At 66.6% G+C, this 87,930-nt stretch carries 86 protein-coding genes, 2 tRNA genes and 2 rRNA genes (1 of these 90 cut by a window edge); 43 read left to right on the top strand and 47 right to left on the bottom strand.

Features of this window, described 5'->3' with window-relative positions:
* Nucleotides 1–9 precede the first annotated feature (9 nt).
* From JOE30_RS19420 to JOE30_RS19400, 5 genes are all read left to right on the top strand, one after another.
* A 23S ribosomal RNA gene (locus JOE30_RS19420) occupies nt 10–3,146 on the top strand.
* Between the two features lie 144 nt (nt 3,147–3,290).
* Nucleotides 3,291–3,407: ribosomal RNA gene (gene rrf / locus JOE30_RS19415) — 5S ribosomal RNA — on the top strand.
* A 128-nt stretch (nt 3,408–3,535) separates the two neighbouring features.
* A complete protein-coding gene (locus JOE30_RS19410) occupies nt 3,536–5,086 on the top strand; it encodes an adenylate/guanylate cyclase domain-containing protein (protein ID WP_204868626.1) in 1,551 nt (516 codons plus the stop codon).
* A 31-nt stretch (nt 5,087–5,117) separates the two neighbouring features.
* Entirely contained in the window at nt 5,118–5,822 is a 705-nt protein-coding gene (nucS, locus tag JOE30_RS19405) for an endonuclease NucS (RefSeq protein WP_027505475.1), read from the top strand.
* A 23-nt stretch (nt 5,823–5,845) separates the two neighbouring features.
* A complete protein-coding gene (locus tag JOE30_RS19400) occupies nt 5,846–6,166 on the top strand; it encodes an ATP/GTP-binding protein (RefSeq protein ID WP_082544702.1) in 321 nt (106 codons plus the stop codon).
* 4 nt (nt 6,167–6,170) lie between these two features.
* On the opposite strand, the gene JOE30_RS19395 is transcribed toward JOE30_RS19400, so the two are convergent.
* Entirely contained in the window at nt 6,171–7,139 is a 969-nt protein-coding gene (locus JOE30_RS19395) for a hypothetical protein (RefSeq protein WP_239532422.1), read from the bottom strand.
* A gap of 70 nt (nt 7,140–7,209) precedes the next feature.
* On the bottom strand, nt 7,210–7,686 hold the full coding sequence (gene mce / locus JOE30_RS19390) for a methylmalonyl-CoA epimerase (protein WP_204868625.1): 477 nt from the start codon (nt 7,684–7,686) through the stop codon (nt 7,210–7,212).
* 150 nt (nt 7,687–7,836) lie between these two features.
* Between mce and JOE30_RS19385 the strand changes: the two genes are divergently transcribed.
* Complete coding sequence (locus JOE30_RS19385; RefSeq protein ID WP_204868624.1) at nt 7,837–8,229, top strand: DUF3817 domain-containing protein; 393 nt, start codon at nt 7,837–7,839, stop codon at nt 8,227–8,229.
* Between the two features lie 69 nt (nt 8,230–8,298).
* Nucleotides 8,299–9,180: a tetratricopeptide repeat protein gene (locus tag JOE30_RS19380; protein WP_204870569.1), complete on the top strand. Its 882-nt coding sequence runs from the start codon at nt 8,299–8,301 to the stop codon at nt 9,178–9,180.
* Here the strand turns inward: JOE30_RS19380 and JOE30_RS19375 are convergent.
* Genes JOE30_RS19375 through JOE30_RS19365 form a run of 3 tightly spaced genes read right to left on the bottom strand, consistent with a single transcriptional unit; the run spans nt 9,177 to nt 14,856 of the window.
* Nucleotides 9,177–10,640: a metallopeptidase gene (locus JOE30_RS19375; RefSeq protein WP_275581305.1), complete on the bottom strand. Its 1,464-nt coding sequence runs from the start codon at nt 10,638–10,640 to the stop codon at nt 9,177–9,179. The two genes, JOE30_RS19380 and JOE30_RS19375, sit on opposite strands and share 4 nt — an antisense overlap.
* A complete protein-coding gene (gene glgB, locus JOE30_RS19370; protein WP_204868623.1) occupies nt 10,637–12,853 on the bottom strand; it encodes a 1,4-alpha-glucan branching protein GlgB in 2,217 nt (738 codons plus the stop codon). The genes JOE30_RS19375 and glgB overlap by 4 nt, the downstream gene beginning before the upstream one ends.
* Nucleotides 12,850–14,856, bottom strand: a complete 2,007-nt coding sequence (locus JOE30_RS19365) for a maltotransferase domain-containing protein (RefSeq protein WP_204868622.1) — start codon at nt 14,854–14,856, stop codon at nt 12,850–12,852. Before JOE30_RS19365 ends, glgB begins: the two co-directional genes overlap by 4 nt.
* A gap of 238 nt (nt 14,857–15,094) precedes the next feature.
* Here JOE30_RS19365 and glgP point away from each other — a divergent pair, with 238 nt between their 5' ends.
* Complete coding sequence (glgP, locus tag JOE30_RS19360) at nt 15,095–17,674, top strand: alpha-glucan family phosphorylase (RefSeq protein WP_204868621.1); 2,580 nt, start codon at nt 15,095–15,097, stop codon at nt 17,672–17,674.
* A gap of 28 nt (nt 17,675–17,702) precedes the next feature.
* Here glgP and JOE30_RS19355 read toward each other — a convergent pair whose 3' ends face one another.
* From JOE30_RS19355 to JOE30_RS19345, 3 genes are read right to left on the bottom strand one after another with little or no spacing between them, the layout of a single operon-like run.
* Nucleotides 17,703–19,754, bottom strand: coding sequence for an ATP-dependent DNA helicase (locus JOE30_RS19355; RefSeq protein WP_307806249.1), 2,052 nt, complete (start codon nt 19,752–19,754; stop codon nt 17,703–17,705).
* 42 nt (nt 19,755–19,796) lie between these two features.
* Nucleotides 19,797–20,351, bottom strand: a complete 555-nt coding sequence (locus tag JOE30_RS19350; RefSeq protein WP_204868620.1) for an isochorismatase family protein — start codon at nt 20,349–20,351, stop codon at nt 19,797–19,799.
* 2 nt (nt 20,352–20,353) lie between these two features.
* Nucleotides 20,354–21,643, bottom strand: a complete 1,290-nt coding sequence (locus tag JOE30_RS19345) for a nicotinate phosphoribosyltransferase (protein WP_307806248.1) — start codon at nt 21,641–21,643, stop codon at nt 20,354–20,356.
* Nucleotides 21,644–21,703: 60 nt separating this feature from the next.
* Between JOE30_RS19345 and clpS the strand changes: the two genes are divergently transcribed.
* The 7 genes from clpS (at nt 21,704) to rdgB (ending at nt 26,645) form a co-directional block, all read left to right on the top strand.
* Nucleotides 21,704–22,015 (top strand): ATP-dependent Clp protease adapter ClpS, encoded by a 312-nt coding sequence (clpS, locus tag JOE30_RS19340; protein WP_027505488.1) that lies wholly within the window; start codon nt 21,704–21,706, stop codon nt 22,013–22,015.
* A 42-nt stretch (nt 22,016–22,057) separates the two neighbouring features.
* A complete protein-coding gene (locus tag JOE30_RS19335) occupies nt 22,058–22,642 on the top strand; it encodes a DUF2017 domain-containing protein (protein WP_204868618.1) in 585 nt (194 codons plus the stop codon).
* Nucleotides 22,642–23,700, top strand: a complete 1,059-nt coding sequence (locus JOE30_RS19330; RefSeq protein WP_204868617.1) for a P1 family peptidase — start codon at nt 22,642–22,644, stop codon at nt 23,698–23,700. The genes JOE30_RS19335 and JOE30_RS19330 overlap by 1 nt, the downstream gene beginning before the upstream one ends.
* Before the next feature lie 67 nt (nt 23,701–23,767).
* Complete coding sequence (locus JOE30_RS19325; protein ID WP_204868616.1) at nt 23,768–24,412, top strand: rhomboid family intramembrane serine protease; 645 nt, start codon at nt 23,768–23,770, stop codon at nt 24,410–24,412.
* Nucleotides 24,413–24,503: 91 nt separating this feature from the next.
* On the top strand, nt 24,504–25,262 hold the full coding sequence (locus tag JOE30_RS19320; protein ID WP_204868615.1) for a cyclic nucleotide-degrading phosphodiesterase: 759 nt from the start codon (nt 24,504–24,506) through the stop codon (nt 25,260–25,262).
* A gap of 26 nt (nt 25,263–25,288) precedes the next feature.
* On the top strand, nt 25,289–26,041 hold the full coding sequence (gene rph, locus JOE30_RS19315; RefSeq protein WP_027505493.1) for a ribonuclease PH: 753 nt from the start codon (nt 25,289–25,291) through the stop codon (nt 26,039–26,041).
* Nucleotides 26,034–26,645: an RdgB/HAM1 family non-canonical purine NTP pyrophosphatase gene (gene rdgB, locus JOE30_RS19310; protein WP_204868614.1), complete on the top strand. Its 612-nt coding sequence runs from the start codon at nt 26,034–26,036 to the stop codon at nt 26,643–26,645. Before rph ends, rdgB begins: the two co-directional genes overlap by 8 nt.
* A 1-nt stretch (nt 26,646) precedes the next feature.
* Here the strand turns inward: rdgB and JOE30_RS19305 are convergent, their stop codons facing one another.
* The 4 genes from JOE30_RS19305 to JOE30_RS19290 all read right to left on the bottom strand — a co-directional run bounded on the left by JOE30_RS19305 (nt 26,647) and on the right by JOE30_RS19290 (nt 28,273).
* Nucleotides 26,647–26,949: a DUF3817 domain-containing protein gene (locus tag JOE30_RS19305; protein WP_371831728.1), complete on the bottom strand. Its 303-nt coding sequence runs from the start codon at nt 26,947–26,949 to the stop codon at nt 26,647–26,649.
* Nucleotides 26,950–27,008: 59 nt separating this feature from the next.
* A complete protein-coding gene (locus JOE30_RS19300) occupies nt 27,009–27,422 on the bottom strand; it encodes a transcriptional regulator (protein WP_204868612.1) in 414 nt (137 codons plus the stop codon).
* A gap of 70 nt (nt 27,423–27,492) precedes the next feature.
* Nucleotides 27,493–27,577 (bottom strand) — tRNA-Leu (locus JOE30_RS19295).
* Nucleotides 27,578–27,589: 12 nt separating this feature from the next.
* Nucleotides 27,590–28,273 carry a hypothetical protein gene (locus JOE30_RS19290; protein ID WP_204868611.1) on the bottom strand — a complete coding sequence of 228 codons (684 nt, stop codon included), beginning with the start codon at nt 28,271–28,273 and terminating at the stop codon, nt 27,590–27,592.
* A 450-nt stretch (nt 28,274–28,723) separates the two neighbouring features.
* Between JOE30_RS19290 and JOE30_RS19285 the strand changes: the two genes are divergently transcribed.
* Nucleotides 28,724–37,924 carry a type I polyketide synthase gene (locus tag JOE30_RS19285; protein WP_204868610.1) on the top strand — a complete coding sequence of 3,067 codons (9,201 nt, stop codon included), beginning with the start codon at nt 28,724–28,726 and terminating at the stop codon, nt 37,922–37,924.
* Nucleotides 37,921–38,313, top strand: coding sequence for a holo-ACP synthase (locus tag JOE30_RS19280; protein ID WP_027505498.1), 393 nt, complete (start codon nt 37,921–37,923; stop codon nt 38,311–38,313). The genes JOE30_RS19285 and JOE30_RS19280 overlap by 4 nt, the downstream gene beginning before the upstream one ends.
* A gap of 38 nt (nt 38,314–38,351) precedes the next feature.
* Here the strand turns inward: JOE30_RS19280 and JOE30_RS19275 are convergent, their stop codons facing one another.
* On the bottom strand, nt 38,352–39,104 hold the full coding sequence (locus tag JOE30_RS19275) for a TetR/AcrR family transcriptional regulator (RefSeq protein ID WP_307806247.1): 753 nt from the start codon (nt 39,102–39,104) through the stop codon (nt 38,352–38,354).
* A gap of 207 nt (nt 39,105–39,311) precedes the next feature.
* On the opposite strand from JOE30_RS19275, the gene JOE30_RS19270 reads away from it, so the two are divergent.
* Together JOE30_RS19270 and JOE30_RS19265 are read left to right on the top strand one after the other, a co-directional pair.
* The gene (locus JOE30_RS19270; RefSeq protein ID WP_204868609.1) at nt 39,312–40,664 is read left to right on the top strand and encodes a hypothetical protein; all 1,353 of its coding nucleotides are present in this window, start codon (nt 39,312–39,314) and stop codon (nt 40,662–40,664) included.
* A 31-nt stretch (nt 40,665–40,695) separates the two neighbouring features.
* Nucleotides 40,696–42,087, top strand: coding sequence for a dipeptidase (locus tag JOE30_RS19265; RefSeq protein ID WP_204868608.1), 1,392 nt, complete (start codon nt 40,696–40,698; stop codon nt 42,085–42,087).
* On the opposite strand, the gene bcp is transcribed toward JOE30_RS19265, so the two are convergent.
* A complete protein-coding gene (gene bcp, locus JOE30_RS19260; RefSeq protein ID WP_204868607.1) occupies nt 42,065–42,538 on the bottom strand; it encodes a thioredoxin-dependent thiol peroxidase in 474 nt (157 codons plus the stop codon). The two genes, JOE30_RS19265 and bcp, sit on opposite strands and share 23 nt — an antisense overlap.
* Before the next feature lie 112 nt (nt 42,539–42,650).
* Between bcp and JOE30_RS19255 the strand changes: the two genes are divergently transcribed.
* Together JOE30_RS19255 and JOE30_RS19250 are read left to right on the top strand one after the other, a co-directional pair.
* Nucleotides 42,651–42,872 carry a DUF3618 domain-containing protein gene (locus tag JOE30_RS19255; RefSeq protein ID WP_027505503.1) on the top strand — a complete coding sequence of 74 codons (222 nt, stop codon included), beginning with the start codon at nt 42,651–42,653 and terminating at the stop codon, nt 42,870–42,872.
* Between the two features lie 92 nt (nt 42,873–42,964).
* Nucleotides 42,965–43,040: transfer RNA gene (locus JOE30_RS19250), tRNA-Lys, on the top strand.
* Between the two features lie 704 nt (nt 43,041–43,744).
* Here the strand turns inward: JOE30_RS19250 and JOE30_RS19245 are convergent.
* Nucleotides 43,745–44,773, bottom strand: a complete 1,029-nt coding sequence (locus JOE30_RS19245) for an LLM class flavin-dependent oxidoreductase (protein WP_204868606.1) — start codon at nt 44,771–44,773, stop codon at nt 43,745–43,747.
* A gap of 631 nt (nt 44,774–45,404) precedes the next feature.
* A complete protein-coding gene (locus tag JOE30_RS19240; RefSeq protein WP_204870563.1) occupies nt 45,405–45,950 on the bottom strand; it encodes a TetR/AcrR family transcriptional regulator in 546 nt (181 codons plus the stop codon).
* A gap of 97 nt (nt 45,951–46,047) precedes the next feature.
* Between JOE30_RS19240 and JOE30_RS19235 the strand changes: the two genes are divergently transcribed.
* Nucleotides 46,048–47,187: an NAD(P)/FAD-dependent oxidoreductase gene (locus tag JOE30_RS19235; RefSeq protein WP_204868605.1), complete on the top strand. Its 1,140-nt coding sequence runs from the start codon at nt 46,048–46,050 to the stop codon at nt 47,185–47,187.
* A 51-nt stretch (nt 47,188–47,238) separates the two neighbouring features.
* Here the strand turns inward: JOE30_RS19235 and JOE30_RS19230 are convergent, their stop codons facing one another.
* From JOE30_RS19230 to JOE30_RS19220, 3 genes are all read right to left on the bottom strand, one after another.
* Entirely contained in the window at nt 47,239–47,850 is a 612-nt protein-coding gene (locus JOE30_RS19230; protein ID WP_204868604.1) for a hypothetical protein, read from the bottom strand.
* 367 nt (nt 47,851–48,217) lie between these two features.
* On the bottom strand, nt 48,218–49,249 hold the full coding sequence (locus JOE30_RS19225) for a zinc-binding dehydrogenase (RefSeq protein ID WP_204868603.1): 1,032 nt from the start codon (nt 49,247–49,249) through the stop codon (nt 48,218–48,220).
* 216 nt (nt 49,250–49,465) lie between these two features.
* Nucleotides 49,466–49,825, bottom strand: coding sequence for an Rv2640c family ArsR-like transcriptional regulator (locus tag JOE30_RS19220; protein ID WP_204868602.1), 360 nt, complete (start codon nt 49,823–49,825; stop codon nt 49,466–49,468).
* A 97-nt stretch (nt 49,826–49,922) separates the two neighbouring features.
* Between JOE30_RS19220 and JOE30_RS19215 the strand changes: the two genes are divergently transcribed.
* Nucleotides 49,923–50,369 carry an ArsI/CadI family heavy metal resistance metalloenzyme gene (locus JOE30_RS19215; protein WP_204868601.1) on the top strand — a complete coding sequence of 149 codons (447 nt, stop codon included), beginning with the start codon at nt 49,923–49,925 and terminating at the stop codon, nt 50,367–50,369.
* 58 nt (nt 50,370–50,427) lie between these two features.
* Here JOE30_RS19215 and JOE30_RS19210 read toward each other — a convergent pair whose 3' ends face one another.
* The 7 genes from JOE30_RS19210 to JOE30_RS19180 form a co-directional block, all read right to left on the bottom strand.
* Nucleotides 50,428–51,486, bottom strand: a complete 1,059-nt coding sequence (locus JOE30_RS19210) for an ArsO family NAD(P)H-dependent flavin-containing monooxygenase (RefSeq protein ID WP_204868600.1) — start codon at nt 51,484–51,486, stop codon at nt 50,428–50,430.
* A gap of 37 nt (nt 51,487–51,523) precedes the next feature.
* Nucleotides 51,524–51,931: a low molecular weight phosphatase family protein gene (locus JOE30_RS19205; protein WP_204868599.1), complete on the bottom strand. Its 408-nt coding sequence runs from the start codon at nt 51,929–51,931 to the stop codon at nt 51,524–51,526.
* Nucleotides 51,928–52,350, bottom strand: a complete 423-nt coding sequence (locus JOE30_RS19200; protein WP_204868598.1) for an arsenate reductase ArsC — start codon at nt 52,348–52,350, stop codon at nt 51,928–51,930. Before JOE30_RS19200 ends, JOE30_RS19205 begins: the two co-directional genes overlap by 4 nt.
* A gap of 40 nt (nt 52,351–52,390) precedes the next feature.
* Nucleotides 52,391–53,044, bottom strand: a complete 654-nt coding sequence (locus tag JOE30_RS19195) for an arsenate reductase ArsC (RefSeq protein ID WP_204868597.1) — start codon at nt 53,042–53,044, stop codon at nt 52,391–52,393.
* Nucleotides 53,044–54,153 carry an ACR3 family arsenite efflux transporter gene (gene arsB / locus JOE30_RS19190; RefSeq protein ID WP_204868596.1) on the bottom strand — a complete coding sequence of 370 codons (1,110 nt, stop codon included), beginning with the start codon at nt 54,151–54,153 and terminating at the stop codon, nt 53,044–53,046. Before arsB ends, JOE30_RS19195 begins: the two co-directional genes overlap by 1 nt.
* Nucleotides 54,150–54,551: a helix-turn-helix transcriptional regulator gene (locus JOE30_RS19185; protein ID WP_204866059.1), complete on the bottom strand. Its 402-nt coding sequence runs from the start codon at nt 54,549–54,551 to the stop codon at nt 54,150–54,152. The genes arsB and JOE30_RS19185 overlap by 4 nt, the downstream gene beginning before the upstream one ends.
* A gap of 92 nt (nt 54,552–54,643) precedes the next feature.
* Entirely contained in the window at nt 54,644–55,096 is a 453-nt protein-coding gene (locus JOE30_RS19180) for a VOC family protein (protein ID WP_204868595.1), read from the bottom strand.
* A 684-nt stretch (nt 55,097–55,780) separates the two neighbouring features.
* On the opposite strand from JOE30_RS19180, the gene JOE30_RS19175 reads away from it, so the two are divergent.
* Both JOE30_RS19175 and JOE30_RS19170 read left to right on the top strand, forming a co-directional pair.
* Nucleotides 55,781–56,227 (top strand): MarR family winged helix-turn-helix transcriptional regulator, encoded by a 447-nt coding sequence (locus JOE30_RS19175; protein WP_204868594.1) that lies wholly within the window; start codon nt 55,781–55,783, stop codon nt 56,225–56,227.
* Between the two features lie 195 nt (nt 56,228–56,422).
* Nucleotides 56,423–57,547 (top strand): NAD(P)/FAD-dependent oxidoreductase, encoded by a 1,125-nt coding sequence (locus JOE30_RS19170; RefSeq protein WP_204868593.1) that lies wholly within the window; start codon nt 56,423–56,425, stop codon nt 57,545–57,547.
* A 683-nt stretch (nt 57,548–58,230) separates the two neighbouring features.
* On the opposite strand, the gene JOE30_RS19160 is transcribed toward JOE30_RS19170, so the two are convergent.
* Nucleotides 58,231–59,115: an aldo/keto reductase gene (locus JOE30_RS19160; protein ID WP_204868592.1), complete on the bottom strand. Its 885-nt coding sequence runs from the start codon at nt 59,113–59,115 to the stop codon at nt 58,231–58,233.
* 560 nt (nt 59,116–59,675) lie between these two features.
* Here JOE30_RS19160 and JOE30_RS19155 point away from each other — a divergent pair.
* Nucleotides 59,676–61,076 carry a cytochrome P450 gene (locus JOE30_RS19155; RefSeq protein WP_204868591.1) on the top strand — a complete coding sequence of 467 codons (1,401 nt, stop codon included), beginning with the start codon at nt 59,676–59,678 and terminating at the stop codon, nt 61,074–61,076.
* Between the two features lie 111 nt (nt 61,077–61,187).
* A complete protein-coding gene (locus JOE30_RS19150; RefSeq protein ID WP_204868590.1) occupies nt 61,188–62,309 on the top strand; it encodes a hypothetical protein in 1,122 nt (373 codons plus the stop codon).
* A 588-nt stretch (nt 62,310–62,897) separates the two neighbouring features.
* Here the strand turns inward: JOE30_RS19150 and JOE30_RS19145 are convergent.
* Entirely contained in the window at nt 62,898–63,053 is a 156-nt protein-coding gene (locus JOE30_RS19145) for a hypothetical protein (protein ID WP_204868589.1), read from the bottom strand.
* 32 nt (nt 63,054–63,085) lie between these two features.
* Between JOE30_RS19145 and JOE30_RS19140 the strand changes: the two genes are divergently transcribed.
* The 4 genes from JOE30_RS19140 (at nt 63,086) to JOE30_RS19125 (ending at nt 65,989) form a co-directional block, all read left to right on the top strand.
* Nucleotides 63,086–63,463: a hypothetical protein gene (locus JOE30_RS19140; RefSeq protein WP_204868588.1), complete on the top strand. Its 378-nt coding sequence runs from the start codon at nt 63,086–63,088 to the stop codon at nt 63,461–63,463.
* Between the two features lie 1,002 nt (nt 63,464–64,465).
* Nucleotides 64,466–64,846 carry a hypothetical protein gene (locus JOE30_RS19135; RefSeq protein ID WP_239532419.1) on the top strand — a complete coding sequence of 127 codons (381 nt, stop codon included), beginning with the start codon at nt 64,466–64,468 and terminating at the stop codon, nt 64,844–64,846.
* Nucleotides 64,847–65,047: 201 nt separating this feature from the next.
* The gene (locus tag JOE30_RS19130) at nt 65,048–65,302 is read left to right on the top strand and encodes a hypothetical protein (protein ID WP_204868586.1); all 255 of its coding nucleotides are present in this window, start codon (nt 65,048–65,050) and stop codon (nt 65,300–65,302) included.
* A gap of 183 nt (nt 65,303–65,485) precedes the next feature.
* Nucleotides 65,486–65,989, top strand: a complete 504-nt coding sequence (locus JOE30_RS19125) for a hypothetical protein (protein ID WP_204868585.1) — start codon at nt 65,486–65,488, stop codon at nt 65,987–65,989.
* Nucleotides 65,990–66,059: 70 nt separating this feature from the next.
* Here the strand turns inward: JOE30_RS19125 and JOE30_RS19120 are convergent, their stop codons facing one another.
* A complete protein-coding gene (locus tag JOE30_RS19120) occupies nt 66,060–66,284 on the bottom strand; it encodes a hypothetical protein (RefSeq protein WP_204868584.1) in 225 nt (74 codons plus the stop codon).
* 273 nt (nt 66,285–66,557) lie between these two features.
* Here JOE30_RS19120 and JOE30_RS19115 point away from each other — a divergent pair, with 273 nt between their 5' ends.
* The 4 genes from JOE30_RS19115 to JOE30_RS19100 all read left to right on the top strand — a co-directional run bounded on the left by JOE30_RS19115 (nt 66,558) and on the right by JOE30_RS19100 (nt 69,959).
* Nucleotides 66,558–67,145 carry a hypothetical protein gene (locus JOE30_RS19115; RefSeq protein WP_204868583.1) on the top strand — a complete coding sequence of 196 codons (588 nt, stop codon included), beginning with the start codon at nt 66,558–66,560 and terminating at the stop codon, nt 67,143–67,145.
* Between the two features lie 97 nt (nt 67,146–67,242).
* Entirely contained in the window at nt 67,243–67,677 is a 435-nt protein-coding gene (locus JOE30_RS19110) for a hypothetical protein (protein ID WP_204868582.1), read from the top strand.
* A 6-nt stretch (nt 67,678–67,683) separates the two neighbouring features.
* Nucleotides 67,684–68,337 (top strand): hypothetical protein, encoded by a 654-nt coding sequence (locus JOE30_RS19105; RefSeq protein WP_204868581.1) that lies wholly within the window; start codon nt 67,684–67,686, stop codon nt 68,335–68,337.
* Nucleotides 68,338–68,805: 468 nt separating this feature from the next.
* A protein-coding gene (locus JOE30_RS19100; protein WP_204868580.1) for an IS3 family transposase occupies nt 68,806–69,959 on the top strand; the annotation gives its coding sequence in 2 pieces (ribosomal slippage) (nt 68,806–69,094 and nt 69,094–69,959; 1,155 coding nt in all).
* Nucleotides 69,960–70,358: 399 nt separating this feature from the next.
* On the opposite strand, the gene JOE30_RS19095 is transcribed toward JOE30_RS19100, so the two are convergent.
* The 4 genes from JOE30_RS19095 to JOE30_RS19080 all read right to left on the bottom strand — a co-directional run bounded on the left by JOE30_RS19095 (nt 70,359) and on the right by JOE30_RS19080 (nt 72,759).
* Nucleotides 70,359–70,919, bottom strand: a complete 561-nt coding sequence (locus JOE30_RS19095; RefSeq protein ID WP_204868579.1) for a hypothetical protein — start codon at nt 70,917–70,919, stop codon at nt 70,359–70,361.
* A 223-nt stretch (nt 70,920–71,142) separates the two neighbouring features.
* Nucleotides 71,143–71,463 (bottom strand): hypothetical protein, encoded by a 321-nt coding sequence (locus JOE30_RS19090; protein ID WP_204868578.1) that lies wholly within the window; start codon nt 71,461–71,463, stop codon nt 71,143–71,145.
* A gap of 487 nt (nt 71,464–71,950) precedes the next feature.
* On the bottom strand, nt 71,951–72,334 hold the full coding sequence (locus tag JOE30_RS19085) for a hypothetical protein (protein ID WP_204868577.1): 384 nt from the start codon (nt 72,332–72,334) through the stop codon (nt 71,951–71,953).
* Nucleotides 72,331–72,759 (bottom strand): hypothetical protein, encoded by a 429-nt coding sequence (locus JOE30_RS19080; RefSeq protein WP_204868576.1) that lies wholly within the window; start codon nt 72,757–72,759, stop codon nt 72,331–72,333. Before JOE30_RS19080 ends, JOE30_RS19085 begins: the two co-directional genes overlap by 4 nt.
* Nucleotides 72,760–72,902: 143 nt before the next feature.
* Here JOE30_RS19080 and JOE30_RS19075 point away from each other — a divergent pair, with 143 nt between their 5' ends.
* Nucleotides 72,903–73,487 (top strand): hypothetical protein, encoded by a 585-nt coding sequence (locus JOE30_RS19075; protein WP_209993110.1) that lies wholly within the window; start codon nt 72,903–72,905, stop codon nt 73,485–73,487.
* A gap of 67 nt (nt 73,488–73,554) precedes the next feature.
* The gene (locus JOE30_RS21565) at nt 73,555–73,689 is read left to right on the top strand and encodes a hypothetical protein (RefSeq protein WP_275581304.1); all 135 of its coding nucleotides are present in this window, start codon (nt 73,555–73,557) and stop codon (nt 73,687–73,689) included.
* Nucleotides 73,690–73,714: 25 nt separating this feature from the next.
* Here the strand turns inward: JOE30_RS21565 and JOE30_RS19070 are convergent, their stop codons facing one another.
* From JOE30_RS19070 to JOE30_RS19050, 5 genes are all read right to left on the bottom strand, one after another.
* The gene (locus JOE30_RS19070) at nt 73,715–74,623 is read right to left on the bottom strand and encodes a hypothetical protein (RefSeq protein ID WP_204868574.1); all 909 of its coding nucleotides are present in this window, start codon (nt 74,621–74,623) and stop codon (nt 73,715–73,717) included.
* Between the two features lie 275 nt (nt 74,624–74,898).
* Nucleotides 74,899–75,216 (bottom strand): metalloregulator ArsR/SmtB family transcription factor, encoded by a 318-nt coding sequence (locus JOE30_RS19065; protein WP_307806246.1) that lies wholly within the window; start codon nt 75,214–75,216, stop codon nt 74,899–74,901.
* 390 nt (nt 75,217–75,606) lie between these two features.
* Nucleotides 75,607–76,827, bottom strand: a complete 1,221-nt coding sequence (locus JOE30_RS19060; protein ID WP_204868572.1) for an MFS transporter — start codon at nt 76,825–76,827, stop codon at nt 75,607–75,609.
* 135 nt (nt 76,828–76,962) lie between these two features.
* A complete protein-coding gene (locus JOE30_RS21850; RefSeq protein WP_371831727.1) occupies nt 76,963–77,082 on the bottom strand; it encodes a hypothetical protein in 120 nt (39 codons plus the stop codon).
* Between the two features lie 238 nt (nt 77,083–77,320).
* Nucleotides 77,321–78,286, bottom strand: coding sequence for a LysR family transcriptional regulator (locus JOE30_RS19050; protein ID WP_204868570.1), 966 nt, complete (start codon nt 78,284–78,286; stop codon nt 77,321–77,323).
* An 84-nt stretch (nt 78,287–78,370) separates the two neighbouring features.
* Between JOE30_RS19050 and JOE30_RS19045 the strand changes: the two genes are divergently transcribed.
* From JOE30_RS19045 to def, 4 genes are all read left to right on the top strand, one after another.
* Nucleotides 78,371–79,561 carry a thiolase family protein gene (locus JOE30_RS19045; protein ID WP_204868569.1) on the top strand — a complete coding sequence of 397 codons (1,191 nt, stop codon included), beginning with the start codon at nt 78,371–78,373 and terminating at the stop codon, nt 79,559–79,561.
* Entirely contained in the window at nt 79,561–80,217 is a 657-nt protein-coding gene (locus JOE30_RS19040; protein ID WP_204868568.1) for a 3-oxoacid CoA-transferase subunit A, read from the top strand. Before JOE30_RS19045 ends, JOE30_RS19040 begins: the two co-directional genes overlap by 1 nt.
* Nucleotides 80,214–80,852, top strand: a complete 639-nt coding sequence (locus JOE30_RS19035) for a 3-oxoacid CoA-transferase subunit B (protein WP_204868567.1) — start codon at nt 80,214–80,216, stop codon at nt 80,850–80,852. Before JOE30_RS19040 ends, JOE30_RS19035 begins: the two co-directional genes overlap by 4 nt.
* A gap of 200 nt (nt 80,853–81,052) precedes the next feature.
* Nucleotides 81,053–81,619 carry a peptide deformylase gene (gene def / locus JOE30_RS19030; protein ID WP_204868566.1) on the top strand — a complete coding sequence of 189 codons (567 nt, stop codon included), beginning with the start codon at nt 81,053–81,055 and terminating at the stop codon, nt 81,617–81,619.
* A gap of 201 nt (nt 81,620–81,820) precedes the next feature.
* Here the strand turns inward: def and JOE30_RS19025 are convergent, their stop codons facing one another.
* Complete coding sequence (locus tag JOE30_RS19025) at nt 81,821–82,222, bottom strand: hypothetical protein (protein ID WP_204868565.1); 402 nt, start codon at nt 82,220–82,222, stop codon at nt 81,821–81,823.
* Between the two features lie 57 nt (nt 82,223–82,279).
* The gene (locus JOE30_RS19020) at nt 82,280–82,654 is read right to left on the bottom strand and encodes an Lsr2 family protein (RefSeq protein WP_204868564.1); all 375 of its coding nucleotides are present in this window, start codon (nt 82,652–82,654) and stop codon (nt 82,280–82,282) included.
* Nucleotides 82,655–82,840: 186 nt separating this feature from the next.
* On the opposite strand from JOE30_RS19020, the gene JOE30_RS19015 reads away from it, so the two are divergent.
* Nucleotides 82,841–83,449, top strand: a complete 609-nt coding sequence (locus JOE30_RS19015) for a hypothetical protein (protein ID WP_204868563.1) — start codon at nt 82,841–82,843, stop codon at nt 83,447–83,449.
* Here the strand turns inward: JOE30_RS19015 and JOE30_RS19010 are convergent.
* The 3 genes from JOE30_RS19010 to JOE30_RS19000 all read right to left on the bottom strand — a co-directional run bounded on the left by JOE30_RS19010 (nt 83,446) and on the right by JOE30_RS19000 (nt 84,856).
* Nucleotides 83,446–83,841: a hypothetical protein gene (locus tag JOE30_RS19010; RefSeq protein ID WP_204868562.1), complete on the bottom strand. Its 396-nt coding sequence runs from the start codon at nt 83,839–83,841 to the stop codon at nt 83,446–83,448. The two genes, JOE30_RS19015 and JOE30_RS19010, sit on opposite strands and share 4 nt — an antisense overlap.
* Nucleotides 83,842–84,039: 198 nt before the next feature.
* The gene (locus JOE30_RS19005; RefSeq protein ID WP_204868561.1) at nt 84,040–84,507 is read right to left on the bottom strand and encodes a hypothetical protein; all 468 of its coding nucleotides are present in this window, start codon (nt 84,505–84,507) and stop codon (nt 84,040–84,042) included.
* Nucleotides 84,491–84,856: a PLDc N-terminal domain-containing protein gene (locus JOE30_RS19000; RefSeq protein WP_204868560.1), complete on the bottom strand. Its 366-nt coding sequence runs from the start codon at nt 84,854–84,856 to the stop codon at nt 84,491–84,493. The genes JOE30_RS19005 and JOE30_RS19000 overlap by 17 nt, the downstream gene beginning before the upstream one ends.
* On the opposite strand from JOE30_RS19000, the gene JOE30_RS18995 reads away from it, so the two are divergent.
* Nucleotides 84,855–85,061: a hypothetical protein gene (locus JOE30_RS18995; protein WP_204868559.1), complete on the top strand. Its 207-nt coding sequence runs from the start codon at nt 84,855–84,857 to the stop codon at nt 85,059–85,061. The two genes, JOE30_RS19000 and JOE30_RS18995, sit on opposite strands and share 2 nt — an antisense overlap.
* Nucleotides 85,062–85,127: 66 nt before the next feature.
* On the opposite strand, the gene JOE30_RS18990 is transcribed toward JOE30_RS18995, so the two are convergent.
* From JOE30_RS18990 to JOE30_RS18975, 4 genes are all read right to left on the bottom strand, one after another.
* Nucleotides 85,128–85,838, bottom strand: coding sequence for a DNA gyrase subunit A (locus JOE30_RS18990; protein ID WP_204868558.1), 711 nt, complete (start codon nt 85,836–85,838; stop codon nt 85,128–85,130).
* A gap of 333 nt (nt 85,839–86,171) precedes the next feature.
* Nucleotides 86,172–86,366 (bottom strand): hypothetical protein, encoded by a 195-nt coding sequence (locus JOE30_RS18985; protein ID WP_204868557.1) that lies wholly within the window; start codon nt 86,364–86,366, stop codon nt 86,172–86,174.
* Nucleotides 86,367–86,455: 89 nt separating this feature from the next.
* Nucleotides 86,456–87,754, bottom strand: a complete 1,299-nt coding sequence (locus JOE30_RS18980) for a dicarboxylate/amino acid:cation symporter (RefSeq protein WP_204868556.1) — start codon at nt 87,752–87,754, stop codon at nt 86,456–86,458.
* Nucleotides 87,755–87,875: 121 nt separating this feature from the next.
* On the bottom strand, nt 87,876–87,930 hold the 3' portion of the coding sequence (locus JOE30_RS18975; RefSeq protein WP_204868555.1) for a hypothetical protein. 179 nt of this gene lie beyond the right edge of the window; the window shows 55 of its 234 coding nt (coding positions 180–234); its start codon lies off the right edge, out of view; its stop codon occupies nt 87,876–87,878.

The raw sequence follows: 87,930 nt of genomic DNA, 5'->3' as shown, positions 1-87,930 counted from the left end.
GCATCTTTGTTGTAAGTAATGAAGAGCGTACGGTGGATGCCTTGGCACCAGGAGCCGATGAAGGACGTAGGAGGCTGCGATAAGCCTCGGGGAGCTGTCAACCGAGCTGAGATCCGAGGGTGTCCGAATGGGGAAACCCAGCACGAGTGATGTCGTGTTACCTGCACCTGAATATATAGGGTGTGTGGAGGGAACGTGGGGAAGTGAAACATCTCAGTACCCACAGGAAGAGAAAACAACAGTGATTCCGTCAGTAGTGGCGAGCGAACGCGGAAGAGGCCAAACCATGTGCATGTGATACCCGGCAGGGGTTGTGCGTGTGGGGTTGTGGGGTTTGTCTTGTCGATTCTGCCGGATCGGCCGACAGTAAGAAATCATGCGGTTAGTCGAAGTGGTCTGGGATGGCCTGTCGTAGAGGGTGAGAGTCCCGTAGACGAAAACTGTGTGACTGTCGTGATGAATGCCCAAGTAGCAGCGGGCCCGTGAAATCTGCTGTGAATCTGTCGGGACCACCCGATAAGCCTGAATACTCCCTGGTGACCGATAGCGGACTAGTACCGTGAGGGAAAGGTGAAAAGTACCCCGGGAGGGGAGTGAAATAGTACCTGAAACCGTGCGCTTACAATCCGTCAGAGCCTGTGCACACTTCGGTGTGGTGGGTGATGGCGTGCCTTTTGAAGAATGAGCCTGCGAGTTAGTGGTATGTGGCGAGGTTAACCCGTGTGGGGTAGCCGTAGCGAAAGCGAGTCCGAATAGGGCGAACATCAGTCGCATGCTCTAGACCCGAAGCGGAGTGATCTACCCATGGCCAGGGTGAAGCGACGGTAAGACGTCGTGGAGGCCCGAACCCACTTAGGTTGAAAACTGAGGGGATGAGTTGTGGGTAGGGGTGAAAGGCCAATCAAACTCCGTGATAGCTGGTTCTCCCCGAAATGCATTTAGGTGCAGCGTCGCGTGTTTCATCCTGGAGGTAGAGCTACTGGATGGTCTAGAGGGCCCACAAGCTTATCGAAATCAGCCAAACTCCGAATGCCAGGATGTGAGAGCGCGGCAGTGAGACTGCGGGCGATAAGGTTCGTAGTCGAGAGGGAAACAGCCCAGATCGCCGGCTAAGGCCCCTAAGCGTGTACTAAGTGGAAAAGGATGTGAAGTCGCGAAGACAACCAGGAGGTTGGCTTAGAAGCAGCCACCCTTGAAAGAGTGCGTAATAGCTCACTGGTCAAGTGATTTTGCGCCGACAATGTAGCGGGGCTCAAGTACACCGCCGAAGCCGCGGCATTCGCACGATAGCCCGCGCACATCCCACGGGGTGTGTGCCAGGTGTGTGGATGGGTAGGGGAGCGTCGTGTGGCCAGGGAAGCGCCGGAGTGATCCAGGTGTGGAGGCCACGCGAGTGAGAATGCAGGCATGAGTAGCGAAAGACGAGTGAGAAACTCGTCCGCCGAATGATCAAGGGTTCCTGGGCCAGGTTAATCCGCCCAGGGTGAGTCGGGACCTAAGGCGAGGCCGACAGGCGTAGTCGATGGACAACGGGTTGATATTCCCGTACCCGTGTATCCGCGCCCATGATGAATCAGGAGTACTAACCGTCCAGAGCCACCAGGAGCACCTTCGGGTGCCGGGTGTGGTGATGCACGGGACCTTTCCTGGTAGTAGTCAAGCGATGGGGTGACGCAGGAAGGTAGCTGAGCCAGTCAGTGGTAACACTGGTGTAAGCCTGTAGGGCGAGACCTAGGCAAATCCGGGTCTCACACAGCCTGAGAGGTGATGCATAGCCGAATGAGGCGAATTCAGTGATCCTATGCTGCCGAGAAAAGCCTCTAGCGAGCTGGTACACGGCCCGTACCCCAAACCGACACAGGTGATCAGGTAGAGAATACCAAGGCGATCGAGATAACTATGGTTAAGGAACTCGGCAAAATGCCCCCGTAACTTCGGGAGAAGGGGGACCCCTGCTGGTGATCACTCTTGCAGTGTGAGCTGGTGTGGGTCGCAGAGACCAGTGAGAAGCGACTGTTTACTAAAAACACAGGTCCGTGCGAAGTCGTAAGACGATGTATACGGACTGACGCCTGCCCGGTGCTGGAAGGTTAAGAGGACCGGTTAGTTCCTTCGGGAGCGAAGCTGAGAATTTAAGCCCCAGTAAACGGCGGTGGTAACTATAACCATCCTAAGGTAGCGAAATTCCTTGTCGGGTAAGTTCCGACCTGCACGAATGGCGTAACGACTTCTCAGCTGTCTCAACCATAGACTCGGCGAAATTGCATTACGAGTAAAGATGCTCGTTACGCGCGGCAGGACGAAAAGACCCCGGGACCTTCACTACAGCTTGGTATTGGTGTTCGGTTCGGTTTGTGTAGGATAGGTGGGAGACTGTGAAGCATGCACGCCAGTGTGTGTGGAGTCGTTGTTGAAATACCACTCTGATCGTATTGGATACCTCAACCTCGGACCATGATCTGGTTCAGGGACAGTGCCTGGTGGGTAGTTTAACTGGGGCGGTTGCCTCCCAAAATGTAACGGAGGCGCCCAAAGGTTCCCTCAGCCTGGTTGGCAATCAGGTGTCGAGTGCAAGTGCACAAGGGAGCTTGACTGTGAGACTGACAAGTCGAGCAGGGACGAAAGTCGGGACTAGTGATCCGGCACCGGCAAGTGGAAGCGGTGTCGCTCAACGGATAAAAGGTACCCCGGGGATAACAGGCTGATCTTCCCCAAGAGTCCATATCGACGGGATGGTTTGGCACCTCGATGTCGGCTCGTCGCATCCTGGGGCTGGAGTAGGTCCCAAGGGTTGGGCTGTTCGCCCATTAAAGCGGCACGCGAGCTGGGTTTAGAACGTCGTGAGACAGTTCGGTCTCTATCCGCCGCGCGCGTCAGAAACTTGAGGAAGGCTGTCCCTAGTACGAGAGGACCGGGACGGACGAACCTCTGGTGTGCCAGTTGTTCCACCAGGAGCACCGCTGGTTAGCTACGTTCGGAAGGGATAACCGCTGAAAGCATCTAAGCGGGAAGCCTGTTCCAAGATGAGGTTTCTCACCCCCTCGAGGGGGTAAGGCCCCCGGCAGACCACCGGGTTGATAGGCCAGAACTGGAAGCCCAGCAATGGGTGCAGGTGACTGGTACTAATAGGCCGAGGACTTACCACAAAGAAGCTACGCGTCCACTGTGCAGTATCTGAGACAACACACGAGTTGTTCAGCAGATAACTGAAACCCGCACCACCGATCCATCACCAGCAGCACCGGTGACAGGGGAACGTGTGTGCCTCGTGCTCTGTTGTTTCACAGAGTTTCGGTGGCCATAGCGGAGGGGAAACGCCCGGACCCATTCCGAACCCGGAAGCTAAGCCCTCCAGCGCCGATGGTACTGCACCCGACAGGGTGTGGGAGAGTAGGACACCGCCGAACAACCCTTCCCAGAAAGCCCCCCGACCACCGGTCGGGGGGCTTTCTGCATTCACGGGTATCTGTGCCCGGACACAGTCCGATCAAGCAGAGTCCCGTCGTGCGCGCGCCGGGATAGTCTCGTATCCACCATGCCGCAGAAACCACGACGCTCGATATCGCCCCTGGGCTCCCCGCTGCTCGGGCACACCGAGGAATCCCCGCGTCGCCGGCGTATCCGGGTGCAGATTCTGCTCACCGTCTTTCTGCTGGGCGCCAACGCGATCGGCGCCGTCATCGTGGGTGCACTCATCAGCGTGGTCGTGCCGGGACCGGACGTCGTCACGCCCCGCGAGTACTGGTGGGTGAACTTCATCCTCATCCCGTGCTACCTCGTGGTCGCGTTCCTCATCGGAGTGGGGTGGGGAACCAAGCGCACCGTCAAGGGACTGCGCTGGGCCATCGAGGACCGTGTGCCCACCCGCAAGGAACAGAAGCGCACGCTGGCGATGCCGTGGCGGCTCACTCGGTTGCAGATCGGCCTCTGGATCGGTGGGCTCGTCATCGTCACGACAGCCGACGGCATCATCGACCCCAATTCCATCCCCAAGGTCGCGTTCACCATCGCGTTCGGTGGTGCGACCGTCTGTGCGTTCAGTTATCTGCTGACAGAGTTCGCTCTGCGCCCGGCCGCGGCACGCGCGCTCGAGGCCGGCGATCTCCGCCGTATCCGCATCGCCGGAGTGATGGGGCGCTCCATCCTCTCGTGGCTCCTGGGTACCGGCGTCCCGGTGGCGGGACTCATGGTCATCGCCATCGCGTCGTTCATCCGGAACGACACGACGGCCGACCAGTTCGCGGTCGCCATTCTTGCGCTCGGGGGCATCACCTTCTTGTTCGGCTTCGCGCTGACTCTGCTCGGTGGACTCGCTACGACGGCGCCCATCGACAATGTGCGCTCGGCGATGGTCGAGATCGAACGGGGCAACCTCGACGCACGGGTGTCCGTCTACGACGGGACCGAGCTCGGTGAACTGCAGAGCGGCTTCAATCGCATGGCGGAGGGTCTCGCCGAGCGCGACAAGATCCGTGACCTGTTCGGTCGGCACGTCGGCATGGAGGTCGCCGAGGCCGCGCTGAAGAGCAACCCGGAGCTGGGTGGGGAGGAGCGGGACATTGCCGTCTTCTTCATCGACCTCATCGGGTCGACCGAGCTGGCGTCGTCCCAGCCGCCGGCACAGGTGGTCGACCTGCTGAACCGGTTCTTCGACGTCGTCGTCGACGAGGTGGACAAGCACCACGGTTTCGTCAACAAGTTCGAGGGTGATGCGGCGCTGGCCATCTTCGGTGCTCCCGGTGATCTCGACGATCACTGCGGCGAGGCGCTCAGTGCGGCTCGCGCCATCATGAAGCGACTCGAGAACGAGGTCCCGGATTGTCAGGCAGCCATCGGCATCGCCTCCGGGAGAGCCGTCGCGGGCAACATCGGTGCGAAACAACGGTTCGAGTACACGGTCATCGGTGATCCGGTGAACGAGGCCGCCCGGTTGTCCGAGCTCGCCAAGTCGGCGGACGGCCGTCTGGTGGCGTCGGCACGCACGGTGGAGCACGCCCACAATCAGTCGAGCGATGCGTGGTCGTTCGGCAAGAGCGTGACGTTGCGGGGGCGGTCGGAGGAGACGCAGCTCGCGACCCCTGCCTGACGTCGGCCCACACGGTCGATAGGGTGGCCCGGTGCGTCTGGTCATTGCTCGGTGTCAGGTCGATTACGTCGGCCGGTTGACGGCCCATCTGCCGTGGGCGAAGCGTCTGCTGCTCGTCAAGTCCGACGGATCGGTGAGCGTCCACGCGGACGATCGGGCGTACAAGCCGCTCAACTGGATGACGCCGCCGTGCTGGCTGGTCGAGAACCCTGCAGAGGCTCTCCCTGCCGACGGCGACGTCGTGCCCGCGGACCGACAGCTGTGGGTCGTGACCAACAAAGCCGGCGAGGAACTGCGCATCACGATCGAGGACATCGAACTCGACAGCAGCCACGAGCTGGGTGTCGATCCGGGTCTGACCAAGGACGGCGTCGAGTCCCATCTGCAGGAACTGCTCGCCGAGCACGTGCACACGCTCGGTGACGGGTACACCCTGGTACGCCGGGAGTACCCGACGGCGATCGGACCCGTGGACCTTCTGTGCCGCGCCGAGGACGGTGCGACGGTCGCGGTGGAGATCAAGCGTCGAGGAGACATCGACGGTGTCGAGCAGCTGACTCGCTATCTCGAACTCCTGAACCGTGATCCACTGCTGGCTCCGGTGCGGGGCGTGTTCGCGGCCCAGCAGATCAAGCCACAGGCGAAGACGCTCGCGGAGGATCGCGGGATTCGTTGCCTCACACTGGACTACGATTCGCTCCGCGGTATCGAATCCTCCGCGTTCACGCTCTTCTGACGCGGTCGCCTACCATCGGTCGAGTGCCGAGACGCAACAACCAACGTGCAGGCCGGTCGGGCCGGCCCGGGCGACCCGCGCCGACGTTCGGTGACGCCACGGCGCGAGTGGAGCGCGGCCCGTCGTTCGACGGCGACGAGGAGTACGTCGTGCGCCCGATTCCCGGCGCTCGTGCGACCAAGACCTATCGATGCCCCGGCTGCGACCACGAGATCATGCCCGGTGTGGCGCACGTGGTCGTCTGGCCCGCCGAGAAACTCGGCGGACCCGACGACAGGCGGCACTGGCACACCGGTTGCTGGTCCGGTCGCGGTACCCGCGGGCTCACCCGCAGGTGGTCGTGACCTCTCAGGACTGAGTCGAGCTCGACTGGCCGTTCGAGGAGCGTTCGGTCGAAACCTCCGCCGGTGCCTCGTCGAGGAGTGACTCGTCGATCTCGAGATCGTCCGGCGCCAACGGTGCGTCGAGCAGTTCGCTCTCCCGGTTGACCGAGGCGAGCATGGCCGGCACGGAATCGAGTTGGCCGCGGATGCCGAGCAGCTGAGCGAGCACCCGGCCGCGCAGGACGCGCAGTTCCTCGGCGAGCTCCTTGGCGTGAGCGATGCGGCGCTCCGACTGCTCGGTGGCGGCCTGGAGGCGACGCTTGGCCTCGGCGGTGGCATCGGCGAGCCGACGATCCGCCTCGGACTTGGAGTCGGCTTCGAGCTCGTCGACGGCGTTCATCACCTTGGTACGGCGATCGGCCATCGTGATCTCGAAGTCCTCCTGCACCGCGGCGCGCTTCTTCTCGGCCTCGGCGGCGAGGCGGTCACGCTCGGCCTGCGCCTCCTCGACGATGCGGGCGGCGGCCGTGCGTGCCTCGGCCATGGTCTGCTCGTGCTCGGTCTCGAGTGCGGACCGTCGGTCCTTCAGCTCGGCGACCAGCCCCTCGTACTCGCCGCGCATGCGGGTGGCGTCCTGCTCGGCCACGGACACGAGTTCGGCCGCGTCGGCCTCGGCTTTGGCGCGCACCTCGGACGCCTCGTCCGAGGCGAGTCGCAGCATGCGAGAGATGCGATCGCTCATGCCCTCGGCGGTGGTCGGGGGGACCGACAGCCGATCGATGTCCTTGCGGAGATCGTCGATCTCGTCGCGGGCGTCCTCGAGCTGGACCGCGAGATCGCGGGCCTGCGCGGCCGCCGCGTCTCGATCGGTCGCGATGACGCGGAGCTCGGCATCGAACCGCTCGAAGTACCGCTGGACCTCGTCCTTGTCGTAACCCTTGCGGACCACGCTGAAGGGCAGGGAGCTGCTACCGCTGACGTTCTCTGGTGCCATGCGGACAACCTACCGTCACGCGCCCCGTTTCGGCCGCCGGGTGCTGATCACGACGGGTTCGCGAGAGGGGTCAGCTCGCGGCGGGCTCGACCAGCTCGACGAGGACGCCGCCGGCGTCCTTGGGGTGCACGAAATTGATCCGGGAATCGGCAGTACCGCGGCGGGGAGCGTCGTACAGCAACCGGGCACCACGCTCGCGGAGGAATGCCGCGGTCTCCTCGACGTCGCGGACGCGGAAGGCGAGTTGCTGCAGGCCGGGACCGTTCCGGTCGAGGAACTTGGCGATGGTCGACGTCTCGTCGAGGGGAGCGAGGAGCTGGATCTGCGCGGCGCCGTCGGCGGCACCGGGAACGGCGATCATCGCCTCGACGACTCCCTGGCTCTCGTTGACCTCGCGGTGGGTCACCGTCATTCCGAAGTGGTCCCGGTAGAACTCGAGGGCGACGTCGAGGTCGGCCACTGCGATCCCCACGTGGTCGATGGCCGTCACGAGGCCTGCCGTCACCGCGTCCGCGGTCGCCGTCGTGTGCTCGTCGGTGGTCGTCATACTTTGACGTTAGACCTTTTTCCCGGCAGTTCGGACGTGGTGTGGGTCACAATCAATCGTCGGCATCTCTGGACGACCGACAACTCTGTGTGGCCAAGGCGACGCCGCCGATGGTCGAGGACCGTTCACCGACTGCGGCAGAATGGCCACATGGCCGACAACCAGCTGTCCAGCACCGCACCCGCCGCGTCCACCACCGTCTCGCAGCCGCCGATCGTGCGGTGGTTTCGCGTCGTGGCGGTGGCGGAAGCCGTCACCTGGGTCGCGCTGCTCATCGGTATGGCCGTCAAGTACGTTCCCGACCCCAACATCGACAGTGGTGTCCGGATCCCGGGCATGCTGCACGGCGCGGTCTTCGTCTTGTACCTCGTGATCACCGTGCTGACTGCCCTCGCGCTGCGGTGGAACAAGGGCGTCACGGTGCTCGCGCTCCTCGCGAGCATCCCGCCCTTCGGCACCATCGTCTTCGAGGTGTGGGCGTCGAGGACGGGACGACTGGTTCCATCGGCCGGAGCCGCATCAGCGCGGGCCGCGGCGGAGTGACAAAATAGCGTCGTGACTCGACCCGGATCTCGCCCACCAGTACGTCCGTCGGCCGCGGCAGCCGCCGCCATGTCCGGCGCGGTCGACCTCTCGGCGCTCAAGGCCAAGGCGCAGGCTGCGTCCGCGCCGCCGTCTCCCACCGCCGCCAACGGTCTCGCGGTCTCCGTCACCGTGACGGAGGTGGACTTCGAGGCCGAGGTGTTGACGCGTTCGAACCAGGTCCCCGTGATCGTCAATCTGCTGTCGCCGCGCTCCCCGCAGTCATTGCAGCTGACGCAGACCCTCGAGGCCCTCGCGGTCGACGGCGACGGCGCCTGGGTGTTGGCCAACGTCGACGTCGACGTCAACCCGCGCATCGCGCAGGCCTTCGGCGTGCAGGCCGTTCCCACGCTGGTCGCCGTCGCGGCGGGCCAGCCCCTCGCGGATCTGCAGGGCCTGCAGCCCGAGGAGAGCCTGCGCGAGTGGTTGGCGGCGATCGCCCGCGCCGTCGAGGGCAAGCTGACCGGTGTCCCGAACGCCGACGAACCGGCCCCCGAGCCCGAGGACCCGCGCTTCGACGCAGCCGAGGCAGCGCTCGCCGAGGGCGACCTCGCGGGTGCCGAGGCGGCCTTCCAGGAGATCGTCGACGCCGAGCCGGCCAACAAGCAGGCACTGAACGGCGTGCGTCAGGTTCGATTCCTGGCACGCGTCCAGGGGTTGCCGGACGACATCGTCGAGCAGGCCGACGCGGAGCCGGACGACGTCGATCTCGGTCTCCAGGCGGCCGACGCGTTGCTGTATCAGCAGCGGACCGAGGACGCATTCGCTCGCGTCGTGGAGCTGGTCCGGCGCACGCGCGACGACGACCGCGCCCGCGCTCGCGCCCGGCTGCTGGAGTTGTTCGAGCTCTTCGACCCGGCAGATCCGCTGGTGGTGACCGCTCGACGCAAGCTGGCCTCCGCTCTCTACTAGGAGTAGCGGCCGTCGCACGCCTCACGGCCGCCCAACACGCCCCAGCGGAACGCGTCGACGCGCGCGAAGCCGCTGGGGACCGTGCGACCGTCCACGTCGCTGGCGGCGAGCCCGTCCGACAACAGCCCCGACACCGCCTCGTCGAGATCGCCCGGTGACAGTGTCACCGTCGACCTCTGCGCCGCCGCCGTGTCGGAGGGGCTCAGTGCTGCGGTGACCACTCCCGACAGGCACGCCGACCGGAGCGCGGCACGGGCGTCTGTCAGGCCTTGGCCGGCCTCGTTCTGCACGGCCAGCACGTACCGGGACACGAAGAGGACGTAGGCGCCGTAGTCACCGGTGACGTCGAGCGGCACGATGTCGTCCTCGCTCACCTCGGTGGGACGTCCGCGGTCGGCCAGCGCGTCCACCGAGATGCCGATCGTGTTGGTGGAGGGGCAGTAGGAGACCGGCTCGGTGGTGATCGCGTCCGCGCACCCGGTGTCGGCGCCGGAGTAGTCGATCGTCGGGGGATCCGCGGTGGGCATCACCTGTTCGAACGTCGCGGCGAACTGCTCGAGCGAGTCCTGCGTGACGGGGAGCTCGCCGGTGTCGAGGGGGCTGTCGAACTGTTGGGGAAGGGTCGAGCGCCGTGACTCGACCTCCTTCTCGTCGATGCGCGTGCAGGCGCCGGCGCCGTCGGTGAAGCCGATCTGGGCGGCGGTGACCCGTTCGAACGCGGAGCCGTGCACCGAGTCGGGGTCACCGGGGTCGACGTCGCGGACGGCCACGGTGGCCGCGAGAACGTCGTTCAATCCGTCCGAGGTGTTCAGCGTGAAGTGAGTGGAGTCACCCTCGGCGACATGGCGCATGAAGGCGCCCGCGAAGCAGTCGGCCTGTTGCTCGGCCACGATGGTCGGGTCGTCGTCTCCGACGAGGCCGGACTGCGTCTGCACCGCGTGGCCGTACTCGTGGGCGAGCACCATGACCACCGACATGGGTCCGAACGCGTCGATCATGGCCGGCATGAGCAGCCCGCGGTCCCAGCCGATGCTGTCGTCGAGCGAGCAGTATCCGGCGTTGGCGAGGCCGTCCGTCGGTTCACGGCAGAAGAGCGGACCCTCGCCGGCGTCGGCGGTGGCGTCCCAGGACACCAGGGATCGGACGGGCTGGAAGGACCCGCGGAACAGCGTCGAGTACGTGGTGCGCCAGAACTTCTGGATGTCGTCCACGGCGTCCGTCGCGAGCAGGTCGACATCGGTTCCGGCGGCGCCGTCGACGTCGAGCTGGGCATGGGAGACACCGGGTCTGGGGCCGGACGGGCCGTCCGTGACGGGGAGGCCGGCGACGGTGAAGGGATCGTCGTAGATGGAGACGGGGGAGCCCGTCACCACCGCGCCACACGAGGTGAGCGCAGTGGTGACGGCGAGTGCGAGGAGGCTCGCGGACCAGCCGAACCGGACGCGAGCCCCGCGCATCATCTCTCCAGTCTGAGCCAGATCGCTCCGTAGGGCGGAAGGGCGACCCGGGCGGATGCCGGACGACCGTGCCACGAGTGCTCGGTCGCGGTGACCTCACCGAGGTTGCCCACACCCGAACCGCCGTAGACCTCCGCGTCGGTGTTGAGGATCTCGACCCACCGGCCCGGCTCGGGTAATCCAACACGATAATCGCCGTGCGGGGAACCGGAGAAGTTGAACAGGCAGGCAGTGACGGAGCCGTCGTCGCCGAAGCGCAGGAAGCTCAGCACGTTGTTCGCGGTGTCGTTGGCGTCGATCCACGAGAAGCCGCTGGGCGAGCCGTCCTGCGTCCAGAACTCCGGACCCGCGACGTAGGTGCGGTTGAGGTCGCCGACCAGTTGCTGCACACCGCGGTGCAGCGAGCCGCTTCCCTCCTCGCCGATCTCCCACCAGTCGAGACCGCGCTCGTCGGACCACTCGGCCGTCTGGCCGAACTCCTGGCCCATGAACAGCAGCTGCTTGCCGGGATGCGCCCACATGTAGGCGAGCATGCCGCGCAGACCCGCGGCCTTCGCCCAGTCGTCACCCGGCATGCGGGACCAGAGCGTGCCCTTCCCGTGCACGACCTCGTCGTGGCTGATGGGCAGCACGAAGTTCTCACTCCAGGCGTAGACCAGGGAGAACGTGACCTCGTGGTGGTGGTACGCGCGGTGGATCGGGTCGCGCCCGATGTACCCGAGCGTGTCGTGCATCCAGCCCATGTTCCATTTCATGGAGAAGCCGAGGCCGCCCACGCTGGTGGGGCGGGTGACGCCGGGCCACGACGTCGACTCCTCGGCCACGGTGACGACGCCGCGGTGCAGCTTGTGCACGGTCGCGTTCATCTCCTGCAGGAACGCCACGGCCTCGAGATTCTCGCGACCGCCGTAGATGTTGGGGCTCCACCCGCCCTCGGGGCGCGAGTAGTCCAGGTAGAGCATCGACGCGACCGCGTCGACGCGGAGCCCGTCGATGTGGAACTCCTCGATCCAGTACAGCGCGTTGGCGACGAGGAAGTTGCGCACCTCGGTGCGGCCGAAGTCGAAGACGTAGGTGCCCCAGTCCAACTGCTCGCCGCGCTGCGGGTCGCCGTGCTCGTAGAGCGGGGAGCCGTCGAATCGCGCGAGGGCCCACTCGTCCTTGGGGAAGTGCGCCGGGACCCAGTCGACGATGACGCCGATGCCGTCGCGGTGCAGCAGGTCGACGAAGGCGCGGAAGTCGTCGGGGGAGCCGAAGCGCGACGTCGGTGCGTAGTACGAGGTGACCTGGTACCCCCACGATCCACCGAAGGGGTGTTCGGCGACGGGCAACAGCTCGACGTGGGTGAAGCCGGTCTCGCGGACGTGAGCCGAGAGCTGTTCCGCCAGTTCGCGATAGTTCAGGCCGGGACGCCAGGAGGCGAGATGCACCTCGTACACGCTCATCGGCGCCCGGTGCGGTTCCAGCTCGGCGCGGGCGGTGATCCAGTCACTGTCCGACCACTCGTACGACGACTGGTTCACGACCGACGCCGTCGACGGCGGGACCTCGGTGGCGAAGGCCATCGGGTCGGCCTTGTCCTTGACCGAGCCGTCCTTGCCGTGCACCCGAAACTTGTAGAGCGTGCCGGCGCCGATGTCGGGCACGAACAGCTCCCACACACCGGTGGTGCCGAGTACGCGCATCGGCCAGGTCTGCCCGCCCCAGCCGTCGAACTCACCGACGACGGTGACGCCGACGGCGCCCGGCGCCCACACCGCGAACGAGGTGCCGTTCACCGGCCCGTCGGGCGTGGTGTAGCTCTGCAGATGCGCTCCGAGAATGTCCCACAGTCGTTCGTGGCGCCCCTCTCCGAAGAGATGGAGATCGAGCTCGCCGAGGGTCGGTAGGAAGCGGTAGCCGTCGGCGACGGTCACCTGGTGACCGCCCGGGTACTCGACGCGGAGTCGGTAGTCCGCGAGGTCCTCCATCGGCACCAGGATCGAGAAGACACCGTGGGCGACGTGGGTGAGCTCGTGGTCCTTCCCGCCGATGACCGCGGTGACGCTGAGGGCGTTGGGACGCAGCGCTCGGATGGCGGTGCCGCCCGGCACGGGGTGCGCGCCGAGGACGGAGTGGGGGTCGTGATGCTGCCCGCGGGCGAGCAGCGAGAGGTCGTGGTCACCGGGAGCGGCGAGGGTGTCCGTGCTCGCGCCGGGGGTGGTGCGTTCCGTCATGAGGTCTCCTTCCGGAAGGCGAGTTCGGTGCGGGCGGGGAACGGGACGGGCGGCAGCGCCAGGATGTGGGCGACCGATCGCCACGGCTCGAGCTTGACGTAGTTGGCCTGGCCCCACTGGAACTGCTGACCGCTCACCTCGTCGGTGACCGTCAGGTGCTCCTGCCAGTCGCGGCCGATCTGCGGCATGTCGAGCCAGACGGTGCCTTCCTCGGCGCCGAACGGGTTCAGGTTGATCACGACCAGCACCGCGTCACCGGTCACCGCGTCGAACTTCGAGTAGGCGATGATCGCGTCGTTGTCGACGTGGTGGAAATGGATGTTGCGCAACTGCTGCAACGCCGGGTGCGCCTTGCGGACGGCGTTGAGCGTGGTCAACCACGGCTCGAGCGATTCGCCACGAGCCCGTGCGCCCTCGAAGTCGCGGGGGCGCAGCTCGAACTTCTCCGTGTCGAGGTACTCCTCGCTGCCCTCGCGCACCGGAACATGTTCGTACAGCTCGTATCCGGAGTACACGCCCCACGTGGGGGACAGTGTGGCGGCGAGAGCGGCACGTAGCGCGAACATGCCCGGGCCGCCCTTCTGCAGGCTCTCGTGGAGGATGTCCGGCGTGTTGACGAACAGGTTGGGGCGACCCAGGTCGGCCTTGGCGGCGATCTCCTGTCCGAACTCCGTGAGCTCCCACTTGGCCGTGCGCCACGTGAAGTACGTGTACGACTGCGTGAAACCGCGTCGCGCGAGACCGTAGAGCCGCGCGGGACGCGTGAACGCCTCGGCGAGGAAGAGAACGTCGGGGTTCGTCTTCTTGACCTCGGCGATGAGCCACTCCCAGAAGTCCGGTGGCTTGGTGTGCGGGTTGTCGACCCGGAAGATCTTGACTCCCTGGCTGATCCAGAACTTGACGACGCGCAGCACCTCCGCGTAGATGCCCTTGCGGTCGTTGTCGAAGTTGACCGGGTAGATGTCCTGGTACTTCTTGGGCGGGTTCTCCGCGTAGGCGATGGTGCCGTCGGGGAGCACGGTGAACCAGTCGGGATGTGCGGCGGCCCAGGGGTGGTCCGGTGCGCACTGCAGAGCGAGGTCCAGAGCGATCTCGAGGCCGAGCTTGCGTGCGGCCGTGACGAGTGCGCGGAACTCCTTGACCGTTCCCAGCTCGGGATGCACCGCGTCGTGGCCACCCTCGGACGAGCCGATGGCCCACGGCGAGCCCACGTCGGTGGGTCCCGGTGTCAAAGTGTTGTTGCGGCCCTTGCGATTCACCTTGCCGATCGGATGGATCGGCGGGAAGTAGACGACGTCGAAGCCCATGGCCGCCACGCGGGGGAGCGCACCGATCGTCGTCTCGAACGTGCCGTGGCGAGGAGTGCCGTCCTCGTTCCAGCCCCCCGTGGAGCGGGGGAAGAGCTCGTACCACGAGCCGACGAGTGCCTCGCGGCGGTCGACCCAGACGTTGATCGCCTCGCCGCGCGTGACCAGTTCGCGCAGCGGCGTCTCGTGCAGGATCTCGCGCACCTCGGGCGTGAACGCCGGTGCGACGCGCGACGGCAGCGGTGCGTCGCTCCGCAGCGCCGTCACGACGTTCTCGAGCAGTGGCTTCTCCGAGCGACCGACGTTCTTGGCGGCGCGTTCGAACAAGCGTGCGCCGGTCTCGAGATCGTTGGCCAGTTCGGCCGGCCCCTGGCCCACGCCGAGTTTCGCCTCGACCGCATGCATCCAGGTGGCGATCGGATCACCCCAGCCCTCGATGCGGGCGATCCAGAAGCCTTCGGCGTCGGGAGTGAACACACCGTGGAAGATGTCCGGCTGCTCGCCGGGAACCATCGGGATGTGGACCGACTTGCCCTGGCCGGGCCCGCGGACCGCCAACGTCGCGTTGACGGCGTCGTGCCCCTCGCGCCACACCGCGGCCGTGATCGGGAATGTCTCTCCCACAACGGCCTTGGCGGGATACCTACCGGACGATGTGTTGGGTAGTACGTCGTCGATGCCGATACGGCCTGTCACCGAAGCCCCTTTTCTGCTGGTTGTCGCAGTTCTGTCGATGTCGGGTTGTCGGGCTGAGCTCGAAGTCAACCGTAGACGAGATGCCCCGGTCTTTCTCGAAACCGACCGAGAGCACCTACGCGACCTGCGGACGAGGCACGCGGCAGTCTCGGACGCCACCGGGAGAAGTACCCGAACGGCTCTTCGGCAAACGCGGAACGACGGTGCGCGGGGGTCGCCCGCAGTAGTCTTCGGAATCGTGAAAGCACTCCGCAGATTCACCGTCCGCGCGCAGCTCCCGGCCCGACTCTCCGGACTCGCCGAACTGTCCGTCAACCTGCGATGGTCGTGGCATCCGCCCACCCTGGAGTTGTTCGAGAGCATCGATCCGGACCTGTGGGTCAGTGGTGACCGCGATCCGGTGCGCATCCTCGGCGAGGTGCGGTCGTCCCGCCTCGAGGACCTGGCGAACGACGACGCGTTCGTGCAGCGGGTGGACGACCTCGTCGCCGATCTGCACCTCTACCTGGCGCAACCCCGATGGTTCCAGCAGCAGGTCGACTCCGGCGCGGACCTGCCGGTGGGCATCGCGTACTTCTCGATGGAGTTCGGCGTCTCCGAGGTGCTGCCCAACTACTCCGGCGGTCTCGGCATCCTCGCCGGCGATCACCTCAAGGCGGCGTCCGATCTGGGGTTGCCCCTCATCGGCGTGGGCCTGCTGTACCGCTCCGGGTACTTCCGCCAGTCGCTGACGGCCGACGGCTGGCAGGCCGAGCGGTATCCGTCCCTCGACCCGCAGGGTCTGCCGCTGCGACTGCTCACCGACGAGTCCGATTCCCCGGTGCTCGTCCACGTCGCGATGCCGGGCGACCGCGTCCTGCGCGCGCGCATCTGGATCGCCCAGGTCGGACGCATCCCGCTGCTGCTGCTGGACTCCGACATCGCGGACAACGATCCCGAGCTGCGCGGCGTGACCGATCGCCTCTACGGCGGCGATCAGGACCACCGGGTGAAGCAGGAGATCCTGGCCGGGGTCGGCGGCGTCCGCGCCGTGCGCGCCTACACCGAGTACCACTCGCTTCCCGCGCCCAGCGTCTTCCACATGAACGAGGGCCACGCCGGCTTCCTCGGTCTCGAGCGCATCCGTGAACTGCACGCGGGCGGGCTGGACTTCGATTCCGCGCTCGCCGCGGTGCGCGCGTCCACCGTCTTCACGACGCACACTCCCGTGCCCGCCGGCATCGACCGCTTCCCCGCGGATCTGGTGCGCCTCTACTTCGGCGACGGCACGGCGGAGTCGTCGTTGCTTCCCGGCATCGAGATGGAGCGCATCCTCGAACTCGGCCGCGAGAGCGACCCCGCGGTGTTCAACATGGCCCACATGGGGCTGCGGTCGGCGCAGCGCGCGAACGGCGTCTCCAAGCTCCACGGCATCGTCAGCCGCGGCATGTTCGATGAACTGTGGCCGGGATTCGACGCCTCCGACGTCCCCATCGGCTCCGTCACCAACGGCGTGCACGCACCGACGTGGGCGTCGCAGCGGTGGCTCGACCTCGCGGCGCGCACGGTGGGAACCCGCACGATGGAGGAGGCGCAGGGCTGGGAGCAGCTGGCCGAGGTCTCCGCGTCGGACCTGTGGGAGACGCGTTCCGCGCTGCGGTCCGATCTGGTCGCGGAAGTGCGCCGCCGCGTGCGCAACTCGGCCCTCGAGCGCGGCTCCACCGACGCCGAACTCGCGTGGACGGACGAGGTGTTCGACCCGTCGGTGCTCACGGTCGGATTCGCGCGCCGTGTCCCCACCTACAAGCGACTGACGTTGATGCTGCGGCAACCGGAGCGCCTGCGCGCCATGCTGCTCGATCCGGTACGCCCGGTACAGCTGGTGGTGGCCGGCAAGTCACACCCCGCGGACGACGGTGGCAAGGCCCTGATCCAGCAGATCGTGCGATTCGCCGATCAGCACGACGTGCGGCACCGCATCGTCTTCCTGCCCGACTACGACATGTCGATGGCCCGCTACCTCTACTGGGGATGCGACGTCTGGCTCAACAACCCGTTGCGGCCGCTCGAGGCGTGCGGCACCTCGGGCATGAAGTCCGCTCTCAACGGCGGGCTGAACCTCTCCATCCGGGACGGATGGTGGGACGAGATGTACGACGGGGAGAACGGCTGGGCCATCCCCACCGCCGACGGCGTCGTCGACGAGAACCGCCGCGACGATCTCGAGGCCGCGGCGCTGTACGAGTTGCTCGAGAAGTCGGTGCTCCCCAAGTTCTACGACCGGGGCGACGACGGGTTGCCGGCGCGCTGGGTCGAGATGGTGCGGCACACCCTCACGGTCACGGGCCCGAAGGTGTTGGCGTCGAGGATGGTTCGCGACTACACGCAGCAGTACTACGGTCCCGCCACCCGGGCGGGTGCGGCCTCGATCTCCGACGACTACGCCGGTGCGAAGGCCATGGCCGACTATCGGCGCCGCGTCGATGCGGCGTGGCCCGCGGTCACGGTGACCGACGTCGAGGCGGACGGACTGCCGGACACCCCGGTGCTGGGTTCGACACTCACCCTGTCCGCGACGGTGGGACTCGGCGGACTCGGCCCGTCGGACGTGTCCGTACAGGCCGTGTTCGGCCACGTCGATCAGGACGAGCAGCTCGGCGACGTCGTGACGGTCCCGATGCTGCACCAGGGATCCGCCGCGGGCGGCGAGCGGTTCCTCGCCGACACGACGCTGCCGCTCTCCGGGTCGGTCGGGTACACGGTGCGGGTCCTGCCGCACCATCCGCTGCTCGCAGGAGACGCCGAGCTCGGTCGAGTCGCGGGCCCGTCCCCGATGTAGGTCCCTGCGGGTCCAGGTATCAGCAGGTCTAGGTGGCCGTGAGGCGCGTGAGCGCCTTGCGCACGATCTCCGGGTCGGTCGTCTCCCAGAACGGTGGGAGCGACGCCCGGAGGTATTCGCCGTACCGCGCCGTGGCCAGGCGGGAATCGAGCACGGCGACGACGCCCTTGTCGTCGACGCTGCGGAGCAGTCGACCGACACCCTGGGCCAGCAGCAGGGCCGCGTGGTTCGCAGCGACGGCGAGGAACCCGTTGCCTCCGCGCGACTCGACGGCGCGCTGCCGCGCCACCAGCAGCGGATCGTCGGGTCGCGGGAACGGGATGCGGTCGACGATCACGAGGGTCAGTGACCGACCGGGGACGTCGACGCCCTGCCACAGGGAGAGCGTGCCGAACAGGGACGTGGCCTCGTCCTGTGCGAAGCGCTCGACCAGAGCGCCGGTGGCGTCGTCGCCCTGGCACAACACGGGGGTGTCCAGCCGTTCGCGCATCTCGGCCGCCGCGGCCTTGGCCGCCCGCATCGACGAGAACAGGCCCAGAGTGCGGCCACCCGCGGCGCGCACGAGCCCCGCGATCTCGTCGAGTTGACTCGGCGACGTGCCGTCGCGCCCCGGTGCGGTGAGGTGCTTGGCGATGTAGAGGATGCCGGCCCTGCCGTGGTCGAACGGCGACCCCACGTCGAGCGAGTTCCACCGGAACGTGTCGGCGTCTGACGGTGCCTCGGTGCCGGTCGCGAGGGCCGCGTCGACGCGGGTGGGATTGGCGGCCGGCAGACCCCAGTTGACGGCGAGACCGTCGAACGAGCCACCCACGGTGAGCGTCGCGGAGGTGAGGACCACGGTCGACTCCGCGAACAGCCGGGTCCGGAGCAGTCCGCCGACGGACAGCGGTGCCACCCGGACCACCCGCTTCACGACGCCGCGGAACTCGTCGACGGCCAACCACACCACGTCCCGCCGCTTCGCGGGATCGCTCTCCTCGTACGTCTCGAGGATGCGCACCGCGGTGTCGTGCACGTCGTCGATGGCGGCGAGAGCCGCGGTCCGCGCGGCCGCCGCGTCGGGGTCGGCAGCGGCGCCGCCCTGCTTGGCCGGTCCGATGGCCGTGCGCACGGCCCACGCGGCGTCGCGGATGCTCGCGATCGTCTGGGACGCGCCGGGAGGCAACTCCTCCCAGCGTCCGCCCTCGAGTTCGTCGAGCAACGCGGCGAAACCCTCTGCAGCACCGGCCAATCGGTCGAGGATCTCGTCCTCCACGAGTTTCCCGCAGCGACGCATGGCAGCGCCGACGGCGGTCGCGGACATCTCTGCCGTCGCCGCGGACGTCACCCGGTCCACGAGCTCGTGCGCCTCGTCCACCACGACGACGTCGTGTTCGGGCAGCACCGAGATGCCGGTGATGGCGTCGATGGCGAGCATCGCGTGATTGGTGACCACGACGTCGGCGCGCGCCGCGTCAACCCGGGCGAGCTCGGCGAAGCAGTCCTCGCCGTAGGGGCAGCGCGACTTCCCGAGACACTCGCGGGAGGTCACGCTCATCTGCCGCCAGGCCTGATCGGACACGCCCGGGTTCAGCTCGTCACGGTCACCTGTCTCGGTGTCCGAGGACCATTCGGTGATGCGCTTGACCTCGCGGCCGAGCCGCGACACGGCGAAGGCGTCGAACAGCTCCTCCTCGGGAGCGTCGGACGGTGCGCCGTGCAACTTGTTCAGGCACAGGTAGTTGCCGCGGCCCTTGAGGATCGCGAATCTCGGTTCGTGCGCGAGGGCCGTGGTGAGAGCCTTCGACAGACGCGGCAGGTCGCGGTCGACCAGCTGACGCTGCAGCGCGATGGTCGCGGTGGAGACGACGACGGTCTTCCCCGACGTCACGGCGTGCCGCAGCGACGGAACCAGATAGGCGAGCGACTTGCCGGTGCCGGTGCCCGCCTGCACCGCGAGATGCTCACCGGTGTCGATGCTGTGCGCGACGGCCGAGGCCATGGTGAGCTGGGCCGTGCGCTCGGTGCCGCCGAGCGCCGTCACCGCGGTGCTGAGCAGACTCGGAACGGTGGGCAACTCGGACTTCGACTTCGGCGGCACCGTGCGAGGTTACGCCGGGGTGCCGACGCGTCGGGCTCTCGGTCAGCGGTCGGCGTGTACACCCTCGTCGGCGAGTTCGGCGAGTACTGCCGGCACCGTCGTGGGGCTCACCGCGGCGCAGTAGTCCAGCAGCACCGTCGTGTCGAAGCCGGCGCGCGCGGCGTCGCGGGCCGTGGCGCGGACGCAGTGATCGGTGGCCAGACCGACGACGTGGACGGCGTCGATGTTCCGAGCGCGGAGCCACTCCGCGAGGCCTGTGCCGGACTCGTCGGCACCCTCGAAGCCGGAGTAGGCCGCGTCGTACTCGCCCTTCGAGAAGACTGCCTCGATCGGGGTGAGGTCGAGATCGGGGTGGAAGTCGCAGCCGGGTGTGCCGACGACGCAGTGCCGCGGCCAGCTGTCGACGTAGTCCGGGGTCTCGGAGAAGTGGGCGCCGGGGTCGATGTGGTGATCACGTGTCGCGACGACGGCGTCGTAGCTCGCGCCGGCGACGAGCGTGGTGACGGCGGCGGCGACTCGCGCCCCGCCCTCGACGGCCAGCGAGCCGCCCTCACAGAAATCGTTCTGGACGTCGACGACGACGAGTGCGGTGGCCACGGTCAGGAGAATACCGTCGGCACGGCCGGATCTCCCTGGGACAGACCGAGTCCCTCCCAGGGTAGTGATCGAAGACCCTCCGCGACCAGCGTGCGTGCGTCCTCGACCGTGGCGGTGTGCACGATCTCGCCGCCGCGCACCATGGGTACGGACAGCTCCCGCACGGTGTACGGATCGGTCGCGGGCAACGGCGCGCCGGCCTTCGTCACCAGTTCCTCGACGACGGTGCCCGTGCTGCGAGCCAGGCGGACGGCGCGCTTGCGTCCGCCGCGTGACTCCTTGTGCGAACTGCGCTTGGCCACGGGGATGCCGTCGACCTCGACCAGCTTGTAGACCATGCCGGCGGTCGGTGCGCCCGATCCCGTGACGACGGACGTGCCGACGCCGTAGGTGTCCACGGGCTCGGCCCGCAGCGAGGCGATGGCGTACTCGTCCAGATCGCCCGAGACGACGATGCGGGTGCGCGTGGCACCGAGATCGTCGAGCTGCCGACGGACCTGCCGCGCCAGGACACCGAGGTCGCCCGAGTCGATGCGCACGCCGCCGAGCTCGGGCCCGGCCACCTCGATGGCCGTCGCGACGCCGGCGGTGATGTCGTAGGTGTCCACCAACAGCGTGGTGCCCACACCGAGGGCGGCGATCTGCGAGCGGAACGCCGCGGCCTCGTCCGGTCCGTCGACGCCCGTGTGCAGCAGCGTGAAGGCGTGCGCACTGGTTCCGGCGCCCGGAATGCCGTGGCGGCGGACCGCTTCGAGGTTGGACGTGGCCGCGAAACCGCAGATGTACGCGACGCGGGACGAGGCCACCGCCGCTTCCTCGTGGGCGCGCCGGGATCCCATCTCGATGAGCGGCCGGCCGTCGGACGCGGAGACCATGCGGGTGGCCGCGGCAGCGATGGCGCTGTCGTGGTTGTAGATCGACAGTGCGAGCGTCTCGAGGATCACGCACTCGGCGAAGGTGCCGCGCACGGACAGGATGGGGGAGCCGGGGAAGAACAGTTCGCCCTCGCGGTAACCGTCGATGTCACCGCCGAACCGGTAGTTCCGGAGCCAGTCGAGGGTGTCCGCCTCGAGGAACGACAACGACGCGAGTTCGTCCTCGCCGAAGCGGAAGTCGCGGAGAGCATCGAGGAAGCGGCCCGTGCCCGCGACGACGCCGTAGCGCCGCCCGTCGGGAAGCCGCCGGGCGAACACCTCGAAGGTGCAGGCGCGATGCGCCGAACCGTCGCGGAGGGCGGCCGACAGCATGGTCAGCTCGTACTGATCGGTGAACAGCGCAGTGGAGGTCACCACTGCACCCTAGAGCGGTCACCGTGTCACGGGGCGACCGATGTACGCCGTATCCTGGGCGCCATGGCTTCGGATCTCACCGCGACACTTCCGCAGGCCACGCCCGACGAGGCCGTGGAGGTGTCCGAGGACACCGCGACGGACACCCCCTGGGTCACCATCGTCTGGGACGACCCGGTCAACCTGATGCACTACGTCACCTACGTCTTCCAGAAGCTGTTCGGCTACAGCAAGGACAAGGCGACGGAGCTGATGATGCAGGTGCACTCGGAAGGCAAGGCGGTCGTCTCGAGCGGGCCCCGCGACAAGATGGAGATCGACGTGCAGAAGCTGCACGCGGCGGGCCTGTGGGCCACCATGCAGCACGACGTCTGACTCTCGAACACTCGTCTCACCCACTCTGGAAGGACCGTCGTCGTGCGCATGTGGACCCGGAAGAACGCGCTGGGCGGCGTCAAGTTCAAGTCGGAGATGGACGGCCGCGAGGTGGCCGTGTTGCGGTCGCTCGTCGAGTCGGTGGTGGGGCTGCTGGAGCGACGGGGCGCCGAGGCACCGACCGACGACCTGGCCGAGCTCACCGGCATGCGGTCCGGCAACACCTCCGCTCCCGACGACCCCACGCTCGCGCGGTTGCTTCCCGACTTCCACCGGCCCGAAGGCGCCGACACGGCCGAGTCCGACGCGCTCGCCGAGCAGGCCGACCTCAACGGCGCCCTCCGCAGCCTGTACGAGCCGGACATCATCGACATCAAGCGCGCCGCCGGTGCGACCATCCTGTCGACGCTGCCGAACGGCGGCGGCAAGATCGTTCTCACCCGTGAGCAGGCCGACTCCTGGCTGACCGGGCTGAACGACGTCCGGCTGGCCCTCGGCACCACCCTCGGCATCGACGCGGACACGCCCGACCAACTGGAGGAGGACGATCCGCGAGCACCGCACCTGGACGTCTACCACTGGCTCACCTGGATGCAGGACTCGCTGGTCCAGGTACTCATGCCGTGATGCGCGACCTGCTGTCGGACGTCGCGGGACTGACCGTCGGACACCACCACGTGCTGGACTCCGAGGTCACGCCGTCCGACGAGCACCACGACGGCATCGGGCGCGCGACCGGCTGCACCGTCGTCATGACGGACGCGCCGGTCACCGCGGCCGTCGACGTCCGTGGCGGCGGACCGGGCACCCGCGAGACCGACCTGCTGGATCCGTCCCACGCCGTGCAGCAGATCGACGCGGTGCTGCTGACAGGCGGTTCCGCCTACGGTCTCGCGGCGGCGGACGGGGTCATGCGCCATCTCGAGAAGCATCGGCGCGGCGTGCGGATGGGCCGAGACGACCGTGTCGTCCCGATCGTGCCGGGCGCCGTGATCTTCGATCTGCCGATGGGGGACTGGTCCGTGCGACCGGACGCGGAGTTCGGACGAGCAGCCGCGGCCGCCGCGTCGGCCGACTTCGCGCTCGGATGCGTCGGCGCGGGGACGGGTGCGCGCGCCGGACTCCTCAAAGGTGGCGTCGGCAGCGCGTCGATGCGGATCGAGACGGGCGCAGCGGCGGGGCTGGTGGTCAGCGCGTTGATGGTGGTCAATCCCGTCGGATCGGTCTTCGATCCCGAGACGGGTGTCCTGTGGAGTGCGGCGTCCGTCCCGGAGGTGGGCCTGCGAACCCCGAGTGCGGACGACGTGCGGGCGGCCGCCCAGCTCGCGCCGAAGGACACCTCGCTGAACACGACCATCGGCGTCGTCGCCACGGACGCGCGGCTCACCGAGTCGGAGTGCCGGCGGGTGGCCGTCGCCGCACACGACGGGCTCGCACGCGCTATCCGGCCGGCCCATTCGCCGCTGGACGGCGACACCATCTTCGCCATCGCGACGGGACGGGCGGCCGCCCGCCCCGCCGAGGTGGACATGCCGATGATGATGCCCGATCTGGCCGTGCTCGACGGAGTGTGCGCGGCGGTCGCCCCGGTGGTCGAGCGTGCCATCGCGCGGGCGATCCTCGCCGCGACGGCAGTGGCCGGGGTTCCTGCTTACCGGGACGTGTTCCCGAGTTCCGGCGCGTGAGCCCGACCCGCCCTCTCGAGTATCGTCGAAACCGGACATCACCTCTCGCCTCATGATCGGGGACGCCATGACCCTCGGAACCTCCGGCGCGCAGCCGGCCACGCAGCCGCGACGCTCGCGCTGGGCGAGCGCCGCCATGGTGATCGGTGGCTTCGTCGCCGTGCTCTACGTCATCGAGGCGGTGGACGTGGCGTCCGGTCTCGCCCTCGATCGGCACGGCATCGGCCCCCGATCGGTCGACGGCCTGCAGGGCGTCGCGTTCGCCCCCCTGCTCCACCACGGGTGGGACCACCTGTTCGCCAACACCGTTCCGCTGCTGGTGCTGGGGTTCGTGCTGATGCTCTCGGGCATCGCGCGCGGTCTGGCCGTCACCGCGGTGGTGTGGATCGTGGGTGGGCTGGGCACCTGGCTGACGGGCGAGACCGCGTCCCTGCACGTCGGTGCCTCGATCATCGTGTTCGGGTGGCTGTCGTACCTCATCGTGCGCGGCGTGTTCGCCCGCGATCTCGGGCAGTTGCTCGTCGGAGTCCTGGTGCTGCTCGTCTACGGCAGCGCGTTGTGGGGGGTGCTCCCGACGCAGGAGGACGTGTCGTGGCAGGGCCACCTCTTCGGCGCACTCGCGGGAGTGCTGGCGGCCTGGATGTTCGCCGGTGCCGCACGCCGGGAACGCGCCGCGCGTACGCTCCCGCCGTCGCCCACACTGCACCGGTGACAGGAGCCGTGCGGACCCTTCGGACATCTCACGACACGGTGTGTCGCCGAACTCTCTCGGACCTCTCGTCGCGCGTGGCAGCATGACACCCATGCGTCTCACGGTTCTGGGTTGTTCGGGCAGTGTCTCGGGTCCGGACTCGCCGGCATCGGGATATCTCGTCGAGGCGCCCGACACCGCTCCGCTCGTCATGGACTTCGGCCCCGGTGTTCTCGGAGCCCTGCAGAAGTACGTGAATCCCGCCGACGTCCACGTGCTGCTGTCGCACCTGCATGCCGATCACTGCCTCGACGTCCCCGGACTGCTGGTCTGGCGCCGGTACGGCCCCACTGCGGTGGAAGGCCGGGCCGTGGTCCTCGGGCCGTCGGACATGGCGTTCCGTCTGGGCGTGGCGTCCGCGGAGAGCGGTGGCCGGATCGACGACATGTCGGACACCCTCGATCTGCGCTACCTCCGAGACGGTTCCGTGGTGACGTTCGGTGCGCTGACCATCGAGCCGCGACGGGTGTACCACCCGCCGGAGTCCTACGGCATGCGCATCACCACCGAGAGTGGAACCGTCCTGGCCTACACCGGGGACACCGGAATGTGCGACGCGGTGGTCGAACTGTCGACCGGTGCCGACGTGCTCCTGGCCGAGGCGTCGTGGACCCACGCCGCGGATCGCCCTCAGGGCGTACACCTCTCGGGCACCGAGGCCGGCCGGTTGGCGGCCATGGCCGAGGTCTCGGAACTACTGCTCACCCACATCCCGCCGTGGACGTCACGCGAGGACGTCGTCGCGGAGGCGAAGGCCGAGTTCGGTGGTCCGGTGCACGCCGTCTCGCCCGGCTACGTCGTCGAGGTCTGACCGCTGACCCGACTAGGGTGGCAGGCGTGTCCACACGTGAAGACGGCAGAGCAGACGACGAACTCCGCACCATCACCATCACCCGCGGTTTCACCTCGCACCCGGCAGGATCGGTGCTGGTCGAATTCGGCAACACCCGGGTGATGTGCACCGCCAGCGTGGAGGAGGGGGTGCCGCGGTGGCGCAAGGGATCCGGGCTCGGCTGGCTCACCGCCGAGTACGCCATGCTTCCCGGCGCGACGCACACCCGCAACAGCCGCGAATCGGTGAAGGGCAAGGTCAGCGGACGCACGTCCGAGATCAGCCGACTCATCGGGCGCTCCTTGCGGGCCTGCATCGATCTCGCCGCTCTCGGTGAGAACACCATCGCCCTCGACTGCGACGTGCTGCAGGCCGACGGTGGGACGCGTACCGCGGCGATCACGGGTGCCTTCGTGGCACTGTCCGACGCCGTCACCTACCTCGCTGCCCACGGCAAACTCGCCGATCCGCAGCCCATCTCCTGCGCCATCGCGGCTGTGTCGGTCGGCGTGGTGGACGGCCGCGTCCGGTTGGACCTGCCGTACGAGGAGGACTCGCGCGCCGAGGTGGACATGAACGTCGTGGCCACCGACACCGGAACACTCGTCGAGATCCAGGGAACCGGCGAGGGCGCGACGTTCCCGCGGTCCACCCTCGACGCCATGCTCGACAACGCCCTCGCCGGCTGCGAGCGCATCTTCGCGATCCAGAAGGAGGCTCTCGCGGCCCCCTACCCCGGTGAGCTGCCCGGTGCCTGACGTACGGCTCCTCGTCGCGAGCCGCAACACGAAGAAGCTCGCCGAACTGCGGCGCGTACTCGATGCCGCGCAGGTCGGCGGCGTGGAACTGGTGGGGCTCGACGAGGTCGCCGAGTATCCGGAGACCCCCGAGACCGGGGCGACCTTCGAGGAGAACGCTCTGATCAAGGCTCGGGACGGTGCTGCCGCGACCGGAATGCCCTGTGTGGCAGACGATTCGGGGATCGCGATCGACGCACTGAACGGTATGCCCGGAGTGCTCTCGGCGCGATGGTCGGGACAGCACGGCCAGGACGAGGCGAACACCGCGCTGGTGCTGGCGCAACTGGCCGACGTGCCGGACGAGCGGCGCGGTGCTGCCTTCGTCTCTGCTTGCGCGCTGGTGCTGCCGGACGGACGTGAGCACGTGGTCCGCGGCGAGTGGCGGGGGAGTGTGTCGAGAACCCGTGCCGGAAGCGGTGGATTCGGTTACGACCCGATCTTCGTTCCGGACGGTGCCGGGCAGTCCGCCGCCGAGATGACGCCTGCGGAGAAGGACGCGTCGTCCCATCGCGGCGTCGCGCTGCGTCGGTTGCTCCCGGAGATCACCGCGCTCACGCAGTAGGTCAGACGGCGAAGTCCCGCTTCACCTGCTGGGTTCGGCGATGCTCGATGACGAACGACAGGAACGGCACGGTGCCGGCGAGGAGCGTGCCGATGGTGCGGCCGACGGGCCAGCGCACCTTCACGGCGAGGTCGAGCGTGACGATCAGGTACGCGAAGTAGACCCAGCCGTGCACGATCGCGATCCACCCGGGCAGGTTCTCGACGCCGAAGATGTACTTGGCCACCATTTCCGCGGTCAGCACCAGCAGCCAGACGCCCGTGGCGTAGGCGAGAACGCGATAGCGCAGAAGCGCGGGCTCGATCCGCCGATCGGTCGGCCGACCCCCGGTTGTTCGAGCGGCGGGACGAGGTTCTGCGGTGCTCACGAAGTGCTCCTGTCGTTCTCGCGGCCGGCGTCCAACTCCGCGAGATAGCTGTTGTACTCCCGCAGTTGACGAGTCTCCTCGTCGTCGGCAGTGTCGTCGGACACGCGGGTCGCCCGAGCGGTCGGGCGCTGCGGGAGGAGATCGGTGGGGATCTCGGTGATCACCGTGGACTCCACCGGTTCGTCCACGGTGTCCTCGAGTTGGACGAACCGTCGGTAGGCGAACACGACGAAGGCGGCGAAGAGGGGCCACTGGAAGGCGTAGCCGAGATTCTGACCCGTGCCGGACGACGATTCGAATCGTTCCCACTGCCAGTACCCGAGCGCCAGGCATCCGCAGGCAGCGACGATGACCAGCACGATGAGTGCTGGTCGGCGCGTCCTGGAGGTGGTGTCCCGGCTCTGATCCACACCACGACGGTACCGGACCGCGCACGATCAACGACACCGCGTCGTAGGGGTCGTGGTGGGACTCACCTGCTGGTGCGCGAGGGGGGACTTGAACCCCCACGTCCGTCGGACACCACATCCTAAGTGTGGCGCGTCTGCCATTCCGCCACTCGCGCGTGCAGGTGAGTCTAGACGACCTCGGCCGGCACCTCGCGGGTCCGCGGCCTGCGGACGAGTGCACGCTGGTAGCGCCACACCGCGTGCCGCAGCGTCGCGCGGTCGGTGTCGAGGTCACGTGCGACCGCGTCCAGGACGGCGTTCCGGTCCTCGACTCCGTCGACAGTCACGGCGAGTGTCACGCGTAGGAAGTCGTCGACCCCGGCGTCGCTCAGCGGTGACGCGACGCCGAGGGCGCCGAGAAAGCACTCCCATGACAGCTCGCCGACACCTGTGACGGAGACGAACGCGTCGTGTTGCGTCTCGGACCCGTCCACGTCCGTCGCCCTGGTCACCCCGACTGCGAGCAGTGCGGCGGCGACGGCCCGCGCGGCGTCGGCCTTGGTCGAGTGATTCCCCGGAACCCGCTGCCGGTTGTCCACGGCATCGGCATCGAGCGTGGTGAGCGCGCGGAGGTCGTCCACCGCGCCGCCGCGCGAGCGCCGCCACGCGGCGACCACCCGTCGTACACCCGTGGTGGGACCGCCGTACGTCGCTCTCGACGAGAACACGGCGTCGAGGAGAGCGGCCTCGATGTCCCCTTCCCACCCCGGAAACCAGAACGGCCAGGTCTCTCGTGGAATCACCGCGTCGACGGCGGTAGCGGCGGCAGTCCGCGTCGAACGGTCGACGAGCGCTGCGATGGTGTCGGTCATGTGAGTCCCCCCGGTCTCGGTGCACGACGTGTGCGATCAGGAAGGTAGGCGGACGGTCCGACAGGAACCGCCCGTCTGCTCGTATAACGAATTGGTAACGATGAACACGAGGGATACCTCAGGTTCCGCGCCCGCAGAAACCGCCCTGGTCTGCAGCGATCGACCCTACTTTCGGGTCAGATGAGCCGCCGTTTCTGGCCACGGTCACGACGTACCCGCGGGTAGCACTAGGACGTCAAACAGAACGTGAGGAATTCCTCATGATTCCGTGTCATTCTTGAACCCACGAGATGCGAGTGGTCCGTCGATGACGACTGCCCACCGTCTCGGGCTCCCGGAGTCTCGTCCGCCGGTGGCCCAGCAACGTCGAACAGCCCAGCCACGTCGAACGACTTCAGCGTCAGAAGTACCCAGCACCTCGCGATCCGAGGTAGGAGAGGACACGCACGCGTGACCATCAACGAGAGCACTCCCCCCAACCGCCAGCGCTCCACCGATCGGGCGGAGTCGCTCGCGGAGCGGTTCGTCGCGGGCGAGCCGTACGCGTTCGCCTTCGGCGGCCAGGGTGCGCCCTGGTTGCCGACCCTCGACGAGCTGACCCGGGACTGTGCACTCGAGCCGCAGATCACCGATCTCGTCAACACCGCGGCCGACATCCTCGCGCCCGTGGCGCAGGAGCTCCTGGTCGTGCGGCCCCTCGGCTTCGATCCCATCGCCTGGATGCTGGAGCAGGAGCTCGCCGACGATCCGTCGGCCGGTCCGTCCACCGCAGCACTCGCCTCCGCGGCCGTCTCCGTCCCCGGCGTCCTCCTCACCCAGATCGCCGCGTTGCGCGCGCTGTCGGTGCAGGGACTGGACTGGACCGCCACTCCGCCCTCCGCCGTCATCGGCCACTCGCAGGGTGTCCTCGCCGAGGCGGCCGTCGCCGATCTCGGGCGCAGTGATGCCGAACTGCTGGCCGTCGCGCAGCTCATCGGTGCCGCAGCCGGTCTCGTTGGCCGCCGCCGTGCCCTCATCGGTTCGGGCGAGCGGGCTCCCATGATCGCCGTCTCCGCCGTCGACCCCGTTCGTCTGCAGGCCATCGTCGACGAGGTCGCGGGCGACGACGCCACCACGTCCGCCGTCGTCGCGATCCGCAACGGTCGCCGCCGCGTCGTCCTCAGCGGTCCGTACACCAAGCTCGTTCGCGTGCAGCAGCGCTGCGAGGAGATCTCGGCCACCGAGACCCGCGAGCGCGACGCCAAGAAGCGTGGCGGTGCGATCTTCGCTCCCGTCTTCGAGCCCCTCGACATCGAGGTCGGCTTCCACCACCCGCAGATGGGCGAGGCCGTCGACGTCGTCGGCCAGTGGGCCGAGCGGTGTGGCGTCGACGTCTCCCGTGCCCGCGCACTCGGGCAGGCCATCCTGGTCGATCCGGTCGACTGGGTCGCCGCGAGCGAGTCCGTGGTCACCGCGGGCGCGTCGTGGATCCTCGACCTCGGTCCCGGTGACGCCCTCACCCGCCTGACCGCATCGAACATCAGCGGCCACGGCGTGGGCGTCGTCGCCGCGTCGACCCGCACCGGGCACCGCAACCTCCTCACTCCCGGCGCCGCACCCGAGGTGGACCGCCCGTGGAGCGACTTCGCCCCGTCCGTGGTCACCCTCCCGAACGGATACACCGGCGTCGAGACGTCCTTCACCAAGCTGACGGGTCGGTCGCCGATCCTGCTCGCAGGCATGACGCCGACCACCGTCGATCCGAAGATCGTCGCCGCCGCGACCAACGCCGGCCACTGGGCCGAGCTCGCCGGTGGCGGACAGGTCACCGAGGAGATCTTCGCCGGCCACGTCGCCGAGCTGCAGGAGCTCCTCGAGCCCGGCCGGTCCGTGCAGTTCAACTCGCTCTTCCTCGACCCCTACCTGTGGAAGCTGCAGCTCGGCGGCAAGCGCCTCGTGCAGAAGGCCCGCACGGCGGGTGCACCGTTCGACGGCGTCGTCGTCACCGCCGGCATCCCCGAGCTCGACGAGGCCGTCGCGCTCATCGAGGAGCTGACCGAGGTCGGCATCAGCCACGTGTGCTTCAAGCCGGGCACGGTGGCGCAGATCCGCGCGGTGATCCGCATCGCCAACGAGGTTCCGGACTACCCGGTCATCGTCCACATCGAAGGCGGCCGCGCCGGTGGCCACCATTCGTGGGAGGACCTCGACGACCTGTTGGTCGCCACCTACGCGGAGCTGCGGTCGCACGACAACATCGTCATCTGCGTCGGCGGCGGCATCGGAACTCCCGAGCGCGCAGCCGACTACCTCACCGGACGCTGGTCGGAGGCCGCCGGATTCCCGGCCATGCCGCTCGACGGCATCCTCGTCGGCACCGCCGCGATGGCCACGCTGGAGGCGACAACGTCCCCCGAGGTCAAGCAGCTCCTCGTCGACACCCCCGGAACGCCCGACTGGGTCGGTGCCGGCACCGCGATCGGCGGCATGGCCTCCGGCCGCAGCCAGCTCGGCGCGGACATCCACGAGATCGACAACGCCGCCTCGCGGACCGGTCGTCTGCTCGACGAGGTCGCCGGCGACGACGAGGCCGTGGCCGCTCGCCGCGACGAGATCATCGCCGCTCTCGACGCCACCGCGAAGCCGTACTTCGGTGACGTCGCGTCCATGACGTACCTGCGCTGGCTCGAGCGCTACCTCGAGCTCGCTGTCGGGCACGACATCGACACCGACACTCCGTGGCTCGACGTCACGTGGCGCGTCCGCTTCCGCGACATGCTCCAGCGTGCCGAGGCCCGTCTCCACCCTGTGGACCGTGGACCCGTTCCCACCCTCTTCGCCGAGAACGACATTCTCGACCGTCCCGCCGATGCCCTGCGGGCACTCGTCGCGGCCTACCCCGACGCCTCGACGGTCGAGCTGCACCCGGCCGACGTGCCGTTCTTCATCTCGCTGTGCCGCATCCCCGGTAAGCCGGTCAACTTCGTTCCCGTCGTGGACAAGGACGTCCGCCGCTGGTGGCGCAGTGACTCGCTGTGGCAGGCCCACGACGCGCGGTACTCGGCAGACCAGGTCTGCGTCATCCCGGGCACCGTGGCCGTCGCCGGTATCGACCGGCTGAACGAGCCGGTCGGAGATCTGCTGAACCGCTTCGAGAAGGCCACGGCGGATCGCCTGCTGGGCTCCGGCGCGGATTCCGTCGCCGTCGCCACGCGCCGTCATCCCGACATCGCGGGCGGTCTCGTGGGCATGGTGCTCGCCGCCCCGGACATCACCTGGGCATCGCGCCTCGCGCCCAACCCCGTTCGTCGACTCGGTGCACTGTCCGAGTGGGACGTCGTGTCCGACGAGGCCGCCACCCACGCCCGTACCGGCGCCACGCTGACCGTCGCCGGCTCGGACCAGGTGCTCCTCTCGGTCCCGCTCTCGCCCGGCAAGAGCGTCGACATCCGCATCACCGTCCCCGCCTCGGCGGTAGACGGCGGAGCGCCGCTCGTCACCGACGCGGACGCCGAGTCCTCGATGTCCGCGCTTCTCGGAGTCGCTGCGGGACAGGAACTCCCGACCGTCAAGGGCGGCGCTGCTCGCCTCAACATCGCCTGGTCGCCCGACCTCGTCGCCGACCATGCGGGCGTCACCGGCTCCGGCCTCCCCGCGGACTACGGCGTCGGCCACTCGGCCGTGCCCGATGTCCTCGTCGGAGCGTGCTGGCCCGCCGTGTTCGCCGTGCTCGGCTCGGCGCGTACCGCCGACGCCGGCTCCGTCATCGAGGGCATGCTCGACCTGGTGCACCTCGACCACCGCATCGATCTCATGGGCACGCTGCCGGACCACCACAGCATCCTGGTCGTGAAGGCGCAGTCGGGCGAGGTCGTCGACACCGATCTCGGCCGCGTGGTCGAGGTCTCCGTCGAGATCGGCGCCATGCTGGGCGAGGGCCTCGACGCTCCCGTCGTCGCCACCCTCGTCGAGCGGTTCGCCATCCGTGGCCGCACGGGCACCGGCACGCTGTCGGATCCGCCGCGCGCCGGCGGGTCGGTCACCGACGCGCTGGTCGAGACCCCTCGCCGCCGTCGCCGCGACACCACCATCACGGCCCCGCGTCACATGGGTGCATTCGCTCAGGTCTCCGGCGACCACAACCCGATCCACACCTCGGACGCCGCAGCGCGTCTCGCCGGTCTCGGCGATCCCATCGTGCACGGCATGTGGCTCTCGGCCGCCGCCCAGCAGGTGGTCACCGCCGTCGATCCGGCCGCGACGACTCCGCCGCGTCGCCTCACGGCGTGGACCACGCGCTTCCTCGGCATGGTGCGTCCCGGCGCCTCGATCGACGTCCGCGTCGACCGTGTCGGCTACGAGGCCGGTTCCGAGATCGTCGAGGTGTCCTGCAAGGTCGACGGCGACATGGTCATGATGGCCACCGGACGCATCGGCGCGCCGAAGACGGTCTACGCCTTCCCGGGCCAGGGCATCCAGCAGCCCGGCATGGGTCTCGACGCACGGGCTCGCTCGAAGGCCGCCCGTGAGATCTGGGAGCGTGCGGACAAGCACACCCGCGCTGCCCTCGGCTTCTCCATTCTCGCTGTCGTGCGGGACAACCCGACCGAACTGCGGGCCAGGGGAGTGACCCACCGTCATCCCGACGGCGTCCTGCACCTGACCCAGTTCACTCAGGTCGCGATGGCCGTGCTCGGTGTCGCCCAGGTGGCTGAGCTCCGCGAGTCCGGCGCGTTCGTCGAGGACTCGTTCCTCGCCGGGCACTCCGTCGGTGAGTACAACGCTCTCGCCGCCGTCGCCGGGGTCCTGCCGCTCGAGGCCGTCCTCGAAGTGGTCTTCCAGCGCGGCTCCGCCATGCACCAGCTGGTCCCGCGTGATGCGAAGGGCCGCAGCCAGTACCGCATGGCCGCCATCCGTCCGTCCCAGGTCGGCCTCGCCGACGACGACGTCATCGGATTCGTCGAGTCCATCGGTGAGCGCACCGGCGAGTTCCTGCAGGTGGTCAACCTCAACCTGCGCGGCTCCCAGTACGCCATCGCCGGCACCGTCGCGGGTCTCGAGGAGCTCGAGCGCGAGATCGACCGTCGCCGTGCCGAGTTCGGCGGTAAGCGGGCCTTCATCCTGGTCCCCGGCATCGACGTCCCGTTCCACTCCACCGTTCTGCGCGGCGGTGTGGACGACTTCCGGGCTCGTCTCCTCGAGCTGCTCCCGGAGACGATCGACCCGTCGATCCTCGTCGGCCGCTACATCCCCAACCTGGTTCCGCGTCTGTTCACGCTCGATCGTGACTTCGTGCAGGAGATCGCCGACCTGGTGCCGTCCGAGCCGCTGGCCGACGTCCTGGGTCGGTGGGACGACTGGGCCGCCCGCCCGGCCGATCTGTGCCGCGTGATCCTGACCGAGCTGCTGGCATGGCAGTTCGCCAGCCCGGTCCGGTGGATCGAGACGCAGGACCTGCTGTTCGCCGACGAGTCGGACGGCGGACTGGGCATCGAGCGTTTCGTCGAGGTGGGTCTGGGATCCGTTCCCACGGTGGCCAACCTCGCGACCAACACGCTGAAGCTCCCCGGTCGCATCGGCCACCCCGTCGAGGTGCTCAACATCGAGCGCGACGCGGCCGTCGTCTTCTCCACGGACACCGATCCGGAGATGGCGGACGAGCCCGAGTCCGAGACTCCCGCTGCAGATCCGGCGGCTGCCCCGGCAGCCGTCGCCGCCCCGGTCGCTGCTCCCGCGGCACCGGCCGGTGGGCCGCGTCCCGACGACATCGCGTTCACGGCGTCGGACGCCACGACCGTGCTGATCGCCCTGTGGACCAAGCTCCGCATCGATCAGATCGGCCCCGCCGACACCATCGAGGCACTGTGCGACGGCGTCTCGTCCCGGCGTAACCAGCTGCTCGTCGATCTCGGTTCCGAGCTGTCGCTCGGTGCGATCGACGGCGCGGCCGACGCCGACATGGGTGCCCTCGCCGGCACCGTCAACAAGCTGGCACGTACCTACCGTCCGTTCGGGCCGGTGCTCAGCGACTCGGTGAACGATCACCTGCGCAAGGTGTTCGGACCGTCGGGACGTCGTCCCGGCTCCATCGCGGAGCGCGTCGCCAAGGTGTGGCAGCTCGGTGACGGGTGGGCCCACCACGTCACCGCCGAGGTCGCTCTCGGCACCAGGGACGGCGCATCGATCCGCGGCGGCGACCTCGGTGGTCTCGCGGACGGTGCCGTCGCCGACGGTGCCGCGGTCGACGCGGTCATCGACGCAGCCGTGACTGCGGTCGGTCAGCGACGCGGCATCCAGGTTTCCATGCCCTCCAGTGGGGGCAGCGGCGGCGGTGGCACTGTCGACGCGGCCGCCCTGGGTGAGTTCACCGAGAACATCACCGGGCGCAGCGGAGTGCTGGCCTCGGCGGCCCGACTGGTCCTCGAACAGCTCGGATTCGCCGAGAACCTCACCCTGCCCGAGGCGGACGCGAGCGAGGCCGAGCTGGTCGACCTGGTGTCCACCGAGCTCGGCACCGACTGGCCGCGTCTGGTCGCTCCGTCGTTCGACGCCCGCAAGGCGGTGCTGATCGACGACCGCTGGGCCAGTGCGCGTGAGGATCTCGCCCGGCTGTGGCTGGGGGACGAGAAGGCTCAGGCACTCGCTGTCGACACCTTCGCCGGAACCGGCACGGCTGTCGCGTCCCAGGCGAGCTGGTGGCAGCAGAAGGCTGACGCCCAGGGGCGCGGCGACCTGGCGGCCACCTACGGCGCCATCGCGTCGGCTGCGGCGCAGTCGACCGAGGCGTCGACCCGCTGGACCGGACAGGTCGCGGTCGTCACCGGCGCCAGCAAGAACTCGATCGCCGCTGCGGTGACCGGGGAACTGCTCGCCGGCGGTGCGACCGTCTTCCTCACCACCTCGCGTCTCGACGAGAGCCGAGTCGGGTTCTACCGTGAGCTCTACCGCACGAATGCCACTGCGGGAGCAGCCCTCTGGGTGGTCCCGGCGAACATGGCCTCGTACGCCGACGTCGATGCCCTGATCGAGTGGATCGGCAGCGACCAGATCGATTCGGCCGGTGGCGCGAAGAAGCTGGTCAAGCCCGCCGTCACCCCCACGATGCTGTTCCCCTTCGCGGCACCGCGGGTCGCCGGCGAGCTGTCCGACGCCGGTGCCCGCGCCGAGATGGAGATGCGCGTCCTGCTCTGGTCGGTCGAGCGTCTCATCGGTGGTCTGTCGAAGATCGGTCACGACCGCGACGTCGACACCCGTCTGCACGTGACACTTCCCGGTTCGCCGAACCGTGGACTGTTCGGTGGCGACGGTGCCTACGGCGAGTCCAAGGCAGCGCTCGACGCCGTGGTGAACCGCTGGAAGGCGGAGCGCACCTGGGCCGAGCGAGTCACGTTGGTGCACGCCCGTATCGGGTGGGTCCGCGGCACCGGCCTCATGGGTCACAACGACCCGGTGGCCAACGCTGCCGAGGCGGCCGGTGTGCGCACCTGGTCCACGGCGGAGATGGCCGAGCAGCTGCTCGCCACCTGCGACGAGGAGTCCCGGACCGCCGCCGCGCAGGCACCGCTTGAGGTCGATCTCACCGGCGGCCTCGCCGAGGCGGGCCTCGATCTGGCCGCACTCGCCAAGCAGGCTGCCGACGAGGCCGTCGCGGACGACGCCGTCGCCGAGGCACTCGCCACCGTCGACGCGCTTCCCGCGCCGCCGCGGCTCGACGAGCAGCCCGCAGCACCCGCGTGGACCGCTCTGGACATCGAGCCGTCCGAGATGGTCGTCATCGTCGGTACGGGCGAGCTCGGGCCGTACGGCAGCGCACGCACCCGCTTCGAGATGGAGGTCGACGAGAAGCTCTCGGCGGCAGGCGTTCTCGAACTCGCGTGGAACACCGGTCTGGTGGTCTGGGAGAACGATCCCAAGCCGGGGTGGTACGACGCCGAGTCGGGCGATCTGGTGCCCGAGGCGGAGATCGCCGACCGGTACCACGACACGGTCGTCGAACGCTGCGGTATCCGGCAGTACGAGGACGACGGCGCGATGGTGAACAACACCGCGCCGCTGCTCACCTCGGTGTTCCTGGACAACGATCTGACGTTCGTCGTCGGCAGCGAGGCGGAGGCACGCGCCTTCGTCGGTGCCGATCCCGAGCGGACGGTCGTGAACCAGAACGCGGAGGGTGACTGGCAGGTCACGCGCAAGGCGGGCACCGAGATCCGCGTACCGCGTCAGATGAAGCTGACGCGCACGGTCGGTGGTCAGATCCCCACGGGATTCGACGCCACCAAGTGGGGCATCTCGCCGGACATGGCGAGCTCCATCGACCGGGTCGCGCTGTGGAACATCGTCTGCACGGTCGACGCGTTCATCACCAGCGGCTTCACCCCGTCCGAGCTCATGCGCTGGACGCACCCCTCGCTGGTCGCCAACACGCAGGGTACCGGTATGGGCGGCATGGAGTCGATGCGCTCGCTGTACATCGACACCCTGCTGGGCGACGCTCGTGCGAACGACATCCTGCAGGAAGCTCTGCCGAACGTCGTTGCGGCGCACGTGGTGCAGTCGTACGTCGGGTCCTACGGCGCGATGATCCACCCGGTCGCGGCCTGCGCCACGGCGGCGGTCTCGGTCGAGGAGGGCGTGGACAAGATCCGGCTCGGCAAGGCGACGTTCGTCGTGGCCGGCGGGTTCGACGACCTCAGCACCGAGGGCATCATCGGCTTCGGCGACATGTCGGCGACGGCGGAGGCCTCGGCGATGCACGCCAAGGGCATCTCGGATCGCCGGTTCTCCCGAGCCAACGATCGTCGACGCGGCGGCTTCGTCGAGTCGCACGGCGGCGGAACGATTCTGCTGGCTCGCGGTGACCTCGCTCTGGAGATGGGCCTGCCCGTCCTCGGTGTCGTCGGATGGGCGCAGTCCTTCGGTGACGGCGTGCACACGTCGATCCCGGCTCCCGGTCTCGGCGCCCTCGGCGCTGCCCGCGGCGGTCAGGACTCGGCGATGGCGTTGTCGCTCAGCGCACTCGGTGTCTCCGCGGACGACATCGCGATCGTCTCCAAGCACGACACGTCGACCAACGCGAACGATCCCAACGAGGCGGAGATGCACACGCGTCTGGCCCGAGCGCTGGGCCGCACGGAGGGCAACCCCCTCTTCGTGGTCTCGCAGAAGTCGCTGACCGGACACAGCAAGGGCGGCGCTGCCGCCTTCCAGCTGATCGGTCTCTGCCAGGTGCTGGCCGAGGGCGTCGTGCCGCCGAACCGCAGTCTCGACTGCGTCGACGACACGATGACCGAGTTCGAGAACCTGGTCTGGGTACGCGAACCGCTGCGCTTCGGGGAGCGGCTGCCGTTCAAGGCCGGTCTGCTGACCAGCCTCGGCTTCGGCCACGTGTCCGGCATCATCGCCGTGGTGCACCCACAGGCGTTCCTCGAGGCGATTCCGGCCGCGCAGCGCGAGGAGTACACGGCGAAGGCGCAGGCACGTGTGGTGGCCGGCAAGCGGCGGCTGATGGAGGCGATGTGCGGCGGATCCTCGCTGTACGAGCGTCCGGAGGATCGCCGACTGGGCCACGACGGCACGTCGAGCGATGCGAAGCACGAGCTCGAGATCGATCTGCTGCTGAGCGAAGATTCTCGCCTCGGCGCTGACGACGTCTACCGTACGGTGGCCGAGTGAGCATCCTGGGAGTCGGTCTGGATCTGGTGTCGGTCTCGGAGTTCGCCGAGCAGATGGAGAAGGTCGGGACCACCATGGTCCGCGACAGTTTCACTGCCGGCGAGCGCCGCCACGCCGCCACGCGCAGTGCGGACCCCGCGCGGCACTACGCCGCGCGGTGGGCCGCCAAGGAAGCGGTGCTGAAGGCTTGGGCCGCATCACGTTTCGCTCGTGCGCCCCAGATCGGCGACAACCCGTACCCGCTGATCGAGGTCGTCAACGACGCATGGGGACGTCCGTCGATCAAGCTGCACGGCATGGCCGCGGAGTTCCTGCCGACGGTGAAGATCCACCTGTCGTTGACCCACGACGGGGACATGGCGGGAGCGGTGGCGATCCTCGAGGAGTGATCGTCAGCGAATGATGGAGAAGAGTAGAGCCGACGCGTTCAGCGTCGGCTCTCCTTTTCTGCCACCAGAAGATAGGCGCCCATCAAGCGCTTCAGTTCGGCGACGGCGTCGGCGTGGCTCTGGCCGTCCTGCACCGAGAAGTTGAGCATCGAGTAGACGACGTGCACCAGCACCTCGGCCATCAGGTTGCGGCGGGCACGGGGGGTGCGGGGCGTGAGCGGTGCGAGCACCCGCTCCACCTGGGCCGCGAACGCCTTCTCGTGGATCATGCCGGTGGCGCGTGTGGCCGGGGTGGACTGCATCGCCAACCACACCTCGCGTCGGGAAGGATCCGACGTCCACAGGCTGGAGAGATGGTCGAGGAAATCGTCGAGGAAGCGTAGCCAGTCGAGCGACGGAACCTCGCCGTCGAAGTCGGCGAACTCCTGCCGTACGCCCGCCAGGTCCTGGCGACCCAGTTCACACACGATGACGTACTTGTTGGCGAAGAACTGGTACAGCGTGCCGATGGGCAGCCCGGCGCGGGCCGCGACCTCCTCGCACGTGAACGACTCGAACCCCACGTCGGTCAACAGTTCGCGCGACGCCGTCAACAATGCGTCGAACTTCCGCTTGCTGCGTTCCTGAGTGGGGCGGCGGCGGGGAAGAAGCTCGACGGGCTCGTTCTCGTCCGCGTTCTCGCTGGTGTCGGCTCCGTCGCGGACATCGGTCTCGTCGTGAACGCCCTGATCCGGCGCCGTCTCCTCGGTGATCGGGGTGCTGCGCCCCGGTGCTCCGTCGGTCGACTCCACGTGACCAACAGTATCGGTCCACCCGCCGTTCTCGAACAGTGAGCTACCGTTCTGCCGCATTCAATATGAACTTACGGTATGTTTAGAGACTGTTACAAGACGCATCGTTCACTGACGGAGCATGTAGTCGATCGTTCAGGCCGGTCTCGGGGGAGTCACGACGGCTGTGTCGGCTTCCGGTTCGTCTTCGAGAAGAGGAGGCACATCATGAACGACACCCCCCGCAACAGCAGCGCACCCGAGACCCGTGGTGACACCACCGTGGTCTCCGCCGTTCTGCTGTATCACCTGGACGGGTCCACGGTGACGGCGTCCTTGCTGTCTCCCATCGACGGGTCGGACCTCGGCGTCGCCGAGTCGATCGACCTCGAGGACTTCTCGCCCGAGCAGATCGGGTTGACGGTGCCGATGCTGTGGGACCTGGTCGACGTCGCCGACGCCTGTGTCATGTCCGTCGTGACCTCGGGTGCTGCCGCTGACATCGACGTTGCTCCGCCCATCCTCGAACTCGCGTTCGGTGTTCCCGTCTTCGACTCTCCCACCCCGGTCGTCGCGGACACGCCTGCCGCCGACGCGGCACTCGACGACGACGCCACTCCTCCTGCCGACGACGTCGCGCCCTGGCAGCGGACCACGCCCTCCGCTGTCGCCGCCGCCGCAGCGGCAGCCCGCCCACCTCTGCGCCCGACGCGTCCCGTTCCGGCCACTCCGGTACGCCGGTCCGCGACCGGTGCAGGGAAGTCCGGTGTCGTGAAGTCGGGCGCGTCCGCGTCGCCGATCTCGAAGTCTGCAGTGGCGCGTGCCGGTGTGGCAGGTGCCGCCGCCGCGGCTGCTCGCCCCCGAATCGCGTCCGCCGACAAGGTCACGCCCGTCGACAAGGCTGTACCTTCCCCGACGTCGTCCGACACCGACACCGAGGTGTTTCCCGCCGTCGTGGCGCCTGCCGTCGTGGCACCTGCTGCCGTCGACCCGATCGACGATGCTCGGACCGAGGCCATCCCGGTGGTGACGGCCGCGTCCGTCACTCCCACCGGTCGCCGCTCGCGCCGCTTCGTCGGGTTCGCCGGCGCTGCTGCGGCTGCAGCGCTGGTCGCGGCGGGCATCGGTACCGCTGCCGTGATGTCTGGTGGACCGGACAGCGTGCCCCAGAACACCGCCGCGGAGCAGCAGGCCCCGAACGGCGGTTCCGCGTCCCCGCTGGGAGAGGCTCCCGCAGCCGCGGCACCGGTGGTCCCCGCTGCTCCGGCCGCGTCGCCGGCCCCCGCCGTTCCCGCAGCGCCGGTTCCGACAGAGGATGCCGCAGCAGACGCCGCGGCATCCGACTGGACCGCGCCCTCGGCAGCACCCTGGTCGCCGACCGCCGCTGCGCCGGCGCCCACGTCGTGGACCACCACGCCGTCGCAGCAGTCGTTCTCTCCCACTGCGGTTCCCGCTCCGCAGTTCACCGTCCCGGTGCCCGAGCAGGATCCGAACAAGTCCCCGCAGCAGCTGCAGGACGAGGCGTGGCAGAAGCACTGGCAGCAGACCGGGCAGTGGCTGAACCAGGAGTTCCCGCAGTAGGTCGACGCGTCGAGGTGCCAGACTGCTGTCCATGACCTCTGGTACCGATGCGCAGTTGTCCGAGCTCAGAGACCGCGTGCGCGCGAGTATGCCGCGAGTGCGCGCCGAACTGGCCGACCTCGTTGCCTTTCGCTCCATCGCCGATCCCGAGCAGGCGCCGCCGTCCGAGTGCCGCTCCGCCGCGGAGTGGGTGCGGGACGCGTTCCGCGACGCCGGCGTGACGGACACGGAGCTGCACGAGACGTCCGACGGATCGGCGGCCGTCATCGGTCGGCGCGCTGCGGCGGACGGTGCTCCGACGGTCCTGCTGTACTCGCACTACGACGTCCAGCCTGCGGGTGACGAATCGCTGTGGAACAGTGCGCCCTTCGAGCTGACCGATCGGGACGGTCGCTGGTTCGGCCGCGGGTCGGCCGATTGCAAGGGCAACGTACTGATGCACCTCGCGGCGCTCCGTGCGCTCGGCTCCGACTCGGAGGTGGGCATCGTGGTGGTGTGCGAGGGCTCGGAGGAGACCGGGACCGGTGGCCTCGAGGACCTGGTGCACGACCGTCCCGAACTGTTCGCGGCCGATGTGATCGTCATCGGCGACACGGGCAACATCGCCGTCGGAACGCCGACGTTGACGACGTCGCTGCGCGGCATGGCGATCGTGCGTGTCGACGTCGAGACCCTGGACGGCGCAGTGCATTCCGGGATGTACGGCGGACCTGCGCCCGACGCGCTGGTGGCCCTCGTGGCGATGCTCGCCACGCTGCACGACGACAACGGCGACACCACCATCGACGGGGTGGACGGCTCCGGCGTGTGGGACGGTGCCGAGTATCCGGTCGAACGGTTCCGGACGGATGCGGGCGTGCTGGACGGCGTGGGACTCGCGGGCAGCGGAACCATCGCCGACCACCTCTGGGCACGGCCGTCCGTCACCGTCATGGGCATCGACTGCCCACCCGTGGTGGGAAGCGCCGCCGCCGTGGTGCCTCGCGCGTCCGCGCGCATCGGACTGCGCGTTCCGCCCGGCATGAACGCCGAGAAGACGCGCGATCTGCTCGTCACTCACCTGACGAATGCGGCGCCGTGGTCCGCGCGGGTGACGGTCACGCCGGACGCGGTCGGTTCACCCTTCGCCGCCCGCACGGACGGCCCCGCGTACGACGCGCTGATGACCGCGTTGAGCGACGCCTACGGCGAGCCCGTGCAATTCGCCGGACAGGGCGGTTCGATTCCGCTGTGCACCGCATTGCAGCGCGCAGTTCCGGACGCGGAGATCGTCCTCATGGGCGTCGAGGAGCCACTGTCGACCATTCACGCACCGAACGAGAGCGTCGACCCCAGCGAGATCGAGACCATCGCGGTGGCCGAGGCAGCGTTCCTGAGCCGCCTACCCGAGCAGTGGCGGCTCAGAGCTTCAGATCGCGGATGAGCTTGGCGACGTGGCCGGTGGCCTTCACGTTGTACTGAGCAACCTCTACCTTCCCGTCGGCGTCGATGACGAAAGTCGACCGGATGACGCCCGTGACGGTCTTGCCGTACATCGACTTCTCGCCGAACGCGCCCCACGCCTGCAGCGTCGACTTCTCCGGATCGGAGAGCAGCGGAAACGTCAGGCCCTCGTCGTCGCGGAACTTCGCCAGCTTGGCGGGCTTGTCCGGCGACACCCCGATCACCTCGAGGCCCGCATCGTTGAGCTGCGCCAGGCTGTCGCGGAAGTCGCACGCCTGCTTCGTGCACCCCGGCGTCGCCGCGGCGGGGTAGAAGTAGACGACCACGCGTCGGCCGGCGTAGTCCGCCAGCGACACGGTGTTGCCGTCGGCGTCGGGGAGGGACAGGGCGGGAGCGGCGTCGCCTGCGGACAGTCTCGGGGTCGTGGTCACGACGCCAAACTTAGCCGACTCGTCCGAGCCGGGCAGGCGCGCCGGTCGTCGTGCTCTAGGCTCTGAGGCGACCGCAGAAGTTCTGCATCTTCGTCCAGCCGGGAGGGCTTTCGTGGCACGCAACACCGACAACATCGAGCGCGACATCGAGGCCGCACGCGATCAGCTCGCGTCGACACTGGACGAGCTCAGCGTGCGCGCCAACCCGAAGCGGCTGGTCGAGAACACCAAGCGCAGCGTCGTGGGCACCCTCAACGAGCCCGCCGTGAAGTTCTCGCTCATCGGCGTCGGCGCCGTCGTCGCCATCCTGGTGATCCGTAAGATCGTCAGCTGAGCATCTGCGCAGGTCAGTGACTCGATTTCACTCCCTGCGCGCCAGGTGTTAATGTCTTTCACGCACCGAGGAGCGCGAGCCGCTCCGACCATGCGCCTATAGCTCAGTTGGTAGAGCAAGTGACTCTTAATCACTGGGTCCGGGGTTCGAGTCCCTGTGGGCGCACCACAAAGGGCCCCTGATCAGCAGTTAGCTGGTCAGGGGCTCTTCTGGTTTCGGTGCCACTCACTACTTATTCATGACTGCAACTCGAAACTCGAGGTTTCGGGTCTTCTCGGCCATATCGAACGACGCATTGTGCCCGCTCAGGCGGCTGCAAAGTTGTCTGTACCGGGTCCGATAGACCTGCGGTGCAGGCTGCTCGCGCCCACTGCGACGCGTGGGGTGCCACCGTCCGCTACGTCGAGAATTCGGGCGGCGACATCGTCCCCCGGGCGGAGTGGGAGTTGCTGTGCATCGTGGGAGCGCCCCTGCCGTACATCTACACCGTCGAACTCCGATCTCCGACTCGACCGGGGGCGACGAGCTCATCACCGCACTGTGGACCACCACCGAACAATGCACGCCGATATGGGTGGGCACACCGGCGTCCCCGAATACGCCAGCGACGAGGCAGACCGATTCTTCACCCGGCACCTGAGACAAGGCCGGCCCGGCCGGTCGCCCTACCGGTCGAGGGATCGGCGACTGTGAATCGAATCTTTTCCCGGGCGGGGCAAAATGCAATCCAGCGCCAACGCCCGCCGTCCGAACTTGGACGGCGGGCGAAGTTCCGCGAAATCTGCGTCGGCTGGGAATCGAGGTCGAGCGCGCCCGAGCAATTCCGCAGAGCCGGCCGTAGGTCCGCTAGCTCGTCATGATCAAGCCCACGGTCAGAGATCGGCCACCAGCGGTGCGACCTCCGTTCCCAAAAGCTCGATGCCGCGGAGCAGATCACTGTGAGCCAAGCGGGGATTGGTCATCTGCAGAGACAACCGATCCACACCGCCGAGCTGTTCGCCCACTCGCGCGATCTTGTCGGCCACCGTCTGCGGGTCACCCATGAAAAAGGCACCGTTCGGTCCGGACGTGGCATCGAACTGCGCTCGGGTCGGTCGCGCGAATCCTCGCTCCCGCGAGATCTTCGTGAACATCTCGTTCCATCCGGGGTAGATGGTGTCCGCCGCCGCCTGCGTGCTCTCTGCGACGAACCCGAACACGTGCAGGCCCACCTTCAACATCTCCGGCGCATGACCTGCCTGCGCACCCGCGCGGCGGTACAGATCGACCAGCGGCGCGAACTGGCGCGGCTCACCGCCGATGATCGCGATCATCAGTGGCAACCCCAACAGACCTGCGCGAGCGAATGATTCGGGACTGCCGCCGACACCCACCCAGATCGGCAGAGGATCCTGCACGGGACGCGGATAGATGCCCTGCCGCGTCAGCGCCGGCCGGTGCTTGCCCGACCACGTCACCTCGACGTTGTCCCGGATCTGCAGCAGCAGCTCGAGCTTCTCGATGAACAGCGAGTCGTAGTCGGCCAGGTCCAGACCGAACAGGGGGAACGACTCGGTGAACGAGCCGCGGCCCACGACCAGATCCGTCCGCCCTTTCGAGATCAGATCCAGGGTGGCGAATTCCTGGAAGACTCGCACCGGATCGTCCGCACTGAGTACCTTGACCGCACTGCCCAGCCGGATTCGTTCCGTGCGAGCTGCCGCGGCCGCCAGGATGATCGATGGAGCGGAATCGTAGTACTCGCTGCGGTGGTGCTCGCCGATCCCGAACGAGTAAAGACCCACCCGGTCGGCGAGGGTGATCTCCTCGAGCAGATGCTCCATTCGCTCGGCAGCGCCGATCACGCGGCCGTCGGCCGGGTCGGTTACGGAGGACACGAAGCTGTCCACACCTACATGCATTGCTGAGCCTCTCGGTCGGGGCCACGACGTCGACCCTGGTTTAGTTTACAAGTCAACCATCTCGACCGAGAAAGTGTTCCGCGCCACGTCGAGTCTCGAGGGGTCGAGACGAAGACACCATTGTCCGCCCGTCGACGGGTGTGCCATCGCTGATCTGCACGGTCCCGCACAGGAAGAAGCGGAGAACTAGAATGCGCGTGTGGATGCGGATCGAGGGGATGGCATGTCGTCCGGCGACGCGATCGCGGCACACTTACGGGAAGAAGTCCTCTGGGGTCGCCGTGTCGGCGGGGAGAGGTTCGTCGAGGAGACCGATAATCGTCGGTGACTTCACGGGGTGAGGGCCGACTCGACATTCCTGACGCTACTCACCACTTATTCATGACTTTCATTCCGGACACACTCGGATCGTGGTGGTACCGCTGAGCAGGGGCCCTTCTGGTTTCGGCGTCACTCCGCCCGAGACAAGACTCGGGTGTTCCTCACCGTCGTCTTCCAGGAGTGGTCTCAATCCTGTCGTCGATACGGAACCCGTACCCGGGCCGTCGAGGAGCGACCGCGCGCGTGCAGCGTCTTGCGAGCTGGCCGTACGTCGTCGGACATGAAGTTGCGAAGTTTCGGTGTACGACCCTCACGGGTAGTCGAGATACCGCTGCACGGTCGGCCCCAGCTGGTCTTCCAGTTGGGTCGGCGTCAACGCAGCAACTGGTGGGAGTTGCAGGACGTAGCGGCACAGGCCCAGGCCCAGCATCTGAGTGGCGATGAGCCCGGCACGTCGAGGTACGCCCGCGTCCGGATTGCACGATGCGACGACAGGCAGCAGTTGCGTGGTGAAGATATCGCAGATCTGCTGCGCCGCATCGGCGTTCGTGGTCGATGAGCGCAACAGTACGACGAGCGCATCGTCGCGTTCCCAGCGCTCGACGAAGTGTGCGACCAATCGGCGACCGATGTCAGCAGCATCGACATCGGTGAGGTCGGGCAACTCCAGATCGAACTCCGCGGCCGCCGCGAAGAGTCCTTCCTTGTTGCCGAAGTACCGCATCACCATGGACGGATCGATGTTGGCGTCGGCTGCGATCGCACGCACGGTCGACCGTTCGTAACCGGATGTCGCGAACCGCCGACGGGCCGCCGCGAGAATGATCTCTTTGGTGTCAGCTGAGGAACGGCGCATGTCCACAATCGTAGGCCAACAAGCGTTGACATAGCAGTCGGGCCCGCGCATCCTGGTTATGCCAACGCTTGTTGGCATAACCGAGAGAAGGTTCGCGATGAATTCCACCGACGTTCTCGTGATCGGCGCAGGGCCCACCGGGCTGACCCTGGCGTGCGCCCTCGCGCAGAAGAAGATCCCTACTGTCGTGGTGGATCGACAGGCGGAGGGGGCGAACACCTCGCGCGCCGCTGTGGTCAATGCCCGCGGCTTGGAGGTTCTCGAACGCTTCGATGCCGCTGAGCAGTTGATGGCGCGCGGGCTGCGGGCACCGCGTTTCACCATCCGCGATGGCGAACGCACGTTGTTCGAGGTGGACTTCACCCCGCTTCCGACGAGGTATCCGTTCAGCCTGATGGTGTCGCAGGCGATGACCGAGGCGGTGTTGCTGCGGCGGTTGATGGACATGGGCGGCTCTGTGCAGCGACCCAAGACGCTGGTGGCCGTTCACCAGCATGACGACGGCGTGACCGCAGAATTCGTCGACGGGGACACCATGTCCGCGCGGTACGTGATCGGTGCGGACGGAGTCCACAGCACAGTGCGTTCCGAGGCGGGAATCGGCTTCGACGGCGCACCGTACGACCAAGCGTTCGTCTTGGCGGACGTCCAGCTCTCCGGCGACGCGCCTGTCGACGAAGTGATCCTGTTCTGGGCACGGGCCGGAATGACCGTTGTTGCGCCGCTGCCGGACGGGGTGCACCGAGTCGTCGCCCCGGTGCAGCACGCCCCGCGCCGACTGACACCGGAGTTCGTGCAGGAGCTACTCGATGTTCGTGGTCTCGGCGAAGGTCGGATGCGGGTCCACGAGCTGGTATGGGGGTCGAAATTCACGGTGCAGCATCGGGTGGCCGACACCTTCCGCGCCGGAAGACTGCTGCTCGCCGGTGACGCAGCTCATGTCCACAGTCCGGCCGGCGGACAAGGAATGAACCTCGGGATCCAAGACGCGAGTGCGCTCGCCGACGCACTCGCCGCAGCCCTGTTGGACCACACCGACTCGCAGCTCGATGATTACAGCCGTGAGCGGCGACCCATCGCCGTGCACGTGGTGTCCATGACGGATCGGCTCACACAGTTGGCCACCGCACCCGCCGGAGTCAGGTCGGTACGCAACATCGGGCTCCGCGCGATGAGTCATCTACCCGTCGCACACCGCCGAGCGGCGTGGCAACTCAGCGGCCTCCTGTATCGGTGAGCTCCGATTCCACACCGGACACCCGTCTTCGGGGGTCTGTTCGTGGGAAGTTCAGGGCGCGGGTGTCACCGCAGGAGGCAGTGGGCGTCGAGCGTCGTCGAGTTGACCGGGCTCGGTCACGTCGAACGGGGCGTCGACGGTGACGTCGCCCGCCTCCTCGAACGTGAGGGTGACGGTGATCGAGGTACCGGGGGCGAGTTCTCCGTCCGCCAGGTCGAGGGAGACGGTGAACGGTGCGTCCGTGCCGGCGCCGCTGTCGCCGAGGTTCTCCACGGGTTGGCCGGCGGCGATGGTGGTTCCGGGTTCGAGGGTGCGCTGCTCGTCGGTGGCATCGACGGTGACGGAGTCCGATGCGGGGGAGGAGATGGTCACGAGTGTGTCGGTGGTGGTGTCCGAGGTGTTGAGGGCGGTGAACGTCAGTGTGGCGTTCCCGTACGCCGACGACACGTCGTCTGGGGTGGGACCTGTCAGTTCGGCGTCGATCGACACGTTTCGAATCTCGATGGCGGTCCCGTCGGTACCCCCGACGGGGGACTGCTGCGCGGCGGTGTCCGAGGAACACGACACGGCAGCGACGGCCAGAACGGCGAATGCCGCCGCGAGAGGGGCGCGTCTGGCGGCAGTGCGCGAGGAGGGAGTGGGAACGGTGACGGGCAGCAGCATGGTCAGTCACTACCCCGATGAGCTGCCCGCCCAATCCTCTCGCTGACTGTGATTGGTCACCGAGGGCGCGCTACTCCGTGGCCCCGCCGCCAGGATGGGGCGGGCACGAGACGGGTGTCGCACAGATCGGCGATCTCACTGGGTGCATCGGCACATGCCCCCGAGTGGTGTCCCGTCCGGGGTGGGTGTCTTTGTCGTGCGGTTCGGCGAGGGGGCTGTGCGCCAGACCACACGCGAGGTCGAGGTGCTGCCGGCCTGGTTCTGTACCGAGTCCGAGGCGGCGCCGGTCGCGCGAGCCGTGCAGGGACGGGCTGATCGACATCACCGACATCTGACTGCCCAACCGTCTTTCGGATGTGCCGGGCGGTCAGGGGATGAGGACGTAGCTGCCCACGTGTTCCTTGGTCAGGAACTGCCGTTGCGCGGCCTCGATGTCGCGGAGCGGGAACGTGCCTGCGAGCAGGGGGCGGATCTCGTCCTTCTCGATGTAGGACACGAGGTTCGCGAACACCGATTCCTCCCACCCGGTGCACCCGAGGAGGCGCAGGTCGTTGAGGTAGAGGGTCCGCAGATCCAAGGCCACCTGCGCTCCGGCGATGGCCCCGGAAGTGACATAGGTTCCGCCGCGCACGAGAACCTCGAGCAGCGCCGGGAATCCGTCTCCAGCGACGTTGTCGACGATCACGTCCACCGAGCGGGCTCCGACTGCCGTCCGCGGGTCGTCGTCCCGGCCGAGGACGGTGGTTGCGCCGAGGGTGCGCACCCGGTTCTGCTTCGCGGGGCCGGCGACGGCGACTACCTCCGCGCCGCGCCGGACCGCGAGTTGGACTGCGGCGGAGCCGACCCCACCGGAGGCTCCGGTGACGAGGACTCTCTGCCCACCGGTGACGCCGGCGCGTTCGAGCATGTTCTCCGCCGTGCCGTACGCACAGGGGATGGTGGCAAGTTCAGCGTCGGACCAGCCGGAGCGGACCGGGAAGACCTCGGAGCGGGGTACGACGAGGTACTGCGCGAACGCACCATCGCTGTCGGAGCCCAACCACCGCGACTCGCCCGACTCCGCGGAGGTGCAGCAGGGTCGAACCAGCACCTGCGACCCGACCACGGCGGTTCCGGTTCCCGCGCCGGGGCCGACGCAGACGACGCGGGCGCAGGCGTCGGCGCCCTGGATCAGGGGGAACGGGGTGCGGGCGTTCCACCCTCCGTCGCCGTACCACCCGGTGCGGGTGTTGATGTCGGTGTTGTTGACCCCGGCCGCGAGCACCTGAAGGAGTACTTTTCCCTCGCCGGGCACGGGTACCGGCAGTTGGGTGACGGCGAGGCGCTCGTAGCCCCCGACGCCGGTGGTCACGACAGCCGTCATCGACCCGCCCTGCTCGGCGTGATCCCTGTCCGTCATGGGGTCATTGTGCACCGCCGAACGACGGGCCGTCCGCGCTGATGGTCAGCTGAAGATGACGCGCGAGGTGCGGTCGAGACTCGCTGAGGAGGCGACCTGAGACATCGTGATCGCCAGTGCCGTAGTGGGGCCCACACCGTCTCGGAGACGCCGAGTGTGGAGATCGCTCGCATGCAGAACTCACCGGCTGAGGCCGCCGGCAACCACTGGACACGGTCAGATGCAGCAGGTTGGGTTGAGAACTGCACGGAGTGCGTCCAGTGCCTCCGGGCGTGCCGAGTAGTACACATTCATGCCCCGCCGCTCGGAGACCACCATGCCGGCTTTGCGGAGCTGCCCGAGGTGGTGGCTGACAGTGGATTCGGCGAGACCGAGCGCATCCGCGAGGTCGCATGTGCACACCGCGCCCGCAGTGTCGGTGAGCAGCAACGACATCAACCGGATGCGCATCGGGTCCGCGAGCGCCTTGAGTCGCACGGCCACCTCGAGCGCGGCATGCTCGTCCATCGGCGCAGCGGAGACGGGGGCGCAGCACACGGGGGTGGTGGTGTCGATGATCGGCAGCGTCTTGGGCACGCACCCGACTCTACAACGCTCTTGACATATGTCGAATACGTGGCGCACCCTGTGGTGGTCACTGGTTCGACATATATCGCAAACTTGGAGGTTCGGCATGTCCCGCGCTCAGCTCGCCCTCAACGTCGATGACATCGACACCGCGATCACGTTCTACAGCAAGCTCTTCGGCGTGGCGCCGGCGAAGGTCAAGCCCGGCTACGCCAACTTCGCCATCACCGAACCGCCCTTGAAGCTGGTGCTCATCGAGAACCCCGGCAAGGGCGGCACCATCAACCACCTCGGCGTCGAAGTCGACTTGTCGAGCCGGGTGCACGAGGAGATCGCCCGCCTGACCGGCGAAGGGCTGTTCACCGACGAGGAGATCGGCACGACCTGCTGTTTCGCCACCCAGGACAAGGTGTGGGTGACCGGTCCCGGTGGGGAGCGCTGGGAGGTCTACACCGTCCTCGCGGACTCCGACACCTTCGGATCGCAGCCGATTCCGGCGCCCGCACCCAGCGTCACCACCAGTGCGACGTCGACGGCCACCTCCTGCTGCTGACGCCAGCCCGCGTCGGCTCACCCGCATCGAACGGAGCCATCCCGCCGTGGTCGTTCGATCAACCCGTGAGGGTTGCGGTCAGGTGCCCCACCGCGTGCCGTGCGGTGCGGCCGACACCAACGAGTGTCGCCGACGCGGGCCCGGTCCAGTCGCCGTAGCCGAGAAAAACCATCGTGGGTTCGCCGGCGGCATGCAGACCGTCCATCGCGATCCCTCCGTCCGTGGTGGGCAGGTGCAACGGCTGGAGATGCCGCAGCGCCGGCCGGAATCCAGTGCACCACACCACCGCATCGACCCGTTCGACGGTGTCGTTGTCGGTGACCACACCCTTGGCCGTGAGCGCGGTGAACATCGGATGTGCTCGTAGGGCGCCGCGATCGCGGGCGTCCCGGACCGACGGAACCATGACGACGTCGCCGAGGCCGGCCACACCGCCGGTGTCGTGGTCACCCGCGGCGAGTGCGCGGGCGCGTCGGGTGGCGACGTCGAACAGCACCCGGCCGTCGACGTCGTCGGGCAGGAACCGCGGGGGCCGGGTGGTAAACCAGAGGGTGTCGGCGACGGTGGAGATCTCGGCGACGATCTGCGCGGCGGAGTTGCCGCCCCCGACGACGGCGACCCGTCGTCCGGTGAAGCTGTCGGGTCCGTCGTACTGCGCGGTGTGGATCTGACGGCCCTGAAAGGTCCGTATGCCGGGGTAGGTGGGCCAGAACGGCCGAGACCAGGTGCCGGTCGCGTTGATCACCGCCTGCGCCGACCAGGTTCCCGCGGTGGTGTCGACCAGGTACGCGGAACCGTTGCGGCGCACCGCGGTCACGGTCACCGGTCGGCGCACCGGCAGCTCGTACCGTTGTTCGTACGCGCTCAGGTAGTCCACGACGTGCGATCCGGGTGGGAACTTCTGCGGAGACGGGGGCATCGGCCACCCCGGCAACCGGGAGTGCGCGGCGGGGGAGAACAGATGCAACGACGGCCAGTACTCCCGCCAGGACCCACCAGCGGCCTGCTGGTCGTCGAGAATCACATGCTCGAGGCCCGCGCGGCGGAGGTAGTACCCGGCGGCGAGGCCTGCTTGTCCACCGCCGATGACCACCACCCGAACGTGGGTGGTGGTCATTTGGTTCGTGCCGTCGTTGTGCGGTGCGGTGATGGCGTCAGTCCCGCAGGCGGGCAGTGAGTTCGTCGACGCGAGCGGCGATGTCGTCGCGCACCAGACGCATCCGCTCGATGCCCTCGATGCCCCGCGCGGAGGGCTCGTCGGTGTCCCAGTTCAAGTAGGTCGGTCCCTCGACCGGGTCGACGGTCGCCTCGGCGCCGAGGGTGATCACGTAGTCCATCCGCGACAGCAGGTCCGGGTCGATCGGCTTGGGGTGCTCGCCGGTGAGGTCGACCCCGACTTCGACCAGCGTCTGCGCCGACAGGGCGTTGACGGAGCTGCCGGGGGCGGTGCCGGCGGAGTGCACCTCGACGTCGTCGCCGGCGGCTTTGCGCATCAGCCCTGCCGCCATCTGCGATTTGCCGCCGTTCTTCACGCACACGAACAGCACACTCGGGTTACTCATCGCGCTGCGTCCGTCTGTGCGGGAACGAGTTCGGCCAGCAGATCTTCCACGCGGGCCTTGATCTGGTCACGGATCGGGCGAACCGCCTCGAGGCCTTTGCCGGCGGGGTCGGGCAGCGCCCAGTCCCGGTAGCTGACGCCCGGGAAGACCGGGCAGGCGTCCCCGCAGCCCATGGTGATCACGACGTCGGAGGTCTCCACGGCGTCGGGGGTGAGGATCTTGGGGGACTGGTCGGAGATGTCGATGCCGATCTCGGCCATCGCTTCGACGGCGGCGGAGTTGATGGTCTCGGCGGGGGCGCTGCCGGCGGAGCGGACCTCGACGGCGCCGCCGCCGAGGTGGGTGAGGAAGCCGGCGGCCATCTGCGACCGGCCCGCGTTGTGGACGCAGACGAACAGCACACTGGGTGTGTCGGACATGGGGGAGTGCACCTTTCGGGTGTTCAGCAGCGGGGATGTGTCAGGCGTGCGCGTGGGCGCTCAGCTCGGCGAGGAGCGTGGTGATGCGGGTGTCGAGGTCGTCGCGGATGCGGCGCACGTCGTCGATGTTCTTGCCGTCGGGGTCGTCGAGATCCCAGTCCAGGTACCGCTTTCCGGGGTAGACGGCGCAGGCGTCGCCGCAGCCCATCGACACCACGACGTCCGCCGCGGCGACGACGTCGTCGGTGAGCGGCTTCGGATACGCATCGCCCAGGTCGATGCCCAACTCGTCCATCGCCTCGACCACGACCGGGTTGATCGCGTAGGTGGGTGCGGACCCGGCGGAGCGGACATGGACGCGCCCGGCGCCGTGGTGGGTCAGCAGTGCCGCCGCCATCTGCGAGCGGCCCGCGTTGTGCACGCAGATGAACAGCACTTCCGGCACTTCCTTCGGGGCGTCACCGGTCGACTGAGCGAGTGCGGTGAGCCGGTCGGCGGCGAACCGTCCTGCGAGGGTGGTCAGGTGGGTGTGGATCTTCGAGGTGCGGCGCAGTGCGGTGTAGGACTCGAAGACGTACCGCTCCACCGTCTGCGGAGAGAAGATGCCGGCGTACTTCTCCGACAGTGTCTGCGCGGTGCGGGTCAGAACCGCCTGAGGCATGAGCAGTTCCGGTTGTGCACGGTGCTCGGACATCACGATTCCTTGCTCTGGGGTACCGGCGCGGTCGCGGACGGCGCGGAGGTGAAGCGCTTGCGGAGAGCGAGTGAGACGTAGACCAGGCCCACCAGGACGGGGACCTCGATCAACGGTCCGACGACGCCGGCGAGGGCTTGACCGGACGTGGCGCCGTAGGTGGCGATCGCGACGGCGATGGCGAGCTCGAAGTTGTTGCCCGCCGCGGTGAATGCCAGGGTGGTGGTGCGTTCGTAGCCCAGTCCCATGGCGGCGCCGAGGGCGTATCCGCCGCCCCACATCACCGCGAAGTACACCAGCAGCGGGAGCGCGATGCGGACGACGTCGAGGGGTTGGGAGGTGATGCGGTCGCCCTGCAGTGCGAAGAGGACGACGATGGTGAACAGCAGTCCGTAGAGCGCCCACGGCCCGATCTTCGGGATGAACGAGGTCTCGTACCACTCGCGTCCCTTGGCGCGTTCTCCGAAGTACCGCGAGGCGAATCCGGCGATCAGCGGGATGCCCAGGAAGATCAGGACGGACTTCGCGATCTGCCACGGTGATGCCTCGATGGTGGTCTGGTCGAGGCCGAGCCAGCCGGGGAGCACGGAGAGGTAGAACCAGCCGAGGACGGCGAACATGATCACCTGGAAGACCGAGTTGATGGCCACGAGGACGGCTGCGGCTTCGCGGTCGCCGCAGGCGAGGTCGTTCCAGATGATGACCATGGCGATGCAGCGGGCGAGGCCGACGATGATCAGTCCGGTGCGGTATTCGGGTAGGTCGGGGAGGAACAGCCAGGCGAGGGCGAACATCAGCGCCGGGCCCAGGATCCAGTTCAGGGCGAGGGAACCCAGTAGGAGTCGCTTGTCGCCGGTGACGGTGTCGAGCCGGTCGTAGCGGACCTTGGCCAGCACCGGGTACATCATGATCAGCAGGCCGATCGCGATGGGGAGGGAGACGCCGTCGACGGAGATGGACGACAGCGCGTCGTTCATCCCGGGGATCATGCGTCCGAGCAGCAGCCCGACGACCATCGCGACGCCGATCCACACCGGGAGGAAGCGGTCGAGGGTGGAGAGCTTGCCGACGACGGCGGGGTGGTCGGTGGTGTTCGCCGCGGTGCTCACGCGCTCACCAACGCAGCGCCGGAGACGTTCGCGTCTGCGGCGGTCGGATCCGTTGCGGCGAGAACCGACGACAACTGCTGCAGCGCAGCGGGAATCACCCAGTAGTAGACCCAGGTTCCGCGGCGCTCGCAGTCGAGGAGGCCGGCTTCGCGCAGGACTTTGAGGTGGTGGGAGATCGTCGGCTGCGACAGGTCGAAGGACCCGGAGATGTCGCAGACGCACGCCTCGCCGCTCTCGTGACTGGCCACCAGGCTCAGCAGGCGCAGACGGACCGGATCGCCGAGTGCCTTGAACATCCGAGCCAGATCACCGGCCCAGTCGGTGGTCAGAGGTTCGCGAACCAGCGGGGAGCAGCACTCGCTGTCCGATGCCGCGATGGGCACGGTGTGTTTCGACATGCGTCTATATTGACGGTCGGCGAATCAGGGGTCAAGCGAACAGCGCGTGAACGATGTCGATCGGGGTGTCGGAGCGTGTCGGTGGTGCCGGGTCAGGAGGCGTTGTTGCCGGTGACACCGGGCTCGTGCCTCGAGTCGGTGTCGGTGTGGAAGGTGATCAGATTGCCGTCGGTGTCGACGGTGGCGAACTCCGTCGATCCCCAGTCCGTCGTGACGGGGCGGCCCACGTCTGCGCGGTGAAGAACGCCCGCTCGGGACATCTCGGTGTACAGGTCGTCGATCTCGTCCACGGCGATGCGGCAACTGGCAGTGCCCGCGAGGAACGTCTCGGCTCCACTGCACACCGGCCACGGCGCAGGGTCGGTGCGGGTGGTCCAGCTGTCGTCGTCGGCGGCCCAGAGGTGGATCTCGACGTCGTCACGGGTGAGCTTGGCGAAACTCGAGTCCGAGTACCGGGTCGTGAAGCCGAACGATTGGGCATAGAACGCGACGGAGGACTCGATGTGTCGTACCGGCAGCGCGGGGACCACTCTAGACATGCCCATGGGCAATCCTAACGCCGAAGACCTGCACGAGGAACGAGCTGACGCCGCACCCGCGGCGCGGCGAATGATGGCCCAGCAGCCGTGAGAATCAAGCCGATGGCGACGCGACTTCTGTGCGGAGCGCCGCGGCCAGTCGATCGACGGTCGGAAGACCGGCCGTCCATCGCAGGCGATGCTCTGATCCACTGACGGCTCAGTGTGTGTAGTGGCAGCCGGGAGGTAGCCCGCACGTCATCGAGGATTTCTCGATTCTCGATTCTCGATTCTCGGGCATCGTGCGTCCGGTCTGCAACACCCGCGCTTCACTTTGATCGGACGGACTCGACATTCTCGAGGTCACTCATGACTTGTTCACGACTTTCATCCTGGTCCCACCCGAAATGTGGTGGTCCCGTGTGGTCATGTGGCTCTTGACGACCGCTGTTCAGGGGGCTTTCGTGGTCCCATTGGGATTCCCGGGTTCGACCGGGCAGGGACACTGGGTCCGGGGCTCGAGTCCCTGTGGGCGCACCACAAAGAACCCCTGATCAGCGGTTATGCTGATCAGGGGTCTTCTGGTTTCGGTGCCACCCACAACTTGTGCATGACCCTACGGTCAAAACTTGCGTGTTCGGGACCGCCCGTCCGCCTGGTTGGTGGGTTCGGCTGTTGACTGTTAAGTCCCTAACGGTTAACCTTCGAACTGTGCCTGCTTCCGAACCCGAGTTCACCACCAGCCTCGGACTTCTCCGTTGGGTCGGTTGGGCGCAGCAGCAGGCTGGTCTCGAGTGGATCCGCGAACGCGACCTCAGTCATCAACAGGGTTTTGTGCTGGGGTACCTGACCAAGAACCCGGGTGCGATTCAGCGCGACATCGCGGACGTGACACGGACGACGGCGGCGAGCGTGTCCGGCCTCCTGCAGGGGCTCGAGCAGCGGGGGCTCGTCACCCGTCGTACCGAGTCGGAAGACGTACGCAGCAAGAGGGTCTACGCCACGACAGCCGGCGTCGATCTCATCACAGGTTTCGACGACGCCATGCGCGCCGCCGAGGACCTCATACTCGCTCCGCTCGATCCCGACGAGCGGGACACCTTGTATCACTTGCTCGGCAAGATCACTGCGGCACTTCCGCGCCCCACTCGTCCCTGATCCCACCGAAGCGGGTTCACCCGCAACCTTTTTCGAACATCTACTCGCGCTGCGTTCGTCAGCGCGCGATCAGACGTGTCCCGTGTCGAACACACACGCGGGGGTACGTCGTGCCCGAAAAGGCCCGCCATGAGTACTTCGACAACCACCGTCCCCGGCACCGATCGGTGCTACCCATCTGCAACGAGGAGTGCCATGAGCTCGTCGATCGTCATCATCGGAGCCGGGCTGGGCGGCCTCGTGCTCGCTCGGGTCCTGCACGTTCACGGCATCGCCGCCATAGTCTACGAGTCCGAAAGCGCACGCGGACAGGGTGGCCAGCTCGATCTTCACGAACACGACGGTCAGGTGGCGCTCGCCGCCGCCGGGCTCACCGCGCAGTTCCGCGCGATCGTGAACGAGGGCGGCGAGGCCACTCGTGTGCTGAGTCCGGACGGGGGAGTGCTTCTCGATCAACCGGACGACGGTTCGGGTACTCGTCCGGAAGTGCTGCGCGGCGAACTGCGCCACATTCTGATGGAGTCGCTGCCGGCCGGGACGGTGCGCTGGGGGCACAAGGTCGTAGCGGTGCGATCACTCGATGCCGGGCGGCACGAGATCCGCTTCGCCGACGGGACCACCGTCGTCAGCGATGTGCTGATCGGGGCGGACGGCGCGTGGTCGCGAGTGCGACCTCTACTCTCCGCGGCGGTGCCGCACTACGTCGACACGGTGTTCATCGAGACGTACCTCCATGACGTCGACGAACGCCATCCCGCGGCCGCTCGCGCGGTCGGAGGCGGTGCGATGTTCGCGCTGACACCCGGTAAGGGAATCTCCGTGCACCGTGAGGCGGGCGATGTTCTGCACACCTACGTTCAGCTCACGCGGTCCGCGGAGTGGGTCGCAGCGATCGACTTCACCGACGCCGCGGGCGCCAGCGCTGCGGTCGCTGCCGAATTCGACGAGTGGGCAGCCGAATTGACGGAGTTGATCACGGGCGGTGACACCACACCGGTCGCGCGTAAGATCTTCACCCTGCCTACCCAGCATCGCTGGAATCGTGTTCCGGGTGTCACCCTCATCGGGGACGCAGCGCATCTGATGCCGCCGTCCGGTGACGGTGCGAACCTGGCCTTGTTCGACGGCGCTGAGCTCGGCCGCCTGATTGCCGAGCACCCGGACGACATCGAGGCGGCCCTCGTGGCTTTCGAGGACGCGATGTTCACTCGCAGTGCGGCGATGGCCGTCGAAGCGCACGAGACTCTCGACCTGTGCCTCGGCGATCGGTCGCCGTCCGGGTTGATCGACCTCCTGACCGGGGTCACCGCTCGGGTGTGAAGACTCGCTCTCACTGTTCGTCCGCGCCGGGCCGAGCGACGTGGCACGCGGTGGCCGCTACTTGTCGGTCGGGGTCGGCAGGGTTCCGCGACGACACCGGAATCGACAGGACCGATCGTGGCGCAACGGAGGTCGACCCGTATTCAGCAGTGCCACCGAACAGAATGCCGCGAGCACACCCCTGGGGATCGATTGACGCGACGCTCGCACCCGGCGACGCAGTCGACGTAGTGACACGACTCGAGACCGAATCCGATGTGCCATTGCGCTCGTACGGAAGCGGTTCGATGAACCACGCTCTACTCTCCGCCGGCCTCGTCGACCGTCTCCAGCTCACAATCTATCCCGTGATGACAGCCGAATAGGTGCGCACCACATCTACTGTGGCACCGCCGATGTCGACCTCGAACTGATCGACAGCCGAACCTGCGACGACGGAATTCAGTAACTCACCTATCGGCCTACGGCTCCACAACAACTGACACCGACCCGGTCAATTCACCCCGCTACGCCCTCCACGCACTGCGCTCGATCCCCTTATCCCTCGACACCGTCGTCCCAGGGCACTGCGCGTCATTACGGGCCCATGCGGTGCTGCGATCGGCCCTGGTCAGCGAATCCGGCACCCAGCTTTGGCGGGTGTCGGCAATAGTGCGGGGCGAAAATGCTCCTCCGCCTGGCTTTCACGCTTCGGGGATGTCGATGCCGAACTTGTCCATGGTGATGTCCTCAGGTTCGGGTCCGCCGCGCACACCGGTGTCGAGTGCGTCGATGGCAGCCAACTCGTCGGCGCTGAGTTCGAAGTCGACGACATCGAAGTTCTCGGCGATGCGCGACGGAGTCACCGACTTGGGGATCACCTGCCTGCCCTGCTGCAGGTGCCAACGCAGCATGACCTGCGCCGCAGTCTTGCTGTGCGCGTCCGCGATTGCGACGATGGTGGGGTCCTTCAGCGTCGACCCGTGCGAACCATCGCGGTAGAAGGTGATGCCGCCGATCGGCGACCACGCCTGCGAAACGATGCCGCGCTCGTCGTCATCGGCCAACAGAGCCGACTGGCGGAAATACGGGTGGACCTCGATCTGATTGATGGCGGGGACGACCGAGGTGTTGTCAGCCAACCGCGTCAAGTGATCGGGCATGAAGTTGCTGACGCCGATCGCGCGCACCTTGCCGTCCGCGAGCAGCGTCTCCAACGCTTTGTACGCGCCGATGGTGCGTTCGAACTCGCCGGGCAGAGCCTGATGCAGTATCAGCAGATCGATCTGTTCGATCCCCAGCTTGCTTGCACTCTTGTCGAAAGCGTGCAGCGTCTGCTCGTAGCCGAAATCGGTGATCCACACCTTCGTCTCGACGAAGATGTCGGACCGGTTCAGGTCCGAGCGTGCGATGGCAGCGCCCACACCCTTCTCGTTGCCGTACGCCGCAGCAGTGTCGATGTGCCGATAGCCGACCTCCAACGCGGCAGCGACTGCATCGGCGGTCTCATCAGGAGGGGTCTGATAGACGCCGTAGCCGAGGGCAGGCATCGTGACGCCGTTGTTCAAGGTGATCGTCGGAATGCTCATGACTCCAATGTAGACGCGCCTCACGGACTCTGGGAGGCACCGTCGTTGCCTCTGTCAGCCCACGATCGAGCCGGAAGAAACACTCCATGACCGAGCCTTCGAGCGTCACAGTCGTGGTATCGAGGCGGCGGCGATACGCCGCAGCGACGGAGGGACCGCGTACGGCCCTTCTTGGCCTGAGCGCGCTGATCGGTCGGTTCCACCCGGGTGCGGATCAGACACACTGAAGGTACGGGCACCGACACGGGCTTCGTAGTTTTCACATCCACACGCAGACACACAGCGACGATCGGATTGCCGCGGTCGCGCAGGTCAACACTTACTCAACACTGTGGCCCGAATCCGAGGCATCCGGTGGAGATTCCTGCCGTACGTCTCGCGTGATCAGGACGTACGTCAGCCGGCGTCATCAGGCCGATGGCACACAGTCGTGCACGACACCTACGTTTCGCGCTACACGTGACCTTTCGTCCTGCAATCGCGCACGATTGCTCTGGTGTCGATCGGCCACTCGTGGCCGACGCTCACACCCATAGACATCGACACGGCCGGGGGCCTGCATGACCACGTCCGAGACGAACCGCGCAATACGAGCAAGCAATCGGAGATTGCCCCATCCGCCGAGGCGTCTGCCGATGTTGGGAGACGTACTCGATCTTCACGTGACCGAGTCCAGCCAATGGGGTATGCGCGATGCGCAGAAGTACGGCTCGATCTTCGAACGCAACGTCTTCGGTACTCGGGTCACGTACGTGTCCGGGCCCACGGAGGTGGCTGCGGTCAACGACGAGAAGACGTGGGCCAAGTTCCTCGGTGTGCCGCTGAGCAACCTGCGTTCCGTCGCGGGCGACGGGCTGTTCACCGCCCACAACTCGGAGCCGTCGTGGGCAGCGGCGCACGCCATCCTGGCGCCGGCGTTCACGCAGTCGGCGATGCGCGGCTACCACGACGCGATGGTCGCGAGAACCACTCGCTTGTCGGCGTATTGGGACGAACTCGGTGCTGACGCTTGGGTCGATGTTCCTGCGGACACCAACAAGCTCGCTCTCGAGATCATCAGTGACGTCGCCTTCGGCCACGACTTCGCATCGTTCGACACCGCAGAGCCCCACGAGCTGATCGTGCGCATCTCGCGCGCCCTGCGCTACATCAATCGAGCGGCCTACTCACATCCCGTGGTGGAGGCCACTGTGTTCCGCCGTCAGCGAGACCGACACGAGGCCGACGTGGTGGCTGTTCGACGGATAGTCGACGACATCGTCACAGCACGGCGCGGCAGTGGTGACGGTGGTAGCGACCTGCTCGGTCTCATGCTCGACACGGTCGATCCTGCCACAGGGCAGGGACTCTCGGACGAGAACATTCGCAACCAGATCCTGACGTTCCTCGTGGCGGGGCAGGAGACGTCGGCCGGTGTCATGGCCTTCGCGCTCCACTTCCTGTCGCTGCATCCCGAGGTCGCGGAACGAGTACGGGCCGAGGTCGAGCTGATTCGGCCCGAGGGCGAGCTTCGTTTCGAGGACGTGGGCAAGCTGCGGTATCTGCGCCGCGTCGTCGACGAGACTCTGCGGTTGTGGCCTGTGGCGCCCGGCTACTTCCGAAAGGCGCGGCAGGACACGTGGGTGGGAGAGCACCCATTCGAGAAGGGGGAGTGGGTCTTCGTCGTCCTGCTGCAACTTCATCGTGACGCCGGATGGGGTAGCGACCCTGAGGCTTTCGACCCCGACCGGTTCGAGCGGTCGCGGGTGCCGGCGAATCTCGCCGACCTGTACAAGCCGTTCGGCACCGGTATGCGGGCATGTATCGGTCGCCAGTTCGCGTACCACGAAATATTGGTCGCACTGGCGATGATCGTTCAGCAGAGGACCCTGGTTCCTGAGACCGGTTATGTTCTGCAGGTGGAGGAGACCATCACGCTCAAACCGCGGGACCTGCGACTGCAGGTCGGCCGTCGCTCGTAGAGCTGATCCGAGTCCGCAAGTATCGGCATGGGATAAGGCCAGGTGCTGTAATCCCCGGAGCGATGTCGATATCCGTTGGCCAGGTGCTGCACCGTCTGCGATGGTGGACGAATGAGTGCAGTCGAGGCGTTGCTGGCCGGCCCGCGCGGTCGTCGACTGCTCCTCGAGTACGCGCTGCTCGCGGAGCAACATTCGGGCGCACATTCCGAGGACTCGTTGCACACCGCTGTGTTCCTCGCCTCGTACCACCTGGACGTCGATCTAGGTAGCGGAGTCGTGATGTTCGGGCCCGGCGCAGACGAGGCGCGGCGGACGGTGGTGACCGCGGACGATGTGGCGTATCGCCTGTCTCGGGTGCAGCTTCCAAAGGTGACGGCGACGGCGTTGCGCTCGGCTCTCGCATTGTCAGTGGATTTCGCCCGGTACTGGCAGCCACCGGACGGTCAGGACGTGCTTGCGGCCACCGAGTCCGTTCGCACTGAGCTGCGACGGATCGCCGAGCACGTCGCAGCGTCGCCGCACACACAGTGGTGGTGGACGGGTCTGGTGACCACTGATCAGTGGATGGTGGGGTGGGAGAACCCCGATGCGGGTTTCCCGGATGACTCGTCGGCGCCATCTACCGCCGAGTTGCTGCGCGACTACGCCGTTCGCACAGTAGAGCAGGAGGAGCGGGCAGCGCGTGAGCGGCCGACGGATCCATCCGCGGCCTACGGCGGTCAATGGTGGTCGTGCCCTCCGACACGGAGCTCGACGCGACTGTTGTCCGACGGAACCCCGTCCGAGCTGTGGTTCGTCGAGGACGGTATGGGGTGGGAGCGGGCGGTCTCTCGGCGTCTGCACGTTCCTGAGGGTGTTCGCGTGTACGAGGTCGACGGCGCGCAGGCGTGGGCGGAGCTGTGCAGACGGTTCCCCGTGACGGTCACCGCGCAGAAGCGGCACGACTGGTACAACACCACGGGCCGGGACGGACGGTGGGTCATGCCCGACTGGCAACTGGTGGCCGAACACTACGACGGTGTGCATCTAACGGTCGGGGGATACCTCGTCGCAGCAGGGACGGCCATCGGCGTGGATGACGACACGGCGAGTGTCATCGCGGGTTGGGCGCCCGACGAAACGTACTGGCTCACCGATGCCGCAACGTCCGACAGCGGAAGTGCCCGAGTGTGGCTGTGCGACAACAATGGAGAACATCCTGTGTGGACCGAGGAGCGGCCGTGTCCGGCGTGACTTGGCGTGCGGTATTCGATGGGTCATGCGACGCGGCGCTCGACCACCGCGCCGGCTGGGACCGTGCGACCCACGTGACTCACCTGCGATAGCAGCGTAGATCTTGCTTCGGGGTCAGGGGTTTCTACGCTGTCGCGCGCCGCGCTGACGTGCGAGCGTTGGTTCATGCAGAGCGCAAAGCACGGCAAACAGGCGCGTGCAACGCCTACGGCGTGGCACGTCAGCGCGCAGTTCGGTGAGAACCCTCGATGAACGCGCAACGTCCGCCTCGCCAGCCGCTCACCGAGCTTGTCCTGATCGGGATCGGTGCGGTGCTGTTCGCCCTGGCTCGTCTCCTGGATCTCGATGCCCTATTTATCGGGTCGATCTTCTTGTGCATGTTCGCTGGGCTGGCAGCGCTGTCCTCCAGGAAGTTGGGGAGCAGAGCTTGCGGATGAAACTGGCCGCGACCGGCATCGGGCTCGCAGCGACCGTCTTCGGCGCGGTGTGGTTGACGACGCACGGGTCCTCGGCCGAAATCTTCTCGCCTGCATTGATCGGGTATGTCGGAGGCGGTCTGATGTTGTCAGGCCTCATCAACATCACAACTCACAGGGCCGCATCACGACGTTGATCGTCGTGAACCTTGAAGATCTCATCCCTTCGGCTCACTGCCCGCGCTACAACAGCATCCGGTCTCGTTGTCATGTAGCGCTTCTCGCCGATGAAGCCGTGTGGGATCACGCTTGCCGGTACGTCCGCCATTTGACGATGCTGGATGATCGGAAGGAGCCTCCATGTCATCAACCACCACTATGAGAGCGCCGTGGCCAGAAGTGGCCTTGCTGTCTCTTGGACTGGTTTCGGGCATTGCGGCAGGACGGTTGGGCGCCGAGTCCTGGGCGACCGCGTCAGCGTGGTTGTGCATCTTCTCGGCCATTGCGGCGATCGTGACGGTGGCGTTGTCATCGATGAGAAGCGGCACCAATCTTGTCGCTCTGGTGCTGGGCTCATCCGCCGCGGTCTGGGGTGTCTTGTGGTTCTTCGACCACGGGGACGAGCCCTACATATTCTCTCCGATTATTGTCGGTTATGTGGGTGGAGGCCTCGCGTTGTCTTCATTGCTCACCCTGATGTATCGGGTATTCGTCGAAGCGACTTCGGGCACGAGTTGACGCGATGGCGTGACCGGCCACTGCACTGCGCACCGCCTTCGCCGACACCCTCACCGCCCTCGGCCGCTGGCAGTTCCACGGGCCCGCGCCGGCATCGGATGCGACGTGCTCGAGAATGAGTAACGACGCTGGTCACCACCGTGTGGGGTCGGCGGCCACGATATCGACCCTTGCCTCATCTATCAGGCGAGAGATCGTCTCTTTGGTGCTGCTGATGCCGGCCCAGGACGGGTCGACATCCGAGGCGATACACCAAGCGTGGTCGGCCGGCCAGACGAACGCAGCCGGCGGCATGGAATCGAGTCCTGTGACGGCACTCCATTGGCCGACCTCGCTTAGTGGTCCGGTGAACAAGTGGTAACTGCGGTTCGGGATGTGCAGGGTAGGTGGGCCTGGATCGATGTCACGATCGATATCCGGCCAGCCTTCCCACAGGAAGAAGTAGCACTGATCGGGAGTCGTTGTCTCCGATCTCAAGAGGTCGCACAACTCGGCGAAAAACGGGTGCGTCGCCCCCTTCCGAGATTGGCCGCGGCGGGATCTCGGGCCGCAGGGATTCTCCCTCGTCCGGGATGTACCGCAGTCGGGCGTGAGACTCGAAGAGGGTGTGTGGTCCGAATTTCGCCAGCTCGTCCCACGGCACCGTTGATTCGGTGATCCACCGGGCAGGAGCCGGATCGCTCGAGTACTGCAGAACCATTGCGTCAGTCAATCACGGCGTCGACGCGATCATGGCCGCGTTGACTGACCATCGGTCTGACGCCGGACGTGCGATTCGGCAGCGGCTTCATGCGTCTTTCTGCGAAGTCGACCTGACTGCGCCCGTAGGTCGATCGGTGGCGACTGGAAGCGCCTCCGCCCTTCGATTCGTAAGGTCCCGTTCTCGCCCAATCTCTGGTTATGTCGGAGACTGCGTGAGTGAACAGATTCTTCCCGAACCTCGAGCCCCGTCTCCATGCAGAATGGACACCGACCGGCGGGACTCATGTCGGGTCCTCGACCATGCCGGACACCTGGACCCGCGCGCTTCGCCGACTCGGTGCCGATCTCACCGTCCGTCAGTACAGCGGTTCCGTTACTCACGTCGACTGGGTGGTCCAGTATGACCCCGACGGTGGATCAGCTTGGCTGACAAGCGATGTGACCACGGCAGGGAACGGGAGGTCAGGCGCTTCCGGTAACGGGTCGGGTGCAGGTATCGACGCCGACGAAGAGACGATTCTGGTGTCGATGGCTGACCTGGCGTCCACCGCGATTGCGGAGTGCGGCGTGGCCTGGCCACGAGCAGATGGCGGCGGATTCTTGCGTTCGCTGCTCGTCGACGGCGTCGCCACCTGGCGGGACAAGTCGGGGCGCGACGTCCCGATCGGGAACTTGGACTAGTAGGTCACCGTAACGAGCAAAGTGATTGTTCCGTATCCGAGTGCGAGATCTTGCGGAGCCACTCGGACTTGTGCGCGAGGGTGTGCCAACGGCGTTCGAGTCGGTGTAACCCGATCAGTTGTTCACCGGCAGTGGCTTCGAGTTGGGCGCGCGGTCCGGTATGAAAGCGAATCATCCTGGTCTGCTGTAATGATTGGGCCTATGGCCGTGACCGACACCGATTCCCAGCCATCGGCAGGCGTGTTCGTAGTCTTCGAGGTACTGGCTGACCAGCCGGGGCCTGATGGGCGTGTCCGTCGACAGGAATGCAGGACAGTCGACGAGGCACACCGTTATGCGCGCTTGTTGCTGCGCCGGCGCCCCGCCAGCACGACCATCATCGGCTTCGAACCCGCTGCCGGTCATCCAGAGGAGATCGGCTCGCTCGACAGCGACGGTTGGCACCCCCGCACCTGACGAGTCGGCATTCGCCAGCCGATCAGTGCACGCCCGGCGTAGTCATCATGCAGGCAGTATGAACATCAGACAGGGCAGAGGATGTGAAGCAACTTGCGAAGTGACGTCATCCGAAGCGATGCCCGTGCGCCCGGAATCGGGACCGCGCTGTCGGCTGTCCCGTTTCTGATGCTGGTCGCGGGCATGCGGTACGAGTGGTGGAGTTACCCCTCGCCGGCAGAACTGATCCTGGATCTGGGCACGGTGTGGCTCGGCATCCTCGGCTTGGCAGTTGTCGGAGTTGTCTGGGCCGTCAGGCTGTGGCGATACCGGCTCCACCGTGGCAAGTTCGCGTGGGGGAGCGTTTTCGCCCCGCTGCTCGTCATGGGCGTGGCGATCTCGTTCGCGGTGATAGACCTGCCTGCTGTTCGGGATTTCGATCGAGCTAAAGACGGTATGGAGGACCTTGCGAAGTCAATGCTCCGAGACGACACGGACACCGTTGCAGGGGTCGCGGTCGACGGGGTGTCCTTCTCGCCCGTGTACGTCGGAAAGGACGACTGTGTCTACTTCGTCAACAGCGACCGGAACGACACCTTGAGCAGAGCCGGATGGCTGTACGCCGGTCGATGCACCCCACAACCGAACACGCTCCGCCACCTCGACGCACTGGTCGGAGATTGGTACTCGTTCGAGCAGGAATCGTGACGGCGTTGTCCGCAGATTGGTTCGAAGCGACGGCCCCGCCGACACCGCCGCGCCGGGTCTAGGATCACCGTCATGACCCTCGAGCGAAAGCATGCCGCACTCTGATCCGCTCGGCAGCGCCGACGACGTAGCTGCCCGCGTTCGGCTCCTGTATCCCGGCGCGGTCGCGCTCCTCCGACAGGCCATCCACGCCGCGGTGACGTCCGAGGGTCGGTCGGACATCCGACTGAGGCCGGACCAGCGCCTTTTTGGACCGTCCATGATCGACGACGACATCCGAGTGGTCGTCGGTCATAGTTTCCATCCGTACGCGTATGACTTGGGAACCTTTCCGCCCGGGAGTACCCCGATGTTCGTCCGCGTCGCTGTCTCGGCGTACCGACTGTTGGATCCTGCTCAGCCACTGCGGTATCGACCAGGCCCGACAGGCGAGATCTCTCGCACTGAGGCGGAAGGCTGGCTTCGGGGCGGTCTGGGGGACTCGTGGTCTGATTTCGCCTACTTGCGCGGTGTGGCCGGGGATGTGCCTGAGCGTGCGGGTCGGTACCGGTTCGGGTTCATTCTCGATGTGACAGGGTCGCCCCTGCTGGCGCCGAACAACTTCGACTGGTCGAGGGTGGACGGGCAGCTCGAAGAGAACGTCCGCAAGATCGAACCGTCACCGGCGAATGTCGGACTACAGCAACAGATCTCGCGCGAGGGGCCTTTCGTCGACCCCACCGATTACCTGGATCCGCGGACAACCGCGGACGGTCGGTGGCGACTCGAGACGAGCGTGCGCGATGCCGATCGAGACGCGGTGGAGGCGATCGCCCTGCTTGCCGACCTGCTCAGTATCCGCGGCTACGTGCACAGCGCACTGGTTCCACTCTCCCTTCATCTGAGCGGACGCACAGCAACTCTCACGTACCGCCTCGGGGATCGCCCGGAAGTGTACGACGCTGCGGTTCCCGTGCCCTCGCGTGCGGATGTGAGCGCTCTACCTGTGTCGACGGACTGGATCGAACGCTTCGGCTACCACCCGCCGACATTCCCGATGACCGCCGAGCAGTGGGCTCGAGGGTTGTGCGCGTTCTGGACCGAGATGGTCGCCTACGGCCGCATCGGCGATGCACGCCCACCATGGTCGGACCGACGAATCCGGTCGCGGGAGTGATCAGCGAATCGCCGTTGCTGTGTTGGTGCCCATCTGGTGTGGTCGGCGAAGCGTGTGCGTGCTGCGAGTACCTGCTGTCGCCGCATACCCTCGACTCGTGATGTCGTACCCCGTAGGTCGAACGCTGATTCGGATAGCGCTGCTCGCAGCTCTGGCACCGACGGCGGTCGCGGGGTGTGCGGCAGACCCCGGTCGAGGCGACGAAACGACGTCGATCGATGCGTCCTCCATCGAGTTGACTCAACCGAGCCTTGGTGGGGATGTCGACGCCGCTCGCGCTCGACTTCTGGGTACTGACGTCGCGACGTTCACGTCGTCGCTCACGAACCCCGAGCTGGTGCCGATTTCTCCGGACGTTCTTCACCAGACTGCGCTGGAGGCCTGTAGCGAACTGGGTTTCAACGGCGACGCACCGTCTGCGTTCTCGCTCGTCTCGACGACGCTGCAGGTGTCCGACGATGCCGCAAGGGAGCTCGTCACCGCGGGGGTGCACGTTCTATGTCCGGCTGAACTATTCCACTTACCGCGGTAGGACAACATGACGATGCCGATCAACCGACTCGACACCGCTCACCATCGTGGTGGAATTGCCGCGCATGTCGGACTGCTCATCGACGCGGTCGCACACCGGGACCGGTGGCGGATTGCGCGCCGAGCGACGGGTGCCCTTCTCGATGAGTTGCTCAGCGGCGCATATGACGACGTCTACGGCGAGCCGGGTAAGGATGTCGGACTCGATGGTGCGCCGGTGGTGATGGTGGACGACGGGATGGCGGTGGTGATCGCAGCGGCCCGTGGTGGAGGTATCGAGCAACCGGTTCCGGTGTGTGCGCTGCTCATCCAATCGGGCATTCCCGGCCACGGATGGCTGGTCGGTGGACTGACACAAGAACACCTAGTGGACAACGACTTCCAGCGTCGAGTTCAACACAACGAGTTCGCCCCGGACGAGGACGCGGCGATCATTGCCGGCCACATGCCACTCGACGAGGAGGCAGCATCGATCGACTGGAACGATGACGCGGCAGTTGTGCGCCGCGTTCCCTCTGCCGTGATCACTGTCGCCGACGCACGCTCCGAGGCAGAGGAGATGCCCCGCGAACAGTGGGTGTGGGAGGCGGACAACAGATACTCCTTCGCAGCTTTGTATCTCCGCGCCACTCACCCGGAACTGGTGCGGGAGTTCCCATAGCGAGTCACTCGCGTGTGAACACGACTCTCATCTGATAGCGCGGCAATAATTTCACGCCTATACGTCCACTCCTGCCCTTACTTCAACGCCCTTTGAGAGCCTGATCAGATGTGGTCCCGAGATCTCGAGTTAGTCGACGAGTGGACTTTGCTGCTCTTGCCCGAGTCAGGGTCGGGTGCGCCGACGCAGATGGTCGACGCGCGCTTCGCGGTGGGTCGGATCCGCGATGGCGCCTACGCGGCGCATACCTGACGACGATCGCATTCGGTGGACACTCTCGCTTCATGAGACAGGACGCTCGGTGTCGAGCGCTACACGGTGGCCCTGCACGTAGACCTCACGCTCGCTGAGGCAACTGTCGAGATTGCGGACATCGTGCAGACCGAACTCGCGGGGTACGGGACTGCCCCCGGTTCGGTTGACATCTGATCTGTGAGGATCGCTCCTCACGGTGGAAGGATGTTTCCCATGCCGAAAGCATTCCCCGAGGAGTTCCGCCGCGACGTCATCGCCGTCGCACGCAAGGGCGAGGCTCCGCTGCGCCAGATCGCGAAGGACTTCGGAATCTCCGAAGGCTGCCTGCACCGCTGGCTCAAGATCGCCGACCGCGACGACGGGATCACCCCCGCTGACGGATCGCCGACGAGCAGCGAGTCCGTCGAGCTGCGGGAAGCCCGCAAGCGCATCAAGATGCTCGAGCAGGAAGCGGAGGTGATGCGCCGCGCCGTCGGCTACCTCTCTCGGGACGTCAACCCAAAATGATCTACCCGCTGGTCCTCGACCTTGCCGCCGACGGAGTGCCCGTCACGGTGACCTGCCGGGTGCTCGGGTTCTCCACCCAAGCGTTCTACAAATGGAAAAAAGCACCAGTGACGCAACGTGACTGGGACGATGCGCACCTGATCCACGCGGCCCGTTCCATTCACGCGGACGATCCCGCGTTCGGGTACCGGTTCATCGCCGACGAGCTGCCCGATCGCGGCATCACCGCCGGCGAGAACCGGGTCGCCCGGTTGTGCTCGCAAGAACGCATCTGGTCTGTGTTCTCGAAGAAGCGCGGGCTGATCAGGAAAGCTGGCCCTCCAGTTCACGACGACCTCGTCGACCGCCGATTCACCGCAGAGGCTGCAGACGAGTTGTGGCTGACCGACATCACCGAGCACCGCACCGACGAGGGCAAGCTCTATCTCTGCGCGATCAAGGACGTGTGGTCCAACAGGATCGTCGGCTACTCGATCGACTCTCGAATGAAGGCCTCGTTGGCGGTGTCCGCGCTCGACAACGCGGTCGCGCAACGCGGTCCGACCGGGACCATCGTCCACTCCGACCGGGGTAGCCAATTCCGATCGCGAAAGTTCGTACATACGCTGTCGCACAATGCGTTACGAGGATCCATGGGCCGTGTCGGGGCATGCGGTGACAACGCTGCGATGGAATCGTTCTTCGCGCTACTACAGAAGAACGTCCTCGACCGGCAACGGTGGTCCACCCGCGAGCAGCTACGCCTGGCGATCGTGACCTGGATCGAGAGGACCTACCACCGCAAGCGCCGCCAGCGACGCCTCGGCAAGCTCACCCCGATCGAGTTTGAGACAATCAAAAGGGCCGCACACGCGGCCTGATCCGATCAACCCCACGCGTCAACCGAAGTGGGGGCAGTCCCTACTTCCCGTGGGTCGAGTGGCCAATCGGAGAGCAGCGGCTACCTGCTCACACGGGGCGTAACGACACTCGCTACCAGGGAACACGGCAACGACATTGAACGATCTGCAGCAGGGACGCTGGGCGTTCGAGTGGACTGACGCCGAGTGGCGGTGGGTGGTCTTCAGCCGCGTCGAGCTGACCCCCGCAGAGATCGATCGCATCCGGCAATCCATGTCCGATGCGAATCCTCCCCGCAAGACCCACCCTGGTCGGTCGTCGTGACGCCCGACCGAGCCGCTCGACACTTCTGTCAAAAGATCTGATTCTCCCGCAACCGCTGAACCATGGCTGCGCTGCCCGCATCTGCGTTCGCGGAGTTATCCGTGCGCGAAGGCTGGGCGCCACCTTGCGGGGAGCGCGGCGAAGAGCAAGACCACCAGCAGCGACGCCGCGAAGCAGAGGAGAGCGAAGATTCCGATCGATTCGCGAAAGAGAACGGAGTCTTCCATACGCGCCTGGATCGACGAGGGGTCCACCACACCGAACCCGCGGCTCTGTGGCGGGCTGATCGCCGCGACGGCCGCCACCGACAGACCGATGATGGCTGACACTGCCATTGGCCACCAGCGGACGGCCATCGCTCGCGCGGGCGGTGAGGCGAGTCGGTGGCGATCGGCGTTCCTGATCAACAACATGGTGCCGATGAACGACGCAATGCAGGCGACGAAGATCAGCAGGGACGACGGCAACCACGCTGGCCCGAGTGTCACGAAGGCATGTTGGTAGCCCAGAATCGAGATGCTGGCTGTCGGTGCATCCCCCAAGTCGGCGGTGAACGGGTCGAACGGCGTCACCGGCGCGGCGAAATGCCACAACAGCGACAGCACCACCGCAAGCACCGCTGCGTGGGCCACCGAAGTCGCCCATTGCCTCGTCACGCGCTCAGGCTAGCTGTCCTTCAAGGGAACCATCTGCAGGATCAGACGCATCCCGGATTTGAGTCCTCGATGAACTATCGCGTCGATTGATGTCCTCGAGCCGATTGATACGTGATTCAACTGTCCAACCACGGCACGACGGTCATCCGAGCACACTGCCGCCGGCGTTAGTCGAACGGCGGCAGCCTCCCACACCGGAGGACAGACGCTCACCGGTCGGCAGTCATCGACCATCACCGCTTCGCGTGCCAGCTGCTGTCAGACCTCGGATTCGATCGCGGTCGAACTTCTTCATCCGATAGAGGACCACCGCGCCCAAGATGGGAACCAACCATGCCGCGGCGACCGCAACCACGAAGCGACGGCGGCTCAGGTCGTCGACCGTCGCCACGGATGTGGTGACGACACCGATTCCAATCCACAACAAGCAGAACGCTCCGAATGCCGCCATGGACAGGAGCCACTCGAGCAATTCCCGGTCCAGATCGGCGGAACAGCGGGCGTCAGTCGCGCACTCGCTGAGTCCAGACTCCGCCAGCAACATGCCTTTGATAGTGCCAGATGCCCCACAATTCATCGATGTAACGTCACCGGAGATCCGATACACGTTCGATGGGCATGGTCAGATCGGATGGTCTGCCCGCTACACGGCTCAGCCATTGCGGCACAACAGCTCGGACGCAGTCCCTGTTGTCGGCACGTGTGTGCTGCAAGTCGACTTCACGGCGTACCCGACCGATGTCGATGGCAACCCACCTGCGGACCGGTCACGACTGACGGCGCCGGGACTCGACGATGTCGTCGAAGTAGTGACCTTTCCGCCCACCGTGAACGATGCGGTGACACAGTGTTTCATCGGACTCAGATCTGACAGCCCGAATCTTCGCTTAGAGTCCGTCCGAGACGAAACTTTCGTTATTTCAGTCCGACGTGGGAAGTGAGCGAGTCCAAGCGACAACTACCGCCTCGGTCGCGCCGTGATGTCGAACGATGCTGTCGTCGCGTACCCGAGCGATGAATAAGTGCTGGACTCACGTCGGTGCGAAACCCCCCATGCCCAGCGAGATGCCGAGGAACGCGACCGGAAGGTACCCGCACAGGAAGGCCACGGTGACAACGAGTCCGCGCCAACGCGAGCGTCGGTCGATCATCATTGCTGCGACGCCGAAGACCGTCACCGTGAGCACGGGTGCCGCCCAGATCAGCCAGTAGCTGACCGGCGGTGGCGGGAGATCCGCGCCTCGTCGCAGGTTGGACGGTACCGCGTAGCCTTCCGCCAGGTCCGGTGTGAGAGACGCTGCCCAGAACGCCGCGACTACGCCGAGAGCAATAGTTCCCACAACCGTGATGCTCGCGAGGATGGGTCCTGCGACGTCACCGCGCCAGGAGAACGGCGGCTCGTCCGGCGCGGTCACTGGGTTCGCGTGGTGTCGGGGGAGGGCACGGCTACCAGCAGTATGGTCCCTGCGCGTTGCGCGCCCGCGGACCATTCGTCGCATGAGAGGAAATGTTCGATGCGGATCGTGCATCGCTCGGCGCTGATGTCGGTGACATCGAGGACGAGCGCGAACCGTTGTGGAGACGTTTCACGACTGTTCCGGTCGGTCCAGTTCAGAGTCACGACGAGTGCGGGGTCTGCGTGTCCGACGTGCACGTCGGACACCGACAGCCACGGCTCGAACCCGTAAGTTTCCTGTGCGGTGGCTGATTGAACGTACCAACCCGGCTCGTTTGGGGCGCTGTCCTCCGGCGGGGCCGGCAACTCGGACATCGCCCGAATGTAGGAGGCAACCTCCTCGACGTATGCAGTTGCCGACGAGCCGCTGTCGATCCCTGGCACGGTGCCTCCCTCGAGTGAGAGTGTCGATTCGCGATGCGAGGACGACCGCGCCTCGCCCTGTTTGTCGTCGTGTCAGTGACGAGCACACCATTGTCCGGCGCTGCCTCGAACACACTGTCCCCTGCCGACGTTACTGTCGCACAATGGCGGACAATACTGCTGCACTGACGGCGTCGTGGGATTCGATAATCGACATTCTCACCCGCAACGGCATCGACATGACCCTGACATCGTCGGACGACGGTGTTCTGCGGGAATGGTACGACGAGAGTTCGTTGGCCGATCCTGCGGTCAGGTTCTGGTTCGCTGAACAGTGTTGGCGGTGCGCAACGCTGTTCCCTTCGACCGCAACACTGGATCCGGCCAGGAGCGTTGCCATCTCGCGGTTGTGGGTGCAGGTGGAGGAGGATTCGGACTACGAGCCGGAGTCATCGGTCACGGACGAGGAGGACCTCGCCGGCGGGTGGGCCGGTAGGTATGACAAGCGTTTGGTCCCCATCGCCGATCAGGACGGGGCCACATTGGTCATCGATACGAGGCCGGGTCCGCGGCAGGGGTGCGTCAGTGAGTACAAGGGTGCGTTCATCGACGAGTCGGATGTGCGGTGGAGTTCCTTGGCAGAGTTGTTCACGGAGCTGCGGACCGCGCTGACGGGGAACGGACTCTTCGCCAACCGATACGCAGCGGTGTTCGGTGACGGTCGGTTGACGTGGAGCGTCGCCGGCTGAGATCGGCGGGACGAGCCGGGTCGACCATCGCGACCTCACCGCGGCACTGCGGGCCGAGAGACGAGTCGTGTTCGACGGCACCAGAGTCCTGGCCGTCGGCAACGGGCTGAGGAGTTTCCGCATCGACGCGCCGCTGATGGACAGCGGGGAGGACGTGGACGCCGCCCTACTGTGGGACGAGGCGGACGGGCCGCTGCTCTGAGCGCGATCGTCGCCCGGACAGATCGTCAGGGACCTTCCAGGCTCGGCTCCTCAGCCTCCATCAACTCGACGTCTTCCGGGGACAGAATCTCGTTGGGGTCGTAGTCCTTGGTCAGCCCGCCATCGGCGGCAGAGCTCGGGTCCGCACCGAGGGCGACCTGCAGGCCACGCGCCAAGGGTTCGACCATCTCGGCAGGGATGAAGCTGGTCGTAAACGCCGCGGCCACAGCATCTGCGGCGAGTACTTCTGCGAGGACCGACGAGGACAGGTCGACATCGTGGCCGGCGACGTTCGACGACAGATCGCAGGACTGGAAGTAGATGGGCACGATCGACAGGGCTGTCTCCCATTGGCTTTCGAGTCCGGCGTCGACGGAGGCTGTCCGGAGTTGAGCTCGTGACGCAGCAGAGTCGGCCGCGCGCATCGGCGGTGCGTCGCGGACCTGCTCGACGTCGTTTTCGTAGCCGCCCCGGGCAAAGTTCTCGACCACGTCGATGACGGATGACCAGTTCGGTCCGAGCATTTGACCGAGATTGTCTTCGGTGACCTCGAACGTCGAGATCCGTCGTGCCTGCGAGGCGTAGTACTCCTGGGTGTCGCGTACGGGGTCGAGGTCGGCCTCGGGTGGGATCGCCGCGACCCAGAGTGCTTCGGTGATGGACGCGTCGCCGGGGACGGTACTGGCGCGGTCCGCCGCCTGGTCGGACGAGAGTTGCCCATCGACAGCGACTTGCGGGCCGGGTGCGATGCCGTTGACCAGGAGAAGGTCACCGGCGGTGTGTGACAGCTGCGTCAGGCGATCCGCAGGTTCAGCATCGCTCTGCCCTGAATCGCCTGCTGTACAGGTGTTGTCGCGTGAGTATGGATCGACCACGGCCTGAGGACGGGGGCCCTCGGCAGCGTTCTCCGTGCTTGCGCATGCGGCGATCGACAACAGGAGTGCGGCGCCACATATCTGAGCGACGAGCCGGGATCGGGAATGAACCATGAATGGATGCTAGCGAGATCCGCTCACCGTCGAGACGCGTACGCCGTCACCTCCCGGCACTGCTCACGACCACATCGAGCCGCCCAAAATGCTGGACTGCCTAGGCAACGGAGCCGCGGACCTCGCCGGGCTTCGTGACATCGAGCTCGACGGTGTGCACGCAGTCGCGGTTCGGGTCCTGCATCGCGGACATCGTGATCTGTTCACGGATCGCGCCAGCGTCACAGCGAACGGCCGAGAACGGAAAGCACTTCTTTGATGCGGTCCTCGTCACGCATGTAGTGCGTCCACTTTCCAACTCTCGTTGATCTGACGAGGCCGGCGCGTTCCAGCTCACGCATGTGAGTGGACACGGTCGATTGCGCGACCCCCGCTTTGTCCGTGATCTGAGAGACGCATACGCCGACATCGTCAGGGTCTGCGATTCCACGCTCGATCGGGAAGTTGCTGCGAGGCTCACGAAGCCACTGCAGAATTTTCAGTCGCACTGGGTTGGACAGCGCCTTGAAGACATCGATCTCGTCCGCCGCGTTCCGCACGTGACCCCATTTCTTTCGTGGACTCGCACGACCATACACCGACATATCGGGATGCAACTATTTCAGCAGCTTGCGACCGTTGAGGTGATCCAGAATGTCCGGCCGGTCGAGGGTGCGGGCTTGGTCCACTGCTGTTCGAATGACGCGAGGATTCAGGAGTGCGGATGTGTGGGGAACGCATGCGTAGCGCCCAACCGAGCAGCGCGTTCTCGACCGTGTACAGCCGGGGTCGCTCGAGTGCGTGTGCATACCTCGATCTGCGTCACGATTCTCCTTCGGTGCTCGTCTCGAACCTGGAGTGTGGCGACACGGGTGTCACCAGGGCATTGCTCGGGAACGTTCGGCCACCCGTGATCTCGGCGCGTGACTGGCAACTCGGGTTCGTGGTAGTCAGGAGGTCGAGGGTGCTCGTTCCGTCGCCGCTGCGGATGTTGTGTCAACGGACGGGCCGGACCTCCCGGTCCTGACGCTCAGTGCCAGCACCACCAGCGCGGCGAGGCCGAGTGCCGCGCCGACCCAGAGCGGCGAGACGTACCCGAGGCCGAGCGCGATGGTCAGTCCTCCGATCCAGGCACCGAGAGCGTTTCCGATGTTGAGTGCCGCGATGTTGAGGCCGGAAGCCATCGTGGGTACGTCTTCCGCGTGCCGCATGACGCGAAGCTGTAGGCCGGGTGCCGTGGCGAATCCGACCGTCCCGAGAATGAACATTGCAACGAGTGTCAGCGCCTTGTTCCCTGCACCCAGAGCGAACACCGCCAGGAGGGCGGACATGGTGAGGATCAGCAGCGCCAGCGATTTGTCGAGTGCTCGGTCGGCGAGGCGCCCACCGAGCAGGTTTCCCAGAAAGGTCCCGGCGCCGAACAGCAGAAGTATGAGCGGGACGGTGGATTCGGCGAATCCCGTCACATCCGTGAGAGTGAACGCGATGTAGGTGTAGGCGCCGACCATCGACCCGAAGGTGAGGACGCTCACCAGGGCGGAGGCGAGAGCGGGGCGGCGGCGGAAGACGTGCATCTCGGATCGGATGCCCGGTGAGGGCTGGTCGTTCTTCACGGTGACGAGCAGCTGCATTCCCACCAGTGACAGCACGCCGATGATCGTGATGGCCCAGAACGTGGATCGCCACCCGAGTTGTTGTCCGAGGAGCGTGCCTAGCGGGATCCCGGCGACGTTGGCGACGGTCAGTCCGGCGAACATCAAGGCAATGGCCCCGGCACGACGAGTTTCGACGACGAGGCCCGCGGCCACCACGGCACCGACACCGAAGAATGCTCCGTGGCACAGTGCTGCGATGACGCGACCGACCATGAGGACCGCGAAGTTCGTTGCCAGAGCGGAGACCATGTTGCCGAGGATGAACAGGACCATGAGCCCGACCAGGGCTTGCTTCTTCTTGAAGCGGGACAGGAAAGCCGTCAGTGCGATCGCGCCGAGAGCAACGCTCAGGGCGTAGCCGGACACGGCGTATCCAGCGGTGGATTCTCCGATGTGGAGATCTCGGGAGATTTCGGGCAGCAGCCCGACGATGCCGAATTCGGTCAGACCTATCCCGAATCCGCCGATCGCGAGTGCAATGAGGCCGGCGTGGGTGCCAGCGGTCTTCTCTGCCATGTGGTTTCCTCTCTCGCATCGATATATCGGGAATTTACGGTATGACGTCCATCGTTATATACCGATGTGACGATGCTCACCCCAAGGAGGAGGTCGCCGCACAGACCGAGCAACTGTGCGAGAGGAGTGCGGCCCTCACTGGGGCCAGGTGGGGACTCCCTGGGTCAGAGGTGAGTTTGTGGCGCCCATTTCGACGGAGAACCACACGATGGCCGTCAGCATCGTCCCGCGGCGTCCCCTACGGTCTCCCACCACTCCGGCTGTCAGCGCACCCACCAACACGCCGACCAGAGCGTAAGAGCCCAGGGCGCCGGCTGTGCCGGGGTCGAAGGCCCGAGCGCGACGATCCACGTCACACTGCGCCGGTGGCGGTCACGTGCCCATCCGGCGGCTTCGGAGCGGCTGAAAGTTGTCATGGGTGATCCTCTGGTCGTGGAACTGCAGAGCCCGCCGTGTCGCATGACCTGGACCACACCAGATGTTCGCCCAGTCTTTACCCGGGGTGCTGCCGCAGGACGGGCGCGATGCCTCGGGACCCGTCGCCACCCGGCGTGTGTCCCGGTGCGTGATGGGCACGAACGACGGAACGAACAAGCTCGGCGACGGCGTCGACGGCGGCTGTGGAGTCGCCCTTCTGCCGCGCCAACGACAGTTGCACCGTCTCCTCGGCGGCAAGAGGTCTGTAGACGACACCGTCGAGGCCTAGGTGGCGCACGGCTTCGGGTGCCAGGGCGACTCCGAGTCCTGCAGCGACGGAGACGACCTGAGTGGCCGTCTCACTGACTTCTGCTGTGCGGGGGACGAATCCGGCCCGTGCGCAGGCTGCCAGCACACGGTGGTGCATGGTCGAGCGTGACTGGGACGGGTGGGTCAGAAAGGTCTCGCCGGCGAGATCGGCAAGGTCGACGACGGATGCGTTCGCGTGGGGAGACGACGCAGGAAGAACGGCCACCAGCTTCTCCGTCCGCAGTACCTCCAGCTCGACAGCGGGGGCGGGGTGATCGGTGAGGCCCGGACGTATCAGCACGAGGTCGTATGCACCCGTGCCGAGTCCGTCGAGCAAGTGTGGTGTGAGCAGTTCCCCGCGCAGCTGCAAGTCGATGTCGGGGAGATGCTCGCGGACGCGGTGCGACAGCAGGGGGAGGACGTCGTAGGTGGCGGTCCCGACGAATCCGACCGACACCCGGCCGGTGAACCCGTCGGCGAACGCGCGCATGTCGGACACCGCGTGGTCCACCGACGAGACGATGCGCTGCGCGTGTTCGGTGAACCGCCTGCCGGCCTCGGTGATCTCGACTCGCCGTGTCGAGCGGTCGAACAGGCGCACCCCCAATTCGGTTTCGAGCCCGATGATCGTCTGAGACAACGCCGGCTGGGCGATGTGACTGCGCGCCGCGGCCCGGCCGAAGTGCCGCTCCTCGGCAAGGGTGAGGAACAGTCTCAGAACACGCGAGTCCACCGCTGCAGCATATATCGGCTCAGGCACTCAATTGATCGTGATCAGGTCTTGGACACGATCAGTGCAGCGTCCTACGGTGAACCCATGACCACGTCGTCCTATGTCTACTCCGCCGTCCGGACACCGTTCGGGCGCTTCGGTGGCTCGCTCTCCGGGGAACGCCCCGACGACCTCGCCGCCACCGTCCTGCGCGCCGTGGTGGCGAAAGTCCCGTCTCTGCAACCGGAGTCGATCGACGACGTCGTGTTCGGGTGCGCCAATCAGGCCGGCGAGGACAACAGGAACGTCGGTCGTATGGCCACGCTCCTGGCCGGGCTGCCGACCAGCGTGCCGGCCACCACGATCAACAGGTTGTGCGGCTCGTCCCTGGACGCCGCGATCATCGGTTCCCGCGCCATCGATGCGGGCGACGCGGACATCGTCGTCGCCGGTGGCGTCGAGTCGATGACGCGCGCCCCCTGGGTCATGCCGAAGCCCTCGCGGGCGTTCCCCGCCCGCGACGTCACGGCGGTCTCGACCACGTTGGGGTGGCGACTGGTGAACGAGCGCATGCCCGCGGAATGGACGATCTCGCTCGGTGAGTGCAACGAGCAGCTCGCCGGTCGATTCGGGATCTCGCGGGAGCGCCAGGACGAGTTCGCCGCCCGCTCCCACCGCCTGGCCCGTCAGGGTTGGGAGTCAGGCTTCTACGACGACATCGTGGTGCCTGTCGGGGGACTCGCCCGCGACGAGAGCATCCGCGACGATTCCACCGCCGACTCTCTTGCAGCGCTGAAGCCTGCGTTCCGTGCCGACGGGACGATCACCGCCGGCAACGCCTCCCCTCTCAACGACGGTGCGTCGGCGTTGCTCCTCGGTTCCGAGCACGCCGATCTGGGGGAACCCCTGGTGCGCATCGCCGGACGGGCTGCGCACGCCTGCGACCCGCAGGACTTCGGGTACGCCCCGGTCGCTGCGGCCGGCCGCGCCCTCGCCCGCGCGGGTATCGGATGGTCCGACGTGTCCGCGGTGGAACTCAACGAAGCCTTCGCGGTGCAGTCGATCGCGTGCGTCGACGCCTGGCTCGCTGACGGACTCAGCGACCCGGAGATCGTCAACGCCAAGGGTGGGGCGATCGCCATCGGCCACCCGCTCGGCGCATCCGGGGCACGAATCCTCGGCACGCTCGCTCACCGGTTGGTCGAGTCCCGTGGACGGTGGGGCGTCGCGGCCATCTGCATCGGCGTCGGCCAAGCCTTGGCCGTCGTCGTCGAGAACGTCCGGGAGGTCCACTGATGGTGCAGATCTGCGACTCCGCGGTGGACGCCGTCAGTGACATAGCCGACGGAAGCACCGTGCTGGTCGGCGGTTTCGGCATGGCGGGGATGCCGGTCCAGTTGATCGACGCCCTCATCGACCACGGCGCGACCGACCTGACCGTGGTGTCGAACAACGCCGGAAACGGTGACACCGGCCTCGCCGCACTGCTGGCGGCCGGGCGTGTGCGGAAGGTGATCTGCTCGTTTCCGCGGCAGTCCGACTCGTGGGTGTTCGACGGCCTCTACCGAGCCGGCGACATCCAGTTGGAAGTCGTCCCGCAGGGGACACTCGCCGAGCGGCTCCGCGCCGCGGGTGCCGGAATCGGCGCTTTCTACTGCCCCACCGCCGTCGGAACTCCGCTCGCCGACGGCAAGGAACAGCGCGAGATCGACGGTCGGCAGTACATCCTCGAGTATCCGTTGGCCGGTGACGTGGCTCTGATCGGTGCGCACCGGTCCGATGGCATAGGCAACCTGGTCTACCGCAAGACCGCCCGCAACTTCGGTCCGGTGATGGCGACCGCAGCGCGGACCACCATCGCCCAGGTGAGTGAAATCGTCGCCACCGGTGACCTCGATCCCGAGAACGTCGTCACTCCCAGCATCTACATCGACAAGGTGGTCGCCGTATGACCGGTCCGCTCTCGAGGTCGGCGATGGCCGCACTGGTCGCCGCCGACATCGCACCCGGCTCGTTCGTCAACCTCGGAATCGGTCTGCCCACGTCCGTCGCCGATCACCTCTCCGGCGACTCGGGGGTGGTACTGCACACCGAGAACGGGATGCTCAACATGGGCCCGGCGGCCACCGGCGACGACATCGACCCGGATCTCACCAATGCCGGCAAAGCGCCCGTCACCGAGCTCCCCGGCTCGGCGTATTTCCATCACGCTGATTCCTTCGCCATGATGCGCGGCGGGCACCTCGATGTGTGTGTGCTCGGTGCGTTCCAGGTGTCGATGACCGGTGACCTCGCCAATTGGCACACCGGTGCGCCGGACGCCATCCCCGCGGTCGGTGGGGCGATGGATCTCGCGATCGGTGCCAAGCAGGTGTTCGTGATGATGTCCCTCTTCGCCAAGGACGGAACCTCCAAGCTCGTCGAGCGGTGCAGCTACCCGCTGACCGGAGTCGGATGCGTCTCGCGCATCTACACGGATCTCGCCGTGTTCGACGTCGGTGCGTCCGGAGTGACTGTGCGCGAGACCTTCGGAATCACGATGGACGAGCTCTCGGATCGGGTCGGGCACACCCTGCGTCGGTTGTGAGGATGCACCGTACGTCCGACCATGCCGGCCGAGGCGAGTCGACTCGCGCCCGTCGATCCACTCGGCCGACGCGAACGGGCGAAAGGAGCCGACGCTGCTGCTGGGTGCCGCTTCAGCGAATCGGCGCGTCAGCTGACTGAACGCAGGGTGTTCGGCCGCTCTCGTTGCGACATCGTGCGGCGAGGTCGACCATTGAAGTCATGCCTGTCTCCGAACTACTCCGTCTCGGCACCGCCCGCCCGATCATTCGTTGGGGCACGTCCGTGCTGCACACCCCGGCTCGACCGGTAACTGATTTCGGGGACACTCTCCAAGAACTCTTGGCCGACATGTTCGCGACCAACACCGCCGCTGACGGCGCAGGCCTGGCCGCTCAGCAAATCGGCATAGATCTTGCGGTCTTCATCTACGACTGCAGCGACGAGACCGGACAGCAGCGCACCGGTGTCGTCTGCAACCCGGTCGTCGACCTGCCGGAGGCGAGTCACCGGCGACTCATCGACTTCGGAGAAGGCTGCCTGTCGTTACCCGGCGCCTACACCGATCTCGCACGACCTGAATACGCGACCTGCCGCGGCCGAGACCAGTTCGGAGATTCGATCGAACTCACCGCCGGCGGCACTCTCGGACGCTGCTTCCAACACGAGACCGATCACATCAACGGCATAGTGTTCGGCGACCGACTGTCCACGCGTAAGCGTAAGCAACTTCACCGAGACCATGAGATGGTCTCCGACCGTTACGGAACAGAGTGGCCAGCGACGTAAGTCGCCAGTTCGGCAAGATTGTGCTCGTCCGAAATTGCGTGGTCTCGACAACGTGGCTGCTGCGTCTTCTGTCTCGAGGACGGTAGCCGTCAGGCGGTAGTGGCAGTCCGCGGACCTCGAGGTACATCTCGTGATCGAACTGGACCTCTCGCCCCGGTACGCCCGGAGGTGAGGAGTCACCTCGATCCGACCGTCAGGCGTTCACGATCGTGGAACTTTTTGCGGCGCATACAGTGCGCTGCACACGAATGCAGGAGCGCCGGTGAACGCCACCGCCATGGAGAGCTCGCGCCCGGACATCCCGGAGGGGATGAACAACAGACCGGGTACGACGAACAACCACACACCGACCGTGGTGGACACAGCGAACAACACGCGGTCCCACAGCCGGGCAGCAATGCCGCCGAGAAGTGCCAATGCCCACCGCCCGCCCAGGTACGCCCCGACACCCACGAACAGCGACAGCGCGACACCGACCACGGCGCCGAACCCTGCGCTGATCAGGCCGCCGAATCGACCGCCGACGTAAGCGCCCCCGGCCACGCCCACGGCGGCGGGGATGCCGTAGGCGCACCGCTCCCAGCGTTCCCAGGTCGTTGCCATCAGCTCACACTAGGCGCAATATCTGGCGCTCGCGGAGGGTGACGCTCAGAGGCACCGTCAGTGAGCGGCGTCGAACGCCTCGACGACTCCAGTCGGAATCCGGCCCCGATCACTCACCTCGTACCCGTTGCTGCCGGCCCACTCCCGGATCGCCCGCGTCTGCTCCGGATCACGCTTCCGAGACTTCGTGGACGCTGCCGCGGCGGCAGCTCGGACAGCGGAGGTATGCCCACCCCGGGTGCGGCCACCGACCTTCGCCGCATACTCGATGTAATAGGCGAGCGCCTTCCGGAACTTTTCCGAGTTCTCGTCCCTCAGGTCGATCGCGTAGTCGACGCCGTCGACGGAGAACTCGATCGATTCCCCGGTACCGTCGGCGATGACGGACCCGTCGATGTCATCGGTCAATTCGACGATCAGATTCCTGGCCACGGTGCGATGTACCCGTCTTTCCTCGGTGCAACGGTCAAAACGTGCCTGTTCACCGTCTCATAGCTGCGTCCCTCCGCAACCCTTGCGGTCGAGCCGCACCACCTGTCGATGCACTGTTGCCTCGCCCACCGTCTGCGCAAGCACGAACGTCGACGCTGGGAAGTCGCTGACTGGGAGAATGCGGAGATGAGCGGCGAGACACCCACACTGGCCGAGCTGATCGCTCGGCACCGGGCCAGTGCCCGGCTGAGCGTGACGACCAGACTCGAGGCGTCATACTTCCCGGTGTCGACTCCTGCCGATCCGGTCCGCCTCGAGGTGTCCAGGGCGCCGGGGGACCGATGGCGGGTCGATCGTGCGGGGGCGACGGTATACGTGCGTGACGGCGATGACGCCTTCGTGCTGCACGAAGGGATGATGCACACAGTCGCCGCGGACACCCGTCAGATGGTCGCGCTGCAGCCGGTCAACCCACTGTGGTTCTTCGGCGAGCAGTCTTTGATGCTGAGGTGGGCCGATGCACCCCCGGACCCTGAGACGGCGACGGTCGCCGGCTCGGTCACAGTCGAAGGGCGTCTTGGTCGGCGAATCATGTGCCCCGCCCTGAACTTCGGAGACGTCGACGACCCCATGGAATTCGTCGTCGACGACGCCACCGGTCTCGTCCTTCAGATCGCATCGTCATCGGGGCATCTCATGGGAACACTTCGCAATATCTGCCTGGTGCAACACTTCCCGGCCGGAACGTTCGCATGGACAGGACCAGTAGCAACGTTGCCGGACGAGAACACCTAGTCCGCCGCGACAATCGACGGCATTCCGGTACCCATCGGGTCGAGCACGCCGGTCACGCGCGCACTCCAACGCTCATGCGCCGATTGCCTCGACATACCGACCGCCTCGCCGATGGCCGCCCACGTCGCGCCCTGCATACGAAGAACAATCACTGTCTCGATCCCGTGCAGTCCGGCGGCAACCTGAACCCTCAAACTCAACAAGTGCCAGGCCAACGCTCGGTCCGCGGGGGCCGACGTGTTCTGTTCCTGGTCCCACTCCGGTGTCCCCGGGAGAGGCCCGGTGCCCACGACCGAGTCTGCGAAGCGTCCAGCTTCCAGTGCGGCAGCCTTGACGACACCACGAACGGCGTCCGAGATGTCCGCCTGTGCGATCAAAGTTCGATAGTTCATGCACGCCTCCTGGTCTGTCAGGTTCAGCCTGACGTTTCGTCATAGTGTTTGTCAAGCATTACCTGACATGCCCCCTCCTCGGCGTTCGTATGGAGGTCGATCCGTGTTCGGGTGTCGTCGCTTCGGCAGGCCTACTCGATTCGGGCCCTGACTCGTGGTTCGTAGCCCCACGCGCGGACCGGTCGGCCGGGTGGAACCTCACCCGTTGGAGGTGCGTTCCACCACGCAGAACGTCCACCGTCCGCCGTCCCTGACCAGTGGGACCGTCACTGTCGACGATGGCGACGAGGAATCATCGGTGTTGATCGACATGGTCACCGGCACGGACGCCGAGTCTCCGGTGATGACGGGGGTTCCGATGTCGCGCACGATCGTCGGATACGGGGGAGGTGTCGCATCGGATCGCTGCGCGGCCGCGCACGAGTTCTCGTTGAGAGTCTGCACGTCGCCGGCGTTGTAGGCGTCGAAGTAGCGGCGCACCGTCTCGGCGGCTGCGGCTGCGGCGCGGTCCTCGGCCGTCTGCTCGGGACTCGTCTCAGCGGGACCGCTTGTGGCGCAACCGATCAGGCCGACCGACAAGGCGAGAGCTACGAGGAGATGCCTCGAGCGGCGGGTGCCCGACCGGGGCAGTGTGGGTGTCGGTGCGGTGTCAGTACCCGTCGGCACGGCGGCGTTCCCGTTCGATCCGCCGCTGTTCCTCCGCGCGGGCGCGGCATTGACGCAGGAACTCGGCGTCAGCTTCCGGATCCTGCGCGACGGCCCGTCCGGGGCGATAGTCGTATTCGGCGAAACCTGATGTCGGTCGACGTCGTGCCCGGTCGCTGCCGCCCCAGATGCCGCCGCCGATCGGCCGGCCGGCCGCCAGCCACAGCAACGACCCCAGCAGCGGGAGGAACAACACCACCAGCAGCCACACCATCTTGGGCACGTGGCGCACACCGATGTCGTCGGCCGTGATCACGTCGATCAGACAGAACACCCACAACACCATCACGAGCAGGCCGAGATACGGCATGAACGCCACCACCTTCGAGGAGAACGACACCGTACGGTTTCGACTGGTCGATGGCAGAATACAGCGTGGAATGCGCGCCGCCAATCACGTTCTGCCGGCTTCTCCCACTCACCTGAAGATCAACCAGACGATCACGATGACCGTCACCGCGCACAGGACGGTGAGCGCCACCAGCAGCCACGACGTCGGGCCTGACGTCAAGTAGGGAAACATAATTCCCTGCACCACCTTTCGTAACCGTGATCCCGACTGACACCGAAGCGTTCGGTCGCTATCCGGAGAGTTGTCGGTGCTCGTCCTGCAGCTGTGTGACCTCCTCGCGGATCGCGGCCCTCTCGCTGACAGTGAACCGTCTGAGCTGCATCGCCAGCACGGCATTCGCGCCCATATCGGAAACCTGCAACAACGCCTTCACAGCGCTGCGCGCGGCATCCGGATCGGCCGCATCCTCCACGACGCGGACCACGTCCCTTCGCCATTCGAGGGCAGCGTCGACCGCGGTCAGTATGTCGAGGCGTTCCTCGACCGACGAGAGCATCTGCTGTCGACTCGGTGGGTCAACTTGTGACCCCGCCGAGCCCGTCCGAACACCGCCGGGTGACCTGCCGCCCGACCTCCACCGTGAATAGCCCGCGAGCCCCAGCGCAGCGAGCAGAAGTCCCGCGATTGTGGCCGCGGTGCGCGGCCAGTCGACGAACGTCGTCTCGCCGGGGGCGCTCGCGACCGCCGTTCCGTCGTCGCCGATTCGGATGCTAGTGGCTTTGCACGTTCCGCCGACTACTGGGAACGGGCGCGCATTGTTGTCGATGTCGATCCGTCGTAATTGGAATGCGCCGCCACTGTCCGCGGTGGCCTGCGCGAGCGACCGGACGTTGTCGTCGAAACGCATGAAACACGAGCTGTCGACGTCGTCGTAGGTGTAGGCGACTCCGGCAACTATCAGCCCCAGAACGACCACCACCAGCGAAAGTATCCGCTTCATCGTGAGCATTCTCCCAGGTCTGTTTCCATCGCTGCACCCCGTATGCGTGATCGGATGTGTGGCAAGAGAAGTTTGCCGACCTGGTCCGCTGCCATCGGGTTCGTCGTACTCGGCGCGGAGGCCGCAGCGCTGCACTTCGGTGACCAGACCAGCGTCGTCGTCGACGCGCCCTACGAACCCCGGCTTCCCGACGAGGGCAGCGCGTACAGAGCCGATCTGTTCCCGTTCCCGGAGCTACCGTGGCGGAAGCAGCACCGCATGTTCTCCCCGCGCCACCCAATGCGCCCGTGGCTTCTTTTGCGCCGTAGTGCACCAGCAACGCCCGCAGTGGAGTCACAGTTCTCCACCACACCGCCGACTGGACATCGGCCTGCCAGTCAGCTGCTCGATGGAGGTCACGTTCGACAAGAAGGGGGTCACCCCGAGGATCACTGCGGATGCGACGACCACGTCCATAGAACGCGAGACCGTTCGCCCGTCGAGAACCAGCCAGTCCATGTTGTCGACCGCAAACTTGCCGGCAGTCACGCACGCACGCACTGTTGCACACTTCGCGTTGTCAGCGACTTCCTCTGTGCTCGATGGCGGAGCTCCACAACCCTTTCTGCCGCGAAGGGTCAGTCGGCTCGGTCGGCGCTGGCCAGCGCGTCCTGGTATTCGTCGAGGTCGATCTCGTCGGCGGTCACCGTCGTGACGCCGTTGTAGACGTCGCGGTCGATCTCGTCGTCGGCGTTGGCGACGAGCATGGCGACGAAGGTGTCACCGTTGACGTTGAGGAACGTACGGAAGATCCCTGCGAACCAGTCGACGGCGATCAGCAGACCCACTGCGGCGAAGGGGAGTCCGAGCGAGGTGGCCAGGAACATCGCGACGACAGGGAACCCTCCCGGCACCGTGATCGTGCCCATGTTCAGGAGGATCGCCAGCCCCATCCCGAGCGCGATCTGCCCGACACTGAGGTCGATGTCCCCGGCTTGCGCCAGAAACACCACCACGACCATGTAGTTGAGGACGGCGCCGTAGGAGCCCATCGTCAACCCGATCGACAGGGTGAAGTTCGCGACCTTCTGACTGACACCGACCTTCTCGACGGTGTTCCTCAGCACGGTCGGGAAAGTGACGGCCGAACTGGTGGTCGTGATCGCCACTGCGGTCTGCTCGGTCAGCTTGTTGGGCAGCTTCCACGGGTTCAGGCGAGTCCGCACCGTCACGACGAGGACGAACAGTGCGGTCAGGATGAGGACGCCGAGCAACGTCGTGCCCAAGTAGCTCAGCGCCGTGCTCACGACGGAGAATCCGACATCGCCGGCGAGTGCGGCGAGCAGACAGAAGACTCCGACCGGGGCGACGAACATGACCAGCCGGATCATTGTGAGCACGATCTTCTGGATCTGATCGAGCAACGTGAGCACCGTGGTGTCGCCGGTGTTGTTGACGTGGATCCGCAGAGCGATCCCGAATAACAGCGAGAAGATGATGATGGGCACCATCGTCGCCGTCGACATGGCGTCGAAGACGTTGGTCGAGACGAAGTTGAGCACCGTGTCCTGCCAACCCAGCGCCTCCCCGGCCGATGCCTCGAGGCTGGGGTCCAGCTCCTGGGTGAAGACCATGCCGGCACCGGGCCGGATGACACTGGCGAGAACCCACGCGAGGACCGCGGCCACGAACGAGAAGCCGATCATCCACTTGAAGGTGCGGAACGCGATCTTGCCCGTTCCGGTCCCCGTCATCGACCCGGTCGCGACGATGACCGACGCCATCACCAGCGGGACGATCGACATCTGGATGAGCCGAATGAACAAGTCACCGATGAACTTCAGATTGGCGGCCCAGTCCCCGACCACCAATCCGAACGCGATTCCGCCTATCGCGGCGATCCCGATCTGGCCTGCAGGGTGCCTCAAAAATTTCATGGCTCAAGGTAGGTCGGCCGAACTACCCCCGAATGTCAGCTGCATTTCGAGGCCGTTACGGCTTCAGGGCATCGGCAGGTCGTGGTGACGCGGCTGTGAAGGTCGTCTGCATGCGCCTCTCTCAGGTTCCGGAGATGGCGTGCAGACGGTGCCGAGACCGGGCTGCCGCGGCGTCG

This window comes from Rhodococcus sp. PvP016 (assembly GCF_017832185.1).
GTDB lineage: Bacteria > Actinomycetota > Actinomycetes > Mycobacteriales > Mycobacteriaceae > Rhodococcoides.
Note: the sequence above shows the minus strand (reverse complement) of the source record. Positions and strands in the feature narration are given on the sequence as shown.

Coding starts and splice junctions, on each gene's coding strand:
- JOE30_RS19040 (WP_204868568.1), top strand. CDS start 79,561: ATGGTGCAGATCTGCGACTCCGCGGTGGACGCCGTCAGTGACATAGCC.
- JOE30_RS19210 (WP_204868600.1), bottom strand. CDS start 51,486: ATGACCACCACCCACGTTCGGGTGGTGGTCATCGGCGGTGGACAAGCA.
- JOE30_RS19290 (WP_204868611.1), bottom strand. CDS start 28,273: ATGACCGACACCATCGCAGCGCTCGTCGACCGTTCGACGCGGACTGCC.
- JOE30_RS19230 (WP_204868604.1), bottom strand. CDS start 47,850: ATGCTGCTGCCCGTCACCGTTCCCACTCCCTCCTCGCGCACTGCCGCC.
- JOE30_RS19330 (WP_204868617.1), top strand. CDS start 22,642: ATGCGCGACCTGCTGTCGGACGTCGCGGGACTGACCGTCGGACACCAC.
- JOE30_RS19025 (WP_204868565.1), bottom strand. CDS start 82,222: ATGGCAACGACCTGGGAACGCTGGGAGCGGTGCGCCTACGGCATCCCC.
- JOE30_RS19060 (WP_204868572.1), bottom strand. CDS start 76,827: ATGGCAGAGAAGACCGCTGGCACCCACGCCGGCCTCATTGCACTCGCG.
- JOE30_RS19000 (WP_204868560.1), bottom strand. CDS start 84,856: ATGCCGTATCTCGGCCTGCTCGTGATGGTGTTGTGGGTGTTCTGTCTG.
- JOE30_RS19410 (WP_204868626.1), top strand. CDS start 3,536: ATGCCGCAGAAACCACGACGCTCGATATCGCCCCTGGGCTCCCCGCTG.
- glgB (WP_204868623.1), bottom strand. CDS start 12,853: ATGACGGAACGCACCACCCCCGGCGCGAGCACGGACACCCTCGCCGCT.
- JOE30_RS19180 (WP_204868595.1), bottom strand. CDS start 55,096: ATGGGCATGTCTAGAGTGGTCCCCGCGCTGCCGGTACGACACATCGAG.
- clpS (WP_027505488.1), top strand. CDS start 21,704: ATGGCTTCGGATCTCACCGCGACACTTCCGCAGGCCACGCCCGACGAG.
- JOE30_RS19120 (WP_204868584.1), bottom strand. CDS start 66,284: ATGACCGACGACCACTCGGATGTCGTCGTCGATCATGGACGGTCCAAA.
- mce (WP_204868625.1), bottom strand. CDS start 7,686: ATGACGACCACCGACGAGCACACGACGGCGACCGCGGACGCGGTGACG.
- JOE30_RS19265 (WP_204868608.1), top strand. CDS start 40,696: ATGACCTCTGGTACCGATGCGCAGTTGTCCGAGCTCAGAGACCGCGTG.
- JOE30_RS19145 (WP_204868589.1), bottom strand. CDS start 63,053: ATGGCGGACGTACCGGCAAGCGTGATCCCACACGGCTTCATCGGCGAG.
- JOE30_RS19270 (WP_204868609.1), top strand. CDS start 39,312: ATGAACGACACCCCCCGCAACAGCAGCGCACCCGAGACCCGTGGTGAC.
- JOE30_RS19245 (WP_204868606.1), bottom strand. CDS start 44,773: ATGCATGTAGGTGTGGACAGCTTCGTGTCCTCCGTAACCGACCCGGCC.
- JOE30_RS19140 (WP_204868588.1), top strand. CDS start 63,086: ATGTCATCAACCACCACTATGAGAGCGCCGTGGCCAGAAGTGGCCTTG.
- JOE30_RS19225 (WP_204868603.1), bottom strand. CDS start 49,249: ATGACGGACAGGGATCACGCCGAGCAGGGCGGGTCGATGACGGCTGTC.
- def (WP_204868566.1), top strand. CDS start 81,053: ATGCCTGTCTCCGAACTACTCCGTCTCGGCACCGCCCGCCCGATCATT.
- JOE30_RS19170 (WP_204868593.1), top strand. CDS start 56,423: ATGAGCTCGTCGATCGTCATCATCGGAGCCGGGCTGGGCGGCCTCGTG.
- JOE30_RS19375 (WP_275581305.1), bottom strand. CDS start 10,640: ATGATGCGCGGGGCTCGCGTCCGGTTCGGCTGGTCCGCGAGCCTCCTC.
- JOE30_RS19135 (WP_239532419.1), top strand. CDS start 64,466: ATGCCGGACACCTGGACCCGCGCGCTTCGCCGACTCGGTGCCGATCTC.
- JOE30_RS19105 (WP_204868581.1), top strand. CDS start 67,684: ATGACGATGCCGATCAACCGACTCGACACCGCTCACCATCGTGGTGGA.
- JOE30_RS19130 (WP_204868586.1), top strand. CDS start 65,048: ATGGCCGTGACCGACACCGATTCCCAGCCATCGGCAGGCGTGTTCGTA.
- JOE30_RS18995 (WP_204868559.1), top strand. CDS start 84,855: ATGAACGCCACCACCTTCGAGGAGAACGACACCGTACGGTTTCGACTG.
- JOE30_RS18990 (WP_204868558.1), bottom strand. CDS start 85,838: ATGAAGCGGATACTTTCGCTGGTGGTGGTCGTTCTGGGGCTGATAGTT.
- JOE30_RS19205 (WP_204868599.1), bottom strand. CDS start 51,931: ATGAGTAACCCGAGTGTGCTGTTCGTGTGCGTGAAGAACGGCGGCAAA.
- JOE30_RS19045 (WP_204868569.1), top strand. CDS start 78,371: ATGACCACGTCGTCCTATGTCTACTCCGCCGTCCGGACACCGTTCGGG.
- JOE30_RS19215 (WP_204868601.1), top strand. CDS start 49,923: ATGTCCCGCGCTCAGCTCGCCCTCAACGTCGATGACATCGACACCGCG.
- JOE30_RS19150 (WP_204868590.1), top strand. CDS start 61,188: ATGAGTGCAGTCGAGGCGTTGCTGGCCGGCCCGCGCGGTCGTCGACTG.
- JOE30_RS19090 (WP_204868578.1), bottom strand. CDS start 71,463: ATGTTGCTGGCGGAGTCTGGACTCAGCGAGTGCGCGACTGACGCCCGC.
- JOE30_RS19125 (WP_204868585.1), top strand. CDS start 65,486: ATGCGGTACGAGTGGTGGAGTTACCCCTCGCCGGCAGAACTGATCCTG.
- JOE30_RS19035 (WP_204868567.1), top strand. CDS start 80,214: ATGACCGGTCCGCTCTCGAGGTCGGCGATGGCCGCACTGGTCGCCGCC.
- JOE30_RS19395 (WP_239532422.1), bottom strand. CDS start 7,139: ATGGCACCAGAGAACGTCAGCGGTAGCAGCTCCCTGCCCTTCAGCGTG.
- JOE30_RS19185 (WP_204866059.1), bottom strand. CDS start 54,551: ATGTCGAAACACACCGTGCCCATCGCGGCATCGGACAGCGAGTGCTGC.
- JOE30_RS19200 (WP_204868598.1), bottom strand. CDS start 52,350: ATGTCCGACACACCCAGTGTGCTGTTCGTCTGCGTCCACAACGCGGGC.
- JOE30_RS19325 (WP_204868616.1), top strand. CDS start 23,768: ATGACCCTCGGAACCTCCGGCGCGCAGCCGGCCACGCAGCCGCGACGC.
- JOE30_RS19385 (WP_204868624.1), top strand. CDS start 7,837: ATGGCCGACAACCAGCTGTCCAGCACCGCACCCGCCGCGTCCACCACC.
- JOE30_RS19320 (WP_204868615.1), top strand. CDS start 24,504: ATGCGTCTCACGGTTCTGGGTTGTTCGGGCAGTGTCTCGGGTCCGGAC.
- JOE30_RS19380 (WP_204870569.1), top strand. CDS start 8,299: ATGTCCGGCGCGGTCGACCTCTCGGCGCTCAAGGCCAAGGCGCAGGCT.
- JOE30_RS19075 (WP_209993110.1), top strand. CDS start 72,903: ATGGCGGACAATACTGCTGCACTGACGGCGTCGTGGGATTCGATAATC.
- JOE30_RS19240 (WP_204870563.1), bottom strand. CDS start 45,950: ATGCGCCGTTCCTCAGCTGACACCAAAGAGATCATTCTCGCGGCGGCC.
- JOE30_RS19235 (WP_204868605.1), top strand. CDS start 46,048: ATGAATTCCACCGACGTTCTCGTGATCGGCGCAGGGCCCACCGGGCTG.
- JOE30_RS18980 (WP_204868556.1), bottom strand. CDS start 87,754: ATGAAATTTTTGAGGCACCCTGCAGGCCAGATCGGGATCGCCGCGATA.
- JOE30_RS19155 (WP_204868591.1), top strand. CDS start 59,676: ATGACCACGTCCGAGACGAACCGCGCAATACGAGCAAGCAATCGGAGA.
- JOE30_RS19010 (WP_204868562.1), bottom strand. CDS start 83,841: ATGAACTATCGAACTTTGATCGCACAGGCGGACATCTCGGACGCCGTT.
- JOE30_RS19195 (WP_204868597.1), bottom strand. CDS start 53,044: ATGTCCGAGCACCGTGCACAACCGGAACTGCTCATGCCTCAGGCGGTT.
- JOE30_RS19160 (WP_204868592.1), bottom strand. CDS start 59,115: ATGAGCATTCCGACGATCACCTTGAACAACGGCGTCACGATGCCTGCC.
- JOE30_RS19015 (WP_204868563.1), top strand. CDS start 82,841: ATGAGCGGCGAGACACCCACACTGGCCGAGCTGATCGCTCGGCACCGG.